This is a genomic window from Sphaerochaeta sp. PS (genome assembly GCF_032144095.1).
Classification (GTDB): domain Bacteria; phylum Spirochaetota; class Spirochaetia; order Sphaerochaetales; family Sphaerochaetaceae; genus Sphaerochaeta.
The window spans coordinates 57,672-141,833 of record NZ_JAVSNJ010000005.1 but is presented as its reverse complement, the minus strand read 5'-3'; the positions used below and the strand labels follow the sequence as shown (position 1 = coordinate 141,833).

General features: G+C 50.2%; 78 protein-coding genes and 1 pseudogene (1 of these 79 cut by a window edge). 22 read left to right on the top strand and 57 right to left on the bottom strand.

Going from position 1 to position 84,162, the window contains the following annotated elements; all coding sequences use genetic code 11:
* Window positions 1-113 precede the first annotated feature (113 nt).
* The 19 genes from ROJ03_RS07070 to aspA all read right to left on the bottom strand — a co-directional run bounded on the left by ROJ03_RS07070 (window position 114) and on the right by aspA (window position 22,700).
* Window positions 114-920, bottom strand: coding sequence for a hypothetical protein (locus ROJ03_RS07070; protein WP_313726309.1), 807 nt, complete (start codon window positions 918-920; stop codon window positions 114-116).
* A gap of 13 nt (window positions 921-933) precedes the next feature.
* On the bottom strand, window positions 934-1,698 hold the full coding sequence (locus tag ROJ03_RS07065) for a hypothetical protein (RefSeq protein ID WP_313726308.1): 765 nt from the start codon (window positions 1,696-1,698) through the stop codon (window positions 934-936).
* Window positions 1,689-2,513 carry a TIGR04255 family protein gene (locus ROJ03_RS07060; RefSeq protein ID WP_313726307.1) on the bottom strand — a complete coding sequence of 275 codons (825 nt, stop codon included), beginning with the start codon at window positions 2,511-2,513 and terminating at the stop codon, window positions 1,689-1,691. The genes ROJ03_RS07065 and ROJ03_RS07060 overlap by 10 nt, the downstream gene beginning before the upstream one ends.
* A gap of 482 nt (window positions 2,514-2,995) precedes the next feature.
* Entirely contained in the window at window positions 2,996-3,982 is a 987-nt protein-coding gene (locus tag ROJ03_RS07055; protein WP_313726306.1) for an ADP-ribosylglycohydrolase family protein, read from the bottom strand.
* Window positions 3,976-6,042, bottom strand: a complete 2,067-nt coding sequence (locus tag ROJ03_RS07050; RefSeq protein ID WP_313726305.1) for an ADP-ribosylglycohydrolase family protein — start codon at window positions 6,040-6,042, stop codon at window positions 3,976-3,978. Before ROJ03_RS07050 ends, ROJ03_RS07055 begins: the two co-directional genes overlap by 7 nt.
* 121 nt (window positions 6,043-6,163) lie before the next feature.
* On the bottom strand, window positions 6,164-7,627 hold the full coding sequence (locus ROJ03_RS07045) for an extracellular solute-binding protein (protein WP_313726304.1): 1,464 nt from the start codon (window positions 7,625-7,627) through the stop codon (window positions 6,164-6,166).
* Between the two features lie 28 nt (window positions 7,628-7,655).
* A complete protein-coding gene (locus ROJ03_RS07040) occupies window positions 7,656-8,546 on the bottom strand; it encodes a carbohydrate ABC transporter permease (RefSeq protein WP_313726303.1) in 891 nt (296 codons plus the stop codon).
* On the bottom strand, window positions 8,543-9,466 hold the full coding sequence (locus ROJ03_RS07035) for an ABC transporter permease subunit (protein WP_313726302.1): 924 nt from the start codon (window positions 9,464-9,466) through the stop codon (window positions 8,543-8,545). The genes ROJ03_RS07040 and ROJ03_RS07035 overlap by 4 nt, the downstream gene beginning before the upstream one ends.
* Before the next feature lie 11 nt (window positions 9,467-9,477).
* Complete coding sequence (locus tag ROJ03_RS07030; RefSeq protein ID WP_313726301.1) at window positions 9,478-9,789, bottom strand: DUF4387 domain-containing protein; 312 nt, start codon at window positions 9,787-9,789, stop codon at window positions 9,478-9,480.
* Window positions 9,789-11,153: an acyclic terpene utilization AtuA family protein gene (locus tag ROJ03_RS07025; RefSeq protein ID WP_313726300.1), complete on the bottom strand. Its 1,365-nt coding sequence runs from the start codon at window positions 11,151-11,153 to the stop codon at window positions 9,789-9,791. The genes ROJ03_RS07030 and ROJ03_RS07025 overlap by 1 nt, the downstream gene beginning before the upstream one ends.
* The gene (locus tag ROJ03_RS07020) at window positions 11,150-11,839 is read right to left on the bottom strand and encodes a FadR/GntR family transcriptional regulator (RefSeq protein WP_313726299.1); all 690 of its coding nucleotides are present in this window, start codon (window positions 11,837-11,839) and stop codon (window positions 11,150-11,152) included. The genes ROJ03_RS07025 and ROJ03_RS07020 overlap by 4 nt, the downstream gene beginning before the upstream one ends.
* Before the next feature lie 125 nt (window positions 11,840-11,964).
* Window positions 11,965-12,351, bottom strand: a complete 387-nt coding sequence (locus ROJ03_RS07015) for a VOC family protein (RefSeq protein WP_313726298.1) — start codon at window positions 12,349-12,351, stop codon at window positions 11,965-11,967.
* 9 nt (window positions 12,352-12,360) lie between these two features.
* Window positions 12,361-13,725: an FGGY family carbohydrate kinase gene (locus ROJ03_RS07010; protein WP_313726297.1), complete on the bottom strand. Its 1,365-nt coding sequence runs from the start codon at window positions 13,723-13,725 to the stop codon at window positions 12,361-12,363.
* Window positions 13,726-13,792: 67 nt separating this feature from the next.
* On the bottom strand, window positions 13,793-16,675 hold the full coding sequence (gene pgmB, locus ROJ03_RS07005; protein WP_313726296.1) for a beta-phosphoglucomutase: 2,883 nt from the start codon (window positions 16,673-16,675) through the stop codon (window positions 13,793-13,795).
* Window positions 16,676-16,678: 3 nt separating this feature from the next.
* A complete protein-coding gene (locus ROJ03_RS07000; RefSeq protein WP_313726295.1) occupies window positions 16,679-17,584 on the bottom strand; it encodes a carbohydrate ABC transporter permease in 906 nt (301 codons plus the stop codon).
* Window positions 17,584-18,663 carry a sugar ABC transporter permease gene (locus ROJ03_RS06995; RefSeq protein ID WP_313726294.1) on the bottom strand — a complete coding sequence of 360 codons (1,080 nt, stop codon included), beginning with the start codon at window positions 18,661-18,663 and terminating at the stop codon, window positions 17,584-17,586. Before ROJ03_RS06995 ends, ROJ03_RS07000 begins: the two co-directional genes overlap by 1 nt.
* A gap of 63 nt (window positions 18,664-18,726) precedes the next feature.
* Window positions 18,727-20,007: an ABC transporter substrate-binding protein gene (locus tag ROJ03_RS06990; protein ID WP_313726293.1), complete on the bottom strand. Its 1,281-nt coding sequence runs from the start codon at window positions 20,005-20,007 to the stop codon at window positions 18,727-18,729.
* Window positions 20,008-20,053: 46 nt separating this feature from the next.
* Window positions 20,054-21,064 carry a LacI family DNA-binding transcriptional regulator gene (locus ROJ03_RS06985; RefSeq protein ID WP_313726292.1) on the bottom strand — a complete coding sequence of 337 codons (1,011 nt, stop codon included), beginning with the start codon at window positions 21,062-21,064 and terminating at the stop codon, window positions 20,054-20,056.
* A gap of 241 nt (window positions 21,065-21,305) precedes the next feature.
* A complete protein-coding gene (gene aspA / locus ROJ03_RS06980; protein ID WP_313726291.1) occupies window positions 21,306-22,700 on the bottom strand; it encodes an aspartate ammonia-lyase in 1,395 nt (464 codons plus the stop codon).
* A 649-nt stretch (window positions 22,701-23,349) separates the two neighbouring features.
* On the opposite strand from aspA, the gene ROJ03_RS06975 reads away from it, so the two are divergent.
* From ROJ03_RS06975 to ROJ03_RS06955, 5 genes are all read left to right on the top strand, one after another.
* The gene (locus tag ROJ03_RS06975; protein ID WP_313726290.1) at window positions 23,350-24,390 is read left to right on the top strand and encodes an ABC transporter substrate-binding protein; all 1,041 of its coding nucleotides are present in this window, start codon (window positions 23,350-23,352) and stop codon (window positions 24,388-24,390) included.
* A 139-nt stretch (window positions 24,391-24,529) separates the two neighbouring features.
* Window positions 24,530-26,191 (top strand): iron ABC transporter permease, encoded by a 1,662-nt coding sequence (locus tag ROJ03_RS06970; RefSeq protein ID WP_313726289.1) that lies wholly within the window; start codon window positions 24,530-24,532, stop codon window positions 26,189-26,191.
* A gap of 43 nt (window positions 26,192-26,234) precedes the next feature.
* Complete coding sequence (locus ROJ03_RS06965) at window positions 26,235-27,278, top strand: ABC transporter ATP-binding protein (protein WP_313726288.1); 1,044 nt, start codon at window positions 26,235-26,237, stop codon at window positions 27,276-27,278.
* An 18-nt stretch (window positions 27,279-27,296) separates the two neighbouring features.
* Complete coding sequence (locus tag ROJ03_RS06960; RefSeq protein ID WP_313726287.1) at window positions 27,297-27,800, top strand: asparaginase domain-containing protein; 504 nt, start codon at window positions 27,297-27,299, stop codon at window positions 27,798-27,800.
* 170 nt (window positions 27,801-27,970) lie between these two features.
* Window positions 27,971-28,600, top strand: coding sequence for a hypothetical protein (locus ROJ03_RS06955; protein WP_313726286.1), 630 nt, complete (start codon window positions 27,971-27,973; stop codon window positions 28,598-28,600).
* A gap of 99 nt (window positions 28,601-28,699) precedes the next feature.
* On the opposite strand, the gene garR is transcribed toward ROJ03_RS06955, so the two are convergent.
* The 8 genes from garR to ROJ03_RS06915 all read right to left on the bottom strand — a co-directional run bounded on the left by garR (window position 28,700) and on the right by ROJ03_RS06915 (window position 36,244).
* Window positions 28,700-29,584, bottom strand: a complete 885-nt coding sequence (garR, locus tag ROJ03_RS06950) for a 2-hydroxy-3-oxopropionate reductase (protein ID WP_313726285.1) — start codon at window positions 29,582-29,584, stop codon at window positions 28,700-28,702.
* Window positions 29,585-29,596: 12 nt separating this feature from the next.
* Window positions 29,597-30,535: a transketolase C-terminal domain-containing protein gene (locus ROJ03_RS06945; protein WP_313726284.1), complete on the bottom strand. Its 939-nt coding sequence runs from the start codon at window positions 30,533-30,535 to the stop codon at window positions 29,597-29,599.
* Entirely contained in the window at window positions 30,532-31,380 is an 849-nt protein-coding gene (locus ROJ03_RS06940; RefSeq protein WP_313726283.1) for a transketolase, read from the bottom strand. Before ROJ03_RS06940 ends, ROJ03_RS06945 begins: the two co-directional genes overlap by 4 nt.
* 26 nt (window positions 31,381-31,406) lie before the next feature.
* Window positions 31,407-32,162, bottom strand: a complete 756-nt coding sequence (locus ROJ03_RS06935; protein WP_313726282.1) for an SDR family oxidoreductase — start codon at window positions 32,160-32,162, stop codon at window positions 31,407-31,409.
* Complete coding sequence (locus ROJ03_RS06930) at window positions 32,162-33,190, bottom strand: zinc-binding dehydrogenase (protein ID WP_313726281.1); 1,029 nt, start codon at window positions 33,188-33,190, stop codon at window positions 32,162-32,164. The genes ROJ03_RS06935 and ROJ03_RS06930 overlap by 1 nt, the downstream gene beginning before the upstream one ends.
* Before the next feature lie 21 nt (window positions 33,191-33,211).
* Window positions 33,212-34,495, bottom strand: coding sequence for a TRAP transporter large permease (locus ROJ03_RS06925; protein WP_313726280.1), 1,284 nt, complete (start codon window positions 34,493-34,495; stop codon window positions 33,212-33,214).
* 12 nt (window positions 34,496-34,507) lie between these two features.
* Complete coding sequence (locus ROJ03_RS06920; protein ID WP_313726279.1) at window positions 34,508-35,008, bottom strand: TRAP transporter small permease subunit; 501 nt, start codon at window positions 35,006-35,008, stop codon at window positions 34,508-34,510.
* Between the two features lie 66 nt (window positions 35,009-35,074).
* On the bottom strand, window positions 35,075-36,244 hold the full coding sequence (locus tag ROJ03_RS06915) for a DctP family TRAP transporter solute-binding subunit (RefSeq protein WP_313726278.1): 1,170 nt from the start codon (window positions 36,242-36,244) through the stop codon (window positions 35,075-35,077).
* 228 nt (window positions 36,245-36,472) lie between these two features.
* Between ROJ03_RS06915 and ROJ03_RS06910 the strand changes: the two genes are divergently transcribed.
* Window positions 36,473-37,192 (top strand): FadR/GntR family transcriptional regulator, encoded by a 720-nt coding sequence (locus tag ROJ03_RS06910; protein ID WP_313726277.1) that lies wholly within the window; start codon window positions 36,473-36,475, stop codon window positions 37,190-37,192.
* Between the two features lie 81 nt (window positions 37,193-37,273).
* Here ROJ03_RS06910 and ROJ03_RS06905 read toward each other — a convergent pair whose 3' ends face one another.
* The gene (locus ROJ03_RS06905) at window positions 37,274-37,432 is read right to left on the bottom strand and encodes an OadG-related small transporter subunit (RefSeq protein ID WP_313726276.1); all 159 of its coding nucleotides are present in this window, start codon (window positions 37,430-37,432) and stop codon (window positions 37,274-37,276) included.
* A 13-nt stretch (window positions 37,433-37,445) separates the two neighbouring features.
* Entirely contained in the window at window positions 37,446-38,582 is a 1,137-nt protein-coding gene (locus tag ROJ03_RS06900) for a sodium ion-translocating decarboxylase subunit beta (RefSeq protein WP_313726275.1), read from the bottom strand.
* Window positions 38,583-38,825: 243 nt separating this feature from the next.
* Between ROJ03_RS06900 and ROJ03_RS06895 the strand changes: the two genes are divergently transcribed.
* Window positions 38,826-39,755 carry a TIGR02452 family protein gene (locus ROJ03_RS06895; protein WP_313726274.1) on the top strand — a complete coding sequence of 310 codons (930 nt, stop codon included), beginning with the start codon at window positions 38,826-38,828 and terminating at the stop codon, window positions 39,753-39,755.
* A gap of 14 nt (window positions 39,756-39,769) precedes the next feature.
* Window positions 39,770-40,552 (top strand): GNAT family N-acetyltransferase, encoded by a 783-nt coding sequence (locus ROJ03_RS06890; protein WP_313726273.1) that lies wholly within the window; start codon window positions 39,770-39,772, stop codon window positions 40,550-40,552.
* A 4-nt stretch (window positions 40,553-40,556) separates the two neighbouring features.
* Here ROJ03_RS06890 and ROJ03_RS06885 read toward each other — a convergent pair whose 3' ends face one another.
* A complete protein-coding gene (locus ROJ03_RS06885; protein WP_313726272.1) occupies window positions 40,557-41,234 on the bottom strand; it encodes a fructose-6-phosphate aldolase in 678 nt (225 codons plus the stop codon).
* Window positions 41,235-41,341: 107 nt separating this feature from the next.
* On the opposite strand from ROJ03_RS06885, the gene ROJ03_RS06880 reads away from it, so the two are divergent.
* Window positions 41,342-42,205, top strand: coding sequence for an AraC family transcriptional regulator (locus ROJ03_RS06880; RefSeq protein ID WP_313726271.1), 864 nt, complete (start codon window positions 41,342-41,344; stop codon window positions 42,203-42,205).
* On the opposite strand, the gene ROJ03_RS06875 is transcribed toward ROJ03_RS06880, so the two are convergent.
* From ROJ03_RS06875 to ROJ03_RS06865, 3 genes are all read right to left on the bottom strand, one after another.
* Window positions 42,198-43,832, bottom strand: a complete 1,635-nt coding sequence (locus ROJ03_RS06875) for a SulP family inorganic anion transporter (RefSeq protein ID WP_313726270.1) — start codon at window positions 43,830-43,832, stop codon at window positions 42,198-42,200. The two genes, ROJ03_RS06880 and ROJ03_RS06875, sit on opposite strands and share 8 nt — an antisense overlap.
* A gap of 82 nt (window positions 43,833-43,914) precedes the next feature.
* Entirely contained in the window at window positions 43,915-44,289 is a 375-nt protein-coding gene (locus tag ROJ03_RS06870) for a VOC family protein (protein ID WP_313726269.1), read from the bottom strand.
* Window positions 44,286-44,966, bottom strand: a complete 681-nt coding sequence (locus ROJ03_RS06865; protein ID WP_313726268.1) for an MBL fold metallo-hydrolase — start codon at window positions 44,964-44,966, stop codon at window positions 44,286-44,288. The genes ROJ03_RS06870 and ROJ03_RS06865 overlap by 4 nt, the downstream gene beginning before the upstream one ends.
* Window positions 44,967-45,041: 75 nt before the next feature.
* On the opposite strand from ROJ03_RS06865, the gene ROJ03_RS06860 reads away from it, so the two are divergent.
* The gene (locus ROJ03_RS06860; protein ID WP_313726267.1) at window positions 45,042-45,818 is read left to right on the top strand and encodes a discoidin domain-containing protein; all 777 of its coding nucleotides are present in this window, start codon (window positions 45,042-45,044) and stop codon (window positions 45,816-45,818) included.
* A gap of 239 nt (window positions 45,819-46,057) precedes the next feature.
* On the opposite strand, the gene ROJ03_RS06855 is transcribed toward ROJ03_RS06860, so the two are convergent.
* Window positions 46,058-47,338, bottom strand: coding sequence for a sn-glycerol-1-phosphate dehydrogenase (locus tag ROJ03_RS06855; RefSeq protein WP_313726266.1), 1,281 nt, complete (start codon window positions 47,336-47,338; stop codon window positions 46,058-46,060).
* A gap of 93 nt (window positions 47,339-47,431) precedes the next feature.
* Between ROJ03_RS06855 and ROJ03_RS06850 the strand changes: the two genes are divergently transcribed.
* Entirely contained in the window at window positions 47,432-48,073 is a 642-nt protein-coding gene (locus ROJ03_RS06850) for an SGNH/GDSL hydrolase family protein (protein WP_313726265.1), read from the top strand.
* Between the two features lie 23 nt (window positions 48,074-48,096).
* On the opposite strand, the gene ROJ03_RS06845 is transcribed toward ROJ03_RS06850, so the two are convergent.
* Complete coding sequence (locus ROJ03_RS06845) at window positions 48,097-48,954, bottom strand: HAD family hydrolase (RefSeq protein ID WP_313726264.1); 858 nt, start codon at window positions 48,952-48,954, stop codon at window positions 48,097-48,099.
* Window positions 48,955-49,039: 85 nt separating this feature from the next.
* Between ROJ03_RS06845 and ROJ03_RS06840 the strand changes: the two genes are divergently transcribed.
* Together ROJ03_RS06840 and ROJ03_RS06835 are read left to right on the top strand one after the other, a co-directional pair.
* The gene (locus tag ROJ03_RS06840) at window positions 49,040-49,483 is read left to right on the top strand and encodes a MarR family winged helix-turn-helix transcriptional regulator (RefSeq protein WP_313726263.1); all 444 of its coding nucleotides are present in this window, start codon (window positions 49,040-49,042) and stop codon (window positions 49,481-49,483) included.
* An 8-nt stretch (window positions 49,484-49,491) separates the two neighbouring features.
* On the top strand, window positions 49,492-50,850 hold the full coding sequence (locus tag ROJ03_RS06835) for an MATE family efflux transporter (protein ID WP_313726262.1): 1,359 nt from the start codon (window positions 49,492-49,494) through the stop codon (window positions 50,848-50,850).
* Window positions 50,851-50,946: 96 nt separating this feature from the next.
* Here ROJ03_RS06835 and ROJ03_RS06830 read toward each other — a convergent pair whose 3' ends face one another.
* The 6 genes from ROJ03_RS06830 to accB all read right to left on the bottom strand — a co-directional run bounded on the left by ROJ03_RS06830 (window position 50,947) and on the right by accB (window position 57,964).
* Window positions 50,947-52,455, bottom strand: coding sequence for a catalase (locus ROJ03_RS06830; protein WP_409530491.1), 1,509 nt, complete (start codon window positions 52,453-52,455; stop codon window positions 50,947-50,949).
* A gap of 319 nt (window positions 52,456-52,774) precedes the next feature.
* Window positions 52,775-54,307, bottom strand: a complete 1,533-nt coding sequence (locus ROJ03_RS06825; RefSeq protein WP_313726260.1) for a 4Fe-4S binding protein — start codon at window positions 54,305-54,307, stop codon at window positions 52,775-52,777.
* A 197-nt stretch (window positions 54,308-54,504) separates the two neighbouring features.
* Window positions 54,505-55,419 (bottom strand): acetyl-CoA carboxylase carboxyl transferase subunit alpha, encoded by a 915-nt coding sequence (gene accA, locus ROJ03_RS06820; protein ID WP_313726259.1) that lies wholly within the window; start codon window positions 55,417-55,419, stop codon window positions 54,505-54,507.
* Complete coding sequence (gene accD, locus ROJ03_RS06815; RefSeq protein WP_313726258.1) at window positions 55,412-56,191, bottom strand: acetyl-CoA carboxylase, carboxyltransferase subunit beta; 780 nt, start codon at window positions 56,189-56,191, stop codon at window positions 55,412-55,414. Before accD ends, accA begins: the two co-directional genes overlap by 8 nt.
* Window positions 56,181-57,518 carry a biotin carboxylase N-terminal domain-containing protein gene (locus tag ROJ03_RS06810; protein WP_313726257.1) on the bottom strand — a complete coding sequence of 446 codons (1,338 nt, stop codon included), beginning with the start codon at window positions 57,516-57,518 and terminating at the stop codon, window positions 56,181-56,183. The genes accD and ROJ03_RS06810 overlap by 11 nt, the downstream gene beginning before the upstream one ends.
* Window positions 57,515-57,964: an acetyl-CoA carboxylase biotin carboxyl carrier protein gene (gene accB, locus ROJ03_RS06805; protein ID WP_313726256.1), complete on the bottom strand. Its 450-nt coding sequence runs from the start codon at window positions 57,962-57,964 to the stop codon at window positions 57,515-57,517. Before accB ends, ROJ03_RS06810 begins: the two co-directional genes overlap by 4 nt.
* A 177-nt stretch (window positions 57,965-58,141) precedes the next feature.
* On the opposite strand from accB, the gene ROJ03_RS06800 reads away from it, so the two are divergent.
* The 6 genes from ROJ03_RS06800 to fabV are packed head-to-tail and all read left to right on the top strand — an operon-like array spanning window position 58,142 to window position 63,741.
* Window positions 58,142-59,092 carry a beta-ketoacyl-ACP synthase III gene (locus ROJ03_RS06800; protein WP_313726255.1) on the top strand — a complete coding sequence of 317 codons (951 nt, stop codon included), beginning with the start codon at window positions 58,142-58,144 and terminating at the stop codon, window positions 59,090-59,092.
* Window positions 59,086-60,039 carry an ACP S-malonyltransferase gene (locus tag ROJ03_RS06795; protein ID WP_313726254.1) on the top strand — a complete coding sequence of 318 codons (954 nt, stop codon included), beginning with the start codon at window positions 59,086-59,088 and terminating at the stop codon, window positions 60,037-60,039. The genes ROJ03_RS06800 and ROJ03_RS06795 overlap by 7 nt, the downstream gene beginning before the upstream one ends.
* 1 nt (window position 60,040) lies before the next feature.
* The gene (gene fabG, locus ROJ03_RS06790; protein WP_313726253.1) at window positions 60,041-60,778 is read left to right on the top strand and encodes a 3-oxoacyl-[acyl-carrier-protein] reductase; all 738 of its coding nucleotides are present in this window, start codon (window positions 60,041-60,043) and stop codon (window positions 60,776-60,778) included.
* Window positions 60,779-60,795: 17 nt separating this feature from the next.
* Window positions 60,796-62,049, top strand: coding sequence for a beta-ketoacyl-ACP synthase II (gene fabF / locus ROJ03_RS06785; RefSeq protein ID WP_313726252.1), 1,254 nt, complete (start codon window positions 60,796-60,798; stop codon window positions 62,047-62,049).
* Between the two features lie 12 nt (window positions 62,050-62,061).
* On the top strand, window positions 62,062-62,517 hold the full coding sequence (gene fabZ, locus ROJ03_RS06780; protein ID WP_313726251.1) for a 3-hydroxyacyl-ACP dehydratase FabZ: 456 nt from the start codon (window positions 62,062-62,064) through the stop codon (window positions 62,515-62,517).
* A 12-nt stretch (window positions 62,518-62,529) separates the two neighbouring features.
* Complete coding sequence (gene fabV / locus ROJ03_RS06775) at window positions 62,530-63,741, top strand: enoyl-ACP reductase FabV (protein ID WP_313726250.1); 1,212 nt, start codon at window positions 62,530-62,532, stop codon at window positions 63,739-63,741.
* 154 nt (window positions 63,742-63,895) lie between these two features.
* Here fabV and ROJ03_RS06770 read toward each other — a convergent pair whose 3' ends face one another.
* The 7 genes from ROJ03_RS06770 to ROJ03_RS06740 all read right to left on the bottom strand — a co-directional run bounded on the left by ROJ03_RS06770 (window position 63,896) and on the right by ROJ03_RS06740 (window position 71,505).
* Window positions 63,896-64,882, bottom strand: coding sequence for a LacI family DNA-binding transcriptional regulator (locus ROJ03_RS06770; RefSeq protein ID WP_313726249.1), 987 nt, complete (start codon window positions 64,880-64,882; stop codon window positions 63,896-63,898).
* A gap of 103 nt (window positions 64,883-64,985) precedes the next feature.
* Complete coding sequence (locus tag ROJ03_RS06765) at window positions 64,986-66,275, bottom strand: TRAP transporter large permease subunit (RefSeq protein WP_313726248.1); 1,290 nt, start codon at window positions 66,273-66,275, stop codon at window positions 64,986-64,988.
* 11 nt (window positions 66,276-66,286) lie between these two features.
* A complete protein-coding gene (locus tag ROJ03_RS06760) occupies window positions 66,287-66,757 on the bottom strand; it encodes a TRAP transporter small permease (protein ID WP_313726247.1) in 471 nt (156 codons plus the stop codon).
* Window positions 66,758-66,849: 92 nt separating this feature from the next.
* Complete coding sequence (locus ROJ03_RS06755) at window positions 66,850-67,845, bottom strand: C4-dicarboxylate TRAP transporter substrate-binding protein (protein ID WP_313726246.1); 996 nt, start codon at window positions 67,843-67,845, stop codon at window positions 66,850-66,852.
* A 22-nt stretch (window positions 67,846-67,867) separates the two neighbouring features.
* The gene (locus ROJ03_RS06750; RefSeq protein ID WP_313726245.1) at window positions 67,868-69,526 is read right to left on the bottom strand and encodes an FAD-binding protein; all 1,659 of its coding nucleotides are present in this window, start codon (window positions 69,524-69,526) and stop codon (window positions 67,868-67,870) included.
* 12 nt (window positions 69,527-69,538) lie between these two features.
* A complete protein-coding gene (locus tag ROJ03_RS06745; RefSeq protein WP_313726244.1) occupies window positions 69,539-70,318 on the bottom strand; it encodes an enoyl-CoA hydratase/isomerase family protein in 780 nt (259 codons plus the stop codon).
* Complete coding sequence (locus tag ROJ03_RS06740) at window positions 70,315-71,505, bottom strand: CaiB/BaiF CoA-transferase family protein (protein ID WP_313726243.1); 1,191 nt, start codon at window positions 71,503-71,505, stop codon at window positions 70,315-70,317. The genes ROJ03_RS06745 and ROJ03_RS06740 overlap by 4 nt, the downstream gene beginning before the upstream one ends.
* Before the next feature lie 449 nt (window positions 71,506-71,954).
* On the opposite strand from ROJ03_RS06740, the gene ROJ03_RS06735 reads away from it, so the two are divergent.
* Both ROJ03_RS06735 and ROJ03_RS06730 read left to right on the top strand, forming a co-directional pair.
* A complete protein-coding gene (locus ROJ03_RS06735) occupies window positions 71,955-73,505 on the top strand; it encodes a CoA-transferase (protein ID WP_313726242.1) in 1,551 nt (516 codons plus the stop codon).
* Window positions 73,506-73,586: 81 nt separating this feature from the next.
* Window positions 73,587-74,357 (top strand): enoyl-CoA hydratase/isomerase family protein, encoded by a 771-nt coding sequence (locus tag ROJ03_RS06730; RefSeq protein WP_313726241.1) that lies wholly within the window; start codon window positions 73,587-73,589, stop codon window positions 74,355-74,357.
* Window positions 74,358-74,447: 90 nt separating this feature from the next.
* Here ROJ03_RS06730 and ROJ03_RS06725 read toward each other — a convergent pair whose 3' ends face one another.
* Window positions 74,448-75,860, bottom strand: coding sequence for a glycoside hydrolase family 88 protein (locus ROJ03_RS06725; protein WP_313726310.1), 1,413 nt, complete (start codon window positions 75,858-75,860; stop codon window positions 74,448-74,450).
* An 890-nt stretch (window positions 75,861-76,750) separates the two neighbouring features.
* On the opposite strand from ROJ03_RS06725, the pseudogene ROJ03_RS06720 reads away from it, so the two are divergent.
* Window positions 76,751-76,897, top strand: a pseudogene (locus ROJ03_RS06720) (bifunctional NADH-specific enoyl-ACP reductase/trans-2-enoyl-CoA reductase); the annotation flags it as partial.
* A 50-nt stretch (window positions 76,898-76,947) separates the two neighbouring features.
* On the opposite strand, the gene ROJ03_RS06715 reads toward ROJ03_RS06720, so the two are convergent.
* The 8 genes from ROJ03_RS06715 to ROJ03_RS06680 form a co-directional block, all read right to left on the bottom strand.
* Window positions 76,948-77,637: an SGNH/GDSL hydrolase family protein gene (locus ROJ03_RS06715; RefSeq protein WP_313726240.1), complete on the bottom strand. Its 690-nt coding sequence runs from the start codon at window positions 77,635-77,637 to the stop codon at window positions 76,948-76,950.
* Window positions 77,638-78,008: 371 nt separating this feature from the next.
* Window positions 78,009-78,242 (bottom strand): cation transporter, encoded by a 234-nt coding sequence (locus tag ROJ03_RS06710; protein ID WP_313726239.1) that lies wholly within the window; start codon window positions 78,240-78,242, stop codon window positions 78,009-78,011.
* A 79-nt stretch (window positions 78,243-78,321) separates the two neighbouring features.
* Window positions 78,322-80,139: a heavy metal translocating P-type ATPase gene (locus ROJ03_RS06705; protein WP_313726238.1), complete on the bottom strand. Its 1,818-nt coding sequence runs from the start codon at window positions 80,137-80,139 to the stop codon at window positions 78,322-78,324.
* 76 nt (window positions 80,140-80,215) lie between these two features.
* The gene (locus ROJ03_RS06700; RefSeq protein WP_313726237.1) at window positions 80,216-80,518 is read right to left on the bottom strand and encodes a hypothetical protein; all 303 of its coding nucleotides are present in this window, start codon (window positions 80,516-80,518) and stop codon (window positions 80,216-80,218) included.
* A 328-nt stretch (window positions 80,519-80,846) separates the two neighbouring features.
* On the bottom strand, window positions 80,847-81,473 hold the full coding sequence (locus tag ROJ03_RS06695) for an aldolase (RefSeq protein WP_313726236.1): 627 nt from the start codon (window positions 81,471-81,473) through the stop codon (window positions 80,847-80,849).
* A complete protein-coding gene (gene otnK / locus ROJ03_RS06690) occupies window positions 81,466-82,725 on the bottom strand; it encodes a 3-oxo-tetronate kinase (protein ID WP_313726235.1) in 1,260 nt (419 codons plus the stop codon). The genes ROJ03_RS06695 and otnK overlap by 8 nt, the downstream gene beginning before the upstream one ends.
* A 27-nt stretch (window positions 82,726-82,752) precedes the next feature.
* Window positions 82,753-83,838 (bottom strand): plasmid pRiA4b ORF-3 family protein, encoded by a 1,086-nt coding sequence (locus ROJ03_RS06685; protein ID WP_313726234.1) that lies wholly within the window; start codon window positions 83,836-83,838, stop codon window positions 82,753-82,755.
* 145 nt (window positions 83,839-83,983) lie between these two features.
* Window positions 83,984-84,162, bottom strand: the end of a protein-coding gene (locus ROJ03_RS06680; protein ID WP_313726233.1) for a GGDEF domain-containing protein. 1,171 nt of this gene lie beyond the right edge of the window; only the last 179 of its 1,350 coding nucleotides appear in the window; its start codon lies off the right edge, out of view; the stop codon is at window positions 83,984-83,986.

Genomic DNA, 84,162 nt, shown 5'->3' with positions numbered 1-84,162 from the left:
GAGTAATCCACTAAGAGGGGGTTTTTATTGTAGCTTCTGCAAAAAAAGGAAGCTACTGAATATCTAGATAGAAATAACCCATTGGTGTCATAGCTCTCGGTTACTCACCTAGACTATAGTGCAAAACCATATCGCCTGCTGATATAGTCCATGTCCCATACCTTAAAATACGCTAATTCCAAGAGAGTCATCTCATTTTCAAATTCACAGGTGATATCATTAATAATTATTCTATCTACTGAAAGAATTTGTTCCAGCCTTTCTTCAATGCCTGATTTTAGTTCTTCACAAGTATCAGAGGATTTTCCTTCTAAAAGGACCTTCACCTGAAGTGAGTAGCTTTGTTCGTCTCCAATTTCAGTGTTAGGGGACAAACAAAAAAAGATGGCCTTGATAGCAGGATATGCAATATTCAAATTTCTCAGTTTTTTATCCAATTCGGGAATTTTGCCTAACTGTACATTGAAAGCATCAGGGAATGCCGATCGAGAATATTTTTTTGAGACCCAAGACAGAAGGGTTCTTAGCTCAACTTCTGAAACCCTCAGAGGGTCAGCATCAAGAGGAAGCCCAATCAAGCAGGCTCTGTTGATACGGATGCGATGGTTAAATAAAAGACATACATTTTTGGAGCCATCTACTACCAGATGAATTTTTCTCGGATTTTTTCCATATGCCAAAGAAGGATCCCTATTGTCGACATACTTAGCACAAAAAAACTCAGCAAAGGGTTCGTTTTCAAGACTGTGGTTTAGCAGATCACAATCATGGCTAAACAACACCAGTGCATCAGCATCATTCATCCATGGATAGGATTCGGTAGCATTTGCAAGCACTTTTTCTTTTTGAACTCCCTCCAAAACAACACCTTGTCTCCATTTTGTTTTCCTAAGGATATCCCCTAATGAAGGCTTATTCATTCAAGGACACCCCCTAGGAGAAAAGATTTGTTATGTTGTAATCAAAAGTGGCTTGTGAAGCAAGGCCAGTTTTTCCCAAGGCATCAAGTTCTTTGTATTTCTGTTGAGATTTCTGCAATAGGGAGGATATGACACGTACCAATTCTGAAACTTCGCCTTCGTCGGAGAGGTCAGAGCTAAGTTTTTCGTACAGAGAGCAATTAAAAGCACTGAGATGCTGATGCATGTATCCTCTGAAGAGTTTAGCCCCTTCCTGTCGATTTGGGATATCAGCAAGCAAGCTATATAACCTCGCAATCTTATGTGCATTTTCCCCACTTGGTTTGAGTTCATCCTTAAGCCATCCATAAATGGTAGGCCTTGACACTGAAAGAAGTTCCGCCCATTCAGTCTTATTAAAACCAAAAAAACTGGAAAGCTCCATAAACTGTTCATTGAGCGTCTTTAACACAAGATCATCGACAGTTTTTTCAGGGCTAATGGCGGTCGTAACCAGATTATTGAACTGTAAAAAATTCCTTACTACTAACATGCGCCGGTATGCTGCACCAAATCGTTTATCAGAGGAAGCAAATAATGAATAGATCAGATGGTAATCAGTAGGAATTCCAAGTTGATTATCCGCAAACGCTGAGAAACCCAGCCCCTCACGATGGTTAATGCATCTTGCACCATCATCCTTCAACCCATATGTAGGCCTCCTCTCCATGACATATGAAGAATAGGAACCCTCAAGTAAAGGATCAGTAATAGTATAATAGCTAGGCGCTACTGCCATATTTTTCTTGCCTCATCCGTTATGATAGATTCAAAGAATACATCCTCAATTACTGAATGCAAAGCATGAAATATGTCAGGGAGACGATTGAACACATCAAGTTTTCTTGGGGCCGCAGAAAAAATCACAAAATGGTCAAGATCAAGATATGTGACGAGAGATTTCTGCTCAAAAAACTCAGGGGCATCATTAGGTAACCGCTGAATACCTTCAGGATATTTCCTTCCAATAGGATTCTGGGTCAGCAACAACCGAAAATTGCTAGTAATGGAAAGGTCTTTAAGGAACACCCCTCTCTGTGTTGAAAACGAACTCAAATCATTCTCCATCCAATGGATATCCGACGGTAGCGTAGGACCTTGGAATTCTTTAACCACCAAGCTTTTCCAAGATATCTCCTTTTTCTCTTGAATAGAATTGATATAACGCAACCCCAGTCTTGAGAACATTGAAATGTCAACAATGGAATCAAGCTCTTTGACAAGAGTCAGAAAATTCTGCAAGAAGGAATCAAACGAATAGGCTTGGACATCAAATACCTGGAAGGTGATTTTTTCGCTATCAAGGATAATTGTTTGTTGCATATCAGTGGACGAAAAAAACCATTGTTCAAAGATAGTATTTTCCGGCTCACCATTCGGTCCAAGAAGGACTAAATCTGTTTTCATCGGAGAATACAAAGGATATCCATGTTTTCTTACATAATCTTGAAACATAGGAATATATTTCAGTATCTGTACAATTGGAGAAAACTGGATCTGGATCAAGACAACTGAGAGAGGACCATTAGGTAGGGCCTGTTTTATTCCACTCATAGAAGCTCCTTGTACTTCTAACTTTACACGAAAAATTACAGTTTTGCAACAAAATAGTAGGTGTACTACTTTTTTACCCCTTTTCAAAAAAATGCATGCAAAGGATATAGATGCTCCTAAGTAATTTGATTATCACGAAATACTATTGGTAATGAGCTTTTCCCTGATGGCGTATGCAATCATCGAGAACCAGCTGAGAACCTCCCTTGCCAAGGCAAACGAGACAATCCATATCTAGGATACGGGTCCTTCCGAGTACACGGACAGGGGTTGCCATGGGCATGCCTGCAAAACGAAGAAAGACTCGGCTTTTCGTTATTCAAAATCCAGGAATGCATACCTACCGAAAGCGGGTTCTTCGCCAACACTATACCTAGGGCCTGTGAAAAGGCACAACCCTTTGAAAATTGGTTGTGCCTTTTTTGCATCTAGTGCACTCAATACTATCTTCCAGACAGCCCTGTTCAATATTGTGTGGTACCCTAGCGAATCAAGAGTGCCAACTGCTCTCCCATGGCACATACATCCAGGCCCTTGGTAAACTGTAGACAGGTCCCGGACGGATAGCGAACCTTCTCCACCCATCTTGGCGGAATGGAAGCGAGGCCGTACTTTGCCCCTAGGATAGAGCCGGCCACAGCCCCAATGGTATCGGCATCGCGGGCAAAGTTTCCTGCCAGGACCAAACCACTACGGAAATCCTTATGGCTGAGGGCAAGGCATGCAAAGGCTGCAGGAATTGCCTCAGCTGTTGTCGCCCATGTGCTGGCACGGAGCTCATCATGCAAAACCATCCAACAATCCATGATATTGCCTTGGGCTTTCTCAATGATGGAGAAAGCTGCACGCATGTTGTAGTAGAGCCAGCTATCCTTGGGAATGGGATCCATCGCGGCCTTGAAGATTTCATCGAAGCTGCCGTCAACCATAGCTACAGCAACTGCTGCAGCCACTGCCTGGGCTCCCCAGATCCCGTCATCACTGTGACTGATCGAAGCATCTATCTCGGCCAACTCTATGGCGCGCTTGGGAGATCCTGCACAGACAATTCCTACGGGAGGGATTCTCATGGCAGTACCATCGCTCATGTGGAAGGTGCTGAACTTACCACTTTGGGGTGGACGAAGCCCTTTACGCAGGTTTATGGCAGCGGAGACCTCGCTCGCCCCACCCCGCTTGAACTCATCCTGCACAACTACATCCTCAAACCAAGCTTTTACCACATCATCACTGGTCAGGTTGCCTTTACACTGGATGAGGGTCTTGGCTGTAAGGAGGGCAAACTCCGTATCGTCAGTGCTCCAGGTTGCCCCAGCATTGAAATCTGTGATGAAGCCATAGGTCTCCCTGTTTGTCTGCATCCTTGCGGCATCACCAAACGAGTCCCCTATGGCAAGCCCAATGAGAGAACCCACAGCCCTATCCCGTACCAATGCCCTGTCAGCAACAAATTCTTTCCTATCTAGCATTTCTGCTCCTCCATTTCCTTCACGCTAAGGGAGCCGAAACCAACGCGCCCCCCCTCATATATTGCATAGCCTACCATTCCATGGTCTAAGGTAGAGTCCACTGTAGAGAGAGTCTCCTCTCCATCTATCGATACCTGTAAAGCCGTTCCCTTTGCCTCAAAGGTCAAGTGGTAGGCCGTATCCAACTCACAGGCAAAGCTCCTGCTCACAAGGGGAATGAACGAATCCTTCTCATGCTTGAAAATACCAAGCTGCCCTTTGTGGAAGCCAGCGTAATAGCCTCTACGGGCGCCCTGCACCCGTAGGGAGATCAATGCGGAAGTCCCTCTATATAGGGTTACACTCCCCTCTACTCGCACATCCTTGGCAAAATAGGTACCAGTACAAGCCTCTCCATGATCGAGGGCCATTACCTGCATCTGTACCGTTCCATCTTCAGTTTTTACCAGTTCCCACGACCCATGGTTATGTGAGAAGGGGGTGATCGAGGCGAACTCCTTCTTTTGTTGGGCAAGGTCGATCGTGTAGTCAGGTTTTCCGCTAACGGTAAACCTTTCGACAAAGACAACTCCCAAATCCTTAATTTTGGCAGGAGAGTTTGATTCAAAGATCAGCCCCACCTCGTCGATCATGGCACCGGTGAGCCTTGGGTTGTGCTTGTCCAGGGAAAAGGAAACAGTCCTCTGCCTTTCATCCTTCACCACAAAGGATTCGAACATGACCAACTCCTGTGTGGTGGTATTGCGGACATAGGAAGTAAGGGTAATGCTTTCACCGCTGAATTTCTCAAACCGGAGGTGCATGGTGATTGTCTGCCCTGTGTAGACCGTCGGGGAGAACACCGGCATATACCTCTCATCATCAAAATCAGAACGGCGATAGAAGGGCTTGTAGAAAAGGCGGGTCCCCTGGGGGCGGACCAAACGGTCGTACACCATGGCCAGGGCGTTGCCTTCATTGCGCAACAGACAGCCATTGGGGTTGGAAAGCCTGAAGCCATGGGTGGACCCAGGCAGTGAAAAGTCAAAATCTATGACCCCTTCCTCTCTATCCAACTCCTTGGGAATCTCCAGGTTCCTGACCTGGAAACTCAGCTTGCACAGTTGCTTGACATAGGTTGGGACATCAAGGATATTGAGATATCCTGAGATGCCAGAAAGCACGATCATGTCCCCGATCGGCCTTCTGTAGTGATCGGGTAACACTTCCAAGCCACCGGCAACCCCCAATATGGAACCAACATTGCCTGCATTGCAATCCGTATCCCATCCTGCCATTGTAGCAATCTCAACTCCACGGGCAAACGTATTCCCATAGAGCAGGGCCATGGCGCAGACCCCTGCATTCGGGATAATGTGACAGACTCCAGGGTAGCGGTCATACCCCCACTCCTGGTGCAGGTAGCGAAGGCACAATTGCCAATCATCTGGATTTTGGGCATGGAAATCCCTGACAGAACGAACAACCTTGGCATAGGTGGAAGTCTCCTCTATGAGCGAAAGCCCTACCTCAACAATCTCCTGTATATCATGGGTGAGGAAGGCTTGTGCTATGCACCCAGCTATGAAAGCTGCCCCATTCAAGCCGTCACCATCGTGGGAAACACTGGCAGCAATACGGGCGTATTCAGCTGCCCTCTTTGGGTCGCCTGGGAAGATAAAGCCCCAGGTATCAATGAAAATCTGCCCTCCGATCTGTTCTGCAATGGCCTTTCCATTGGTTTGGATGGACCCTGATGCCGGAGCCTCCATACCATGCATCAGATTGAGGAAAGCCGTGTGTTCGGTGCTTGTCCCGTACCCTCCCCACCAGAACATCCCTACTCCCTCACGAGAGTAGTTCAGCCACGCCTCAGCAACATCAGGGGGGGTAAGGGCCCTATGCAGTGCCCCGTCATTGAGGGCTCGAAGAAAATAGACCGGCCCATTTACATCATCATCAGCTGCAAAATTCTTAAAATCCTTCACATAGGAGTGGATATCACCATAAAACCGCTCAATTCGTTCACGTGTCCAAAGGGTCGGCTCAACCGGTGCACCCAATCTGATACCAATGTTCATACCAAGAAACCCGGCATATACCTTTTCAACAAACGCCCTTGTGGTCATATTCAATCCTTCCAAAGCAATCTTTCCTGACAAGGGTATGCCGGGCCTAATGACCCGGCATACATCCAATCCTCTAGAGTACCGTTGCCAGATACGCAGAGATCTTCGTTCCACCAGCAGCGTTCCACTTGGTGACAAATCCATCAAAATCAGAGATGGGCCTTACACCCCGAATGATATCGGTCGAGTATTCACGGTATAGTTTGTCCATTGCATCCTTGAGAGGAAGCAGATCCTCAGGAAGCAGCACGTTGGTGTCTGCCGCAAAGTACTTGGCAGCTGCATCCAATGACTCTATTGCCGGCTTGGAAAGTACCTCCCCAACCACTTCACTCAGGTCGAGACCATTCATGGTTGGCCAGAACTTTGCCCACCAGGAAGGGAACTGCTTGGTAAGCACATATTTGCCATTCTCGATGTTGTAATGGATACCCTCCAGGCCAAGCTTGTCGAGCTTACGCCCTTCCTTGCCTGCCATGAACTCCAATACGGCCCAAGCTGCATCCTTGACTTTGGAATCGGCATTGATGGCAAAGCCACGGCTCTCCTTGGTCACATCGACGCTCTGGTATGCCTGGCTCACTCCCTTTGCTGGGGGAAGGACCACCAACTCAACACCTTGGGTCTCCTTCATCTTGTTGTTGTACACATTCACCACATCCCCTGTGGTGCCTGCAACCAGTGCCGATTGCCCTTCATAGAAAGACTGCTCCATCGTATCCCACTGCTTGGTCACATATTCGTTGTCCAACAGACCGTCCTTGAAGAGCTTTGCATAGAAGGCAAGCTTGTTCTTGGCAGCGGGGGTAACTTCAGAATAGACCCATGTCCCATTCTGTTTTACGATTGTTGCAGTGACACCAAAGGCATGGTTGAATATCGAGTCCAGCTTGAGGATGCCTCCGTCTGTGGTAACGGGCCACTTGGCCATGCCACTGTCCTTGATCTCCTTGAGGAGAGCATAGTAGTTGTCGACAGTGGGGTCTGCGAGAAGGGCTTTGCCGCTCTTCAGCTTGCCAAACCAGTCTGCGCGCATGACAGGAATCTGTACACGGGCTGGGGCAAGCCACATCAGGTAGGGATAGTTGGCCATGGCTGCTTTGGTATGGTCAGGCATGATGGCCTTGATGTTCTTTGATTTCTCGACATAAGGAACCAAATTCTCAAGCAATCCTTCCTGCGCAATCGGTTGGTCATTGCCTTGGAAGTAGATCAGGTCAGGGGTGATCTGGCCAGTCCTGAAGGCGATGGGAACTACCGTAGCATACGATCCGGTAGGGGCGGAAAGGATCTCCAGATCCACATAGTTTCCCTCTTTTGCCATTCCTTCTTCAATTGCCTTCACCAACATCCCGAGCTGTTCGCCATCGGTAATGGGATCGGCATCCTTGCACATATAGGTGACTTTAGCTGGATTTGCAGCTGTCCCTATCTTGGCACCTGTAGTAACCTGTGCGGCTTCCTTGGATCCTGCTGCGAACAGCAACCCAAAGCTCAACAGCAACACCAGTACCATAGAAACCTGTTTTCTTTTCATGAAAAACCTCCTTGGTTCATGCATAAGACTATTCCTTGATTCCACCTGAGAAGACATCCTTGGCATAGAATTTCAACACAAATGGATAGAGAACAAGAATGGGAATAATTGCTACGATAATCGTAGCCCCCTTAAGGGCGTTATAATCGACACGGGCCATGACGTTATAGTCATAGACATTTTGCTGGCCAATGATTGAAACCGTATCGCCAAGCACCACAAATTGGCGCAAGATCACCTGCAACACCGTATCTGTAGATTTGCGGGTAAGATAGATACCTGCACGGAAATATTCATTCCAACGCACAACTGCGTAGAACATCGTAATGGTTGCCACCCCCGCCTTGCTCAAGGGGTAGAAAATCTTGAATAGCATCTGCAGGTGGCTCGCCCCATCGATGGTCGCAGCCTCCACAATGGAGAGAGGGACCTTCTCAAAATAGCGCATCATGATGACCAGGTAGTAGACATTTACCGCTGTTACCAGGATTACCGACCACTTGCTTCCCATAAGCCCAAGCTGTTGGACAACGAGATACTCAGGTATGAGGCCTGGGTCGAAGAGCATCATGACAATGAGGAATACCATGATGGGAGCCTTGAGGGTCAGCTTGGGCCTTGACAGCACATAGGCAGCTGTTGTAGTCAGGACAATGTTCACCAACGTTCCCACCACAGTGATAATGATTGAGTTGATCAGGGCCGGCACTAGGATGGGGTGGCTGAACACTATCCTGTAGTTGATGAAGTCCACACCCTTCGGAAAAATTGCCAGACCTCCCATCAGAGGGGATTCCAAGGGAGAAGAGAGTGACTTTGCCAGAATATTGAGTAAGGGGATGAGCATGGTCAGGGTAAGGAACAGCAGGAATACCCCCAAGACAACCTGCCCACCAGATGCACGTTTTACTTTTCTCATGACCATACCCCCGTTCCAGAGACCTTCTTGGCAAAGATATGGGTGGACCAGACAAGCAATACACCCACAACACCTTTGATGAGGCTCACCGCAGTCGCCAGGGAGTACTGCCCTCCCTCAATACCGATACGGTAGATATAGGTATCGAGGATGTCGATGGTGCTTTCAACTGCCTGGTTGGAAAAGTTGAAGACCTGGTCAAACCCAGCATTGAGGAAAAAGCCAAGATTAAGGATGAACATCGTTATCATGGGGATGACAAGGGCAGGCAACACAATGTGTCGGATGATCCTCATCCGGTTTGCCCCGTCAATCTCAGCGGCCTCATACAGGGTGGGGGAAATCGAGATGATGGCTGTATAGAAGATGATGGAATCCCATCCCAGGCTTCTCCATGCCTCGCAGATCATGAGGATCCAGCGGATCTTCTGCCTGTCGGTCATGAAGTCAACGGCATCCCTGCCAAAGAAGGCCATGATCTGGTTTACCCCTCCGGAGAGGGAGAGGGAACTGATCCAGACTCCTGCGATGACAACCCAAGAGAGGAAGTGAGGAAGGTACGAAACAACCTGCACATACTTACGGAACCTAAAAGAGTGCACCTCGTTGAGCATGAGGGCAAATATGACAAAACCAGGAAACAACAGGATATATTTCATGAAGCTGATGATCAGGGTGTTGCCGAGAATCTGCATAAAACCCGGACTGCTGAAGATTATCCTAAAATACTTCAGCCCTACAAATGGCCAGTTGCCACGGGATTTGAACTGATAGAAAGCAAGACGCATGTTTACGATCGGCAATACTCTGAACAAGAAGAAAAAGAGGAGCGTAGGAAGCAACAGCAAGTAGAGGACCCGCTCACTTTTTATCCTCTGCCAATATGTTCTCTTCTTTGTCGGAAGAAGCTCTCTGTCCATTGGTAATCCCCCTAGGGTATGAGAAGTTCCATAAGTGGAGCATGCTGCTGTGCCCCATACACATCACGGTCGCCACAGGTGCCTGAAGAGACCGCACGGTGGTATGTTATCTTTATTCCCAAGGCCGCATCGAAGAAGTAGATGCCACACAGATCGGATGCATCCAGGTGGTAGAGCTTCAGAATGTTCGCCTCTGAAATGACACCACTATCGACTACTCTCCGATAGACAGCCTCCTCACTGAAAAAAACATCCAGGGTGATGAGGAATGGCCCGCTGTTCTTGCTTCTGAGCATCTGTGCGAGATCAACCAATCTATCCATCATGGCCTCCACCACTGCCAACCAAAAAGGGAGACAGGATCATCAATTTCCATCAGGTGATAGACCGAAAACTCATAGACGGCTCCAAACTCCACATCACTGGGTGCAAAGGGAAATGCCAGGTTCCCTGCCGTGGATTTTCTCCCCTCATAGCCATAGTGCATAAAGGTGGAGCGTACAGAAGAGCAGATGGCTGCGGACAATTCCTGGCTCTTAGCCAACACCTCAAAGACAACACAGAGCTCATGTCCCGGAACAGGTGTCGGTTCCAGGCTTCCCATCACTGCATTCTTTCCGTAGTTCAAAAAATTGATGGTGTAGTCGCTTTTGTCTATGTCCCGATACTGTTCGCAAACACTCTCGGTAACCAAGGCTTCCACCTCCTCAATCTGAGAGATGAGGATGGGGTCACGGACACCTGCAACAACAAAAGTCCGGTAGGCGACCTTCCTTGCCCCTTCCAGCTTGATGGTATAGGGGTCAGTGGCCGCCAACTTGCTCCCCCCAACCCTTACACGATTGCCTGTAAGCTGGGTAAAGCTACAACCGCTGAGGTCCATTGCAATTCCTGGGCCATGAAGGATGTAAGGATGGTCTTTCTCGTAGAAGGTATGGGCAGCGACGCTGAGGGTCGTGCACTTGCGCTTGGGGTCACAGGGATAGACCTCAAAACAATCCTCATAGAGCACACCCATCATGCAGTCCTTGGTCGTCCCCGGGTTACAGCAAAGAGCCCCACACTCAAGGACCTTTCCCAGATGATAGCTGAGAGCCGGGTCAAATCCAGCATGGATGCCTATAGCGGCAAAGGGAGAAGGGTCGTAGGCCCGCCCGCAGACAATGAGATCGGCACCCGCTTCCATAACCCGCAGTATTGGTTCAACCCCCATCTGTGCAACCACTCCCGTAGTCTCGGAGAGGATCTTTGCATCAAGAGGCAGGACTTTGGCATCAAGGCATCGAACCTTTCCCTCACCCAGTTTAGCGAGGATCACCTCATTGGGGATATCAGAGAAAATGATGGCTGTCTTAGGCTGCACATCAGGATTTTCCTTGAGAATCTCAGCAATGATTCCCATAGTCCATTCGATGTGGGTTTTTCCACCACTTCCACCTGCAGAGCCAATGATAACAGGTATCTTGAGTGACCAGCCGCCCAAAATGATCCGCACCAAGTCCTTCTTGGCGGCCCTCCTGCTTACGATTGCAGTCTTTGCCCCAAGCTTGTGTGGCCCTGCATCAGTGGAACCTGCATCGACGACGATGGCATCAGGGGAATCTGCCAATCCGGCAGCAAAGGATGCATCAGGAAAACCATATCCGAGGATACCACAGGGGGAGAGTACTTTTACCTCTCGTTTCATTCGGGTCTCCCTTCACTAGCCAGCCTTCGTTTGCGGACCATATCCATATGGTGTTTCATTGCCTTGCTGGCACCCTTCTTGTCTCGCCTTGCAATGGCGTCAACAATCTGTTGGTGCTCTTCTTCGATCTGGGCCAGGCTGCCTTCCTGCTTCTTGTTTCTTGATGCCAGCTCCTCGATGAGATCGTAATAGGTATCAATGAAATTCATGTAGAAGATATTTCGGGAAGCTTGGGCCAGCTTGTAGTGGAAATAGTGGTCGAGGCTGAAAAGATTCCCGATCTTGTCGGTTTCCGCATGCAAGGAACTGCGGATCTCCTCTATCTCATCATCGCTAGAACGGGCGATGACAATCTCCACCATCTTCGATTCCAGGGAATCTCGGAAATCCAGAAGGTCCTGAAAGGTTGCATCCTTGAGGGCATCCGATACGGGGCGGGACAGTTTATCCAGAATATCATCCTGGACGAAGGTGCCCTCCTTTGTCTTCCTACGGATATAGCCCAAGGCTTGGAGTTGGATCATTGCCTCTCGGATGACCCCTCTGCTTACCGAGAACTTCTCGCTCATCTCAATCTCTGTTGGCAACTTTTCGCCTGGCTTCAGCTCCCCATCATGGATGAGAGCCAAGAATCTGGCAACGACCTTGTCAGAAAGGCGTTCATTTCGTACAGGTGCAATCTTCAAAGGTGCTGCTCCTTATTGTTCATTTGTTCGACAAATAAAGAGTACCACCGAAATGGGCAGTACTCAAGAAAAAATTCAGAGTATTTTGAAAGAGAAAACCAAGCCTCTTTTCCTGTGAGAAACCCCTACAGCATCTGGCTGAACTCAACCTTCTCTTTGTTGGGCCCCTCTATGGTAAAGTAGCGCACACCATTCTTCCAGAAAGGCAGTTGCTGGATACCCTTTTCAAGGCAGGCATAGCCAAGGGCCTGCACGTGGGCATACGTTTTCTCTATGTCTGAGACATCAAGGGCAAGATGGTCGATGGCACCATGGCTCATGGCTGCCTGATGGTTCTGGTAGGTCTCGATCACCACATGTGCCAACGCAAGGAAAACCACCTCTTCCCCCTTGTTGTCGGTTTCGTACTGCTTTACAAAGCCAAGGCTCTGGTAGAATGCCACCGTCTTCTCCATGTCGTTTGTCGGGATCCCAATATGCTGAAGACCCCTCACATATGTTGCCACTCCCATGCTATCCTCCTATTTGTCAAAATGCGCCTTGTAGAAAGCGTGGATATGTTCCCTTGTCATATGCTCATCGAACAGGACTGCACAGCTCAGGACTGAGCCAATTGAGGCTTCCTCCAGAAATGGTGCACTCTTTACCGGACAGCCAAACTCCGCCTCTATCAGGGTTGCAACCAAGGGATTCCTGCGTACGGCATTCCCGCTTGCAACAAGAAAATCCATCGATTCTGTCTTGATCTGTTTTGGATGCAACTCCCTCACGATTCCCGCAAGGAAGGCCCTGGAGAGATTGCCAAGGGTGAAGTTATGGGTATCGATATCGGAAACCGTACCCAGGACATCCTCAACCTCCCTCACCCCCAAAAATTGGGTATCGACGCGTAGGCCATTCTCCGGGTTCGATTCCAAGGCAAGTTGGTTCAACTTTTCATAGATGGCCTTGTCTGTGACCGAAAGGCCAAAACTGCCAAGCAGATCCTTGCAAAAATCCTTCAGGTAGGCGTAGGCCCAGCCACCGCATAGGCTAGAATAGACCTGCATGTAGCCTTCCTGGGGAAGGGGCCGGATCTCTATGGAAGGGTTGTCCGTAACATCCTTGCAGGGGACTGAGATTTGCCCACCGGTACCAATGTTGATGAGCCCTGCCTGGCAGAACCCCAAAGACCCTATGAAGCTTGCCTGGTTGTCCCCGATCGGGGATGAGACCTTCACACTCCCCTTCAGGCCCAACTCGAGGGCAACTGACGGAAGGATCTCACCCATAATGACACTCGAGGGGACCAGAGGCGGGAACAGGGACAGGGGGATGCCAAGCTCATCGAGTTGCGGGCCGTTCCAGCACTTGTTCGTGATATCATAGACACCCAAGGTTGCCCCTACCGTCTCGTCGATGGAGTAGCAGCCAGAGAGCTTTCCCATGATGTAGGAGGTTATGGTACAGACCTGCAAAGCATCAGTGCCAAGGATCTCCCCTTCTTCCAGGAGGAACTTGAGGGTACTGGCCCCGTATCCCTTCTGGACCAGACAGCCGTTCTGTAGCTTATGGTTGCTGCCAACAGGATTGACCTTGTTACGGCAGTCCCGCCAGGTCATGAGATGTGTCCTGGGGTTGAAAGCCTCATCGAGCAAGAGGATCCCATGTACCTGACCTGTGATGGAGAGAAACTCCACAGAGGAGCGGGTCGGGATCTGCTTGAAGAGACGTTGTATGATAGCCCAGGTCTTCTCTGGATCCTGCTCATGCTTATAGGGAGGCAGGTGGGGAACCTGGGAGCTGTTCTCCTCAGATACAGAATAGATGACCTGCATAGAGGAGATGTCAAACTGCACAAGGGAGATCTTTGAAGTCCCGATGTCAATCGCTATGGCTTGCTTCATGGTATCTGAAGCATATGCCCACCTGTTTTGGATTGTCAACAAAAGCTTTGCTATCTTCTTCCTTGCGTTACTGTTCCATAGCCTGCTTCAGCACCTTATAGGTCAAAGCACCCGTATGGGGGACTAGTATGTCAGAGCCTGGAAGCCCGTCCTTTGTGCCAATGCCGATAGCCTTCATCCCAGCCCTCTTGATGGCCTCTATCCCTGCTTTGGCATCTTCAACACCTATGCAATTGGTATACCAGATCCCTATCTGCTCACTTGCAGCGAGGAAGATATCCGGTTCCGGCTTGGGTTTCTGTACCTTCTCAATGTCAGCGACCGCATCAAAAAGATCGAGGATATCCAGTTTCTCGCATACGGTCCTGGCATTCCTGCTCGCTGAAGCAAGGGCTAGCCTAACGCCCCTATCCTTCAGTTCATGGAGGAGGTCCAGAACCCCTGGGAACAGGTGCTTTGGATTGAGTGTATCAAGGGAGGCGACATAGGCATCATTCTTACGCTTGAGCACTGCCTGGCGTTTTTTTTCAGGCCATTGTACACCGTTGTGGTCGAGGATCACCTGAAGCGAAGCCTCTCGGCTAACCCCCAGCAACCCTTTGTTGACCTCACGGTCAAAGCTCAGACCGTTCTCATCACTGACCAGTTTCCAGGCCTCATAGTGCAGATGGGCTGTGTCACAGAGCACCCCGTCAAGGTCAAAGAGGACAGCTCCGAGCGTTGGGGCAAGGCTGAAGGTACGGCTTTCATCTTCATGTAGGGTAAAACCCTCATTGCGATGGACCAAGGCAATCGCCTTGCCGCTCATCAGGGAATAGGTTACCTCGTCCGAACGGAGGGAGACCTTGAGGACCGAGCCGTGGAGGGTTAGGCAGAAGGTCAGGGCCTTCCAATCCTCCGGCAGTACTGGGGCAAAGCTGAAATTTCCCTTCCAGTCCCTGAACCCTGCAAACCCATAGACTAGAGCCATCCATGACCCAGCCATCGAAGCGGTATGGATCCCATCGACAGAGTTGCCCTGAATATCATCGATATCCAGCCTCACCGTCTTCTTGAAGTATGCCCAGGCCTTGAGACTTTGGAAGGAATCACTTGCCATGATGCTCTGGATACAGTGTGAGAGAGAGGAATCCCCTGTTGTATAGGGCTCGTAGAATGCGAAGTTCCGAATCCTTTCTGCCTTGCTGAAGAGACCGGAAAGCAAGAATTGGGCCAACACAAGGTCAGGCTGCTTCAATACCCTGTGGCGGTAGATCACCAGAGGATGGAAGTGCAGCAACAGCGGATGTTTCTCCTTGGGTGTTGTTGCAAAGGGCCAGTCGGCCTTGGAAAGGAATGAATCATCCTGGGCATAAATACCCAGCCTCTCGTCAAAGGGGATCTTCATTGCCTCAGATGCCGCCTTCCAGCTTTCCAGTTCCCCCTCCTCCAAGACAAGAGGAAGTTTTGTTTTCTGCTGGAGGTACGATTCGACCAATGTGATGGCAAACCTCAGGTTATTCTGTGCCATGAGGTTGGTATAGGCGTTGTTGTCTACGCAGGCCGTATACTCGTCAGGGCCGGTTACCTCATTGATGCAAAACGCTCCATCAATATAGCATCCAAGGCTGAGCCACATGCGGGCACTCTCAATGGCCATCTCCACATAGGAGGGGGGAGCCTCCTCCCCTGTTGAGGCCAGGTACTTCTCCACAGCGTAGAGGATGTCGGCATCGATATGGTACTGGGCTGTCCCAGCTGGGTAGTATGCACTGCATTCCTCGCCGCTTATGGTCCGCCAAGGGAATAGGGCCCCCTTGAGGCTCATGGTCCTGGCCCGTTGGCGTGCCTTAGGAAGGATTGCATGGCGATAGTCGAGCAACGCCTTGGCCATGTCGGGTTTCAGATAGCAGAATACCGGCAGCGCATAGGCCTCGGTATCCCAGAAATAGTGTCCTTCATACCCTTCCCCTGTAAGACCCTTGGCGGCCATGCTGGTAAGGCCATCACGTCCGCAAGACTGCAGAAGGTGGAAGAGATTGAACTGTATGGCCTGTTCGGAGCTATCGTCACCTTCGATGATGATCCTCGCTACCTGCCAGAACTCATCCAGGAAAGCTCTTTGCTTCTCCTTTGCCCTATCGAACCCTTGCTGTGCACTTCTCCTTGCCCGAAAAGAGGCAGAGTCATCTTCAGTCGTGTAGGCGATGAACTTGCAGAGGGTGACACTCTCCCCCTTCTCCAACGGGAAGGTATAGGAGAGGGAGAGCTCCCTCTGGGAGGCCAGGACCTCCACAGGCTCTTTCGATACCACATGGAAGGCAGATCCATGAAGGGAGAGGCCGCTGTTACGGGTCTTGGCAAAGAAGTTCAGCTGGTTGTCCTCTATGGAGACAGATTCCACCACCAGAGGGTTGGATGAGAACTTTGACCCGACCCGGGGGTCCTCCTCGGCCGAGCGGTTGCGTACCCCGATGTCCAGGTAACTGGTGATCGTGATGGGCATAGGAGAACTGACAGCCTCGACCGAGTAGGAGATGAAGGCACAGTGCTTGTCCTCAAAGCTGACCAGCCTTTCGGTCCTGATGAGCACCCGCTCCCCCTTCTCGCTTGTCCAATCGACGGTGCGGCTGAGCAGACCTGTCCTGAAATCAAGATACCGGGAGCTGGCATTCACCGTTCCCTTCGCCAGGGAGAAAGGAAGGCCCCCTACCAAAAGCTCGATGCGCTTGGGGTCGGGCAGGTTGAGGATCGTCTCATGGTTTTTGGCATACCCATAGGCAGTCTCCCCATAGGTTATGGGCTCGCTGTCATACAGGCCATTGATGTACGTACCTTTATGGTAGGTACCTTCAGCTTCCTCAAAGTCCCCCCTAAGCCCCAGGTACCCATTGGCCAGGGTAAACAGGGTCTCATTATGGGGTGTCTGGGATGGGTCAACCCTATCATAGCCAAAACTCATTGTATCCATGCACTATCCTTTGACTGAACCGGCGAGCAATCCTTTTACGAAGTATTTCTGGAGGGAGAGGAAGACGGTAAGGGGCAGTATCATCGAGACAAACGCCCCGGCAGTCAACAGGTGCCAGTCAGAGCCCCTGGTTCCCGCCATATTCATCAGCCTCACCGTTACGACCTCCATCAGCTGTCCGCCACCACTGAGGAATACCAACGCAACCAACAGGTCATTCCATACCCAAATAAACTGGAAAATCGCAAATGATGCAAGGGCCGGGACGCTCAAAGGGATGATCAGGCGTGCAAACATGGTGAAATGGTTGGCCCCGTCGATGAAGGCAGACTCCAGGATGGAACGAGGGATGGTCGAGATGTAGTTGAACAGGATGTAGGTTGCCAGCGGTAGCCCAAAGCCCGAGTGAGCCAACCATATCCCCAGATAGGTGCCATTGAGCCCTATCTTCTGGTAGTCGCGCAAGATCGGGATAAGGGAGATCTGCAAGGGGACAACCAACAGGGCAATGACCATGCCAAAAAGAATCCTCCGGCCAGGAAAGCTCATCCAGGCAAAGGCATAGGCAGCCGCTGCTGCAATGAAGATCGGGATGATGACAGAAGGCAGGGTCACCGTGATGCTCGAAAGGAAGGCACTTCCCATGGAAGCCCCTCTTCGGGCGGCAGTGCCACCGGAGCCGGTGCCTACCGTATAGCGCTGTCCGCCTAGGACCTCGTCATAGTTGCCTAGGGTAAAGTCTTTTGGGGTGAGGAATGCTGTCCACCACCCCGAGGAGGCGGTAGCATCGCTGTCGCGGAAGGATGTGATGAGGATCCCTGCGGTCGGGATCGTCCAGACGAGGCAAAAGAGGATCAACAGTGCGGTGATGATCTTTGCCCCTCGAGTCATTTTTACCTGGGTCTTCATCAGAACACCTCCCGCTTGTTGAATTCCTTCAAGTTGTAATAGATGACAGGGCTTACGGCGAGCAGGATGACGACAGCAATTGCAGAACCTCGTCCGTAGTCGAGGAACTTGAACATCTGCTTGTACTGCTGGCTTGCCAATACCTCTGTCCCGTACAGCCCGTTGGTCATGGAATAGACAATGTCGAAGCTCTTCAGGGCCGCAAGCATGATGGTAGTGGATACCGTCACAATGCTTCCATAGATTGAAGGAAGCACTATGCGCATCAGGATGGTAAACTCTTTTGCACCATCGATGCGGGCTGCCTCCTTGATCTCGTCGGAGACACCCTTCAGCGCGGCTGAGAGGACCACCAGGGAGAAGCCTGTCTGCAACCAGACAAAGATGACGATAAGGAAGAAGTTGTTCATCGGGGCTGAACCCAACCAGTTCTGTGGATTTCCCCCAAGGCCGACCATGATGGCATTGAGCAGGCCTGTCTGATTTGCCCCCAGAGGCTTGTAGGCATACATGAACTTCCAGATGACACCGGCCCCTACCATGGAGATTGCCATGGGGAGGAACACCAGGGTCTTGCCCAATTTCTCAATTGCGGACCGTTCAGCCATGAGGGCTGTCAAAAGCCCGAAGAAGACGGAGAACGCGGTACCAAAAAGCAACCAGAGTACGGTATTGCCGAAGGCGGTACGCATCGTGGCATCGGTGAAGATGTACTTGTAGTTGGCCAGTCCTGCGAAAGATGTCGAACTCCTGTTCATGAAACTCAGGACCAGGCTTCGGACAGTAGGGATGAGCAAATACCAGCCGATGATCAGGATGGCGGGTCCCACAAATACAAATGGGATGATCTTGTTGTACTTCTGTATGGGAAACAGCTGTACGATCAGGTTCATGGTATAGAATAGGGCCAACACAGTGAAGGTTCCCCAAAGGATTGCAAACAAGGTGGTCAGAATCTGTGACATCGGATTGTTCTTGAGCAAAAGGAAACCACTTATCGCAACGATAAGGGTGATGGGCCCAACCACAAGGGTGCGGGCTGCCAACTGCTTCCTCTCCTGGTCTCTCGGTAACTGCATAGCTCCTCCCTTTGAGAAAGGGATTCCGCACAAAGGCGGAACCCCTTACGAAATCACGCTACATTAGCGGGGCCAGCTCTTCTCAATGGAGGTAAGAACAGCCTTGCCATCCTTGCCATTGACATAGTCGACCATACCGGTCCAGAAGGAACCTGCACCCACTTCAGCTGGCATCAAGTCTGATGCGTCAAAGCGGAATACCGTTGCATTGACCAGGGCTTTTGCAAGCTCACGCTCGATGGAGTTGCCATAGTCGGCAAAATTCTGGTTCTTGTGGGGGAACAGGGCTCCACCGACCTGTGCCCAAGGTGCACATGCTTCCCAAGTGGTCAAGAATGACATGAACTCCTGTACACCTGGCTTGTCATTGAACACCACGAACTGATCACCACCACCTAGGATGGGAGTTCCCCATTTCTCGTCGATGGATGGAAGGGGGAACACGCCTACCTCGGCCTCAAGATTGTCCTGGATTTTCTGTGGCATAAAGGTCGTGATGAAGTTACCCTGACGATTCATGAATACCTTTGTTGGCGTATCAAACAGAGGTTTGACGGAATCACCAAAGTTGGAGGTAAGGATATTGGTAGCACCACCATAGACATATTTGGGATTCAGGAAAATTTCACCAAGATACCCAAGAGCCCTCTGTACGGCTGGGTCATCAAAAGGAATCTCATGGTTGACCCACTTGTCGTATACCTCAGGACCTGCTGTGCGCAGCATGGCATCCTCAAGCCAGTCCGTTCCTACCCAACCGGTTGCGTTTCCAGACTCAAAACCGATGGACCAGGGGATTCCCCCATCCTTTACGATCTGGTCTTGCAGAGCCTTCAGTTCGTTCCAAGTCTTGGGAACCTTGTAGCCCTTTGCCTCAAAAGCCTTTTTGGGATACCAGACAAAGCTCTTGGCATTCACACGGTGGAATACACCATAGGCCTTGCCATTGAATGAACCCAAGTCCTTCCAGACAGGTGCATAGTTAGCGTCAATCATGCTGACAACACTTGGAGTAAGGGGCTTTATATACCCCTTTTCAGCAAACTTGTGCATGATTCCAGGCTGGGGAAGAGCAGCTATGTCCGGTGGGGTACCGGCTTCTGCCTGAACAAGAATCTGAGTCTCAAATTCCGGGCTTCCCTCGTAGACTGCATTGTACCCAGTCTTCTCGTTGAAAACTCTGATAATCTCATCAAAGCGTGCAGCTTCCTCTCCCCTAAAAGCACCGAAGATACGGATGGTCTTATCCTGGACCGTAGCTTCCTTTGTTCCCTGAGCCCAGACTCCCTGCATCACAAGCAGTAGGACCAGGACAAACAACATACCTTTTGAAAGTTTCTTCATACTATCCTCCTATTTCTTTAGGCATCACAACGTAATGCACAAATCTCTACAAATACTCTGTCGAACTGCGCTTGATGAGCTTCAGGTCGATGAGACTCTTTCTCGGAGCCCGACGGGGCTCCTTGATCCTCTGCAAGATCATCTCTGCAGCCAGGACCCCTGACTGCTCAAGGCTCTGGTTGATGGTTGTCAGGTTTACGAATTCAGCCATCTCAATGTCATCAAAGCCAACCACACCCAGGTCATCTGGGACGATGATCCCCAGCTGGACAGCACATTTGATGGTCCTGATGGCAAGCGTATCACTGGAAGCAAAGATGCAGTCCGGGCGGTCGGGTCGGTTGAGCATCTTCATGATGCCCGCATTCGAAACATCGGGCAGATTCTCACCCAGCCAGATGTTACGCGCTTCCAAGGAAATCCCTTTCCCTGCGTAATAGGAAACAAAGCCATCGAGACGCTGCTCTGTCGACCTCGCCGCATAGGACCGCAGCGATGCCTCACCAATGTAGCCAGGGGTCCTATAGCCATTTTCGTAGAGGAAACTGGCAGCAAGTCTCCCTCCCTCAGCATTGCGTATGACAACCGAGTCAAAGCCTTCGACCTCAGTCTCGACAAAGCAGACGGGTACTTCAGAATTGCGAAGCTTCTCTATCGTCGATTCCTCCAGGTTCATGCATAGCGAGATAAGTCCGTCAACCCGTTTGCTTCCTACCAGAAGATCGACATAGTCTTGCAGGCCCTCGCTGCTCTGCACTGCATAGATGACCAGCTCGTAGTGATGATCAGAAAGTATTGAGGCAATTCCCTTCAGCCTTTCCATGAAGGAGGATTCGGTAAAGAAGGGGGCGATTACCGCTATCTTCATCAGCTGGCGCCGGGCCTTGGCCACAGCCTCAGCTTTGGGGACAAAGTTGAGCTCTGCAATTGCCTGCATGATCTTCTCTTTCTTTGCAGGGTTCACCATGGAAGGCGAATTGATGGCTCTCGATACGGTGGCAGGACTAACACCAGCAAGTTTGGCTACGTCATAGATGGTTGGTTGCTTAGGCGCCATAGATACTCCCCTTTTCATGAAACTGCTTTCATGGAACTAGTTTCAGTCTACAACAGATTTATAGGATGTCAAGGAGTAAGTAGAGAAACAACACAACATGGAATGAATGGGGGTATTTTTACCAGGGAGGACACCAGAAATACCTGCCATGTTTCCCATGGAAGATAACGGAAAACCAGGCGTGGATCCCTATGATCCAAGCCTGGTAATCTACTGGTAATTAGATTTTTGACGCAGGGTCCTAGAAAGGCTGGAGCATCGATTCAGGGGAAAGGATCCTATCCAGGTCTTCCTTGGAAAGGTAGCCCTCCTCCAACACGATCTGATAGACAGAGCCATTGGTCCTAAGGGCCTTTTTTGCGATTTCGGAACATGTTTCGTACCCAAGGGTAGGCACAAGGGCGGTTACCAGACCAATGCTGTTCTCCACCATCAGGCGGCAGCGCTCCTTGTTGGCTGTGATGCCAACGATGCAGCGCTCTCTCAGAATCTTGAGCACATTGGTAAGTTGGTTGATGGAAGTAAAGAGCTTGAAGGCAATGAGGGGCTCCATGACGTTCAGCTCCAGCTGTCCGGCCTCGGCGGCAAGGGTAATTGCCAGGTCATTGCCGATGATATCAAAGGCCACCTGGTTCACCACTTCTGGGATTACTGGGTTTACCTTGCCCGGCATGATGGAGGAGCCTGGCTGCATGGGAGGCAGGTTGATCTCATTGATACCTGCACGGGGTCCGGAGGAAAGCAGACGAAGGTCATTGCAAATCTTCGAGACTTTAGCAGCAATGCGTTTGAGCACCCCGGAAAGCTCAATGAAAGAGCCGGTGTCATGCGTTGCCTGGATCAGGTTGTGTGAAGGGATAAGGGGCAGTTTGGTAAGCTCAGCCAAATATCTTGTAACAACCTCTGCATACCCTTTAGGTGCATTCAGGCCCGTACCGATGGCAGTAGCGCCCATATTGATCTCGTACATGAGTGTCTGGGTAATGCGAAGCCTTTCAATATCTTGGCCGACGCTCACAGCCCAGGCGGCAAACTCCTGCCCGAGTGTCATAGGGATCGCATCCTGAAGCTGGGTCCTGCCCATCTTGAGGACATCATGGAACTCTTCACTCTTAGCCTCTAGGGATCCCTTGAAAAGCAAGAGTTCTGAGAGCAGGCCGTTGAGCTTCCAAGCGGCGCCCAGACGAATTGATGTGGGGTAGACATCGTTGGTCGATTGGGAGAGGTTCACGTGGTTGTTGGGATGCACCACCTTATAGTCCCCCTTCTCCTTGCCAAGAAGTTCCAAAGCCCTGTTGGCGATGACCTCATTGGCATTCATATTGGTGGAAGTACCTGCACCACCCTGGATGGCATCTACAGGGAACTGGTCGAGAAGCTTGCCGGCGATTATCTCGTCACAAGCCCCTATGATGGCTTTGCCCACCTTAGGGTCAAGTATCTTGTACTCCATATTTGCCAGGGCAGTAGCTTTTTTGATATATCCTAGAGATTGTATAAAATAGGGGAAACTAGAAATGGGTATATTCGATACCACAAAATTCTCCATTGCCCGAACTGTCTGCACACCATAATACGCTTCGATGGGTACCTGTTTGTCTCCGAGAAGATCATGCTCACTTCTGAACTTGTCCATGCTATTCAACCTCCCTTTGGTGAATAGCTATACTATATCCTATAATCCATTTTTTCATACCCCCAATTTGCTACAAAATATTACTGATACAAAGTTTTATTACAATAAATGCATGATATGATAGATAATATATAGTAAATTTGATGTATATATCAATTAATTCTATTTTTAATAAATACTGAAAAACCAAAAACCTCTTCCTATTTCTCACGGGTTTCCTCCATCCAAAAGGATGTTCAACTCCAAAAGGGCAAGCCACACGGCAGGCATGGGAGCTGTACTGGGTGCAACCAGGATGCGCATGGAACCCATACCCCGAATTGGAATGGGGAATACTCATTTACCTACTGCAATACCTTCCTACCACCCCATTAGCGTAGCTATCTCAAGAAATTCTCAGGTCCGGAATCTTCCTTCATGCAGACCAAGTAGATGCAAGAAACATGCAGCATTTGATAGCAAAAGAATTGTAAGCATAGGCCATAAAATTCTAGCCTTGTACTTCCAGACAAGAACAAAAAACCTATGAATTTTCCATACAATACAAGCTTATTCTATATAGGCAGTCACTATATTTTTCCCATACTTTTCAACTCACCTGCCAGAAATTACGTGTTATACTTCCCTGTATACAAAAGGAGATTGTGTTATGAAAAAATTACTGGTACTGGTGTGTGTTTTTGCGCTCGTAGGTTCTATGGCTTTTGCCGGTGGAGCTGCTGAGACGTCGAAAGTTTCTGCCGATGGCCTTGGTGGCAAGTTGCTTATTTATACCTCAATGTATGATGACGTCATTGAAGCGATTGACAGGACGCTGGAAAAGGCATTCCCAACCGTTGATATTGAATTCTTCTACGGTGGAACGGGAACCCTTCAGGCAAAGATTGCCGCAGAGATCGCAGCAGGGAAACTTGGATGTGATATGCTCATGGTCGCTGACCCTTCCTATGCCCTTGAACTAAAGGAAATGGGTGTGTTGCAGCCAATCATGATCGACAATACCGCTGACATTGCCTTCGATTATGACAAGGAAGGCTATTGGTATCCTGTACGGATCAGCAACATGGTACTTGCCTTCAATCCAGGGAAATTCAAGAAGAGTGAGATCCCCAACTCCTTCTATGACTTTGCCTATGACAAGGGCGTTGCCGGAATGGTTTCCATGTCCAACCCCCTTACCAGCGGCACAGCCCTCGATACGATCAGTGCACTGAAGGACAAGTACGGCTATGACTACTATCGGGCCCTTGGTGAGCAGAAAGTAAAGATCGAAAGTGGTTCTGTTGCTTTGACAAAACTTGAGACCGGCGAATGCAAGGTTGTCATGATCCTTGAAGAGTCAGTACTGCAGAAGAGAGAGATGGACAAGTCGAAGATCGAGGTCATCTATCCTACCGATGGTACCATCGTAGTTCCCTCCCCCATCATGTCCATCAATGACAAGTGGAGCCCGAACAAGAACTCCAAGGCAGCAAAAGCCGTAACAGAGTGGTTCCTCTCCCAAGAGGGTCAGAAAAACATCGTGAAGGCCTGGATGCACTCAGTTAGCGCAACCTATCCAGATGCCCCCTATGATGCAATTCCCACCAAACAGATCCTTGCGAACACCATCCCAGTTGACTGGGCAAACACCGTTACACTCCGTGAAGAGATGCGCACCAAGTTCCAGGAAGCTGTAGCCAAGAAATAACTGCCAACGCTCTACAAGATCTCAGAGGGGGCTTGCTGTAACCAGCAAGCTCCCATAGCTACAAAAGGAGTTATCTGCAATGCGCTCTCCCACTCGTTCAACCTCACCATCCCCGTTGATGGTGCACAGAAAATGGTTCATGGACCCAAAATGGATCATCATAGCCCTTATCGTGGGCTTTCTCCTGGTGTTCCAGGTTTTCCCCCTGCTCTACCTCGTATTCAGGGCATTCTTCTCCACAGGGAAGTTCTCCCTCGCAGCTTTCAAGCGGGTCTATACCTATCCCCTGAACTGGTCGGCCCTTGTCAACACTCTTGTAACTGCCTTCTTCTCCATGGTTTTTGGGGTATTGATAGCATTCCCTCTTGCCTGGCTCATAGGAAGGACAAACCTCTATGGAAAGAAGTTCTTCCGTACCTTGTTCGTTGCAACCTACATGGTACCACCCTACGTTGGAGCAATGGCGTGGATGCGCCTACTCAACCCTACTGTAGGTTCCATGAACGTATTTCTCCAGAAGATATTCAACCTTTCAGCAGCACCCTTCAACATCTACACAACAGGTGGCTTGATCTGGGTCCTGACAGGTTTCTACTACCCATATGCATTCATCACCATCAGCCGCGCCATGGAGAAGATGGACCCATCCTTGGAAGAGGCTTCGCGCATCTCCGGGGCAAGCCCACTTATGACCTTGCGCACCATAACGCTGCCGATGATGCTCCCATCCATTGTTGCAGCTGCCCTGCTGGTATTCATTGCAGCTGCCTCGGCCTATGGAATCCCTTCCATAATCGGAGTCCCTGGCCAGATCCATACGGTTACCACCCGCATCATCGACTTCGTATACATAGGAAGCCAGGAAGGGCTCACCGATGCGACAACCTTGGCGGTATTCCTTATGATCATTGCCAACATTGTGCTCTACCTTTCCACCTTCACCCTGGGAAAGAGGCAGTACATCACCGTTTCTGGCAAATCCACCAGACCCAATATCGTTGATCTGGGAAAGTGGAGAGTGCTCATATCCATGATGGTGGTGCTCTTCGCCCTGGTCATCGTCATCATCCCCTTCATAACAGTCGCCTTGTCGAGCATTACCGTTAACCTAGGCGAGCCTGTCTTTTCCCAGGGAAACATGACCCTGCGCTACTGGGCCAGGATTTTCACCAGGAAATCGATCCTCAGCTCCTCCAAGAACAGTCTGCTGTCTGCTATCATGGCAGCTACCTTCGGCATGGGCATCTCGTGCATGATGGCCTACCTTCTGGTGAGAACAAAGGTCAAGGGAAGAAAGATACCTGACTTCATGATAACCGTAGGAAGCGGAACACCCAGCGTAGTCATAGCCCTCTCCCTCATCATGGCCATGTCAGGGAAGTTTGGGATAAACATCTACAACACCCTTACCATCATGGTGATCGCCTACATGATAAAATACATGATGATGGGTATGCGTACGGTTGTCAGTGCCTTGTCACAGATAAGTCCCTCGTTGGAGGAGGCCTCACAGATATCGGGAGCCTCTTGGCTGAAGAGCATGAAGAATGTGACCCTGCCCCTTATCGCCCCGGCAATCGTGGCAGGTTGGTTCCTCATCTTCATGCCATGCTTCTACGAACTGACCATGTCGACCCTGCTCTACTCTACCAATACGAAGACGCTCGGCTACGAGTTGTTTACCTACCAGACCTATCACAACCAGCAGACAGCCTCGGCCCTAGCCACTGCGATCCTGATAATAGTCTTTGGTATCAACTGGCTGCTGAACAAGCTCACCGACGGTGAATTCTCCATTTAACGAAAGAGGTTTAGAAATGTCAAAAATTATAATTAAAGATGTCATGAAAGCATTTGGTGATGTGGTGGTGCTCAACGATTTCAATGCCGAATTTGCTGATGGGGAGTTCATCACCCTGCTCGGACCCTCCGGCTGCGGAAAAACCACGATGCTGCGCATGATCGCAGGATTTGAGAAACCGACCAAAGGTGAGATCTTCATCGGGGAGCAGGAAGTAAGCTCTACCAAGACCTTTGTACCCCCCGAAAAACGGGATATAGGCATGGTGTTCCAATCCTATGCGGTGTGGCCACATATGACGGTATTTGAAAATGTTGCCTACCCTCTCAAGATGAAGAAGATGGACAAGGCGAACATCAAGGAACATGTGGCAAGGGTGCTTGAGATCGTCCACCTCTCCCAGTATGCAGAACGGGTTCCCAGCCAGCTCTCAGGAGGCCAACAGCAACGCGTAGCCCTTGCAAGAGCATTGGTTGCAGAACCCCAGTTGCTCTTGCTGGATGAACCGCTGTCCAACCTTGATGCAAAGCTTCGCGACAGCATGCGCTTTGAGATCAAGGAGATCCAGAAGGCCCTCGGCATTACAGTAGTCTATGTAACCCACGACCAGATGGAAGCGATGACCATGAGTGACCGCGTGATAGTCATCAATCATGGAGACATCCAACAGATTGGCAAACCAACTGAGATATACCGCTACCCTGCAAACCAGTTTGTCGCTGACTTTGTAGGCAAGATCAACTTCATCAAGGCCACCAGTGCCAATGGAGAGGTCCAGTTCAAGGACTCAAACCAGAAACTCCCCTATGACGGGGAGCTGAAGGGAGATGTGGTGGTAGGGATCAGGCCGGAGAACCTCAGGTTCATCAAGACCAACGGGGACCTGAAGGGGACCATGGTAAGCCAATTCTATCTGGGGGATGTCAATGACTGCCGTGTGGATATTGGGGGAGAGCAGATACGGGTCATTGCAGAGCCCAAATCCTTCGACAAGCATGCAGAAGGCGAAAGCATCCTCCTCCGGGTTGATGAATTTTCCGTCTTTGAGGACACTGGCGATGATGAACACATGAAGATCCTCACGTAATGAGGAAAGGAACCAAACATGGCACAGGATTTACGGATCATCACAACCGGGGGAACCTTCGACAAGCAGTATGATGCGATCAGTGGGGAGCTCACCTTCAGGGAGTCCCAGCTTCCCCGACTGTTGCAGCAGTCCCGCTGTACCCTGACGGTCCATCTCGAGGGCCCCCTTGCAGTGGACAGCCTCTACATGACTGAAGAGCAGCGCAAGGAAGTAGCCAACGCATGCCTTCACAGTGCAGAGGAGAAGGTTGTCATCGTCCATGGTACCGATACCATGTGCAACACAGCCAGGGTGGTCGCTGAGGCCCTGGGAAAGGATAACCGCCATACCGTGGTGTTCACCGGTGCCATGATCCCCTATTCGCTGGAAAACTCCGATGCGGTCTTCAATCTTGGCTGTGCCATCACAGCGGTGCAACTGCTCCCTCCAGGGGTCTACCTCACCATGAGCGGAAAGATCTTCACCTGGGACAACTGCAAGAAAAACAAGGAAAAAGGTATCTTTGAAACGGTAAAATAGTTTTTATCAGGGATGCACAATTTTAATAAAATACTACAATAAAAGGTTTTAACCCTATATATTTCAATAGGGTGACATCCAATCTATTTTTTCCTATACTAATAGTAGGATATATTATTATGGGTAGCGTTACACCCAAAGACAAGAAGCCTACTGAATGAGGAGAAATAATGAAGAAGACCTTACTTATATTGAGCATAGCACTCGTAGCCACATCCCTATCCGCTTCCCCAAGCTGGATAGGGATCCAAAGCACAGGATCCTACCAACAGGTGACTACAACCTTTACCTTCGGAAGCTGGAATATCAATGAAGACCATACTGCAAAACTGACTGGCATGAACGTAGCAGGGACAATCTATCCAGGAAACGCTCCTGTCGGTATTGGCTTTCAGATCGGGTCCTCAAAGACAGTGGAGGCTACAAGGGGTTCTGCTGATGTCGATACCTCAAACTACCCTTTGAAGGGTAATGGGGGTGTCACTGCGGTATACAGGACAGACCTCTCCAAAAAATCGGCACTGGAGCTTGGGGGGGGACTTTTGTTTGAGCGGATGACCCAGACTTCTGAAATCGGTGGTTCAGATCTCATCACCACGCTCGACATCACAAGCTTCCTGACGACGGCAGATGTCGTGTTTTCCCTGGGTGAATACCTAACCTTCGTTGCAGGGTTGGGCCTCTCTCTGCCCCTCAATTCGAAGGCAACATTTACCAGCGGAGGCATATCCTACACAAAAAGGATTGAGGTAACCGGCCATACGCTCAACGCAAAGGTTGGTATTGCCCTAGGGTTCTAACCGCCGATCCCTGCAGAGATACAAGGACCCCACACCCATTGGACATTTCCTGGAGTGTGGGGTCTCTTACTTCAACTCGCAATCATATGGGCCTTATTCCTAGGAACGGACCTCAATGTTTGCCAGCTTCTCATACCACTGGATCAGCCCGCCATGGTCGTCGCTTCCCTTTCCCTCAGAGGAGAGGCTCTTCATCATGCCGATGGCAGCCTCACTGATGGGGGTGGGAGTTCCCACGCTCTTGGCGGTATCAAGGACATTCTGCAGGTCCTTGATGTGCAAATCGATGCGGAAGCCCGGCTTGAAGTTGCCCGCGAGCACCAGCGGAGCCTTGGCATCCAGCACTGTGCTGCCTGCAAGCCCTCCACGGATGGCCCTGAACACCTTCTCAGGATCCACGTTTGCCTTGGTGGCGAGCACCAGGGCCTCGGACATGCCGGCGATGTTGGAGGCAACCATGATCTGGTTCGCAAGCTTGGTGATGTTCCCGCTTCCGATCTCCCCGACCAGGGTGACACTTCCTCCCATGACCTTGAGCATCGCCTCGACCTTCGCAAAGGCTTCCTCAGGACCACCGACCATGATGGCCAGTGTCCCGTCGATCGCCTTGGGTTCCCCCCCGCTTACCGGGGCATCGAGCATGACTACCTGCTTCTTGGCAAGTTCAGCGGAAACTTCCCTGCTGACGATGGGAGAGATGGAACTCATGTCCACCAGGATGGAGCCGGGCCTTGCGCCCTCAGCCACACCGCCCTCGCCGAGGACAGCCTGCTTAACGTGGGGGGAGTTGGGCAGCATGGTGATGATGACATCACTGGCAGCGGCAACGTCCTTGGCTGAGGCAAGGGCCTTAGCCCCGGATGCAACCACCTCGTCAACGGCACTCTGGTTCAGGTCATATACGCTAAGCTCGTAGCCTGCCTTCAGTAGGTTCTTCGCCATGGGCTTGCCCATGATCCCCAACCCGATAAATCCAATCTTCATTCGCTTGCCTCCTCAGTTGGCTGCCAGGACGGACCTGACTTTTTTGGCGACATCCTCGCTCTCCAAGCCATAGTGCTTGAGCAGGATGGAGTAGTTCTCGGCAGAGGTTCCGAAGCTGTCGTTCACCCCAAGGACCTCGATAGGGAGCCTTTTCTTGGAGAGGACTGCGCAGACCGCGCTTCCCAGGCCACCGAAGATGCTGTGCTCCTCAGCGGTGACTACGCCCTTCACCCCTTCGCAGTACCCTTCAAGGGCCTTTACATCAAGGGGCTTGATGGTGCTCACGTTGACAACACGGAGGGAGATGCCCTCCTTCTCCAGGATCTTTGCGGCCTCCATGGATTGCTGCACCATGATACCGGTGGCGAAGACGACCACGTCCTTGCCCTTGACCATCTCGGTCATCTTGCCGATATGGTATTCTGCATTGGGGTCGGTGACTACGGGCAGGTCATTACGGTTGATCCTCAGGTAGACAGGGCCCTTGCTCTCAACCATCGCCTTGGTCATCTTCTCCGTCTCGACGGCATCGCAAGGGGAGAGGACAGTCATGTTCGGCAGCACCTGCATCAGGGCTATGTCGTCGATGCTCTGGTGGGTCTTGCCGTCACCAAAGTCGGAAAGCCCGGCACTGGAGCCACAGATCTTGACATTCAGGTTGGCTATCGCCACCGAGGAGCGGATCTGGTCGTAGGCTCGTCCGGTCGCGAAGACCGCGAACGAGTTGATGAAGGGCACCTTGCCCGCAAGGGAGAGCCCTGCGGCGACCGAGGCCATGTTCTGCTCAGCAATACCCATCTGGAAGTAGCGCTCAGGATAGGCCGCGCCGAACAGGGCGGACATCGTCGAGTTGCCCAGGTCGGCCTCGAGCATCACGATCGCCTTGTTTTCCTTACCTAGTTCTACCAGGGTCTCACCATATGTCTTTCTCAAACTGTCGGAAGTTCTCATGCCTCTACCTCTCTCTTCATGTTCTCAATGCAGGACCAGGCAATCTTGTACTCTTCCTCGGTCATCGCTGCATTGTGGTACTTTGCCTTCCCTTCCGCGAAGGGGAAGCACTTGCCCTTGACGGTGTGTGCCAGGATTACCGAGGGTCCCTCGGTGAAGGCCTTTGCCGCCTCAAGGGCATCGAGGACCTGGACCATGTCATGGCCGTCGATCTCGATGACGTTCCACCCGAAGCTGCCCCACTTCTGGGCCAGGTTCTCAATGGGGAAGATCTCCTTGGTGGTGCTTGTGGCCTGGATGCCGTTGAAGTCCACGATGGCTGTCAGGTTGTTTGCCTTGAAGCCATGGGCCGCCATGATGGCTTCCCAGATCTGGCCCTCGGCAAGCTCGCCGTCGCCCAGGATCGCATAGACTCGGTTGGGCAGCTTATCCAACCTGAAGCCCAGGGCAAGACCCAGGGCGATGGAGAGTCCCTGCCCGAGAGAGCCGGTGACCGCCTCGATGCCGGGTGTCTTGTCCATGTCAGGGTGGCCCTGCAGCATGCCCTTGAAGGTCTTGACCTTGGCAAGCTCCTCGCGCCCGAAGTAGCCAAGCTCGACCAGGCAGGCGTACTGTACCAGCACGGCATGGCCCTTGCTCATGATCAGGCGGTCACGCTTGGGATCCTTGGGATCGGAAGGGTTGACCGTCATGGTATGGAAATATAAGGCGGCCATGACGTCGGCTATGCTGCTGCTTCCGCCGAGGTGTCCCACCTTCCCAGGAGGGATCATCTCCAGGATGTTTGCACGTACCTGGATCGCCTTCCTCTTCAGTTCTGTTACTTGTTCCTGAGAATACTTCATCTCTCGCTCCTTAACCTATTTCGTCTTCAACAGCAGGTGACCCCGCCATCAACAGGCAACGCTATGCCGTTGATGAAGGAAGCTTCATCTGATGCGAGATACAATACTGCATTGGCTACGTCGGAGGACTTGGCCAGGCGCCCGAGGGGCACCTCGTCCAGCCTCTGCTGCTTCTTCACCGGGTCCTTGAACATCTCCTGCACCAGGGGGGTATCGACGGTGCTGGGATGGATCGAGTTGCACCTGATGCCATCCTTCGCATACCTCGAGGCTATCGACTTGGTCAGCAGTGTCACAGCCCCCTTGGTGGTCGTGTACGCCTCGGGGGTGTAGCGGTGCCCGATGAGCCCGCACACCGAAGAGGTGTTGATGATCGCCCCACCACCCTGCTTGCGCATCACCGGGATGACATGCTTGGTCCCCAGGAACACGCTTCCCACGTTGACCAGCATCATGGTATTCCACTCCTCGAGGGACATCTCCTCGATCGGCTTGCGGATGTTGATCCCCGCATTGTTCACCAGGACATCAAGATGTCCTTCCTCTTCCACGATCCTGGAGATCGCCTGCTCCCATTCCTGGGGCGAGGTGATGTCCATCTTCATGAAGGAAACCTTGCCAGGTAGATCCTTGTACTGGTGCACAAGGGCAAGACCCTTTGTCTCGTCAAGGTCCAGAAGGTAGACATTGGCACCATTTGATGCAAGAAGCTCACCCATCTCGGAGCCCAAGCCGCCACAGCCACCTGTTATCACTACTGTCTTTCCTGTAACATGCATCATCAGTTCTCCAACATCACTTTCAGCATCTTTCCGTCCCTGTTGTTTTCCAGGTCCTTGAAAGCCTGCACACCCTCTTCCAGCTTGTAGATATGGGTCATCAGGGGCATGATGTCGATCTTCCTCTCCTGCAGGAGACGAAGGCTATCTGCAAAACCATCAAGATCGTAGACATAGTTGCCCTTGATGGTGAGTTCCTTGGTGACAATCTTCTGCATGTTGACTTCAACCATCTTCTGGGCATTACCAATCCAGATAGCGGTACCACCAATTTTCAGACACTCCAGGGAGTTTGCTGCAGTCGGGGCAATCCCTACTGCCTCAATGGCAAAGTCACACCCTTTTCCCTTCGTGATCCTGCCAATTTCTTCAGTAAAATCATTGGTTCTTGGATTGATGGTAAAATCAGCTCCCAATTTCCGTGCCACATCAAGGCGGAACTCTGTAGCATCGCTGATGATTATGTTTTTGGCTCCCCTGTACTTAAGCAGGGCAAGTGCCAACAATCCAATCGTTCCAGCCCCAATGACCAAGGTATATTCAGCTTCTGCAAGCTGCTGGTCGCTGATCTTGTGAACCGAACGATACGCCACTGCAAGAGGCTCGGTAAAGGCAGCCTCATTGAAGGAGATGCCGTCAAAGGGAAGGAGATACTTCTCCTCAATGGAGACATATTCACACATCGAGCCATTGAAATCGAGCACGCCCATGCAGATCCCTTCAGGACACACATTGACCATTCCCTTCTTGCAGAGATCGCAAACACCGCAATATGGTTTGGGGAAGACGACAACCTTGGTTCCAATGGCGAACTTGCCGCCCTGAGGGGCTTGGCTGATGACACCGGAGAACTCATGGCCCATAATCATGGGAGCCGTCCTACGACCGGTCTTTCCCATATATCCCTCAAAGTCTGATCCACAGATTCCGTTTGACTTGACCTCGATGAGATATTCGTTTCCCTTACGCACAGGCCTATCGACCTCGCGCAGTTCCATAGCCTTATCACCCACATAATATAGTGCTTTCATAGGTATCCTTCTTATACAGTCCTAGTAGATGTACCCGAGCAGGCGCGGTACAAAGAGAGTCAACTCAGGGATATACGTCAACAACATCAAGGCTATCAATTCAACACCGACAAACGGCAAGACTGCCTTGGATATCTTTTCTATACTCAGCTTCGCTATGGGAGCTGCTGCATAGAGACAGGTACCAACCGGTGGCGTGATCAAGCCGATATTCAGGTTAACGATCATGACCAGAGCAAAGTGCAAAGGCTGTATCCCTAGGCTGATGGCAATCGGCAGGAGGATCGGAGCCAAGATCAGGACACTGGCACCTGGATCCATGATCATTCCCATAAAGAGAAGAAATAGGTTTACAAGCATGAGGAATACAAACCTATTGCGTGTAATGCCTAGCATCACATCGGCAACCAGTGAGGGGATTCTCTCAAGGGTGAGGACCTGACCAAAGAGGTTGGCCATGGCTATGACCATCAGCGTAATGGCTGAGGCAACAGCAGCTCCCCTGAAACTTTCAAAGACATCCTTCCACTTCATGGTCTTCAGCAGATACTTTCCTGCTATGATCGCATACAGGCAGGCCACAACAGCAGCCTCAGTAGGAGTGAACATACCACTGAAAATACCAGCGATGAGGATCACAGGGCAGAGAAGCCCGATGATGGACTCGCGCAGGGTCAGAATGACCTGTTTCATCGGAATCTTTTCCACACGCCTTGGATGCTTTTGCTTGATTGCATAGTAATAGGCAAGAATCATCAGTACCAGTGCGATGGAAAGGCCAGGTACATAGCCGGCTGCAAAGAGAGCTCCAACGGATTCACCTGTTGCCATGGAGTAGATGACCATCACAACACTGGGGGGAATAATGGGCCCAATTACTGAAGAGGCTACCGTAACTGCCGCAGCATAGGCTGGGGTGTACCCCTCTTTTTCCATTGCCGGAATCAGGATGGAACCAAGGGCGGCAGTATCGGCAACACCGCTACCCGTGATTCCTGCAAAGAACACACTGGCTACAATGTTGATCTGCGCAAGGGCACCAGGAATCCTTCCTACAAGGATATTGGAGAAACTGATCAAAGCATCAGTAATTTTCGAGCGGTTCATCAATTCTCCAGCAAGGATGAAGAATGGGATGGCCAGCAATACATAGTTATCGATTCCGCTGAACATTTTCTGTCCGATCATGCTCAAGGGGATATTTCCTAAGAATACAAAGTAATAGAGTGAGGATGCTCCAAGTACAAAAGCAATGGGAATGCCAATTGCCATGGCCAGAACAAAAACAAGCGCAATAATACCCATGGTTATTTCCTTTTACAATCCGATTGTTTTACCATCAACACTTTTTGCTCCAAAAAGTGTACTCAAACCCCATGCCAGATGAAAAAACATCATAAAGAAGCTCATGGGAAGCAGTAATTTTACATATTTGAGAGAGAGAGGGATGATATCCCCACGAATCCTGGTTGCCTTAAGGGCTGCCTCAAGACTGTTGAAAAAGAAGTACGATACCGTAACCATTACAGCTATATAAGCCAGGCCAGTTACAATTTTTGCAATTTTCGCAGGAAGTGCGTTCACCACAAAATTGACGCCTACGTGTTGCTTGTTGCGCAGAGCAGCGCTTGCTCCCACGTAGGTTAGGCTGATGAGACCCCATCGGGCCAACTCTTCAGTCCAAGAGATTCTCAGGCTTGTGAATCTGCAAATGATTCCTGCGCTGATGACGAAAAATACGGATACTAGAATAATGGTGGCCATATAGGTAGCTATTTTACCCAATACCCAGCTGATCCGATCAAGTATGTTTACCACAGAATTCACCTCTTCATACAATTGACAACCGCTACACGGCGAAGCGGTTGTCAGTATTAACTACGATTACCAGCCGAATTTGACTTCTGACTTCTTTACTTCCGCAAGGAAACGATCAACGATCGAATCTCCAACCTCGCCCCTCAACCAATCATAGGTGGGAGCAGCGGCTGTCTTGAATGCCTCAAGTTCAGCAGCGGTAGGAACATAGACTTCCATTGAATTCCTGACTGATTCGAAGTCAAGAACACGGGAAGCCAAAGCTTCTGCAGCCCTATCAGCGTTCTGTGCATGGTATGCAGCGATCGTGATGATGTGCTGGTAGTTGGCAGGGAGGGAATTCCAGAAATCGACGTTCATCATTACGAAGTTTTCACTCCAGGTGTGTCCATCAAGGGTGATATATTTCTGTACTTCGTTCCACTTGTTGGCTGCAATGTTCCAGATGGGGTTTTCCTGTCCATCAACAACACCAGTCTGACAAGCTGTGTAGATCTCGCCTGAAGCAAGAGGAGTAGCGGAAGCACCCATGGCTTCGACCATCTTTACATAGATCGGGCTCTGCATGACGCGGAACTTGAGTCCCTTCATGTCGGCAGGGGTATGGATGGGGCGCTTGTTGTTGGTGAAGTGGCGAGTACCATTCTGGCCAACGGAGAGCATCTTCAGATTGCTCTTCTTTTGGAAATCTGCAGTCATCTCTTTCCAAAGATCGCTGTTGTCGAAGAAATCCCATGCAATCTCATCACTCTTGAACACATAGGGAAGGAAAATTACCTGAAGCTCAGGCATGATCGAGGAGGCGGTACCGGTCGCGGTTACCATCTCGATACCACCGCTCATTGCCATTTCCATGGTAGCCTTGGTATCGCCAAGGGCGTTTCCAGGATAGAGCTCAACAGCAATCTTTCCATTGGAGTTGGACTCTACAATGCTCTTGAATACAAGTGCATAGGCATGTTCTGGTAGTGGAGTCTTCGAGATGTTTGGCCATGTGGCTGCATCATAGTAGGCGAAGCGGATGGTGTAGTCCGGCTTTACAGTACGAACTTCCTTCTTGATGGAGACTGCGGCCTTCTCTACGGCAGAAGAGGAAGGTGCGACAGCAACGGAAGAAGCAGTAGCGGCGGGCATAGTACCTGCAGTGCTTGCTGCAGCACTGTCTTTCTTGGCACAGCCAAAGAAGAGCAGAGAAGCAACAACGACGAGAGCTAAAACAAGCAATGGTTTTTTCATAATACCAAAGTTCTCCTTTTTTTACGTTTAACTCATAGTACAAGTGAAAAATGAATCTGTAAAGGAAAATATTTATTTTTATTTTTATTAAACCAAGATATTTATTAATTTATTACAAAAGAAAGAATTATAAAAAATTTTGTTTATCTAGGTATAAAAATATCGATAAATAAATGTTGCATTATACGGCCACAACTTGTATTATAAGTTATGGACAGGAGATCATCTATGAAAGAGGAAGCACAACAAAAGACAACTTCACTGAGGATACAGATTTATACAAAACTACGAAAACTCATTGAACAGGATACCTGGGAAATTGGAGAGAAGCTCCCTTCCGAAAAAGATCTCTGTGAGCAATTTTCGGTGAGCAGGGTTACCATTCGCTCGGCCATCCAGCAACTGGAAGCCGTTGGATTGGTACAGACCCATCAGGGAGGGAGGACTGTTGTCGTTCGTACCGAAGTCAAAGGAGCTGTGGCCTCGCTCAACCCCCTTAAGGCGGCATTCCTCCAAAGCGACATCATCAAGGTATTGGAATATCGTATGGTGGTGGAGAAAGGCACCATCGGCCTGGCTGTCCAACATCTTACCGATGAAGACCTCGTTGCCCTTGAAGAGATCTTCAACTCCATGATAGTCCATCATGATGACATTGAGAAATTCAGTAAGGCGGACTATCTTTTCCACCGAAAGATAGCGGAATCTTCAAAAAACCCTATCCTTATCCAAGCAAACCAGAGCATTGAGGAAGTTCTGTCAACGACCATGCACAGCATTGTTTCCATCCTTGGTTGTGCCATCGGTATCCGTTACCACCGACTGCTGTTGGCGAACATGCGCAAACGGGACAAGGCTTCCTGCGAACAGCTCATGGAAGAGCACATCCAGGCCACCATTGATGGGGTACAATCATTTCTGCAGGTAAGTCAGGAGCCTATCCTATAAAACCAAAAAACGGGGGAGCAATCATCAGATCACTCCCCCATCACAGAGTTTTAAGCACGCACAATGCAAGAATTGCAGTAGCTAGCTCCTTCTCTCTTCTTGCTGTACCTCATCCTGTTTCGCCTTCTTCTTTGGCTTTCCCAAAAACAGCAGCACAACATAGATGATGAGGATGACTGCAAAGATCCCTGCCATACCCTGCCCCATCAGTTTGAGGGAAAGGAAAAATGTCTCACTCATAGCCATACCTCCCTTAGATCAGGCCTGGGACCAAGCCCAGGATGACACCGCCTGCGATGACAGAGGCAATCTGCCCTGCCACATTTGCCCCTACCGCATGCATCAGCAGATGGTTTTGAGGATCGGCCTGCTGGCCCATCTTCTGGATTACCCGAGCTGACATCGGGAAGGCAGAGATCCCTGCTGCCCCGATCATGGGATTGATCTTCGTCTTACTGAAGAGGTTGAGGAACTTGGCAAACACCACCCCCGCTATCGTATCGAAGACGAAGGCCATGAGGCCCAAGCCCATGATCATAAGCGTCTGGAGGGTGATGAACGACTCAGCCTTCATGGTTGAGGCAATGGTTATGCCCAACAGAAGGGTAACCAGATTTACCAACACAGTCTGGGCAGTAGTCGAGAGTGAATCAAGCACGGTGCACTCCCTGATCAGGTTCCCGAACATCAGCATCCCCACCAGGGAGACTGAGGCTGGGGCAACATAACCCGAGACGATGGTGACAATGATGGGAAAGAGAATCTTTGCACGCTTGGAGATCGCCCTGGGGTTGTAGGTCATCCTGATGGCCCGTTCCTTCTTCGTTGTGACCAGCTTGATGGCAAACGGCTGTATTATCGGAACCAGGGCCATGTATGAGTAGGCTGCGATGGCTATCGGGCCAATATACCTGCTTCCCAGCACCTGGGAAACCAGGATGGAGGTGGGTCCATCGGCAGCCCCGATGATGCCTATCGAGGCGGCATCGACCAAGTTGAAGCCCATGAGGGTTGCCAGGGAGATGGTGGCGAAAATTCCCCACTGTGCCGCTGCCCCAAACAAGATCAGCTTTGGGTTGGCAAGCAACGGACCAAAGTCAATCATTGCCCCGATGCCGATGAACAGCAAGAGAGGCATCGCCTCTGCAGATGAGATGCCCATGTTGAAAAGCCAATCAAGGATACCTGTCACCTCGCCGATACCCTGCATGCTTTGGGTGATGGCACCCGAAAAAGGCAGGTTTACCAGAATTGCCCCAAAGCCCATGGGCAGGAGCAAGGCTGGTTCCAGTTTCTTTGAGATCGCAAGATAGATCAGCATCCCGCCAACACCAAACATCAGCACCTGTTGCCACGTGGTATTGGACAATCCGACCAATAAGAAGCTCATAGTGAACCTCCAAAAATGAACATGGGGGGAGAAGTTGACTTCGCCCGAAGGGCTATGAAGCTCCCCCAACAATAACCCATCATAAGGGGTTGGGACCACGAGGTCAAATAGATACGGTGGGAAAGAAACAATACCACCATAACCAAAACAGAATATTGCAATTCCAGCTTGCCGAAAGGCCCCATGAAAACGTATACTCTAGCCATACACAAAAGCATAGGCACCTAGTATCAGGAGTTGACGATGTGGGACTGCAAAACGTTCACCCGGCGCTTTTCACAAGCTAAAGAGAGTGGAGAGTACTCCGTCTTAAGGCAGCTCAGGATTTCGGTATTTGCCGATACCCTCGATCATATCCGTTCAGAACAGTATATAAGCCAGCGTGGACAGACTATTGCCCTTCCCTTGGACAAACGCCTTATCAAGGAGAGCATCCTCTACTCCAAAAAACTGGAGGATAGCCCCTCCACCCCGTGCAATACAACCATCACTGTGGTAAACGCAGACTGCCTTGCCGCCGCCCAGGAAGAGAAAGGAAACCCCCTTGTCCTCAATATGGCAAATGCCACTACCCCCGGAGGCGGGGTTGAAGGGGGTGCGGGAGCGCAGGAGGAGCACCTGATGCGCTCATCCAACTACCTGCTCTCCCTCTACAGCTTCCATGACAGGTTCTCAAAGGCCTACGGCATTCCACGATCCAAACACTCCTACCCCCTGCATGAGGCCTACGGGGCTGTCTATTCCCCTGAAGTCACCGTATTCAGAGGAAGGGAAGAGGATGGGTACCCCCTTCTGAGCATTCCTTTCAAGGTGAGTTTTATCGCCGTCGCTGCCATTGAGAACCCCTATCTGAAAAAAAACAGCGAGGGGTTGTATGAGATGGGCGAAAAGGACCAGCTGCTTACCAAGGAAAAGATGCGTACCATTTTCAGGGTTGCAAAGAAACACGGCCACCGGGTGCTGGTACTCTCCGCCCTAGGGTGTGGAGCCTTTTGCAATCCACCGGCCCAGGTAGCCCGTCTTTTTTCCGAGGTCCTCAAGGAGGATGCCTACCGAACAGCATTCACCAAGGTCATCTTTGCCATAAAGGACGACAACAACGCCCACAAGTGGTACAACCCCGAGGGAAACTACGCGCCCTTTGCAAAACAATTCAAAGACGGATTGCTATGATACCAGTGCGACGGTTGACAAAAAAAGATATGGCCCAGGCCTACGACTATATCAAGGATGAGCCTGAGGTGACCCTCTTCATCCAAAGTGACCTAGAGCTGTATGGGCTGGAAAGCTCTGAGGTAGCGCTCTATGCGTTTGACGAGCCCTGGGATTGTATCCTGCTCAAATACTATTCTGACTTTGTCCTCTATAGCAAAAAAGAGCAGTTCAATGCCAAGGCTGTCGCTGCATTCCTGGCAAGACAGGAAAAGCTCATAGTCATCAGTGCAAAAGAATCGCATGCCAAACTACTGCAGCCCTTCTTCCCCCAGATAGAAATCTATGGGACCTACCTCTGTCGATGCAACAAATCCACGTTCAAGCAGGGAAACGAGAGTAGCCTACCCACCAAAATGCTCACATCTGAAGATGCCCCTGCAATTGTGAAGCTCTACCAGCAGGTAGACGAGTTCAAGAGACCCTTTCTCGAGCATCCCAAGGAGAAGCTAGAGGGCGTTGTCAACAACTACACGAACGGGGGTGTGGGCTTTGGGGTGTTTGAGAACAACACCCTGGTATCTGCAGCTTCCATCACAGCCCTCACCAAAAAAGGGGCAATGGTAGTAGGGGTTGCAACCCACCCCGATTACCGCAGTCGAGGCTATGCCTCCCTGTTGGTCAACAAGGTCTGCTCCCATAGCTTTGCACAGGGACTTGATTTCCTCTGCCTCTTCTACGACAACCCCACGGCAGGGGCCATCTACAGGCGGCTAGGCTTTGAGCCTATGGACAGGTGGGGGATGCTGAAGTTCTAGGGCTCTACAGGTCCAGGATCGTCTTTCCCGCATACACCTCATCCCACCTCTTTCTGAAGTCACCCACAGCCTTCTGGATCGAAGGCATGCTCAGACCTGTGGAGAGGATCTCAGGACGAACCGTACAGCAACCTGCCCCACAGGCATAGGAAGTGGTAATCTCGGCTACATTCTTGAAACTTGCGGCAAGCACCTGGGTGTTGCTCGTATTGGTCCATAGCAAGCTGCTCAGTTCCCTGATGACCCGCGGTGCATCAATGTCATTGTTGAGCATCCTGTCATAGAATACAGCCACATATTTGACACCACAGAGCATCGCCAGGATTCCCTGAATGGTGGAGAAGACGGTTGTTGCCGTTATGTTGAAACCTCGGGCTGTCAGGATTTTGATGGCCGTGAGCCCCTCCTCCGTCACCGGGATCGAAATATAGGTATCGTCACCCAACAGGGAACAGAGTTTTTCGGCCTCCCCGATGATGGTAAGGCTATCCCTACCCAGGACCTGCACGTGCAAGGACCTCTCCTGGCCGATCAGGGAACGGATACTTCTGAGGTGTCCAAAGAAATCGAGGCAGAGCTCGCCCTGGATCTGTTGGGGGTTGGTGGTCACTCCACTGATGGGGTAGAACTCCATAGCTTTCTCAAGGTCCTTCAGGTTGGCACTATCAAGCATCAGTTGCATACCACTTTTCCTCTTTACGCTATAGTGCCACACAATGGGACGGAGGACAAGAAGCGAAGGCCTTTCCAATTCTTGACAAAAGGGGGGCAATAGCCGAACATTCTTTCATGACAGATACCATCCTCACCGAAAGCTCCTTTTTTCATGAACCCTCGCTACAGCTCAAGGTAGTGAAGCGGGACCCGGAACTTCCGTTTCGCCTACACAGCCACGAGTTCAATGAGCTGGTACTGGTCATCGCGGGTACCGGCCTCCATTTCACCAAGGATGAGGAGTATCAACTGAGGGAGGGCAGTGTCTGTTTCATCCCGATAGGGATGCAGCACGGGTACAAGGATATCGAGGGCCTTGCACTCTACAACATCCTCATTGGGGAGAACATGCTGGCCAAGAACTTCCTTGACCTTTCCGAACTGCCCGGTTTCAACTCGATGTTCATGACAAGCGGCCAGATACCCACCCTCCTGCTCAATCCTACCCAACTGTCGGAAACACTCCCAATCCTTGAGATGATGGAAAAGGAAGCCGATGACCAGAGCTTTGGCTCGGGATCGAAAACCCTCGCCTACTCCTGCCTCCTGAACCTGATCATCACCCTCTCCCGTATCTACGACGAGACACCCAGGGAGAACAACCAGAGGGCTCACCGGCTTTGGGATGTGATAGCCTTTATGGACAGGAACAAGCACCGGAGCCTTAGCAGCGAGGAACTGACCGAAATTGCCCATATGAGCACAAGTACGCTCAACCGCTACTTCAAGCTGGCAACAGGGCTTTCTCCCCTTGAATTCCACACCCACAAGCGTATTGCCTACGCATGCACCCTGATACAAAAACGGGGGTTATCCATTGCTGAAATCGCCCAGGCTACCGGGTTTTCAGACCCGAACTACTTTTCCCGGCAATTTCGCAAAATAATGGATACAACCCCCAAGGAGTACCAGAAAATCTTTACCAACAGGCTCAGTTAAGGGATTCCAAGGCAATGACCGCACTGGTGAAAAACTGGTTCCTGCCAAGATACTCCACAAAATCAAGACGCTCGAACATATGCATCACTGCAGGCTGGACACCACAGAACAAGACCTGTACCTCTTGTTGCCTGCACATCTTCACGATCTCGACAAACTCGTTGACAGAACTGTGGTCGATGTTGGGCACTCCTCGTAGGGAGAATATGATCCGCCTGATTCCATCCTGGAGCATGGTGGTAACTTCCTGGGTCAGCAGGTCCTGGGAGCCAAAGAAGAGCGATCCATCTACATAGACAACCTTGGTCTTCCCCGATTTCTTGGATACTTCGCTTGAGGCATCATCCACTTCAATGGAGATCTTGTTGCTGGTGATGACGAACATAACCATGGAGAAGGCGATGCCGAGCATGATGGCAACCGTCAGGTCAAATACCACGATGGAGATCATGGTAAGGAGAAACTGGGAAATGGAGGTCTTAATCCGCTTCCTGAAAATTTCCCTGATCGCACGCCAGTCATTCATCCTCCAAGCAGTTACCATCAGCACTCCGCTGAGGGCCGAGAGAGGGATCCGGCTCATGTATGGCCCCAGCAAGAACATGGAGGCAAGAAGCCCCAATGCATGGATAACACTGGTCAGTCTGGTCTGCCCACCGCTCTTGATAGCCACACTGGTTCGGGAAATAACAGCAGTTGCAGGGATACCTCCGAAGAATGGAATGAGGGTGTTCCCTATGCCTTGGGCGATGAGTTCCTGGTTTGCCTTGAACTTCTCGCCACTACCTTTCATCTTGCTACCTGACGAGCCGCAGAGCAGACCCTCGATCATACCCAAGGCAGCAATGCTAATTGCTGGGGAGATGACATTCTTGAAATTGGTCAGGTTGATGTAGGAGAACCGTAGGCGGCTCTCTCCCATGATGGTACGGGGTATCAGGCCGACCTCGGCAACATCCAGGTCAAGGAACATCTGGAGCACCAGGGATACGATGATGCCAACCAAGGAAGCGGGTACCTTCCCTCGCCACCTCCTTGGCCAAAAGACCATGAATGCTACGATCAGAAGGCCATAGAACATGGTTGGAAGATTTGGAGAAAAACCCAGAGATGTATAGGAATAGAGTTTCTGTAAATACGTATGCCCATAAGAGGTGGTACCGAAGAAGCTATCGATCTGGCCCAAGGCAATGATGATTCCGATACCACTGGTAAAGCCTGTTATCACAGGGGTAGGAATATAGTTAATCAATGCCCCTATCTTGAGCAGTGCAGCAACCAGCAGGATCAGGCCACTGACCATACCTGCCAAAAACACACCTTCCGGTCCATATGAGGCTGCCAACCCAGCGAGTACTGCACTCATCGCTCCCGTTGGTCCTGAAATCTGAAATGAAGCACCAGCCAACGATCCTACAACAAAGCCAGCCATGATGGCTGTGATGAGCCCTGAGGCTGCATCCAAACCAGAACTCACCCCAAAGGCAAGTGCCAGGGGAAGTGCTACCGCTGTCACGGTCAATCCCGCCAGAAGATCTTTTGAAAAAACAGATGCCGAATATCCAGAAAATTCATTCTTGAGGTCGTGAAAAAACGACACGCCAATAAACGTACCTTTCTTAGCCATCCCACCGCCCTTCCTATGCATTGTATGTGATGGCCCCATTCTAGACCTTTTCCCCAAAGTGTTCCAGCCAGTTGGATCGCTTTTACTTTCTGATGGGTATGATCTCTATCCAGTAGCCATCGGGGTCAACAATGAAATAGATCCCCATTGCATGGTTCTCATAGCAGATGCAGTTCATTTCCCGGTGTTTCTTCCGGGCACCCTCAAGGTCATCGGTCTCCAAGGCCAGGTGGAACTCATTGTCTCCAAGGTTGTAGACGCCCTTTTCCCAGTTCTTCAGCCAGGTAAGCTCCAGCTTGTGCTTGGAGGTGCCGTCACCAAGGAAGACGATCGTGAAAGATCCGTCGGAAGCATCCTTGCGTCGCACCTCGGTAAGGCCAAGGGCCTCCTTGTAGAAAGCGAGAGATGCGTCAAGGTTGGTTACGTTGAAGTTATTGTGTGCAAATTCGAATTTCATGAAATCCTCCAGGTTTGGTTTCTCTGTTCGATAAAAAGGACCTTTGTATCTGTCTTGGCCTGCAGTTTCTGGCAGACGGTGAAGTCATCCCAGAAGTGCATGGGAACCAGGAGCGAGACGGAAGCATGGGAGAGCAACTGTTCAGCTCCTAGGCTAAACGACGCGCCAAGCCGTGGATCCACAGGGACAAAAGCAAGGTCAAATCTTGTGGGCAACTTGGCTACCTCCGAGAGGTAGTCTTTTTCCATCTGGGCATTCCAGTCGTCTGGTTCCCCCTCCCAGTGCCAGTTGTTCAGGTCCCCCGCATAGTAGATCGTCTTGCCTTCCAGCCCTATGACAAAGGCAAGCCCCTCGTCGGTGGACTTGAAGGTGGAGATGGTAAGGCCATCGACGACAGAGGTAGTCCCCTTGTCAAGGAACTGCGCCTGACTGAGTTTCCCTTCAGGAACCCTCCCTTTCGGTATATCCGATGAAAGCAGGTAGGTGACCTGCTTTACATGGGGTGCCAAGGAGAATACCTTTTCCGAGAAATGATCGCCATGCCGATGGGACGAGAAGATGTAGAGAGGCTTGTCAGCTGCAAAGGGAGGGACCTCCCCTTCGAAGTAATCAAAGAGAATATTTGCCCTTTCTGCCTCAATGCAGAAACTGCTGTGATGTATGTAAGTCAATTTCATACCCCTACGATGGGCTATAGCAAGTATGCTGTCAAGAGCCAGTCAGTATGGTATACTGGCCAAAGGAGGCAAATCATGCTACAGATTCAGCTGCTCAATGCAGAACACACCATACTCGGAACTAGCCATCCAAGCGGGGATGGAGTGGCCCTTGTACACGCACCAACCTACCAGGCGGGAGACCATATACTGCTTACTGTCGACAAGGCCGGCCTGTATGACATCCAGCTTGATGAGGCACTTGGCAAACATACCGTCTACATCAAGGACCGGGCAACCTATGAGATTCCGACCGAGGATTCTCGAAGGACCTGTTTCCCCAAGCAGGCATTCACCGGTGAAAACCACCTCCTGACCCTGGCCAAGTCGACAAGGGCAGCCTCCTACCGCAACCTTGCCCTCAACCCCTATGACAACCACCACACCCTTGGCATCTTCCCCCACGCACAGGCCAATGTGGAGACCAGAAACGAGATGCAGTTTGCTGCAAGGAACGCCATTGACGGCGTACTGGAAAACAGCAGGCATGGCAGCTATCCCTACACAAGCTGGGGAATCAACCAGGATCCCAAGGCTGAGCTCACTGTCGATTTCGGACGCCCTGTCACCGTTGACCTGGTGAGGATAACCCTACGGGCCGACTGGCCACATGACTCCTGGTGGAAAGAGGCAACCATCACCTTCAGCGACAACACACAGATGGTCTGTCCCCTGAAGAAGGATCCACTTCCACAGAGCTTTCCGATGGAAAAGAAAACAATCACCAGCATCAGGATAGAGAGGCTCATCAAGGGCGATGAGACACCCTACCCTGCGTTGACACAGCTTGAAGTGTTTGGGACAGATAGCTAGAGAATCCCTGTCCAGAATGCAACCTTCCAATACACTCCGTATGGAAGGTTTTTTTCATGCTACAAACCCTCTATCTCCAAACGCTTGAAAGTAAAGACTCAGCCTGGATTAAACAGCACAAATGATATTCCCCGGTTTTGAGGTAACTGAGGAAGAAATACGGGCCTGGCAAGATTGCATCAATATGGTAGCCCTTCACAACGTTGTACAGACATTAGCAGCAGGTGTGCTTTGGCATATCAAAACACCCCCTGATCAAAAGCCAACAACATCTCCTCCAAAAAGCCCGCCTCATAGAGCAGATCGAGGATCGTGTACCTGTTCCTGATCATCTGGGCTCCCCTGATGGCACGAAAGAAATCTTCCTTGGTCGTATTGATGTCAGCATAGCTAATGGGGCACCCAACTTCCTTCATTGCCTGCCTCAGCTCCCCATAGGGGGGTAGCTGGACTGAACAGCGTCTCAATATCTTGGGAAGGGCTATCAGAATAGCCTTTCTTCGCGTCTTTAGGGCATCACCCTCAAGGAACTTCACCTTTGCAATGGGCAGCACCTGCTCGAGGATGATGGGAGAAAACGAAAATACCTTTTCAATGTTCTCCCTTCTCTCTTCCCAGCTTTCGCTCGGCCTTTCCATGATGGAGGAGAAATCCATCCTGACAAGCCTTTCATAGAGGAAGCTCATGGCAAGGGTCCCTACCGCTACCTTGAACCCATGGCTGACAGGCAGCCCATCCTTTTGCAGATGCTCCATCTCCCAGAGATGGCTGACCAGATGTTCAGCCCCACTGGCAGGGCGGGAATCATGCATGACCTGCATGGCAAACCCACTGGCAGACAGGGCATCAAACAACAGACCAACCGACCTCGGGTCGCGGTTGGCAATATCCTTGTGTGCAGCATATACCTGCCTCAGGGGAATCTGTACCATCTTCCAGATATCCTGGCGCATCGGGTGGAGCCCAAGTTCGTCTGCAACGATCCAATCGGCACCAGCTGTAAATTTGGCCATGCAATCACCAAAGCCTGATGCTATCATCGGCATGGGGGACGAACAGAGGATGGTGGTATCGGCAACCACAGAAGTGGGGGCATTACAGGGCAAAGTCTGCTTGAACCCCTTGATGGAGACAGCTGCACCGTAGGAGGTATACCCATCGACCGAGGGGGCGGTGGCCACCACCATGTAGGGGCGGTCGACCTCATAGCTTGCACGCTTGGTGATGTCGTTGAGGCTCCCCGACCCTAAGACTACAGCGATGCTTGCATCCTGGGAAAGGGAGAGGCGTACCCGCTCAATGGAGAACTCGTCAGCATAGACCTGAGGCAGGGCTGCAAAACAACACTGCCTGACCTCTATTCCTTGCTGCTCGAGGCTCTGGATAAGGGCAAAGCCACCAATTCCAAGAGTATTCGCATCGGAGACCAAGAGTGCCTGAGTGTGTCCAAAGGCCTCAACAAACAGGGCTCCTGCCCGATAGATGGCCCCCTGCTCCACTACAGAAATCTTGGTATCCATGATTGCTCCTCACAAGGAGCATACCACAAGAAACCTCAGAAACGGAACCATTCGCCTCTTGCTCCAAGCCAAAACCCTTGCTACACTTCGCCCATGATGCAAAAAACCTTCTCCATTCTAGGCGACTCTATCTCCACCTTTGCAGGCTTCAACCCACCGGAAAATGAAATTTTCTACCCCAAGGAAGGCTATGATGTAGTACTAAAAGAGCACACCTGGTGGCATCTGTTGATGGAGGAGACAAACCTCAAGATCCTGATGAACGAATCCTATTCAGGCAGCAGGATAAGCGAGACTGGGGCCCGCCCCCTCTCCTCAAGCTTCCTTGCCCACAAACGCCAAGAGCGGCTGGAAGGGGATTTCATCATCATCTTTGGGGGAACCAACGATTTTGGGCAGGCGGACAGCCCCACAACACTTCCCATCTTTGCCGAAGCATACCAACGGCTGGTACGCTCGATGCTTGCCCTTCACCAGAGGAGCACACTCTATTTCTGCACCCCGCTACAGAGGACAGACAGGACCCTCACTGCCATGAACGCCAACGGATGGAACCAGAACGACCTGGCAAGAACCATCAGGCAGACTGTTGCCTCCTACCCAAAGGCACATTTGATCGACCTGGCAGCCTACCCCATCAAGGAGGGTGACGGCCTGCTCGCCGATGGCCTCCATCCAACAAGGGAGGGAATGAGGGTAGTTGCACGCCTTATGCAAGAGTGGCTACATCAGTAGGACCGACAAAAGAAAATGCTCTCCTATTCTCCAGCCTTCTGTGCCACATCCCACATCCCCACGTGGGCATCCTGCAGCAGGTTCTCCGCCTGCATCTTGCTCAGGATGGTACTTACCAGGGAGAACAAATCCTTGCCCTCAGAGTAATCGGCCTCAACAAAGAAATCGATACGCCTTTCGCGCATCAGATGATGACAGGTGGTAAGGTCCCCTGCCTTATGCACCGCGATGCTCTTGCCCCCGTTGGTCTTCACCAACTTCATGCAAGGCACATCGGTAAGACCGTCACCAATGTAGATCATGTTGGTAAAGGGAACCGAGCGGCTCTCCTCGGGGGTAAAATTGTTCAGTTTCTTGTCCTCAAACACATCCAGCACTCCCTTGTTGATCCTAAAGAGGAATTGTGTCTTGGCTGTATAGTTGACTGCAAGCTTGGGCCAGGTGGCGACACCATTCTCGTCATAGAAATACTCACTGGCATAGATACGCTTGAATCGGTCTCCTACCGCAGAACCCTCTATGATCTCTCTCAGGCCGGAGGAGATGATGTAGTGGTCGATGATGAGTCCCAACTCAGAACCCTTCCTATCGATCGCCTCAAACCAGGAGAGGACCCCCGGGTAGAACTCAAGGCCCTTTCCCAAGGAGACAAAATCACTCCTTCTGATGGGCTGGTTCCGTTTCTTTGACTCATCCAACATGAGCTTCATGTAGGCCAGGATGCTGTCCATCCCCTCCTCACGGGCCAAGACATTTGCCTTTGACCAAAAGGAGGATGCCTCCATATTCAGTTTCGGTATGAAGGAGTACTCCTGCATATCCTTGGTAGTGAGGGTCTTGTCAAAATCATACATGATGGCAATGGTAGGTTTCTGTTGCATGGGTGCAAGTATACCACGGGATGGGAAAAGAAGAAAACAGATGCAATAGTTGACGCATCAACTAATTTTCTATATACATTCTCCTATGCAGCACAAAAGCATCGGACGGCTCATCTCCATTCTACACAGACAAAGCCAAATATACACAAACAAGGCCTTGAAGGAATTCTCGCTTACCAGCGCAGAATATCCCTTCCTTTTTGCCCTATACACCAAAGAGGGACGAACCCAGGAGGAGCTATCCTCCTACCTCTATATCGACAAGGCTGCCACAACCAGGATCATCCGATCCTTACTGGCAAAAGGGTATGTGACCAGGGTCCAAGATGGGCTGGACAGACGATGCAACCGTATTTTTCTGACTGAAAAGGCCAAGCAACAGCAAGAGGAGATACGGGGTCGAGTCATGCAGTGGAATGCATATATTACCGAGGGCCTTGATGACGAGACCTACCAGAATGCCTTTGCAGCATTGCAAAAGATGGTGGATCAAGTAGAAAATACCCCGCTTTTTGAAAACTTGGAGTAGAATACAGAATGGATAAGCTAAACAACCCACTCGGCGAAAAGAAAATATCAACACTACTGATGCAATTCTCAGTACCGGCAATAGTCGGCATGATGGTCAGTGCCCTGTACAACATTGTTGACCGGATCTTCATCGGAAACAAAGTGGACCTTGGGGCCTTTGGCATCGCGGGCATAACCATCGTCTTTCCCATCATGATCGTCCTCATGGCCTTTGGGGTACTCTTCGGCATAGGCGGAGCTACCCTCTTCTCCATCAAGCTTGGGCAGAAAAAGTATGAGGATGCAGAAAAGACCATCGGCAACGCTTTCATCCTCCTGTTGATAGCCGGCCTCTCGTTCTCCATCCTTGGTCAGCTATTCCTCAACCAGATCCTCATCCTGTTTGGGGCAAGTGCCGAGGTACTTCCCTATGCAAAGGAGTACATGCGCATCATCTTCCTCGGATCCACATTCCAGGTCATGAGCATGGGCATGAACAACTTCATCAGGGCTGACGGGAACCCAAAGATTGCGATGCTCTCGATGTTCCTTGGCGCCGGCATCAACCTCATCCTCGACCCCATCTTCATCTTTGTCCTCGACATGGGGATGGCAGGGGCAGCCTTGGCGACCATCATCAGCCAGATTGCTTCCACCATCTGGGTGGTAGGCTACTTCCTGGGTAAGAGAAGCACAAACAAGCTACGCCTCGCCAACATGCACCTCAAGAAAACGGTCGTCCTCACGGTAATCAGCCTGGGAATCCCGCCATTTGCCCTCCAGCTCGCCAACAGCCTGCTGAACATTGTCCTGAACAAGACCCTCATCACCTACGGAGGAAACCTTGGAATTTCGGCAATGGGCATAGTCAACAGCCTGCAAACCCTGCTCATCATGCCGATCATCGGCATCAACCAAGGGGTGCAACCCATCATCAGCTTCAATTTCGGAGCCCGGAAGTTTGACAGGGTGAAAGAGGCTGCAAAGCTCGGCATCACGGCGGCAACCCTGTTGGTGCTCCTTGGCTACCTTGCCACCCGCTTCATTCCCACCCAGATGGTCGCCCTCTTCAACCAGGAGCCAGAACTGCTTCGTTTGGGAACCTTTGCCCTCCGGCGCTGGTTCCTCTTTACCCCCCTGGTAGGATTCCAGATCATAGGTGCGAACTTCTTCCAGGCGATAGGCAAGCCTCGGTCGGCGATGTTCCTCACCCTCTCCCGCCAAGTGATCATCCTCATCCCGGCCATCATGATCTTTCCCCTGTTCTGGGGCTTGGAGGGCATCCTCTATGCGGCCCCGTTTGCCGACCTCATCTCCACAGTCATCACTGCATTCTTCTTCTTCAACGGCCTGAAGAACCTGGAGAGAAAAGCAGCAGTCATCTGACAAATTGAAGAGTGTTCACCATTAGAAAAAACCAGCAGATCGCTCTGCTGGTTTTTTGTCCTATACACGGCATATCCTGTCCTCTATAAAGACAGGTTACCCTCTGGCCCCATAGAGATCATCCATGTCCACTTCCTTGATAGGGATACCCAAGGCCTTGGCAACACCCTCTCCATACGCAGGATCGGCAAGATAACAGTGACGTATATGCCTCTTCTGCACCAAGAGGGTGGTACCACCCATATTTCTGGCGGTATTGTCGAACAGGCGTTGTTTCTCGTCCTCCTGCATGATGTTGAAGAGTTTCCCGACCTGCTCAAAGTAGTGGTCATCGTCCTCCCTGAAGTCATAGTGGTCGATAGGGCCATCACCATCAAAGGGACGCTCCTGCAAGCCATTCTGGTCCTTCCACATCCCATAGGAGTTCGGGTTGTAGTGCACCGATCCGCTGAAGTTCCCATCAATACGCATCGCACCATCGCGGTGGTAATGGTTGGTCTCAACCCTGCTCCTGTTGACCGGAATCTGGTAGTGGTTTACCCCCAGGCGGTAGCGCTGTGCATCCCCATAGGAGAAGAGGCGCCCCTGCAACATACGGTCAGGAGAGTAGCTGATGCCGGGAACCTTGTTTGCAGGATTGAATGCAGACTGCTCAACATCGCTGAAATAGTTGTCTGGATTCCTGTTGAGCTCAAAGTACCCCACCTCATGCAAGGGATACTCATCGTGGTACCATACCTTGGTCAGGTCAAACGGATTGTGAGGATGTTCTTTGGCCTGCTCCTCCGTCATGATCTGCACATACATCTTCCATCGGGGGAAATCACCCTTCTCGATGGATTCAAAAAGGTCCCTCTGGTTCGACTCCCGGTCGTGGGCAACCACAGCGGCTGCTTCAGAATCGGTCAGGTTCTTGATACCCTGCTCGGTCTTGAAGGTGAACTTAACCCAGTGGCGTTCTCCCTGTGCATTGATGAAGGAGTAGGTATGCGAGCCATAGCCATTCATGTGCCTGAAGGAGTGGGGAATACCACGGTCGCCCATCGTGATGGTCACCTGGTGCAGGGCCTCAGGGAGCATCGACCAGAAATCCCAGTTGTTCTGGGCATTGCGCATATTGGTCCTTGGGTCGCGCTTGACCGCATGGTTGAGGTCAGGAAACAGCATCGGGTCGCGGAAGAAGAATACTGGGGTGTTGTTCCCCACAAGGTCCCAGTTCCCTTCGTCGGTATAGAATTTCATGGCAAAGCCACGGATGTCACGTTCGGCATCAGCTGCCCCTCTCTCCCCTGCAACGGTTGAGAAACGGACAAACATGTCGGTCTTCTTCCCTATGGCCGAGAAGATGGACGCCTTTGTCCACTTGGTGATGTCATGGGTGACGGTAAAGGTCCCGAAGGCTCCCGATCCCTTGGCATGCATACGCCTCTCTGGTATCACCTCACGGTCGAAGTGGCTCATCTTTTCCAGGTACCAGGTGTCCTGGAGCATTGCACCACCCCTCCGGCCTGCTGTCTGAATATTCTCGTTGTTCGCTATCGGCCTTCCACTTATCGAGGTCAGTGGTTTCTTAGGGAGGGTATCACGCCCATCACGATCCTTCATTTCAATCTTCTTTTCGTTCTTCTTTTTTTCGTCCACACAAACCTCCAATGGCATACACACCCAGTAACAAATACTGAGAAACTCACATCCCATCTCTAAACAATGGAAAAATTACTGTATATGCATCGATAATTGTAGCATCTTCAGAGAGGAAGTCAATCAGTTCTTATCAAGAATTATTCTAAATTGATATTTTATATTATTACTAGCTAGTACCTATTCCATTTTGAGAGGATAGGAAGAAAAGTCCCCAAACAAAGGAGATACAACCAGGGCCCAGATCATATCCAGGCCCTGTACCAAGCTCTTGTCAATTCCCCTACCTTCTGCGAACAAGGGCATTCAGTTTGGTTTTCATCTCCGAGAACTCCATGCCCTTCTCTGTGGCAAAATCCTTGATGGCCATCGTCAGGCTTTTGGGTTTCCCCACTGCTGCCTCAATATCTGCAAGGAGGTAGCCGGCATCTATAAGGTCCTTGAATGTGGTTTTCCCCGTAAAGGAGATGGTCGGACTACCGGGGAGGCTGCCTTCGGCTGGGCTTGTGAGCTTTTCATCGAGACTCTCCCCAAAGCCTGGGGGGCTCCCTTTCCCTTCCCTCTTCAGCACATCGATCGCCGATTGTGGCAGGATGGTCCCAGCTTCCCGTACATGGGGAAGGGCCGTATAGAGCGATACAAAGAGCCGTGCGGAGTCGGTGCCAATCTCCTGGCCTTCGGGGGTCTTTCCCAGGTAGAGAGCTTCTAGGGAGCTGACCTTATCAGAGGAAGAAGAGGAACCGAAAGCTTCCATCAAGAGGGAAGAAGGGATGTTGAAGGCCTTGGAGATATCGTCCCAGGTATAGGACCCGCGGATATCACTTGGACTCGGTTGCCCAACAAAATCCCCCTGCCTGATAAGGGCTGGCTTCTTGGAGGACTCCACACTCCATAGGCCAAGGAGCATCGAAAGACCAATGCCGCCAAGAAGGACAGCCCCTGATACCAGGCCCAAGGTTTTCGTGGATATCCTTTTCTTCGGCTTTGCTATAGAGAAGTCCACAGTATCAGCAATAGTGCATGCAGATTCGCTGGTACATTTCATGCAGGAGATACACTGGTGGTCCCTCACAACTGAAGCTGTGGCAACATCGATGTTCATGGGACAGGCCTTGGAACATGCATTGCAGGAGATGCAGGTTGCCTCCACCCTCCTGATCTTAAACACCCTGAACAGGTTGAAGAGGCCCTGGAAGGCCCCATACGGGCAGGCATATTTGCAGAAGGGGCGTTCGACAAAAAGGGAGAGGACCATGACGATCCCAAGCAGGACAAAACCTGAGATGGCCACCTCACTGCTGTAGAAATTGAACAGGGCAAAGTAGGGGTCATAGGCCTGGAACACCAACTTGCCGGTGATGACGGTCATGTAGGAAACCCAGGCAAGGACAAGATACCGGGAATATCGAAGTACCTTGTCCAGCTTGGGGTTGATGAAATGGTTGTATCGTTTCTTGAACAGCTTGCGTCCAACCTTTCCGATCCACTCCTGGAAGGTTCCGAACGGACAGATCCAGCCACAGATGACCGGTCCAAACAGGACGGCCAGCAACAGGCCAAGCACAGCCAGGATTACCGATGAGTCGTGCACCTTCTTCACCAGGGTTCCAAGGGTCACCAGATTCCAGAACGAGACAACCCCGCCAAAGGGGCAGATGGCATGCAGCGATGCCCCACCAAGGATGGCTGGCAGGACGATCCCACCCTCTGCCAAACCGTGTATCGTAGCGATGAACGCTACCAGCACAAAGAACCCGATCTGCATGGCGCTACGCCATCTCTGTACCTTGTTTTTCCTAAGAGTACGCTTTTTCATTCCCTACCATCCTTATGCGATAGACCCTACTGACCGTAGCCTCATCCCAAGGGGAAGCGGCTGGGAGTCTCTCGTAGAGTCTTTCTAAGGATAGGGGCCAAGGATGTGCATTGTATGGAGAGTGCATACACAAGCGGTAATGGTTGGGACAAAAAAACGAGAGCCGTTACATCTCTGCAACAGCTCTTGTGTTTCCTTTACCGTAGGCTTTCGGTCTTCTTGAACACCTCAAGCAGAGGGTCCCACCACTCCTTGCCTCCGGAAACCTCACCGATCCCCCGGATTTTCCGGATCCTATAGCGAACCAGGTTCTCCACCGGTTTGGCACAGAGCACATCCAAGTCCCGGATGATGATATCCTTGATTAACTGGGCTGTCTCGATAGGGGATTTTTCGGCGATGATGTCATGGATAACCCCAAATTCCTTGAGGTTCCTAGCCGTCATCTTCATCGCCTCAGCTGCTTCCTTGGCCTTCGAAGGGTCACGAAGGAGAATCGAGGCAAACCCCTCTGGGGTAATGACCGAATAGACGGCATTCTCCAGCATGTAGAGCTTGTCTCCCACCCCGATACCCAAAGCCCCTCCACTGCCACCCTCTCCTATGATAAAACAGAGCACAGGGGTCTTCAGTGTGGCAAAGACCTTCAGGTTCTGGGCTATGGCTTCGCCAATGCCCCTCTCCTCGGAACCAAGGCCCGGGTATGCCCCGGGGGTATCGATGAAACAGACAACAGGGCGTCCGAACTTCTCAGCCTGCTTGGCAAGCCGGAGAGCCTTTCGGTACCCCTCGGGATTGCTCATCCCGTAGTTGCACAGCACATTCTCCTTGAAGTTGGCACCCTTGTGGTTGCCTATGAAGGTGATCGCCCGCCCCCCAATGGTCCCGATGCCACCGACCATGGCAGGGTCATCGCCATAGAGGCGGTCCCCATGCAGTTCCATGAAGTCATCGCACATCAGGTTGATGTACTGCTTTGCACCGGTGCGTCCCTGCTGGCGGGAGAGCAACACGCAATCCCAGGAGGATTTCTGCTCCTTGGCACTGGTAACGATCGTCTCAATCCTCTCGAGCGTACTCTTGAGCATGGTATCGTCCTTTATCTCACTCATTGGGAATCCTCCTTGTGTGGGTCTTGATAAGGTAGGAGAGGGTGCTTCTGAGCTTTCCCCTGGTGACTATCATATCCACAAACCCACGTTCCAGCTGGAACTCCGAACGCTGGAACCCTTCAGGAAGCTTCTCCCTGATGGTGCCCTCAATGACCCTAGGGCCTGCAAACCCGATGACTGCCCCCGGTTCTGCCAGGATGACATCGCCGAGCATGGCAAAGGAGGCCGTCACCCCACCTGTGGTCGGATTGGTAAGCACAATGAACAGGGGGGTCCGGGTCTCTTCCAACAAGGCAGCGGCACTGGCTGTCTTTGCCATCTGCATCAGGGAGAATATCCCCTCCTGCATCCTGGCACCACCACTTGCGGTAAAGAGGATCACAGGCTCCCCATTGAGGCAGCCCTCTATGATGGCCTGGGTAATCTTTTCCCCTACCACCGAGCCCATGCTTCCTCCCATGAAGGAGAAACTCATGATGCCTACCACAACATCCTGGCCTTCGATACGGCACTTGCCGATGCTCACCGCATCGCTGAGGGATGATTTCTTCTGGTTTTCCTTTAGCTTGTCCTCATAGCCTGCCAAGGCGATGGGGTTCACAGACCTCATCCCTACAGCCATCTCGACAAAGGAGTCTTCATCTGCAATGAGGGAAAGCCTCTCCGAAGGGGTAAGGGGAAAATAGAAGTTACAGTAGGGACATATCTTGTGGCTATCGAGCTCAACCTCTTTCTGACACTGAGGACAGAGCGCACTACTCTTATTTGCCATGGGTATTCTCCTCTGTTTCACAGATCTTCGTATACAGGTCGGTACCGAAGCGCCCTGAACGGAACTGGATCGAGCCTATGAGCAGTTTCTGCTCTTCCAGGTTGGTGTCGATGCCCTCTATGACGACCTCGGAGAGGGCGCGCAACATCGTAGCGATCCCCTGGTCCCTGTCGGGACAGTGGACGATGATTTTGGCGATCAAGGGGTCATAATAGGGGCTGAGAACCGAGTTGGCAACCAAGTGCGAATCAATGCGCACATGGGGGCCCAGGGGGAAGTTCAGCTTGGTGATGGTCCCTGCACTCTTGCCGTTTATCCTGCACTCAAGGCTGTATCCGCTGAGGCGGACATCCTCCTGTGTAAGAGTGAGGGGTTTGCCGGAGGCTATCCCTATCTGGGCCTTCACCAGGTCGATGCCACTGACCAGTTCACTGACAGGGTGCTCGACCTGAAGACGGGCATTCACCTCCATGAAATAGTAGTGACCCCCTTCCACGAGGTATTCAACAGTCCCGGCTCCCCTATAGCCAAGCTTCTGGAACAGCTTGACCGAGTCAGAGCACATCCTCTCCCGCATCTCCTGGGTAAGGATTGGTGATGGGCTCTCTTCCAATAACTTCTGGTGGTTCTTCTGCACCGAGCAGTCCCGCTCCCCAAGATGGAGGACGGTGCCCTGCCCATCGGAGAGCAACTGGATCTCCAGATGTCTGGGGTTCTGCAGGTATCGCTCCATATGCACAGAGGCATCACCAAAGAAGGCAAGGGCCTCCTTCTTGGCTATCTGCAGGGCATTGGCAAGGGCCTTTTTCTCAAAGACAATGCGCATGCCACGCCCTCCACCGCCACAGGCGGCCTTGAGTATGATGGGATAGCCAATGCTCTCAGCAGTTGCCAGGGCATCGTCGAGATCCTTGATCTCCTCGCTGCTGCCTGGCGTTATGGGCAAGCCACACCCCAATGCGGTAGCTCGGGCTGCAACCTTGTTTCCCAACAGGGCGATGGTCTCGCTTCTGGGGCCAATGAATACCAGGCCTGCATGTTCGACTTCCCGGGCAAAATCAGCATTCTCGGAGAGAAAGCCTACCCCAGGGTGAATGGCATCACAGCGGCAAAGGCATGCTGCTGCAATGATGTTCTTCTTGTTCAGATAGCTTTGGGCAGTGGCAGGAGGCCCGATGCAGACAGCTTCGTCTGCAAGCTGATAGGCCAGAGAGAGCTTGTCCGCAGTGGAATAGGCCAGGACACTCCTGAGGCCCAGGTCCCTACAGGCCCTGATGATCCGTACCGCTATCTCGCCGCGGTTGGCAATGAGGATTGATCGGATCATCGCCTTCTTACCGTAAACAGTGGCTGACCAAACTCAACCATCGCTTCAGGCTTTGCTAGGACAGAGACGATTTCACAAGCAAAGTCAGCCTGGAGCTGGTTCATCATCTTCATCGCCTCGATGGTGCAGATGATACCGCCTTCCTGTACCTGGTCACCTACCTTTACATAGGCAGGGGCATCAGGGGCTGGGGTGAGATAGAAAGTTCCCACGATCGGGGATTTGATCGTCTCAAGATCGCCATCCTCTGTTTTTTCTTCAGCTTTGGCCTTGGATTGTTCTCTCTTTTCCTGTGCAGGGGCAACAAAGGCTGCTGAAGCAGTGGCTTCACCCTGACGCTTGAACTTGAGTGAATACCGGGAACAGGAGAGTTCCATTTCACCGAGAGAGCTTTGCTCAAAAAGAGCTATGACCGATGCAAGGTCCATTTGTTCAATTGTTTCCATTCTATTTGTCCTTCCTCATTAAGGGGATGGGGCCGCTCCAAAGGGAGCTACCAGATTTGGACCAATAATAACAGTATCGACTTTTAGTGTCAATATTGACATAATACTTAATATTGTAATATACATACACCATCATGCCCTCCCCTGGGCAAGGTATACGAACACAAGGAGTGGACAGTGAAGTCTCCACAACACATATATATCTCGGCACTTGGCCTCTATGCCCCGGAAAAGATACTTACCAATGACAATCTTGCAGAGTTTGTGGACACAAGCGATGAGTGGATACGTTCCCATACAGGCATCGGAGAGCGACATATAGCCGCAGAGAATGAACAGTGTTCAGATCTCGCCGTCAAGGCCGCCAAGTATCTCTTTGAAAAAAACAATCTGAGTATGGATGGGATCGACGGCATCGTGGTGGCCACCGCTACACCCGACTACTACGGCTTTCCCTCCACAGCCTGCATCATCGCCGAGAAGCTTGGCTTGAAGGGCCCGGCGGCTTTTGATATTGGGGCCGGTTGTACCGGCTTCATCTATGCCCTGGAGGTAGCTAGGGCCATGATCAAGAGCGGCAGCATGACCCGTGCCCTGGTCTTCGGCTCGGAAAAGCTCTCCGCTGTGGTCAACTGGAAGGACCGTAACACCTGCGTCCTCTTTGGGGACGGAGCTGGTTGTGCACTTCTTGAGGCAACGGATGAAGAGAAGGGCATCCTTGACTCAACGCTCCATGCAGAGGGATCGGGCTCCCTGTCACTGGTCATCGAGAACGGGGGCCACGCCATCGCCATGGAAGGGAGGGCAGTCTATGCCTTTGCCGTCAGGGCGATCGGGGACACCATCGTCGAACTTTTGAAAAGAAACGACCTCACCATTGGCGACATCGACTGGATAGTCCCACACCAGGCAAACAAGAGGATCATTGCAGCGTGCTCAAAGCGCTACAACTTCGATCCCTCTCTCTTTTACATGAATATCGAACGGTATGCGAATACCTCGGCAGCCTCCATCCCCATCGCCCTCTCAGAGATGGAAGATGCCGGGTTGCTCAAAGCTGGCCAGAAGATCCTCTTTGTAGGATTCGGGGCCGGACTCACCTATGGAGGTACACTCATTCAATGGTAAACATCATCGCACTCTACCCAGGACAGGGAAGCCAATACCCGCAGATGGCACTCGACCTCTACGCATCGTCACAAAAGGTCAGGGAGCTGTTCGCCCTCGCTTCCGAGCAGACTAGGCGAGACCTCCACCTCCTGCTGGAGAACGGCAGTGAGGAGGACCTGAAAAGGACCGAGGTAACCCAGCTCGTGGTTACCCTGGCCAACCGCAGCGCCCACCTCAGGCTTGCCGAGCTGGGGTATTCCTTTGTCTGCCATAGTGGCTTCAGCCTTGGGGAACTCAGCGCCTATGCAGGTGCGAAAATCCTTGATGATGCCACACTCTTTACCCTGGTAGAGAAACGTTCGGCCCTTATGGCTGAGGCTGCAGTACGTGCTGAAGAAATCCATGGAAAGCTCGGCATGGCAGCGGTCATCGGGATGGGCTATGACGGGGTGCTCGCAATCCTGAAGGAGAACTCCATCACCGGCCTCTACCCTGCCAACGACAACGGCCCAAGCCAGGTCGTGATCTCAGGGCTGCTGTCCAGCATGGAGGAGGCAAAACCCCTGCTCATGGCCTCTGGGGCACGAAGGGTCCTCCCCCTCAAGGTCTCGGGTCCCTTCCACACCCCCTTCATGGATGATGCCACCAAGGAGTTCTCCGCATTCCTGGAGAGCCTGCCCTTCCATGATGCAAAAGAGCGGGTCATCTCCTCGGTCAATGCCGAGGAGGTGGTCACAGCCAGCCAAGCCAGGGACCTCCTGGGAAGGCAGCTTGCCAACCCTGTGCGTTGGACAAAGGTCATGCAACAGGTGGGCGCCATCAGGGACGAGAGTGACAGGACAATGCTCGCTGAGGTAGGGTCGGGAACCGTCCTTACTGGACTTTGGAAAAACAGTGGCCTCGGTGGGGTCTCGATCCCCCTTGGCAAAGAGACAGAGATACAAGATATGAGAAAGGAAGGCTAATATGGCAGAAAAGAAGCATGCCCTGGTAACCGGTGGTTCACGGGGTATTGGTATGGCAATAGTTGATCAGCTGCTCCAGCAAGGGTGTGATGTCTGGTACCTCTCCAGAAGCGAAGGAGAAGCGGCCTCCCTCAGGACAAAGGCCGAATCCTTGGGCTGCAGCCTCACCTGGGTCGAGTGCAACATGGCCGACCGTGTCTCTGTGGAACAGGCTGTGGAACAGGTCATCAAGGATGCCAAGAGCATCGAGGTGCTGGTAAACAATGCGGGCATCACCCGAGACGGGCTGATCATGCGCATGAAGGACGAGGCCTGGGATGAAGTCATCGCCGTCAACCTGACAGGAGCCTTCCTCACCTCCAGGAGGATAGGAAGACTCATGGCTAGCCAGAGAATGGGAAGCATCATCAACATATCATCGGTGGTGGGCATCATGGGCAACGGGGGCCAGTCAAACTATGCCGCCTCCAAGGCAGGGCTCATCGGTTTCTCCAAGAGCCTCGCCCGCGAGCTCTCCAGCCGTGGAGTCCGGGTCAATGTGGTCGCCCCTGGCTTTATCCAGACAGCCATGACCGACGTCCTTCCCGATACCCTGAAAGAGGGTCTGAATACCCAGATACCCCTGGCCAGGATTGGAAAAGCAGAAGAGGTAGCCCACGCTGTGGCATTCCTCGCATCAGAGAAGGCTTCCTACATCACCGGCCAGGTTTTGGCTGTCGATGGCGGGATGGCAATGTAAGTATGGGAGTGAGAAATATGAACAATGGCAGGCGTGTAGTAGTGACAGGAATGGGCACGGTAAATCCCTTGGGAAAGCGTGTCGATGAGTTTTGGCAGAACATCAAGGACGGGGTCAGCGGTGTAGGTCCCCTGACAAAGTTCGATACGACCGACTACCCTGCAAAGATCGCAGGTGAGGTACGCGATTTCGACCCCTCGGACCTCCTTGACCGAAAGGAGACCCGAAGCATGGCTGACTTCACCAAGTTCGCTGTCTATTCATCAGTGCAGGCTATGGACCAGGCAGGGTTGAAGGAGGGTCTGTACGACCCCTTCAGGAGCGGTGTCTACCTTGGCAACGGTATCGGTGGCTTTGAGGTGGTGGAAGAAAACCTAAGGAAGCTCTATGAGCGTGGCCCCCATGCGGTAGCCCCCCTCACCATCCCCAAGCTCATCGCAAACGAGGCTGCTGGCAATATCGCCATCCATTTCAACTTCCAGGGTCCCTGCCGCACAACGGTAACCGCTTGTGCCTCAGGAACCGATGCCATCGGGGATGCCTTCAACTCCATCCGCTTTGGTCTGGTAGATGTCGCCATCGCTGGAGGAACGGAAGCCGCCATAACCCCTCTCTCCGTAGCTGGGTTCTGCCGCATCCAGGCCCTTTCCACGGCCTATAATGAGACACCACAGCTTGCATGCCGCCCCTTTGACAAGGACCGCGACGGATTCATCATCGGAGAGGGAGCAGGTATCCTGGTCCTGGAATCCCTGGAGCACGCCCTAGAGCGCAAGGCCACCATCCTAGGGGAGATAGCTGGCTACAGCATGACCTGTGATGCCTACCACCTTACCGCACCCAATCCCGAGGGCGACGGAGCCGCAAGGGCAATGAAGGAGGCCATCGCAATGGCTGGGGCAAAGCTTGAGGAAGTTGACTACATCAACGCCCACGGCACTTCAACGGCAGCCAACGATGCGATGGAGACGAAGGCCATCAAGCAGCTGTTCGGCGACCATGCCTACAAGCTGAAGGTCTCCTCCACCAAGTCGATGACCTCCCACCTTGTAGCTGCTGCCGGTGCCGTCGAGGCCATCATCTGCCTGCTTGCCCTGCGCGACCAGTACTTCCCCTGCACCCTGAACTACACGACACCCGACCCTGAACTCGATCTTGACTATGTACCGAACAAGGGTATGAATGGTACAATTCGCTATGCTGTCAGCAACTCTTTAGGTTTCGGCGGACACAATGGCGTGCTTGTATTCAAATCCTATAGACCAGAATAAGGAGCTATACGTATGAGTGAAACATTTGAATCATTACAGGAGCTGCTTCCACACCGCGACCCGTTTTTGTTTGTCGACGAGCTTTTGGAAGCAGATGAGAAACATACCGTCGGCAGGCGGCTATTTACGCCAGATGACTGGTTCTTCAAGGGCCACTTCCCCCACTACCCTGTGGTACCCGGTGTTATCCTAGTCGAGACGATGGCGCAATGTGGTGGGGCCGGGCTGTGCCAGGTCGGTATCCTCCCCCATGGGGCCTTCTTTGTGTTGGGCACAGTGGACAAGGCAAAGTTCCGCAGCCAGGTACGCCCTGGGGATACTGCCATCATCGAAGTGCAGAATACCCGTGTCTCGCAGATCATGCTCAGGCAGAGCGGGACGATCACCGTCAACGGCGTCAAGGCTGCAGAAGCAAGCTGGATGTGCATCGTCGGTGGTGGGGATGTAAAGATCAATGGAACGAAATAAGGGAGTCTCTCTGTGATAATTACGAAAAAGGTTCTGAGAAACGTCTCTTTGACAGCCCACCCCCTTGGGTGTCGACAGTATGTGCTCGACCAGATAGATTGGGTCAGGCAGCATGCTTTGCAAGCCAACAATTCCCTCTATGCTCCCGTCGAGAAAAAGCTCTTTCCCAAGCGTGTACTGGTGCTTGGAGGTTCGACCGGATACGGACTCTCTTCGAGGATTGTCTCAGCCTTTGGTGGCGGAGCCGATACACTCAATGTTTCGTTTGAACGGGAACCGAGTGAGACAAAGACAGCAACCCCAGGGTGGTACAACACCACAGCCTTTGAGGCTGAGGCAAGGAAGGCAGGGCTTAAGGCCGAGTCGGTCTTCGGCGACGCCTTCTCCAACGAGACAAAGGCGTTGACTTCAGAGTTGATCAAGAAAACCCTCGGGCAGGTGGATCTGGTTATCTACAGCCTCGCCTCACCGCTACGGACCGACCCTGCAACAGGAATTACCTACCGATCGGTGCTGAAACCCCTTGGGGAGCCGTTTACCGCCCTCTCGGTGGACATGGAGAGCCCTTTGGTGAAAAAGGCTACCATTGAACCGGCTGAAGGAACTCAGACTGAGGAGACCGTGAAGGTAATGGGTGGAGAGGACTGGACACTCTGGATCGACTATCTGCTTGCAGAGAACCTCCTTGCATCCAATGCCATGACTGTCTCCTACTCCTACATCGGGCCTAAGATCACCTACCCTGTCTACAGGGAAGGGACCATCGGAGCGGCCAAGGAGCACCTGGAACAATCGGCAAATGCAATAACCGAGAAGCTCGCACCCCTTGGTGGCAAGGCGTACGTTTCGGTAAACAAGGCCCTGGTGACCCGCGCAAGCGCAGTCATCCCGGTAGTCCCCCTCTATATGGCACTGCTCTATCAGGTGATGAAGGAGAAGGGTCTGCATGAGGGGTGCACCGAGCAGATCTACCGCCTCTTCACTGACCGTCTCTACGCTGACAAGCAGATAGAGACAGACAGCAAGGGCAGGATCCGACTCGATGACTGGGAGATGAAACAGGATGTTCAGGCTGAGGTTGAGAGACGGTGGGCATTGCAGACCGAGGGCGAGGAGCTCAAGCAGGGTGACCTTGATGGTGTCAGACTTGAGTATGAGCAGATCCATGGCTTTGGCTTCCCAAGCATCGACTATACCCTCGATGTCGACCCTAGGGTGATCTGAGAAAGTTCAGGCAAGTGGAAATGCTTCGCTGTTATACCGTTAGAGCAAAAGGGCAACCAAAGAAAAAATGGTTGCCATTCTTTATGGGAAAAAGCAATGTTCTCTCGGGAGATTGTACATATTTCTTAAACACTCAGGCCAAAGCTACAAATTCTCAAATGCTTGCCTGAGTAGACATCCTCTTCACAAGGTGTCCGATTAAGGGCAAGTCATCCTTTTCAAGATGGCCTTTAAGGATACTTTCAACAGATTTCTTTGCAATCACATCAATTGGCATCCTGTAGGATGAAAGAGGGGGATAGATTTTCTGTGCCATGAGGGTATCGTCAAACCCGACCACCATTACATCCTCAGGCATCCTTTTACCCAGTTTATACAAAACCTTATACACTTCAAATGCCAACATGTCATTGCTGGTGAATATTGCATCAGGAAAATCTTCCAGCGCGAAAAGCTCCTCTATACGTTTACAAGTGTTCTCCTTTTCTGCATTTAATATAATAAACGACTCATGGAAGGGGAGATTACTGTCAGACAGAGCCACTTTCATTCCCTCATATCTTTCTTGGTAGATCATATTGTCGAAACTTTGGAAAATCCCTGCAATATGCTTCCGGTTCAAAGAGCTCAGATGCGTAATAATTTCATAAGCAGCATTGAAGTTGTCTTCAATGATACAAAAGTCCAAGGCATCAGGAAACGCTCTGTTTATAAATACAAAAGGGATTTGTTTTTTCTGCAAATCCAGGAAATGAGAAATCTCATTTGATACCGGGATCACAATCATCCCTTTGATTTTCCTATTGCTGAGTGCTAAAACGAACTTTTTCTCTTTTTTTCTGTCGTAGCTAGAATTGCAGAGATATATCAACAACCCCATGGCATTAGCATATTTCTCAATCTGAGCTGCTAGCTCCATATAATAAAAGTTTGTGATATCTGGTACAATCAGCCCGATAGTATTGCTCACACCGACTTTCAGTTCTGTCGCAATACTATTTGGTTGATATCTTAATTCCGCCACTGCAGCAAGGACTGCCCTTCTCGTATTTTCAGAAATATATCCTTTTTCTGACAAGACTCTTGAAACAGTGCATGTTGAAACATTTGCAAGTTGGGCAACATCTTTTATCGTTGACATCCTAGTATACTCCAATTCAGACTATTGAATGAATTAGACTTTTCACCTCCTTTCATTTTTAGAATTCGGTCAGTGGAATATGCATACCCAACAACCTTCACAATCATACAGCAACGCCATACACCAAATTTGGAAGAAACAAGATAAGTTTTGGGAAGAAAATACAAACCATGATAGTTGCTACAACTGCAATATACAAGGGCCATGATTGTTTCACAGTATCACTAACCGAACATCCCATGATTGAAGAGCAAGTATACAGAGAAACACCCACGGGAGGTGTCGAAGTGCCGAAGGTCACGGTTGTCATCATGATAATGCCAAACTGGACGGGATCAATCCCAAACTTCTGGATTATTGGGATGAGAATGGGAGTTACGATAAGAGTTATTACTGTAGTCTCCATAAACATGCCAAAAACCATAAGCATCACAATTATAATAAAAAGCATGATGTACGGGTTACTAGAGAGCAAAAGCAAGGATGTCGTCAACGTTTTGGGCAGTTGGTCATAGACCACACCATAGCTGAAAATCCCTGAAAAACCAAGAATCAAAGTGATGACAGATATGTCTTTTACGCTATTCAGTAGAGTATCCAAAAACTTTTTCCATGTCAGTTCCTTGTAGATAACAACACCGACAAAGAGCGCATAGAACACAGCGAAGGCCCCTGATTCACTAGGAGTCATCAGCCCTCCTCTGATTAGCACTATCAGGATGATGGGGAACATCAGAGCCCATATGCTCTCCAAAGCAGCGCTTCCCATCTCTTTGAGTGTGGCAGGCTTGTCATGATCTGGTGTATAGCCAAAATGTCTGGCGGACCATGATACAGCAATCATCATAAATATGGCCATAATAATGCCCGGCACAAACCCGGCAACAAACAAACGGCCAATGGAAACCTCACCAACCGTTCCATAGAGAATCAGTCCCATCGAGGGTGGAATCGTCGCTACTATAAGCCCAGAAAGGCTGTTTACAGCGGCTCCCCATCCTCTGTCGTACCCTCTTCTGATCATTTCTGGGCCTAGGATTCTGCTTTGCATCGCAGCATCTGCAACTGCGGAACCAGAAACCCCACCCATCAGCGTTGAAAGAACTACAGAAACCTGACCGATAGATCCATACATATGCCCCGTCAACACATTACTAAGCTTGACCAGCCTGCTCGTTATCCCAGTATTATTCATCAAGTTTCCCGCAAAAATAAACAGGGGAATAGCTAGCATGGTAAAAGATTGTGTTGTAGAGAACGCTTTTTGCACGAGGATTGTCCAAGGCAAACCCGGAGACATGATAAAGAAGAACAATCCTGAAAGACCTATAGCAAAAGCGACAGGCATCCCAAAAAAAAGTAAAAAAATAAATAGAAGAAGTGCGTAATTCATTAGCTTGCTCCCTATACTTCGGCCGGAGTTTTTATATCTTTTATCAAGTTTTTGATTACAGTACTCAGCATAAGAAGAGATCCAACAGGAACACATAAAGTGCACCAGGCATAACTTAGCTTTAATGTATTGAATAATCTTGTCCAACTTTGCATTACAAGCTTGAAACCATACCAGATCAGTACTATGAGAAAATACATCATAGCCAAGCCAAACAGTATATTGAACACTTTCTTAACCCGACTTGGCAAAACATTGTAAAGGATATCAATAAAAATCAGCCTTCCCGATCTCATCAGAAGATCACCACCAACAAAAGTCAGCCAAGCGAAAAATAACAAAGAGATATCTTGTGCCCAGTTCAAAGGATAGCCAAACTTTCTCATTACCGCTGCAACAAACACTAATGTCGCTATAGAAGCCAGAAAGAAAGCCGTGACCACTTTCTCCGTTTTGAAGATAATGTCATCTAGTTTATTCATTTTGATTACCTTCCTAAGAAAATCAAGTGAGTATAATTGATGGAAATGCCTTAAAAGGCATCTCCATCAATTATTTTAATCTCTATAAAGAGTTATTGGACTTTCCCAATCGCTTTATAGATCTCATTGCGAAGATCAAGATATCCCATCTTCACATATGCAGGCTCAACAGCTTTCTTGAAAGGAGCCAGATCAGGCTTTACTATGGTCAGACCAGCCTTTACCATTAAGGCTTCACTCTTGTCTGCCTCTTCGATTACCCATTTTGCACTTTCTGCACCAACCTCTCTTGCAGTTGACTTCAATAGCGCCTGGAGGTCAGCAGGGAGACCCTGGTACCATTTTTCACCACAAATCAAACCTTGGAGTAGCTGAAAATGGCTTGTCTTGGTCAGATAGCTGACAACTTCATAAATTTTGGAAGGATACGTTGAAGTACTCTGAGCTTCAGCGCCATCAATAGCCTTTGTTTGGATTCCGTTATAGACTTCACCCCAAGCCATAGCAATAGGAGTCGCTCCCATTGCACCAATTGACGCAATACAAACAGGAGCGCCGATTGTTCGGATGGTCAAACCCTTGAGATCTGCCGGGCTGTTGATCGGCTTGTTGGTCAGGAAATGACGGGGTCCATCATAGAAGTCGAAAGCTAAGACTCTGATCTTGTGCTTTTCAGCTAATTCATCTTCCCATCTTGCAAACTGCGGAGTCTGAGTTACCTTGAGACACTCATCATAGTCATCAGCAAAGAATCCCATCATCAGGATACCCATCTCATTTACATAGGTCCCCATGCGGGCGGCATCCGTATTTACAGCAATCCCTGCACCCTGAATGGCCTGTTCAATGACGTCTTCATCATTACCCAGCTGGCTGGATGCGAATACAGATACGTTTAGTCTACCATCTGATTTCTCATTCACACGTTTGGCAAACGTGTCATAAGCCTTGTACATCAACGATTGTTCGGTCTGAGAAGTTGAAATCTTCAGATCGTACGTTTTTTTGGCTGATTCACTAGATCCTGCTGCCATAACAAGACCCATGCCGACCAACAACACCAACATAATTACCAATACTTTTTTCATGTAATCCTCCTCTGAAAAAAGGTTATCCCTGTTTTACCTGTTCAATGATATGATTGAACTTCAAATCTTTTGTCGGATAGTCAGACCGATGATGACTTCCTCTGCTCTCTTTTCTTTCTAATGCACTCTTACTTATCAACCATGTTGTTTTAGCGATACTCAGCAAATCATAATTCTTTGGTTCTAACACTTTGGAAGTAGGGGCTGACTCTAGTATATTATTAACAGACTGAGAAAATATAATCATTTCTTCAAGTCCATCTTGTGTCCTTTCCACGAGCAAGGAATTTTGAGATTTCTGCTGAAGTTCCTTCAAAACACCCTTGAAATCAACTTTTTTGTACATTAGCTCATACTTATGAATAAGTTCTTCCTTGGAATGGAGATCCGCTTCAGGAAGTGTTTGTATTTTTTTCGATTGATTTGCTGCATTTTCTCCCGCAATCTTTCCAAACACCAGACTTGTGACGAACATGTTCCCTCCGAGCCTATCCGCTCCATGGGGGCCTCCAGCGCACTCTCCTACCGCATATAAGCCGGGGATAGTGGATTCAGCATGTTGGTCTATTTTGATCCCTCCATTCATGGCATGTTGAAAACAGGCTACCTCAACCTTTTGGTCCAAAAGGTTGACTCCGCGACTTAGGATGAAATCTCTGGCTAGCGGCCACATATGAGAAATACCGCTGTCCTTGGAAAGATTTGCCACATAGGAATCAGTCATGTGGCGCATATCAACAGAGATTCCCCCATTCTCACTCCCCAATCCCTTGGAAATTGCCTTGTTAATCGCAATTTCCAAATATTTCGAATTATCTCTGGAAGAAAAAGGATAGTGCCAGACATGAGCATCAAAAACATCGTTCGGCGTTACATCTTCAGGTAAAATCTTCGAAAATATTTCCTTGCCGGTTTTATCAGTTAAAACGGGATGACCCTGCCACAGATATCCGTTAAATATATTGACCAGGGGGTAGGAAAACCCAATGCCAATCTGCATAAATTCTAGGTTCTGGATGACAGCCCCCGCCTGAAAAGCCATTTCATACGCTCCTCCTGCAACATCGGACGGGCTAAATGACCGCTTAAAGGCTCTGCCACAACCACCGCTTGCTAGAATTGTTGCCTTCGCCTGCACAGTGAGCTTTTCTCCATCGAGGATTCCATATGCTCCGATACACTGGGCATCCCCGCGAAGCAGCCCAATTATCGTCACTCCTGTAAGGACAGTTATATTCTTACGTTTTGAGATCTCTCGTCTTAGGGCAACGGCGATATTTCTTCCATGCCCCTTAATCACATGGGTCCTCGGGTATGTTGAGAAGCAACTCTGGAAAACAAACATTTCACCGTTTTCCACTTCAAAATCAACATCCCAATCTAGCAATTCGCGCATCGCTTGGGGAGCATTCTGTGCGACAATCTTCGCAAGTTTTGTATCGACTACGTCTTGTCCGGCTTCAACTATGTCCTGATAATGCAACTCTACCTCCTTCGCATTATCAGGGAAGGCTGCATTAAACCCTGCCATTTCCGCTACATCCGCATTTGTAGTTCCTGATTTCTCAATATCTTTTTTTGATACCAGAAGAACAGAAACCCCTTGATCAGCGGCAGCGATCGCAGAGCGCAAACCAGCAACTCCAGCTCCTACAACTAAAACATCCGTATCTAAAATCATATAACCAACCTACTATTTGAATTGAGGAGTTCTTTTATTGATGAATGCATCAACACCCTCTGCGCAGTCCTCAGTCTTGAAAATTTGCTTGCTAAAGTCGAGATTGGTCCTGAAATTTTCTTCTGTGGACCTTTGCCAAAGATCCCTTACCCCTTTCTTGATCAGCTTTATCGCTTCGAAAGGCTTTGAGGCGATTACTTTTGCGAGCTCTACGGCATTCTTCTCGCTTGATCCCCGGGGAACAACATAATTTACCAGTCCGATCGCTTTGGCTTCACTTGCGGTGAGTATTTTTCCCGTATACAACATTTCATACGCAACAGACAAACCAACATGTCGGGCCAAACGATAGAGGCCTCCACTGCCTGGAAAAACACCTAAGTTTATCTCAGGCAAGCCGATTTTTCCTTCTTCACTCATTAACCGCATGTCACAGGCCAAGGCTATTTCACAGCCACCACCCAAAACCGTGCCTTCCATGGCAGCTATCACAGGCTTTTGTAGCAACTCGATCTCATCAACAGCAAGATTCTCATTGAGTAGTTTCTTATTGATCACATCATCCCAGACTGCAGGAAATTCCTTGATGTCAGCACCGGCACAGAATGCTTTTTCTCCTGATCCGCGCAATACCACAACTCGAACTGCAGCATCATTTTCAATTATATGCAGAGTCCTTCTTAGTTCTGCGGTAAGTTCAAGAGTAAGAATATTAAGGGGTGGACGGTTTAGGGTGAGTATTGCTACCTTTTCAGAGATCTCTACCAGTACCAGTTTGTTTTCATACTTCATAATGCAGGCCTTTCTCCAACGACAATCCCTTCACTAACATATTCGTGGATTTGATTGTCGTCATATCCAATTTCCTTCAAAAGCTTATAGGTATAATCCCCAAGCACAGGAGGGTTTTTGCGAATTTTCAGATAGGAACCATCATATTTGTTCGCGTGTCCGACAACCCTAACCTCTCCAGCCTTTGGATGGTGGATAGTCAAGATATTATCGTTATACTTCACTTGTTCATCTTCAAGCATTTCTGAGTAACTGTTCACAGGTCCGTACCAGATTTTGTTTGCATCAAAAACTCCCATCCATTCCTTCGTTGTCTTCTTGAGCATCTCTTGGGCCACAATTTTATCAAACTCCAATCGGCGACTCATCTGGTCCTCAGTGGTAAATCCGAAAAAGGCCCCTGGCGTACACAAGGTCTGCAGTTTGTCTAATGGAACCATGAAAAGGGTTATGTATCCATCTGATGTTTTATATATCCCGTAAGGAGATTGGTGCATCCTTGTGGCAACGCCTGTTGTTGCCCTCTCGGTGAACTGCCCGCCATTCATAAAATATCCGAGAGATTCTAGCTGCAGGTCCAGAGCACCCCCAAGCAGGCTTGCTTCAATCTTGTGTCCTCTCCCAGTACGTTCACGGTCAAACAACGCTGTCACTACCCCTAACGCAGCCAAAACCGCGCTATGTTGGTCTACTACTGCAGTACCTACCGGGGCAGGAGCATCGTCCCTACTCCCTGTAATTGAGGCCAGACCACTCATGCCTTGAATTATCAGATCCTGACCAGGCTTCTCTTCATTCGGCCCTGAAGGCCCATATCCTGAACATGAGCAGTAGATCAGTCTAGGGTTAATGGCTGAGAGCTCCTCGTATCCCAAACCTAGTTTCTCCATCACACCCGGTCGGAAGTTTTCTATGATTACATCGTAGGTGCTGATGAGTTTTATGATGACTTCCTTTCCAAGGGGCGATTTCAGATCGATGGAAAGAGAGTTTTGGTTACGATTCCCAAGTAAAAAGAACATGGACACGCCACCGGGGTAGGTATTCCCTCCAGACCAGCTTCTTTCATGTGCACCTTTTGTCGGTTCAACCTTTACTACATCAGCACCCAAGTCAGCTAAAGTCTGAGCAGCTGACGGTCCTTGCAGGTAATGAGTAAAACTGAGGACCTTTACATCTCTAAGCATCTTTACCCCAAATCGAATATGTAATCGTTTATATATTGAATATAATCACATTATCATGGGGTTCTTCATTTGTAAAGATTTTTTTTTGCAGTGGATAGTTTAAATTTTTCGGAGAATGTCATAAGGAAAACTGAAGGAAAACTGATCCTATCATTTTTCTTTACAAAGCAAAAAAGCTATGTTAGCATACATATATAATCGTTTACATATTTATCTCGCTTCGATGTAAAATGAGAATGATTAGTATTTATTTCGTTATATATGCTGATTTTATTTGAAAACAAAAGAATGCTTACTGTATATTTCAAGAATTCTATATTTTTTCAGCGGAAAAGATATAAAGGATATCAAAACAGATCAAAGTAAGATATATGAATCCTAAATCCCAAAACAAATCTTAGATTTTGTAGTAAAGAACAAGAATCCTATACCTTATAAGGAGAAAACACATGTTTCAGATTATTAGTGGTAAAGAAGCCATTAAGAAGATTAATAAAGGAGATCATGTTTGCATTATCGGCAACTTAAATCTCCTGGAACCAGAGACTATACTATATGAATTAGAGCAATCATTCCTAGAATCTGGGGGCCCTTCTGATCTGACAGTGATGTTCCCTGTTTTCCTAGGTTCCATGGAAGGCAGGGGCGTGGACTATTTTGCCCATGAGGGATTCGTAAAAAGGCTGATCGGGGGATCTTTTGCCTCAATGCTGCCAAACAGGAAAATGAATGAACTGATTTTTGAAAACAAGGTTGAAGCCTATAACCTCCCGATGGGTTCATTTTATAGCTTACTGAAAAATACTGGTGCCGGCCAGCCTGGATTGTTCACAGGAGTTGGACTGCATACCCAAGCTGATCCAAGGTATAACGGTGGGAGACTAAATGAAGTCACAAAAGAAGAGATTGTCGAAGTGAAAGAATTGGATGGCCAGGAATGGCTGTACTATAAAAGGCTGAAAGTAGATGTTGCAATTATCAGGGGAACTTCTGTTGATGAAAAGGGAAATATCTCCTTGGAGGACGAACCAACTTCACAAGGCATCTTTGCAACAGCCTTGGCAGCAAAGAACAAAGGCGGAATAGTCATCGCCCAGGTACGCAGGAAAATCATAAGTGGTTCTGTTCACCCTAGGCTAGTCATGGTACCAGGAAGGCTAGTCGATTATGTGGTAATCGACGAACGTGACGAGGCTCAGGTCTCCAAACATCCAAAGTCAGTCCTTGGGGATGTCCGACAGCCAATAGAACTCAAACAGACTGTTCCCCTGGATCAGAGAAAAGTGATCTTACGGAGAATCGCACTTGAGCTAAAGAAAGGTGACTTGGTAAACCTCGGGTTCGGAATACCAGCCAACCTTCCCGCCGTAGCAGTGGAAGAGGATATCTTGAATGATTTGGTTTTCAGCATAGAGCATGGCCCTATCGGAGGTGTCCCAGGCTGGTCCGGTGTTTTTGGCGTTGCCATGAACCCAGACATGGTACTCGATAGCAATAGTGTATTCGACCTTTATACAGCCGGTATGCTGAATATCACTTGTTTAGGTATGGGGGAAGTTGACCAATATGGTAACGTAAACAACCATAAGTTTAAAAATATCATTGCAGGAACTGGCGGGTTCAATGAGATCGTATATTCCACCCCTAAGATAGTCCTTGCCGGAACCTTCACAGCTGGCGGTTTGAAAACATCAATCGTTGATGGGAAACTTATTATCGAGAAGGAAGGAAAGCACAAAAAGCTAAATTCTACCATTGAAGGGATAACCTTAAATGCTTCTGTGGCCAGACAAAAACATCAGCAGCTTATGTATATTACAGAAAGGGCGGTCTTCATACTTGGTGAAAAAGGGTTGGTTCTAAAAGAGTTTGCCCCAGGCATAGATATCAAGAGAGATATATTGGATGAACTTGATTTTGAGGTTGAGGTGGCTGGTGATGTGAAAGAGATGGATTCCCGGATTTTCCGTCCAGAGCGTATGGGGATCCAGTTGGTATAAAAATCGGGCAATGGGTTTTCCGTAAAACCCATACTTGTATGAGAAAGGGAACCAATGATATACAGCGACAGTAATCCACCCATGAAGCATAGCAAGTTGGAAGTTGTTGAGGGCATTGCGTATGTGACAATCAACCGTCCAGATGCGATGAATGCTTTAACAAGAGAAGCAAAAAAAGACCTGTTGCAATTCTTCCTATTTGCAAACGAAGCAGAGGATTTCAGGGTGATTATCCTAACTGGTGAGGGGGATCGTGCATTTTGTGCAGGAACAGACCTAAAGGAGATGGCTAAGTTCAGCAGTATAGACATCGAACAGATGCTGTGGCTTGAACATCGCCTAAACGATGCCATTCGCCATAGCAACAAGCCAGTAATAGCAGCAGTCAATGGGAATGCACTGGGAGGCGGCTGTCTTATTCCACTTATATGTGATTATTCTGTCGTCTCTGATTCAGCGGTGATGGGGTTTCCTGAAATCAAATCCGGAATTCCTGCAAGCATTGAAATTGCAATAGTCCATAAGTTTGTAGGTCTTGCGAAAGCGAGGGAGCTAATCTATTTTGGCGAGACATTCACCCCGCAAGAAGCATTAGCAATGGGCTTAGTCAACAGAATTGTTCCAAAAAAAGACGTACTTGATACTGCCAAGGCGATAGCATTGAAGTTCATGACCCTAAGCCCTACTGCCCTTAGACTACAAAAAGAGCTGGTCAACAAATGGATCGAGACAGATTTTGTCAGTGCTGTGGAAACCAGTATCTATGCAGCAGGTTTAGCATTCACTACAGGAGAGCCCCAAACGGCAATTAATAATTTCCTTACAAGAAATAAGGCCAAGAAATCGAAATAGTTTTTGTTGGCTACTGCAAGGAAAAGAGGATGGGTTTGTGCCCATCTTCCTTTTTGATTCTCCATTCAACAACATTTCTAACTGGAGTTCCTACCCAAGTTTCATATCCTCGCATAACGCAAGCAGGATGATCCCTATGCCGTGGGTGTCGTCCAAAAGGGGAAGCAGCCGCTCAGCATAATAGTGTGCTGAACATGAGAATTCCGATCCTCTACAAACTCCCCACACATGCCCTTCCTTATCGATGGCCTGTTCCTTGAGGGCTTGGCAGGCTCTCCTGCACCCATCTTCATACTTGGGGGCATCAGCACCATACCATCCCATCCTGATCCCTCGGGAGAAGCCGCACGCGAACATTGCCGTACAGGAACTCTCTGGGTAGGATGAACTCATATTTAGGACTTGATGGAACATGCCCATCTCATCTTGTAGACGCAGATAGCCCTCACTGAGGCGCCTGTACAGAGAAAGAAGGGCCTCTCGATTGGGGTGCTTATGGTCGAGAACCATCAAAAGCTCGGAAAGGCTGAATAGTGCCCAACCGTTGCCTCGCCCCCAAGGTATCCCTGTGGCTATATCACGATCAAAGTCATACACATGGCTCAAGAGCTGCTCGTCTTCCATATATAAGTACTTCTCAAACCCAAAGAATTGGCCAACAGCATCTTCCAGGTAGGAGAGATCTCCTTTAATCTTGGAATAACGGCAAAAGAAGGGAACGGACATATACAGGTCATCAACCCAAAGAGTATTCTCGTGAAAATCACGCATCAGGTGGGCCCGATAAAATGTTCCGTCGGGGAGCCTGGGTTGGATGTTGCTTATAAAATCACCTATGATTTCTATTATCGGTTCATACCCGACAATCTGGTGGTCACGAGCAATTTCCAAAAGTGTCGACCCAAAGGAGCCGCAATCATCCAGACTGTCCATGCCGGTCATTAGATGATGTACGGCTGTGGCTCCCCCTAAGGTTTCCTTATCCCAAAGTGCATAGGCATAGGTGTCAATACTGTTTTGGAGATGGGAAACAAGGTACGTTGAAATCCTTCGGGCAAGTCCATCATTTTTCCCCTTGAGCATTCGTTCTACTTCGACCAACCCATAGAGAGTGACTCCCAGGGCGTAATTCCAATGCCCGAAAAGAGGGTTGTCGTTGTACATGCGAAGGTAGGTGTCGCGGCCTTGTAGATGCCAAAAGTCTAATCCGTTGGAAGTTGTGAAGGGCTTCAGGTATTGCGCCTCAAAGATTTTTGGGTAGTTGTCAAACGGACCTGCTAGAAGCCATTTGTATTGGGAATCAAACCCTAATATGGGATTGGTCAGAGGGATTGCTTTCCCGCTTTTCACATCAGTTATTTTTGGTACGAAAGAAGAAGATGCATTGCTGTTGATGATTAGCGTGTGAAGTCCCGCTGCCAGCTTCACTGTTCCTCGGATCAGTTGGTTGTCCACCGATACCTCAATTCCATCGCCAAAGGAGACCAACCCCTCTTTCTTCATATCCAAACAGGTATTGGCAACAATATACTGGCCCTTCTTCGCATGAGGGAAAGTTTCTTGGAAGTTAAGCTCTATAGCATTCACATCAGGTTCTTTGGGATACCAAAACAAAGAAGAAAGTGATCTTGCATTAACCTCAGGGAGGCGTTCTGGTATGCTCTTGCTGTAGCACAAGCCCTCTTGATCCTCCCTCATGGGAGGCATGAGGAAGTAGTACTCGTGCTTCACTAGCCATGGGCCGAATTCACACCCGAAACCCCCAGAGGTATTCTCGCAGACGAGAACCAGATCATTATTCCCTTTTTTCATGGGGAGTTGAAAGTTTGGTTTGGAACGATACCGCTCACTGAAGATATCACTACCCCCTACCAATTTACCATTCACATAGATGGAAACCGGGCCATAGGGGATCAGGACAAACCTGAGGTCTTGGTCCGTGGGTGAATTATAGACCCCCCAGATGTAGGAAAAAGAACCTAGGAGGGCCTCTGGTAAAAGCTGGTTCAAATCAGCGTGATACCGATAATCTTTCTTTCGATATATCCCTCCATGATAGAAAGGACGGTAGGTATACGCCCCTGTTCCATGAGAAGAGAGATATCTTTCAACTATGACCTGGATTGCTTCCAGATCAGTGGCATGCGCCATATTCTTCTGTATATCCATGTAAGTAGTATTTCATACAATTATATGGGGGGCAAGATTTCCCCTCCCCTAATTCCTATAGTTTTAGTGGTCAAATTCTTATCTAAACGGATTTTCCCAATCAGGAGCAAGCCAAGAAATAGGATTGTTTGTAAAAAACTTTTTATCCCAAGGCAAGATTAATCCGGAATCTTGTTAGTCGAATCCCAGATAAGCATGTTGCCATATTTTAGGTTCAGGCTGAGGTTGAGAGACGGTGGGCATTGCAGACCGAGGGCGAGGAGCTCAAGCAGGGGGATCTTGACGGTGTCAGACTTGAGTATGAGCAGATCCATGGCTTTGGCTTCCCAAGCATCGACTATACCCTTGATGTCGACCCTAGGGTGATTTGAAAACAGAACAGCAAGCAACAAAGGCAATCCACTCAGGCATTGCCTTTTTTTCAGCTACTCTGCCTATCCAGGTAGTCGGCAAAACTGGAGGCTATCAAACGATATCCCTCACGGTTTGGATGGATGCCATCTTCACAGATTAGCGAGCCATAGTCCCGGCGCTGGAGGAAGGCGCTACGCACATCCACCAGGATAGTGCCAGTTGCCTTCGCTATCTCGTTGATCTTCAGCGAGTAGAGCTCCTGGAAGCGGGCAATGCCCTGGACATCGCCCTGCAGCCAGCTGAGGATTGCATCCTTGTTCAGGCCATTCCTGCAGATATGGTTCAGGTAGCGCAGGGAGTCAATCGGCGGCAATGTCATGAGGACCGGCTTGATCTTCCTTGCCTTCAAGGTCTCCAGCATGTTCTGCATGGTCGTGGAAAAGATTTCGAGGGGGGTATTGGGCGAGAATTCTCCCTTGGGGTTCTCAGCAATGGTGGCCCAGGGATGGTCACAATCATTGCCTCCATACTCAACCAGGGCAGCATCACATGAGAGCCCTCGCTCGATGGACCGTTTGAGAAGCTGAAACCCTTTTCCGACAGTACAGCCAAACACTGAGTTGTTGTGGATATCCAGACCATAGGTTTGGCTCAGCTGGACCATGGGAGAGTTTTCCAATACCGAGTACTGGTTGCTGGATTGCGTATAGACAACCCCTTTCAAGATGGAATCCCCAAAAATCCGTATTCGTTTCATCGTGAACTCCTTCCTCCATCCTCATACAAAGGGTGTATGGGGCATGTACAGTAAGGGTAACGAGCCACAGCGGATGCAACAATGGTAGGTTTTGACCAATCGGTGACACTGTTTCCAGCAAGAAAGCTGGTAAGGAACTACTAGTAGATTCCCCTGTGCCGTGGATTTTGCACCAAAAAGCTTAGGGAGAAGGGGCAAAAAGTCGTGTCAGCATTGTAGAAGCACTGTTGCCCAGGGGTCTTTGGAGCCCAGTTTCTGAATACTGACAAAGGATTCTGTTTTCCCTTCATAGGTTCCAACATGGGAAAGGCACCTTGCAAAACATAGTGTAAGGTGCCTTTCTCATCCCTCTTCAGGGTTTTTCCTCTATCCTAGAGGGCCTTAACCTGTGTCTTCTTGACCTCATAGCCAAGAGCGGTAATGGCCTTCTCGACCTCTGCGATGGATATTTTCTCAGAATCAAAGTCAAGTTTCACCTTGCTTGAGTTGAACATGACCTTGACACTCTCTTTTTCCACACCTTGCAAGGATTTTGTTGCGTTCTCAATCTTCAGCAAGCATGAAGGACAGGTCAATGTCTCTAATTGAATGGTAGCTTTTTGCATCTTGTATCTCCTTTGATCGTTTCTATACCTACATGATAGTACATTTTGCCTTGGCCGTATTTGACCTACATCAAATGTGCTATATTTTTTTCCGTAACCGGAATCGGAGCAGCCTCATCCCGTTTACAATGACCACCAGTATGCTCGCTTCGTGAACCAGCATCCCAATGGACATGTTCATCCAGTCACTGAAGAAGACGCTTGCAAGCAGGATCAGGACAACCCCTACGGCAATAAGGATGTTCTGCCGCATGTTGGCAGCAGTGGCTTTCGCCAAGGCCAAGGCATGGGGCAAGCGGCTAAAGTCCGAATTCATGAGCACGACATCGGATGTCTCAATGGCGACGTCCGTACCATTTCCCATGGCGATCCCGATCTGAGCCAAGGCAAGGGAAGGGCTGTCGTTTACACCATCTCCCACAAATGCCACTATCTGGCCTTTTGCCTGGAGGTTTGCAATGTAGGCGGCCTTGTCTTCCGGCAACATATGACCGTGAGCCTCGGTCAATCCCAACTGCCGTCCTACCAGGTCAACGGTCCCCTGGTTGTCCCCGGAGAGGACTACCAGGTTCTTGACCCCAAGTTTTTTCAGTGCAAGAAGGTCTTCCTTTACCCCTGGTCGAACCTGGTCACGAATACCCATCAAAGCCTTCAGTTTTCCATCAACGGCTGTCAGGACAAGTGAGTTTCCTCTCTTTTCGAACAGCTCGATATCAGAGCGAGCTTTTTCCTGCAAAGGGACATGCTCCTGCTCCATCAGGGCAACGTTGCCGATTGCGATTCGCTTCCCCTCGACTAGGGCGACAATGCCTCCACCCTTCACTACCTCGGTCTTTTCCACGACAAAGGTATTGGTGGTTCCGATATGTTCCACAATAGCCTTTGCCAGGGGGTGGTCAGACTCCCTTTCCACACTGGCAATATATGCCAATACTGCAGTGCCATCATCAGCATAGAAGGCAGTGTCAGCTACCTTGGGGTTTCCTACCGTCAAGGTCCCAGTCTTGTCAAATACTATGGTATCGACCCTGCTGAAATCGTGGATGACTTCGCTGCCTTTCAGAAGGACACCGTGTCGGGCCCCGTTGCCGATCCCTGCCACGTTTGATACAGGAACCCCGATAACCAAGGCCCCGGGGCAGCCCAACACCAGGATGGTTATTGCAAGTTCAATATTTCGGGAAACTATCCATACGATGATGGCGAGAACCAGTACTGCAGGAGTGTAGTACTTGGAAAACTTGTCAATGAACCGTTCAGCCTCTGACTTGGAGTCCTGGGCCTCTTCAACCAGCTCAATGATCTTGCCAAAGGTAGTATCCTCACCGACTCGGTCAGCTATGATCTGGAGGGTCCCGTTCTCCAGGATTGTCCCGGCATATACCCCTGAATCTCTTTCCTTACCTACAGGAATCGCCTCCCCGGTGATGCTTGCCTCATTGATATGGCCCTCTCCAGACAACACCCTGCCATCGACAGGGACCTTCGAGCCGGTCTTGACCAGCAGGATATCGCCGACATCCACCTCATCCACAGCCACCTCTGCAAACTCACCGTCCTCCATCTGCTTCAGGGCACTTTCAGGAGCCATCTCCGTAAGTTCCCTGATAGCCGAGCGTGTCTTATTCAATGTCCGCTGCTCCAGGAAAGCCCCAAACAGGAACAGGAAGGTGACGATGGCCGATTCTTCGAGGTTGTCGATCAGGAAGGCCCCGACCACCGCAATGGTCACCAGCACATCGATGCTGACGACCCTGACCTTCAATGCCTGATAGGCCTGGATTGCAATCGGAGCCAAGCCCAGAATGGATGCGATGGCCAGAGCCCAGAGGGCAATGCCCTCATTCTTGAACCCCAGATCGCTGGCAAAGCCGATGACGATCAAAATTGCGCTCATCAATGTTATGAGATTTTTCTTACCTAAAATATACTTCTGCAAAACTCTACCTACCTTTTGTTATGAGATTGTCCTCTCAAGCATGATATGCACGATCCAGTTCAGAAAGCAAAACGTAGACGGCCTCATAGCTTTCGCATACGTCGTTGGGAACGGTATAGTTGCCGGTGATCTCACGCAACCTGGAAAACTCCTCGTGCAACTCAGCTTTTCCTTTGCCCGCATCTTTCGCTTTCTGCATGATCGCATCCAACAAGGTCCGTACCTCATGGAACTCCGGGTGATGTCCACCATGGACCCTTGCCACGATCGGGGCGTACTGCTGTAGGGTTTTGAAATGACCACCCTTCATCTGTTTGAATGTTTGTGTATTTGCCATAGTGTGCTCCTTCTTGCCATTGTGTTTGTATCTGAACCCAATATAGCAGGGTAATCTACCAAAAGATTTGACCTACATCAAATATAGGAAAGAATGTACAAAATAGTTTCATGCTCCAACAGAGCCACCTCCCTACGCAGCAAGGCTAAGGGCTATTGTGTGCCAAACCCAGGATGTTGGGTGGCTTATGTGATCAAACCAAGGGGGAGACTCTTCGTATGGCAGAGCCCTTGGTGCGTAGTATTGATATCCTATTTGTACGTTTTATATAGGATTTTTCTAAATACTATCTCGATTTCGGCTATCACTACCGAACAGGAGCCATCTTTTACCTCTTGGCCTTTAGTTCCTCAATCTCCTCAGGTTTCAGATACCTGAGGGGAAGACTCTGGCCCAGATACCAGAGCTTGGCACTCTCCTCAAACTCCTCTGCAGCATTGACCGCCTCGGTGAGGGTGTGTCCACAGACCAGCATCCCATGGTTGGCCATGAGATAGGTGGTGAACTGGGGCCTCTGTTCAATATCCTTTGCAAGCAATACTGAGCCTGGGATCCGGTAGGGCAGCACCCCGACCTCCCCCACCCGCATGACAAAGTACGGGGTGAAAGGATCGAACGGCAGGCCATCGGTGAGGCCTTCACAGCTTGCCAGCAGGGTGGAATAGGTGGCGTGCAGGTGGACCACAGCCCTCATCGAGGGATGGGTTGCGTAGCAGGCAAGATGGAGGGGAACCTCCTTGGTGGGACTTTTGCCACTCAACAGATTCCGCTCTTCATCAAAATGGGCGATATCCTCTTCCGAGATGGTCCCGAAAGAGGAACCGGATGGGGTGGCAAGATAGGTGCCATCCTCCAGCCTCATCGAGATGTTTCCGGCACTTCCCACGGCATATCCCCGTGCAAACAGCGACCGGGCAACCATAACCAATGATCTTCTCGCCTCTTTCTCATGCATGACACATCTCCTGTGCTTTTTCGAAGAAATCTACCATGCCGAAGTTACCTGACTTGAAGGCCAGGTGCATGGTCCCGTCGAGGGAGCGAACCCAGGAGACCCCTGGGTCTATCTGGGGCCCGATGAGGTAGGAAGAGACTCCCAGCGTCGTGGCCACCACCCCGCTGGTCTCTCCTCCTGCCACAATGAAGTTCTTCACCCCATTGAAGGCAAGGATCTTGGTGACACACCCTATGATCCTCTCTATCATCGAGGAGAGATCAAGGCCTTGGTACAACGCCTTGCTCTGTGCAAGTTCTTCCACATTTCTTGTGGCATAGAGCAGAGGGGCAAGGCCTTCTGCATCTTGGCTAAGGGCCCAAAGGGCGAGCTCTCCTGCATACCCTTTCTGGTTGAGGCACTTCTGCTCATCAATGCGCATCGAAGGAGCCTTGGCCTGGTAGTAGGCAACCTGGGCATTGGTCTGGGCCGAGCACGAGCCAGCTATCACCACAGTACGCTCCTTTTTGGGGATGAAGCTGACCACCTCATGGCTGGGCCTTCCTAGGCGTTGGTTGTAGAGGTGTGCGATACCCAGGGCCAAACCCGACCCCCCGGTGACCAGAGGAAAATCCTCCGTTGCCTGGGCGGTGGTTTCCAAATCCTCTTCATCGAGGATATCGACGATGAGGTAGTTCTTTTTCTCCTGTCTGTATGATTCTATCAGGGTTTGTACATGGGCCTTGCCCTTTCTCATATCCTCGAAGAAGATATGGGCACACGCTCCCTTGAACTGCCCTTCCATGAGCCTCTCAAGCTTGGAGTCGAGCATTGGGGTGATGGGATGGTTCTTCATGCTTGATTCGCCCAGAAGCCTATCCTGGACAAACAGGTAGCCTTTGTAGACAGTCCTCCCATTTACCGGCAGGGCCGGACAGATGAGGGTCATGGTGGTACCAAGGGCCGATAGCAGGGCATCGGTAACCTGCCCGATGTTCCCTTCCCTGCTGGAATCAAAGGTAGAGCAGTACTTGTAGTAGAACTTCGTACAGCCGGACGCCTTGAGGAAAGAAAGGGCAGAGAGGGCTTTTTCCACGGCCTCGCCAACTGGGCAGGAGCGGATCTTCAAGCTTACCACCAAGGCATCGGAAAAAACTGCTGGAGCCTGTTCTGGCACCCCATTGAACATGATGGTCGCCATCCCGTGCTTGACCAAGAATCCGGCAATGTCTGTCGCACCGGTAAAATCATCCGCTAGTACACCCAAATGCATATACTCTCTCCTTATTGACCAGCGCACCTACAATGAGAGTCGCTTCAGGCTCTTGTTAATGGAGGCCTTATCAAAGGGAAGGCCGAATTCATCACCTGCCCAGGAGAGGAGCTCTTCGTACTCCTCGCAAGAAGGGTCGGAGAGAACCTTGCACAGGTGACTATAGCCATACAAGCCTCCACAGTCCTCTGGAGGGGTTGAACCCACCCCCGCAGTGCACTCGGGATGGACAACGTCAACGGCAGTGGTGACCTGCCCCACCTTGATGGTATGGATCCAGCTGTCACCAAAGTCATACTCATACTCGACAGTTCCCACCCTAGGAATATAGTCAGAAAGATGGGTAAGCTTTTCATCAAGCAAATCCTGTGGGGAGAAATCGTCCATGAAAGGGTCATCTGGCAAGAACATTCCGATTCGTACCAATCTCTTTTTGAGCCTGAACTCATGCAGATGCAAATTTTGCCATCCAAATCCTATCTGCAGGATGTCGTGCAAATCACCGAAGGTGATGTCAAGGGGAACCAGAAAGGAGCGTTTCACCGGTCCGTTGCCTTTCACGAGACCCAGTTCGACATCGAGGGCTACCATCTTCCTCGGAGTCTCATTACTGACAGGCTTGGATGGCACCTGTCTGGCTTTTCTCTCTTTTGGCTTTTGCATAGGACCTTTGTTGGGTGAGGGAAATTCCAATACATTGTCAGGAAGGGGATGGTCCCCCTCGTTTTGGGTTTCCACCCAAGCAAGATGCTCCTTTGCCATGTGTGCCACCTGGTTCAGCCGCCCGATCTGGGACCGGTCACTGGTTGGACAGAAACGAAAGGCCCTTGAACTGGCAAGATACTTGGTTACGGCACCTGGGGGGAGGCCACTATCCTCAAGGGAAATCCTAATTGCCTTACGTACCTGTTTTGTAAAGTCTACAAAGGGTTCCAGGATAAACAGGGCCAAGAACATGGCCACGTTATTCACCATGATGACACACTGCTCGCCATTGAGTTCGATGACATTTGCATGCCAGCAGAAAGATTCATCACCCAGGTCTGCAGGGAGCCCTTCCTTGGGTTCATCAATGAGCGAGAGCAGTTTCCTTGTGCATTGGATATACATCATGTGGCTCCTATAGGAGGAATCCTACCATGCATTGCATTGGGCCCACAAGGGAAAAAACCCACTCTCCCTAGGTTTGGAGCCTAGGGGTTAGCTGAAAAGAAGCGACAGGCTGCAAGCTCCAGAATACCAGAGGTGGTAGATGCTATCAAACCGAGACCTTGTTTCTCCCCGATTCCTTCACCAGATAGAGGGCCCGGTCAGCGGCTTCGATGAGCTCGTTCTCATGCCCTGCATCGAGTTCAGGGAAGGAGGAACCTCCAATGCTGAGGGTTACATGGATGGACTGTTCGCCATATGCAATGCGCTTCTCCTCGATCTGCCGCC

Coding starts and splice junctions, on each gene's coding strand:
- ROJ03_RS07070 (WP_313726309.1), bottom strand. CDS start 920: ATGAATAAGCCTTCATTAGGGGATATCCTTAGGAAAACAAAATGGAGA.
- ROJ03_RS07065 (WP_313726308.1), bottom strand. CDS start 1,698: ATGGCAGTAGCGCCTAGCTATTATACTATTACTGATCCTTTACTTGAG.
- ROJ03_RS07060 (WP_313726307.1), bottom strand. CDS start 2,513: ATGAGTGGAATAAAACAGGCCCTACCTAATGGTCCTCTCTCAGTTGTC.
- ROJ03_RS07055 (WP_313726306.1), bottom strand. CDS start 3,982: ATGCTAGATAGGAAAGAATTTGTTGCTGACAGGGCATTGGTACGGGAT.
- ROJ03_RS07050 (WP_313726305.1), bottom strand. CDS start 6,042: ATGAACATTGGTATCAGATTGGGTGCACCGGTTGAGCCGACCCTTTGG.
- ROJ03_RS07045 (WP_313726304.1), bottom strand. CDS start 7,627: ATGAAAAGAAAACAGGTTTCTATGGTACTGGTGTTGCTGTTGAGCTTT.
- ROJ03_RS07040 (WP_313726303.1), bottom strand. CDS start 8,546: ATGAGAAAAGTAAAACGTGCATCTGGTGGGCAGGTTGTCTTGGGGGTA.
- ROJ03_RS07035 (WP_313726302.1), bottom strand. CDS start 9,466: ATGGACAGAGAGCTTCTTCCGACAAAGAAGAGAACATATTGGCAGAGG.
- ROJ03_RS07030 (WP_313726301.1), bottom strand. CDS start 9,789: ATGGATAGATTGGTTGATCTCGCACAGATGCTCAGAAGCAAGAACAGC.
- ROJ03_RS07025 (WP_313726300.1), bottom strand. CDS start 11,153: ATGAAACGAGAGGTAAAAGTACTCTCCCCCTGTGGTATCCTCGGATAT.
- ROJ03_RS07015 (WP_313726298.1), bottom strand. CDS start 12,351: ATGGGAGTGGCAACATATGTGAGGGGTCTTCAGCATATTGGGATCCCG.
- ROJ03_RS07010 (WP_313726297.1), bottom strand. CDS start 13,725: ATGAAGCAAGCCATAGCGATTGACATCGGGACTTCAAAGATCTCCCTT.
- pgmB (WP_313726296.1), bottom strand. CDS start 16,675: ATGGATACAATGAGTTTTGGCTATGATAGGGTTGACCCATCCCAGACA.
- ROJ03_RS07000 (WP_313726295.1), bottom strand. CDS start 17,584: ATGAAGACCCAGGTAAAAATGACTCGAGGGGCAAAGATCATCACCGCA.
- ROJ03_RS06995 (WP_313726294.1), bottom strand. CDS start 18,663: ATGCAGTTACCGAGAGACCAGGAGAGGAAGCAGTTGGCAGCCCGCACC.
- ROJ03_RS06990 (WP_313726293.1), bottom strand. CDS start 20,007: ATGAAGAAACTTTCAAAAGGTATGTTGTTTGTCCTGGTCCTACTGCTT.
- ROJ03_RS06985 (WP_313726292.1), bottom strand. CDS start 21,064: ATGGCGCCTAAGCAACCAACCATCTATGACGTAGCCAAACTTGCTGGT.
- aspA (WP_313726291.1), bottom strand. CDS start 22,700: ATGGACAAGTTCAGAAGTGAGCATGATCTTCTCGGAGACAAACAGGTA.
- ROJ03_RS06975 (WP_313726290.1), top strand. CDS start 23,350: ATGAAAAAATTACTGGTACTGGTGTGTGTTTTTGCGCTCGTAGGTTCT.
- ROJ03_RS06970 (WP_313726289.1), top strand. CDS start 24,530: ATGGACCCAAAATGGATCATCATAGCCCTTATCGTGGGCTTTCTCCTG.
- ROJ03_RS06965 (WP_313726288.1), top strand. CDS start 26,235: ATGAAAGCATTTGGTGATGTGGTGGTGCTCAACGATTTCAATGCCGAA.
- ROJ03_RS06960 (WP_313726287.1), top strand. CDS start 27,297: ATGGCACAGGATTTACGGATCATCACAACCGGGGGAACCTTCGACAAG.
- ROJ03_RS06955 (WP_313726286.1), top strand. CDS start 27,971: ATGAAGAAGACCTTACTTATATTGAGCATAGCACTCGTAGCCACATCC.
- garR (WP_313726285.1), bottom strand. CDS start 29,584: ATGAAGATTGGATTTATCGGGTTGGGGATCATGGGCAAGCCCATGGCG.
- ROJ03_RS06945 (WP_313726284.1), bottom strand. CDS start 30,535: ATGAGAACTTCCGACAGTTTGAGAAAGACATATGGTGAGACCCTGGTA.
- ROJ03_RS06940 (WP_313726283.1), bottom strand. CDS start 31,380: ATGAAGTATTCTCAGGAACAAGTAACAGAACTGAAGAGGAAGGCGATC.
- ROJ03_RS06935 (WP_313726282.1), bottom strand. CDS start 32,162: ATGATGCATGTTACAGGAAAGACAGTAGTGATAACAGGTGGCTGTGGC.
- ROJ03_RS06930 (WP_313726281.1), bottom strand. CDS start 33,190: ATGAAAGCACTATATTATGTGGGTGATAAGGCTATGGAACTGCGCGAG.
- ROJ03_RS06925 (WP_313726280.1), bottom strand. CDS start 34,495: ATGGGTATTATTGCGCTTGTTTTTGTTCTGGCCATGGCAATTGGCATT.
- ROJ03_RS06915 (WP_313726278.1), bottom strand. CDS start 36,244: ATGAAAAAACCATTGCTTGTTTTAGCTCTCGTCGTTGTTGCTTCTCTG.
- ROJ03_RS06910 (WP_313726277.1), top strand. CDS start 36,473: ATGAAAGAGGAAGCACAACAAAAGACAACTTCACTGAGGATACAGATT.
- ROJ03_RS06905 (WP_313726276.1), bottom strand. CDS start 37,432: ATGAGTGAGACATTTTTCCTTTCCCTCAAACTGATGGGGCAGGGTATG.
- ROJ03_RS06900 (WP_313726275.1), bottom strand. CDS start 38,582: ATGAGCTTCTTATTGGTCGGATTGTCCAATACCACGTGGCAACAGGTG.
- ROJ03_RS06895 (WP_313726274.1), top strand. CDS start 38,826: ATGTGGGACTGCAAAACGTTCACCCGGCGCTTTTCACAAGCTAAAGAG.
- ROJ03_RS06885 (WP_313726272.1), bottom strand. CDS start 41,234: ATGCAACTGATGCTTGATAGTGCCAACCTGAAGGACCTTGAGAAAGCT.
- ROJ03_RS06880 (WP_313726271.1), top strand. CDS start 41,342: ATGACAGATACCATCCTCACCGAAAGCTCCTTTTTTCATGAACCCTCG.
- ROJ03_RS06875 (WP_313726270.1), bottom strand. CDS start 43,832: ATGGCTAAGAAAGGTACGTTTATTGGCGTGTCGTTTTTTCACGACCTC.
- ROJ03_RS06870 (WP_313726269.1), bottom strand. CDS start 44,289: ATGAAATTCGAATTTGCACACAATAACTTCAACGTAACCAACCTTGAC.
- ROJ03_RS06865 (WP_313726268.1), bottom strand. CDS start 44,966: ATGAAATTGACTTACATACATCACAGCAGTTTCTGCATTGAGGCAGAA.
- ROJ03_RS06860 (WP_313726267.1), top strand. CDS start 45,042: ATGCTACAGATTCAGCTGCTCAATGCAGAACACACCATACTCGGAACT.
- ROJ03_RS06855 (WP_313726266.1), bottom strand. CDS start 47,338: ATGGATACCAAGATTTCTGTAGTGGAGCAGGGGGCCATCTATCGGGCA.
- ROJ03_RS06850 (WP_313726265.1), top strand. CDS start 47,432: ATGATGCAAAAAACCTTCTCCATTCTAGGCGACTCTATCTCCACCTTT.
- ROJ03_RS06845 (WP_313726264.1), bottom strand. CDS start 48,954: ATGCAACAGAAACCTACCATTGCCATCATGTATGATTTTGACAAGACC.
- ROJ03_RS06840 (WP_313726263.1), top strand. CDS start 49,040: ATGCAGCACAAAAGCATCGGACGGCTCATCTCCATTCTACACAGACAA.
- ROJ03_RS06835 (WP_313726262.1), top strand. CDS start 49,492: ATGGATAAGCTAAACAACCCACTCGGCGAAAAGAAAATATCAACACTA.
- ROJ03_RS06830 (WP_409530491.1), bottom strand. CDS start 52,455: ATGAAGGATCGTGATGGGCGTGATACCCTCCCTAAGAAACCACTGACC.
- ROJ03_RS06825 (WP_313726260.1), bottom strand. CDS start 54,307: ATGAAAAAGCGTACTCTTAGGAAAAACAAGGTACAGAGATGGCGTAGC.
- accA (WP_313726259.1), bottom strand. CDS start 55,419: ATGAGTGAGATAAAGGACGATACCATGCTCAAGAGTACGCTCGAGAGG.
- accD (WP_313726258.1), bottom strand. CDS start 56,191: ATGGCAAATAAGAGTAGTGCGCTCTGTCCTCAGTGTCAGAAAGAGGTT.
- ROJ03_RS06810 (WP_313726257.1), bottom strand. CDS start 57,518: ATGATCCGATCAATCCTCATTGCCAACCGCGGCGAGATAGCGGTACGG.
- accB (WP_313726256.1), bottom strand. CDS start 57,964: ATGGAAACAATTGAACAAATGGACCTTGCATCGGTCATAGCTCTTTTT.
- ROJ03_RS06795 (WP_313726254.1), top strand. CDS start 59,086: ATGGTAAACATCATCGCACTCTACCCAGGACAGGGAAGCCAATACCCG.
- fabG (WP_313726253.1), top strand. CDS start 60,041: ATGGCAGAAAAGAAGCATGCCCTGGTAACCGGTGGTTCACGGGGTATT.
- fabF (WP_313726252.1), top strand. CDS start 60,796: ATGAACAATGGCAGGCGTGTAGTAGTGACAGGAATGGGCACGGTAAAT.
- fabZ (WP_313726251.1), top strand. CDS start 62,062: ATGAGTGAAACATTTGAATCATTACAGGAGCTGCTTCCACACCGCGAC.
- ROJ03_RS06770 (WP_313726249.1), bottom strand. CDS start 64,882: ATGTCAACGATAAAAGATGTTGCCCAACTTGCAAATGTTTCAACATGC.
- ROJ03_RS06765 (WP_313726248.1), bottom strand. CDS start 66,275: ATGAATTACGCACTTCTTCTATTTATTTTTTTACTTTTTTTTGGGATG.
- ROJ03_RS06760 (WP_313726247.1), bottom strand. CDS start 66,757: ATGAATAAACTAGATGACATTATCTTCAAAACGGAGAAAGTGGTCACG.
- ROJ03_RS06755 (WP_313726246.1), bottom strand. CDS start 67,845: ATGAAAAAAGTATTGGTAATTATGTTGGTGTTGTTGGTCGGCATGGGT.
- ROJ03_RS06750 (WP_313726245.1), bottom strand. CDS start 69,526: ATGATTTTAGATACGGATGTTTTAGTTGTAGGAGCTGGAGTTGCTGGT.
- ROJ03_RS06745 (WP_313726244.1), bottom strand. CDS start 70,318: ATGAAGTATGAAAACAAACTGGTACTGGTAGAGATCTCTGAAAAGGTA.
- ROJ03_RS06740 (WP_313726243.1), bottom strand. CDS start 71,505: ATGCTTAGAGATGTAAAGGTCCTCAGTTTTACTCATTACCTGCAAGGA.
- ROJ03_RS06735 (WP_313726242.1), top strand. CDS start 71,955: ATGTTTCAGATTATTAGTGGTAAAGAAGCCATTAAGAAGATTAATAAA.
- ROJ03_RS06730 (WP_313726241.1), top strand. CDS start 73,587: ATGAAGCATAGCAAGTTGGAAGTTGTTGAGGGCATTGCGTATGTGACA.
- ROJ03_RS06725 (WP_313726310.1), bottom strand. CDS start 75,860: ATGAAGAAAGAGGGGTTGGTCTCCTTTGGCGATGGAATTGAGGTATCG.
- ROJ03_RS06715 (WP_313726240.1), bottom strand. CDS start 77,637: ATGAAACGAATACGGATTTTTGGGGATTCCATCTTGAAAGGGGTTGTC.
- ROJ03_RS06710 (WP_313726239.1), bottom strand. CDS start 78,242: ATGCAAAAAGCTACCATTCAATTAGAGACATTGACCTGTCCTTCATGC.
- ROJ03_RS06705 (WP_313726238.1), bottom strand. CDS start 80,139: ATGAGCGCAATTTTGATCGTCATCGGCTTTGCCAGCGATCTGGGGTTC.
- ROJ03_RS06700 (WP_313726237.1), bottom strand. CDS start 80,518: ATGGCAAATACACAAACATTCAAACAGATGAAGGGTGGTCATTTCAAA.
- ROJ03_RS06695 (WP_313726236.1), bottom strand. CDS start 81,473: ATGCATGAGAAAGAGGCGAGAAGATCATTGGTTATGGTTGCCCGGTCG.
- otnK (WP_313726235.1), bottom strand. CDS start 82,725: ATGCATTTGGGTGTACTAGCGGATGATTTTACCGGTGCGACAGACATT.
- ROJ03_RS06685 (WP_313726234.1), bottom strand. CDS start 83,838: ATGATGTATATCCAATGCACAAGGAAACTGCTCTCGCTCATTGATGAA.